107 protein-coding genes, 1 tRNA gene and 1 other RNA gene (2 of these 109 cut by a window edge) are annotated in these 114,395 nt (G+C 52.0%); 55 read left to right on the top strand and 54 right to left on the bottom strand.

Annotated features, from left to right (window positions below):
- A protein-coding gene (locus ACT53C_RS06170; RefSeq protein ID WP_476145286.1) for a putative phage abortive infection protein crosses the window boundary here: on the bottom strand, window positions 1-172 show its beginning. The gene continues 893 nt to the left of window position 1, outside the view; the window shows 172 of its 1,065 coding nt (coding positions 1-172); the start codon lies at window positions 170-172; its stop codon lies beyond the left edge, outside the window.
- Entirely contained in the window at window positions 169-519 is a 351-nt protein-coding gene (gene folB / locus ACT53C_RS06165; protein WP_476145285.1) for a dihydroneopterin aldolase, read from the bottom strand. The genes ACT53C_RS06170 and folB overlap by 4 nt, the downstream gene beginning before the upstream one ends.
- Before the next feature lie 109 nt (window positions 520-628).
- Between folB and plsY the strand changes: the two genes are divergently transcribed.
- Window positions 629-1,240 carry a glycerol-3-phosphate 1-O-acyltransferase PlsY gene (gene plsY / locus ACT53C_RS06160; RefSeq protein ID WP_194749140.1) on the top strand — a complete coding sequence of 204 codons (612 nt, stop codon included), beginning with the start codon at window positions 629-631 and terminating at the stop codon, window positions 1,238-1,240.
- 109 nt (window positions 1,241-1,349) lie between these two features.
- On the opposite strand, the gene tsaD is transcribed toward plsY, so the two are convergent.
- Complete coding sequence (gene tsaD / locus ACT53C_RS06155; RefSeq protein ID WP_313986360.1) at window positions 1,350-2,372, bottom strand: tRNA (adenosine(37)-N6)-threonylcarbamoyltransferase complex transferase subunit TsaD; 1,023 nt, start codon at window positions 2,370-2,372, stop codon at window positions 1,350-1,352.
- A 139-nt stretch (window positions 2,373-2,511) separates the two neighbouring features.
- On the opposite strand from tsaD, the gene rpsU reads away from it, so the two are divergent.
- The 5 genes from rpsU (at window position 2,512) to ACT53C_RS06130 (ending at window position 7,335) form a co-directional block, all read left to right on the top strand.
- Window positions 2,512-2,724, top strand: a complete 213-nt coding sequence (gene rpsU / locus ACT53C_RS06150; protein ID WP_018987466.1) for a 30S ribosomal protein S21 — start codon at window positions 2,512-2,514, stop codon at window positions 2,722-2,724.
- A 151-nt stretch (window positions 2,725-2,875) separates the two neighbouring features.
- Window positions 2,876-3,319, top strand: a complete 444-nt coding sequence (locus ACT53C_RS06145; protein ID WP_194749142.1) for a GatB/YqeY domain-containing protein — start codon at window positions 2,876-2,878, stop codon at window positions 3,317-3,319.
- A gap of 78 nt (window positions 3,320-3,397) precedes the next feature.
- Complete coding sequence (gene dnaG / locus ACT53C_RS06140; protein WP_476145284.1) at window positions 3,398-5,137, top strand: DNA primase; 1,740 nt, start codon at window positions 3,398-3,400, stop codon at window positions 5,135-5,137.
- Window positions 5,138-5,286: 149 nt separating this feature from the next.
- Window positions 5,287-7,236, top strand: coding sequence for an RNA polymerase sigma factor RpoD (rpoD, locus tag ACT53C_RS06135; RefSeq protein WP_194749144.1), 1,950 nt, complete (start codon window positions 5,287-5,289; stop codon window positions 7,234-7,236).
- A gap of 20 nt (window positions 7,237-7,256) precedes the next feature.
- Window positions 7,257-7,335: transfer RNA gene (locus tag ACT53C_RS06130), tRNA-Ile, on the top strand.
- A gap of 87 nt (window positions 7,336-7,422) precedes the next feature.
- On the opposite strand, the gene ACT53C_RS06125 is transcribed toward ACT53C_RS06130, so the two are convergent.
- Together ACT53C_RS06125 and ACT53C_RS06120 are read right to left on the bottom strand one after the other, a co-directional pair.
- Window positions 7,423-8,361, bottom strand: coding sequence for an OmpA family protein (locus ACT53C_RS06125; protein ID WP_476145283.1), 939 nt, complete (start codon window positions 8,359-8,361; stop codon window positions 7,423-7,425).
- Window positions 8,361-8,774 (bottom strand): DUF4398 domain-containing protein, encoded by a 414-nt coding sequence (locus tag ACT53C_RS06120; RefSeq protein ID WP_476145282.1) that lies wholly within the window; start codon window positions 8,772-8,774, stop codon window positions 8,361-8,363. Before ACT53C_RS06120 ends, ACT53C_RS06125 begins: the two co-directional genes overlap by 1 nt.
- Window positions 8,775-9,019: 245 nt before the next feature.
- On the opposite strand from ACT53C_RS06120, the gene ACT53C_RS06115 reads away from it, so the two are divergent.
- From ACT53C_RS06115 to ACT53C_RS06105, 3 genes are all read left to right on the top strand, one after another.
- A complete protein-coding gene (locus ACT53C_RS06115) occupies window positions 9,020-9,343 on the top strand; it encodes a hypothetical protein (protein WP_476145281.1) in 324 nt (107 codons plus the stop codon).
- 444 nt (window positions 9,344-9,787) lie between these two features.
- On the top strand, window positions 9,788-10,222 hold the full coding sequence (locus ACT53C_RS06110) for a hypothetical protein (protein WP_476145280.1): 435 nt from the start codon (window positions 9,788-9,790) through the stop codon (window positions 10,220-10,222).
- Between the two features lie 206 nt (window positions 10,223-10,428).
- The gene (locus ACT53C_RS06105) at window positions 10,429-11,163 is read left to right on the top strand and encodes a hypothetical protein (RefSeq protein ID WP_476145279.1); all 735 of its coding nucleotides are present in this window, start codon (window positions 10,429-10,431) and stop codon (window positions 11,161-11,163) included.
- 25 nt (window positions 11,164-11,188) lie between these two features.
- Here the strand turns inward: ACT53C_RS06105 and ACT53C_RS06100 are convergent, their stop codons facing one another.
- On the bottom strand, window positions 11,189-13,435 hold the full coding sequence (locus ACT53C_RS06100) for an EAL domain-containing protein (protein ID WP_476145278.1): 2,247 nt from the start codon (window positions 13,433-13,435) through the stop codon (window positions 11,189-11,191).
- A gap of 300 nt (window positions 13,436-13,735) precedes the next feature.
- Here ACT53C_RS06100 and ACT53C_RS06095 point away from each other — a divergent pair, with 300 nt between their 5' ends.
- The 3 genes from ACT53C_RS06095 to ACT53C_RS06085 all read left to right on the top strand — a co-directional run bounded on the left by ACT53C_RS06095 (window position 13,736) and on the right by ACT53C_RS06085 (window position 18,011).
- Window positions 13,736-14,191 (top strand): hypothetical protein, encoded by a 456-nt coding sequence (locus tag ACT53C_RS06095; RefSeq protein ID WP_476145277.1) that lies wholly within the window; start codon window positions 13,736-13,738, stop codon window positions 14,189-14,191.
- A 287-nt stretch (window positions 14,192-14,478) separates the two neighbouring features.
- Window positions 14,479-15,138 (top strand): pyridoxamine 5'-phosphate oxidase family protein, encoded by a 660-nt coding sequence (locus ACT53C_RS06090; protein ID WP_476145276.1) that lies wholly within the window; start codon window positions 14,479-14,481, stop codon window positions 15,136-15,138.
- Between the two features lie 275 nt (window positions 15,139-15,413).
- Complete coding sequence (locus ACT53C_RS06085; protein ID WP_476145275.1) at window positions 15,414-18,011, top strand: EAL domain-containing protein; 2,598 nt, start codon at window positions 15,414-15,416, stop codon at window positions 18,009-18,011.
- Window positions 18,012-18,072: 61 nt separating this feature from the next.
- Here the strand turns inward: ACT53C_RS06085 and ACT53C_RS06080 are convergent, their stop codons facing one another.
- From ACT53C_RS06080 to pip, 7 genes are all read right to left on the bottom strand, one after another.
- Window positions 18,073-19,545 carry a porin gene (locus ACT53C_RS06080; RefSeq protein ID WP_476145274.1) on the bottom strand — a complete coding sequence of 491 codons (1,473 nt, stop codon included), beginning with the start codon at window positions 19,543-19,545 and terminating at the stop codon, window positions 18,073-18,075.
- Between the two features lie 164 nt (window positions 19,546-19,709).
- Window positions 19,710-20,987 (bottom strand): OmpP1/FadL family transporter, encoded by a 1,278-nt coding sequence (locus ACT53C_RS06075; RefSeq protein ID WP_476145273.1) that lies wholly within the window; start codon window positions 20,985-20,987, stop codon window positions 19,710-19,712.
- Between the two features lie 70 nt (window positions 20,988-21,057).
- On the bottom strand, window positions 21,058-23,133 hold the full coding sequence (locus ACT53C_RS06070; RefSeq protein WP_476145272.1) for a bifunctional diguanylate cyclase/phosphodiesterase: 2,076 nt from the start codon (window positions 23,131-23,133) through the stop codon (window positions 21,058-21,060).
- A 6-nt stretch (window positions 23,134-23,139) separates the two neighbouring features.
- Entirely contained in the window at window positions 23,140-23,679 is a 540-nt protein-coding gene (locus tag ACT53C_RS06065; protein WP_476145271.1) for a YfiR family protein, read from the bottom strand.
- A 224-nt stretch (window positions 23,680-23,903) separates the two neighbouring features.
- On the bottom strand, window positions 23,904-25,409 hold the full coding sequence (locus ACT53C_RS06060; protein ID WP_476145365.1) for a tetratricopeptide repeat protein: 1,506 nt from the start codon (window positions 25,407-25,409) through the stop codon (window positions 23,904-23,906).
- 127 nt (window positions 25,410-25,536) lie between these two features.
- On the bottom strand, window positions 25,537-26,811 hold the full coding sequence (locus ACT53C_RS06055) for a YhjD/YihY/BrkB family envelope integrity protein (RefSeq protein WP_476145270.1): 1,275 nt from the start codon (window positions 26,809-26,811) through the stop codon (window positions 25,537-25,539).
- A 15-nt stretch (window positions 26,812-26,826) separates the two neighbouring features.
- Complete coding sequence (pip, locus tag ACT53C_RS06050; RefSeq protein WP_476145269.1) at window positions 26,827-27,783, bottom strand: prolyl aminopeptidase; 957 nt, start codon at window positions 27,781-27,783, stop codon at window positions 26,827-26,829.
- A gap of 302 nt (window positions 27,784-28,085) precedes the next feature.
- Between pip and ACT53C_RS06045 the strand changes: the two genes are divergently transcribed.
- The 5 genes from ACT53C_RS06045 to ACT53C_RS06025 all read left to right on the top strand — a co-directional run bounded on the left by ACT53C_RS06045 (window position 28,086) and on the right by ACT53C_RS06025 (window position 33,827).
- The gene (locus tag ACT53C_RS06045; RefSeq protein WP_476145268.1) at window positions 28,086-29,951 is read left to right on the top strand and encodes an outer membrane protein assembly factor BamB family protein; all 1,866 of its coding nucleotides are present in this window, start codon (window positions 28,086-28,088) and stop codon (window positions 29,949-29,951) included.
- 281 nt (window positions 29,952-30,232) lie between these two features.
- Complete coding sequence (locus tag ACT53C_RS06040; RefSeq protein ID WP_476145364.1) at window positions 30,233-31,072, top strand: quinoprotein dehydrogenase-associated putative ABC transporter substrate-binding protein; 840 nt, start codon at window positions 30,233-30,235, stop codon at window positions 31,070-31,072.
- 222 nt (window positions 31,073-31,294) lie between these two features.
- Complete coding sequence (locus ACT53C_RS06035; RefSeq protein WP_476145363.1) at window positions 31,295-31,777, top strand: c-type cytochrome; 483 nt, start codon at window positions 31,295-31,297, stop codon at window positions 31,775-31,777.
- Between the two features lie 140 nt (window positions 31,778-31,917).
- Window positions 31,918-32,427 carry a c-type cytochrome gene (locus ACT53C_RS06030; RefSeq protein WP_476145267.1) on the top strand — a complete coding sequence of 170 codons (510 nt, stop codon included), beginning with the start codon at window positions 31,918-31,920 and terminating at the stop codon, window positions 32,425-32,427.
- Between the two features lie 74 nt (window positions 32,428-32,501).
- Window positions 32,502-33,827, top strand: a complete 1,326-nt coding sequence (locus tag ACT53C_RS06025; protein WP_194749161.1) for an NAD(P)/FAD-dependent oxidoreductase — start codon at window positions 32,502-32,504, stop codon at window positions 33,825-33,827.
- A 65-nt stretch (window positions 33,828-33,892) separates the two neighbouring features.
- Here ACT53C_RS06025 and lplT read toward each other — a convergent pair whose 3' ends face one another.
- The 8 genes from lplT to moaA form a co-directional block, all read right to left on the bottom strand.
- A complete protein-coding gene (gene lplT / locus ACT53C_RS06020) occupies window positions 33,893-35,059 on the bottom strand; it encodes a lysophospholipid transporter LplT (RefSeq protein ID WP_194749162.1) in 1,167 nt (388 codons plus the stop codon).
- Between the two features lie 21 nt (window positions 35,060-35,080).
- Window positions 35,081-36,475, bottom strand: a complete 1,395-nt coding sequence (locus ACT53C_RS06015; RefSeq protein ID WP_194749163.1) for a PhoH family protein — start codon at window positions 36,473-36,475, stop codon at window positions 35,081-35,083.
- A gap of 12 nt (window positions 36,476-36,487) precedes the next feature.
- On the bottom strand, window positions 36,488-36,949 hold the full coding sequence (locus tag ACT53C_RS06010; protein ID WP_194749399.1) for a peroxiredoxin: 462 nt from the start codon (window positions 36,947-36,949) through the stop codon (window positions 36,488-36,490).
- A 109-nt stretch (window positions 36,950-37,058) separates the two neighbouring features.
- On the bottom strand, window positions 37,059-38,540 hold the full coding sequence (locus ACT53C_RS06005) for a sensor histidine kinase (RefSeq protein WP_476145266.1): 1,482 nt from the start codon (window positions 38,538-38,540) through the stop codon (window positions 37,059-37,061).
- A 6-nt stretch (window positions 38,541-38,546) separates the two neighbouring features.
- Window positions 38,547-39,329 carry an energy transducer TonB gene (locus tag ACT53C_RS06000; RefSeq protein WP_476145265.1) on the bottom strand — a complete coding sequence of 261 codons (783 nt, stop codon included), beginning with the start codon at window positions 39,327-39,329 and terminating at the stop codon, window positions 38,547-38,549.
- An 89-nt stretch (window positions 39,330-39,418) separates the two neighbouring features.
- Window positions 39,419-40,687 carry a molybdopterin molybdotransferase MoeA gene (gene moeA / locus ACT53C_RS05995; protein WP_476145264.1) on the bottom strand — a complete coding sequence of 423 codons (1,269 nt, stop codon included), beginning with the start codon at window positions 40,685-40,687 and terminating at the stop codon, window positions 39,419-39,421.
- Complete coding sequence (gene mobA, locus ACT53C_RS05990) at window positions 40,684-41,262, bottom strand: molybdenum cofactor guanylyltransferase MobA (RefSeq protein ID WP_476145263.1); 579 nt, start codon at window positions 41,260-41,262, stop codon at window positions 40,684-40,686. Before mobA ends, moeA begins: the two co-directional genes overlap by 4 nt.
- Window positions 41,262-42,272: a GTP 3',8-cyclase MoaA gene (gene moaA, locus ACT53C_RS05985; RefSeq protein ID WP_476145262.1), complete on the bottom strand. Its 1,011-nt coding sequence runs from the start codon at window positions 42,270-42,272 to the stop codon at window positions 41,262-41,264. The genes mobA and moaA overlap by 1 nt, the downstream gene beginning before the upstream one ends.
- A 131-nt stretch (window positions 42,273-42,403) precedes the next feature.
- On the opposite strand from moaA, the gene ACT53C_RS05980 reads away from it, so the two are divergent.
- The 5 genes from ACT53C_RS05980 to ACT53C_RS05960 are packed head-to-tail and all read left to right on the top strand — an operon-like array spanning window position 42,404 to window position 48,506.
- Window positions 42,404-42,883 (top strand): formate dehydrogenase subunit gamma, encoded by a 480-nt coding sequence (locus ACT53C_RS05980; protein WP_476145261.1) that lies wholly within the window; start codon window positions 42,404-42,406, stop codon window positions 42,881-42,883.
- Complete coding sequence (locus tag ACT53C_RS05975; protein WP_476145260.1) at window positions 42,876-44,441, top strand: formate dehydrogenase beta subunit; 1,566 nt, start codon at window positions 42,876-42,878, stop codon at window positions 44,439-44,441. The genes ACT53C_RS05980 and ACT53C_RS05975 overlap by 8 nt, the downstream gene beginning before the upstream one ends.
- Window positions 44,442-44,459: 18 nt before the next feature.
- Complete coding sequence (fdhF, locus tag ACT53C_RS05970; RefSeq protein ID WP_476145259.1) at window positions 44,460-47,351, top strand: formate dehydrogenase subunit alpha; 2,892 nt, start codon at window positions 44,460-44,462, stop codon at window positions 47,349-47,351.
- Entirely contained in the window at window positions 47,351-48,253 is a 903-nt protein-coding gene (gene fdhD, locus ACT53C_RS05965; RefSeq protein WP_476145258.1) for a formate dehydrogenase accessory sulfurtransferase FdhD, read from the top strand. The genes fdhF and fdhD overlap by 1 nt, the downstream gene beginning before the upstream one ends.
- Window positions 48,254-48,308: 55 nt before the next feature.
- A complete protein-coding gene (locus ACT53C_RS05960; RefSeq protein ID WP_275356542.1) occupies window positions 48,309-48,506 on the top strand; it encodes a formate dehydrogenase subunit delta in 198 nt (65 codons plus the stop codon).
- Window positions 48,507-48,548: 42 nt separating this feature from the next.
- Here ACT53C_RS05960 and ACT53C_RS05955 read toward each other — a convergent pair whose 3' ends face one another.
- From ACT53C_RS05955 to trxA, 4 genes are all read right to left on the bottom strand, one after another.
- Complete coding sequence (locus ACT53C_RS05955) at window positions 48,549-50,234, bottom strand: ArnT family glycosyltransferase (RefSeq protein ID WP_194749172.1); 1,686 nt, start codon at window positions 50,232-50,234, stop codon at window positions 48,549-48,551.
- Window positions 50,235-50,358: 124 nt separating this feature from the next.
- Window positions 50,359-50,559: a 50S ribosomal protein L31 gene (rpmE, locus tag ACT53C_RS05950; protein WP_018987393.1), complete on the bottom strand. Its 201-nt coding sequence runs from the start codon at window positions 50,557-50,559 to the stop codon at window positions 50,359-50,361.
- Window positions 50,560-50,662: 103 nt separating this feature from the next.
- Complete coding sequence (rho, locus tag ACT53C_RS05945) at window positions 50,663-51,922, bottom strand: transcription termination factor Rho (RefSeq protein WP_194749173.1); 1,260 nt, start codon at window positions 51,920-51,922, stop codon at window positions 50,663-50,665.
- 81 nt (window positions 51,923-52,003) lie between these two features.
- Window positions 52,004-52,330 (bottom strand): thioredoxin TrxA, encoded by a 327-nt coding sequence (gene trxA, locus ACT53C_RS05940; protein ID WP_194749174.1) that lies wholly within the window; start codon window positions 52,328-52,330, stop codon window positions 52,004-52,006.
- Between the two features lie 269 nt (window positions 52,331-52,599).
- Here trxA and ACT53C_RS05935 point away from each other — a divergent pair, with 269 nt between their 5' ends.
- Window positions 52,600-53,100: a TlpA family protein disulfide reductase gene (locus tag ACT53C_RS05935; protein ID WP_476145257.1), complete on the top strand. Its 501-nt coding sequence runs from the start codon at window positions 52,600-52,602 to the stop codon at window positions 53,098-53,100.
- A 1-nt stretch (window position 53,101) separates the two neighbouring features.
- Here the strand turns inward: ACT53C_RS05935 and ACT53C_RS05930 are convergent, their stop codons facing one another.
- From ACT53C_RS05930 to ACT53C_RS05920, 3 genes are all read right to left on the bottom strand, one after another.
- Window positions 53,102-53,389, bottom strand: coding sequence for a DUF3579 domain-containing protein (locus ACT53C_RS05930; protein ID WP_194749175.1), 288 nt, complete (start codon window positions 53,387-53,389; stop codon window positions 53,102-53,104).
- A gap of 125 nt (window positions 53,390-53,514) precedes the next feature.
- Complete coding sequence (locus tag ACT53C_RS05925; protein WP_476145256.1) at window positions 53,515-54,084, bottom strand: BON domain-containing protein; 570 nt, start codon at window positions 54,082-54,084, stop codon at window positions 53,515-53,517.
- An 80-nt stretch (window positions 54,085-54,164) separates the two neighbouring features.
- Window positions 54,165-54,521 carry a YraN family protein gene (locus ACT53C_RS05920; RefSeq protein WP_476145255.1) on the bottom strand — a complete coding sequence of 119 codons (357 nt, stop codon included), beginning with the start codon at window positions 54,519-54,521 and terminating at the stop codon, window positions 54,165-54,167.
- A 92-nt stretch (window positions 54,522-54,613) separates the two neighbouring features.
- Here ACT53C_RS05920 and rsmI point away from each other — a divergent pair, with 92 nt between their 5' ends.
- Both rsmI and pyrC read left to right on the top strand, forming a co-directional pair.
- Window positions 54,614-55,471: a 16S rRNA (cytidine(1402)-2'-O)-methyltransferase gene (gene rsmI, locus ACT53C_RS05915; protein WP_476145254.1), complete on the top strand. Its 858-nt coding sequence runs from the start codon at window positions 54,614-54,616 to the stop codon at window positions 55,469-55,471.
- Between the two features lie 12 nt (window positions 55,472-55,483).
- The gene (gene pyrC, locus ACT53C_RS05910; protein ID WP_338656356.1) at window positions 55,484-56,518 is read left to right on the top strand and encodes a dihydroorotase; all 1,035 of its coding nucleotides are present in this window, start codon (window positions 55,484-55,486) and stop codon (window positions 56,516-56,518) included.
- Here the strand turns inward: pyrC and ung are convergent.
- Window positions 56,515-57,207, bottom strand: coding sequence for a uracil-DNA glycosylase (gene ung, locus ACT53C_RS05905; RefSeq protein ID WP_476145253.1), 693 nt, complete (start codon window positions 57,205-57,207; stop codon window positions 56,515-56,517). The two genes, pyrC and ung, sit on opposite strands and share 4 nt — an antisense overlap.
- 61 nt (window positions 57,208-57,268) lie before the next feature.
- Here ung and rnpB point away from each other — a divergent pair.
- From rnpB to ACT53C_RS05890, 3 genes are all read left to right on the top strand, one after another.
- Window positions 57,269-57,611, top strand: an RNA gene (gene rnpB / locus ACT53C_RS05900) — RNase P RNA component class A.
- A 377-nt stretch (window positions 57,612-57,988) separates the two neighbouring features.
- Entirely contained in the window at window positions 57,989-59,599 is a 1,611-nt protein-coding gene (locus ACT53C_RS05895; RefSeq protein WP_476145252.1) for a GGDEF domain-containing protein, read from the top strand.
- 105 nt (window positions 59,600-59,704) lie between these two features.
- The gene (locus ACT53C_RS05890) at window positions 59,705-60,871 is read left to right on the top strand and encodes a mechanosensitive ion channel protein MscS (protein WP_476145251.1); all 1,167 of its coding nucleotides are present in this window, start codon (window positions 59,705-59,707) and stop codon (window positions 60,869-60,871) included.
- A gap of 69 nt (window positions 60,872-60,940) precedes the next feature.
- Here the strand turns inward: ACT53C_RS05890 and ACT53C_RS05885 are convergent, their stop codons facing one another.
- Together ACT53C_RS05885 and ACT53C_RS05880 are read right to left on the bottom strand one after the other, a co-directional pair.
- On the bottom strand, window positions 60,941-62,137 hold the full coding sequence (locus tag ACT53C_RS05885; protein ID WP_476145250.1) for an OmpP1/FadL family transporter: 1,197 nt from the start codon (window positions 62,135-62,137) through the stop codon (window positions 60,941-60,943).
- A gap of 332 nt (window positions 62,138-62,469) precedes the next feature.
- Window positions 62,470-62,844 carry a glutaredoxin family protein gene (locus ACT53C_RS05880; protein WP_476145249.1) on the bottom strand — a complete coding sequence of 125 codons (375 nt, stop codon included), beginning with the start codon at window positions 62,842-62,844 and terminating at the stop codon, window positions 62,470-62,472.
- Between the two features lie 331 nt (window positions 62,845-63,175).
- Between ACT53C_RS05880 and mraZ the strand changes: the two genes are divergently transcribed.
- From mraZ to ACT53C_RS05775, 21 genes are all read left to right on the top strand, one after another.
- A complete protein-coding gene (gene mraZ / locus ACT53C_RS05875) occupies window positions 63,176-63,622 on the top strand; it encodes a division/cell wall cluster transcriptional repressor MraZ (protein WP_275356553.1) in 447 nt (148 codons plus the stop codon).
- Window positions 63,619-64,608, top strand: a complete 990-nt coding sequence (rsmH, locus tag ACT53C_RS05870) for a 16S rRNA (cytosine(1402)-N(4))-methyltransferase RsmH (protein ID WP_379073434.1) — start codon at window positions 63,619-63,621, stop codon at window positions 64,606-64,608. The genes mraZ and rsmH overlap by 4 nt, the downstream gene beginning before the upstream one ends.
- A 36-nt stretch (window positions 64,609-64,644) precedes the next feature.
- Window positions 64,645-64,923, top strand: a complete 279-nt coding sequence (ftsL, locus tag ACT53C_RS05865) for a cell division protein FtsL (RefSeq protein WP_194749185.1) — start codon at window positions 64,645-64,647, stop codon at window positions 64,921-64,923.
- A 25-nt stretch (window positions 64,924-64,948) separates the two neighbouring features.
- Window positions 64,949-66,676, top strand: a complete 1,728-nt coding sequence (locus ACT53C_RS05860; RefSeq protein ID WP_476145248.1) for a peptidoglycan D,D-transpeptidase FtsI family protein — start codon at window positions 64,949-64,951, stop codon at window positions 66,674-66,676.
- The gene (locus ACT53C_RS05855; RefSeq protein ID WP_379073435.1) at window positions 66,673-68,103 is read left to right on the top strand and encodes a UDP-N-acetylmuramoyl-L-alanyl-D-glutamate--2,6-diaminopimelate ligase; all 1,431 of its coding nucleotides are present in this window, start codon (window positions 66,673-66,675) and stop codon (window positions 68,101-68,103) included. Before ACT53C_RS05860 ends, ACT53C_RS05855 begins: the two co-directional genes overlap by 4 nt.
- Window positions 68,100-69,464 carry a UDP-N-acetylmuramoyl-tripeptide--D-alanyl-D-alanine ligase gene (locus tag ACT53C_RS05850; protein ID WP_476145247.1) on the top strand — a complete coding sequence of 455 codons (1,365 nt, stop codon included), beginning with the start codon at window positions 68,100-68,102 and terminating at the stop codon, window positions 69,462-69,464. Before ACT53C_RS05855 ends, ACT53C_RS05850 begins: the two co-directional genes overlap by 4 nt.
- Before the next feature lie 7 nt (window positions 69,465-69,471).
- Complete coding sequence (gene mraY, locus ACT53C_RS05845) at window positions 69,472-70,575, top strand: phospho-N-acetylmuramoyl-pentapeptide-transferase (RefSeq protein WP_476145246.1); 1,104 nt, start codon at window positions 69,472-69,474, stop codon at window positions 70,573-70,575.
- A gap of 28 nt (window positions 70,576-70,603) precedes the next feature.
- Window positions 70,604-71,974 (top strand): UDP-N-acetylmuramoyl-L-alanine--D-glutamate ligase, encoded by a 1,371-nt coding sequence (gene murD / locus ACT53C_RS05840; RefSeq protein WP_476145245.1) that lies wholly within the window; start codon window positions 70,604-70,606, stop codon window positions 71,972-71,974.
- Window positions 71,959-73,125 (top strand): putative lipid II flippase FtsW, encoded by a 1,167-nt coding sequence (ftsW, locus tag ACT53C_RS05835; protein ID WP_476145244.1) that lies wholly within the window; start codon window positions 71,959-71,961, stop codon window positions 73,123-73,125. Before murD ends, ftsW begins: the two co-directional genes overlap by 16 nt.
- Complete coding sequence (gene murG / locus ACT53C_RS05830; protein ID WP_476145243.1) at window positions 73,122-74,216, top strand: undecaprenyldiphospho-muramoylpentapeptide beta-N-acetylglucosaminyltransferase; 1,095 nt, start codon at window positions 73,122-73,124, stop codon at window positions 74,214-74,216. The genes ftsW and murG overlap by 4 nt, the downstream gene beginning before the upstream one ends.
- A complete protein-coding gene (gene murC, locus ACT53C_RS05825; protein WP_476145242.1) occupies window positions 74,213-75,622 on the top strand; it encodes a UDP-N-acetylmuramate--L-alanine ligase in 1,410 nt (469 codons plus the stop codon). Before murG ends, murC begins: the two co-directional genes overlap by 4 nt.
- Entirely contained in the window at window positions 75,619-76,524 is a 906-nt protein-coding gene (murB, locus tag ACT53C_RS05820; RefSeq protein WP_476145241.1) for a UDP-N-acetylmuramate dehydrogenase, read from the top strand. The genes murC and murB overlap by 4 nt, the downstream gene beginning before the upstream one ends.
- Window positions 76,521-77,441, top strand: a complete 921-nt coding sequence (locus ACT53C_RS05815; RefSeq protein ID WP_476145240.1) for a D-alanine--D-alanine ligase — start codon at window positions 76,521-76,523, stop codon at window positions 77,439-77,441. Before murB ends, ACT53C_RS05815 begins: the two co-directional genes overlap by 4 nt.
- 17 nt (window positions 77,442-77,458) lie before the next feature.
- Window positions 77,459-78,163, top strand: coding sequence for a cell division protein FtsQ/DivIB (locus ACT53C_RS05810; RefSeq protein WP_194749195.1), 705 nt, complete (start codon window positions 77,459-77,461; stop codon window positions 78,161-78,163).
- A gap of 36 nt (window positions 78,164-78,199) precedes the next feature.
- Window positions 78,200-79,438 (top strand): cell division protein FtsA, encoded by a 1,239-nt coding sequence (ftsA, locus tag ACT53C_RS05805; RefSeq protein ID WP_476145239.1) that lies wholly within the window; start codon window positions 78,200-78,202, stop codon window positions 79,436-79,438.
- A gap of 83 nt (window positions 79,439-79,521) precedes the next feature.
- A complete protein-coding gene (gene ftsZ / locus ACT53C_RS05800; RefSeq protein ID WP_194749197.1) occupies window positions 79,522-80,682 on the top strand; it encodes a cell division protein FtsZ in 1,161 nt (386 codons plus the stop codon).
- A gap of 107 nt (window positions 80,683-80,789) precedes the next feature.
- Window positions 80,790-81,725, top strand: a complete 936-nt coding sequence (gene lpxC, locus ACT53C_RS05795) for a UDP-3-O-acyl-N-acetylglucosamine deacetylase (RefSeq protein WP_194749198.1) — start codon at window positions 80,790-80,792, stop codon at window positions 81,723-81,725.
- A gap of 21 nt (window positions 81,726-81,746) precedes the next feature.
- On the top strand, window positions 81,747-81,929 hold the full coding sequence (locus ACT53C_RS05790) for a hypothetical protein (RefSeq protein WP_194749199.1): 183 nt from the start codon (window positions 81,747-81,749) through the stop codon (window positions 81,927-81,929).
- Between the two features lie 32 nt (window positions 81,930-81,961).
- Window positions 81,962-83,941, top strand: a complete 1,980-nt coding sequence (locus tag ACT53C_RS05785) for a transglycosylase SLT domain-containing protein (RefSeq protein WP_476145238.1) — start codon at window positions 81,962-81,964, stop codon at window positions 83,939-83,941.
- Between the two features lie 68 nt (window positions 83,942-84,009).
- Entirely contained in the window at window positions 84,010-84,969 is a 960-nt protein-coding gene (locus tag ACT53C_RS05780; RefSeq protein WP_338656382.1) for a complex I NDUFA9 subunit family protein, read from the top strand.
- Between the two features lie 21 nt (window positions 84,970-84,990).
- Complete coding sequence (locus ACT53C_RS05775; RefSeq protein WP_476145237.1) at window positions 84,991-86,208, top strand: multifunctional CCA addition/repair protein; 1,218 nt, start codon at window positions 84,991-84,993, stop codon at window positions 86,206-86,208.
- Between the two features lie 22 nt (window positions 86,209-86,230).
- Here ACT53C_RS05775 and ACT53C_RS05770 read toward each other — a convergent pair whose 3' ends face one another.
- From ACT53C_RS05770 to ACT53C_RS05710, 13 genes are all read right to left on the bottom strand, one after another.
- Window positions 86,231-87,172 (bottom strand): sensor domain-containing diguanylate cyclase, encoded by a 942-nt coding sequence (locus ACT53C_RS05770; protein ID WP_476145236.1) that lies wholly within the window; start codon window positions 87,170-87,172, stop codon window positions 86,231-86,233.
- A gap of 67 nt (window positions 87,173-87,239) precedes the next feature.
- Window positions 87,240-87,887 (bottom strand): SGNH/GDSL hydrolase family protein, encoded by a 648-nt coding sequence (locus ACT53C_RS05765; RefSeq protein ID WP_476145235.1) that lies wholly within the window; start codon window positions 87,885-87,887, stop codon window positions 87,240-87,242.
- A gap of 76 nt (window positions 87,888-87,963) precedes the next feature.
- Window positions 87,964-88,188, bottom strand: a complete 225-nt coding sequence (locus tag ACT53C_RS05760) for a DUF2788 domain-containing protein (protein ID WP_194749205.1) — start codon at window positions 88,186-88,188, stop codon at window positions 87,964-87,966.
- Between the two features lie 22 nt (window positions 88,189-88,210).
- Window positions 88,211-88,804, bottom strand: coding sequence for a nucleoid occlusion factor SlmA (gene slmA, locus ACT53C_RS05755; RefSeq protein ID WP_275356568.1), 594 nt, complete (start codon window positions 88,802-88,804; stop codon window positions 88,211-88,213).
- A 58-nt stretch (window positions 88,805-88,862) separates the two neighbouring features.
- Window positions 88,863-89,528, bottom strand: coding sequence for a pyrimidine 5'-nucleotidase (locus ACT53C_RS05750; RefSeq protein WP_476145234.1), 666 nt, complete (start codon window positions 89,526-89,528; stop codon window positions 88,863-88,865).
- A 15-nt stretch (window positions 89,529-89,543) separates the two neighbouring features.
- Window positions 89,544-90,161 carry a glutathione S-transferase family protein gene (locus ACT53C_RS05745; RefSeq protein ID WP_476145233.1) on the bottom strand — a complete coding sequence of 206 codons (618 nt, stop codon included), beginning with the start codon at window positions 90,159-90,161 and terminating at the stop codon, window positions 89,544-89,546.
- Window positions 90,162-90,194: 33 nt separating this feature from the next.
- The gene (argB, locus tag ACT53C_RS05740) at window positions 90,195-91,076 is read right to left on the bottom strand and encodes an acetylglutamate kinase (RefSeq protein ID WP_379073761.1); all 882 of its coding nucleotides are present in this window, start codon (window positions 91,074-91,076) and stop codon (window positions 90,195-90,197) included.
- A 135-nt stretch (window positions 91,077-91,211) separates the two neighbouring features.
- Window positions 91,212-92,054 carry a Tim44 domain-containing protein gene (locus ACT53C_RS05735; protein WP_476145232.1) on the bottom strand — a complete coding sequence of 281 codons (843 nt, stop codon included), beginning with the start codon at window positions 92,052-92,054 and terminating at the stop codon, window positions 91,212-91,214.
- A 160-nt stretch (window positions 92,055-92,214) separates the two neighbouring features.
- The gene (argA, locus tag ACT53C_RS05730) at window positions 92,215-93,783 is read right to left on the bottom strand and encodes an amino-acid N-acetyltransferase (RefSeq protein ID WP_194749211.1); all 1,569 of its coding nucleotides are present in this window, start codon (window positions 93,781-93,783) and stop codon (window positions 92,215-92,217) included.
- Window positions 93,784-94,099: 316 nt separating this feature from the next.
- A complete protein-coding gene (cfa, locus tag ACT53C_RS05725; RefSeq protein ID WP_313988651.1) occupies window positions 94,100-95,272 on the bottom strand; it encodes a cyclopropane fatty acyl phospholipid synthase in 1,173 nt (390 codons plus the stop codon).
- Window positions 95,273-95,434: 162 nt separating this feature from the next.
- Window positions 95,435-96,364, bottom strand: coding sequence for an AEC family transporter (locus ACT53C_RS05720; protein WP_476145231.1), 930 nt, complete (start codon window positions 96,362-96,364; stop codon window positions 95,435-95,437).
- Window positions 96,365-96,372: 8 nt separating this feature from the next.
- Window positions 96,373-96,840 (bottom strand): nuclear transport factor 2 family protein, encoded by a 468-nt coding sequence (locus ACT53C_RS05715; protein WP_338656395.1) that lies wholly within the window; start codon window positions 96,838-96,840, stop codon window positions 96,373-96,375.
- A gap of 41 nt (window positions 96,841-96,881) precedes the next feature.
- On the bottom strand, window positions 96,882-97,616 hold the full coding sequence (locus tag ACT53C_RS05710; RefSeq protein WP_476145230.1) for a 16S rRNA (uracil(1498)-N(3))-methyltransferase: 735 nt from the start codon (window positions 97,614-97,616) through the stop codon (window positions 96,882-96,884).
- A 111-nt stretch (window positions 97,617-97,727) separates the two neighbouring features.
- Here ACT53C_RS05710 and ACT53C_RS05705 point away from each other — a divergent pair, with 111 nt between their 5' ends.
- The gene (locus ACT53C_RS05705; RefSeq protein ID WP_275356576.1) at window positions 97,728-98,279 is read left to right on the top strand and encodes a thioredoxin family protein; all 552 of its coding nucleotides are present in this window, start codon (window positions 97,728-97,730) and stop codon (window positions 98,277-98,279) included.
- 3 nt (window positions 98,280-98,282) lie between these two features.
- On the opposite strand, the gene ACT53C_RS05700 is transcribed toward ACT53C_RS05705, so the two are convergent.
- The 6 genes from ACT53C_RS05700 to ACT53C_RS05675 form a co-directional block, all read right to left on the bottom strand.
- Window positions 98,283-99,494: an NnrS family protein gene (locus ACT53C_RS05700; RefSeq protein ID WP_476145229.1), complete on the bottom strand. Its 1,212-nt coding sequence runs from the start codon at window positions 99,492-99,494 to the stop codon at window positions 98,283-98,285.
- A gap of 156 nt (window positions 99,495-99,650) precedes the next feature.
- Entirely contained in the window at window positions 99,651-100,334 is a 684-nt protein-coding gene (locus tag ACT53C_RS05695) for a PEP-CTERM sorting domain-containing protein (protein WP_476145228.1), read from the bottom strand.
- 83 nt (window positions 100,335-100,417) lie between these two features.
- Entirely contained in the window at window positions 100,418-101,986 is a 1,569-nt protein-coding gene (locus ACT53C_RS05690; protein WP_476145227.1) for a hypothetical protein, read from the bottom strand.
- Window positions 101,987-102,151: 165 nt separating this feature from the next.
- Entirely contained in the window at window positions 102,152-102,817 is a 666-nt protein-coding gene (locus ACT53C_RS05685; RefSeq protein WP_476145226.1) for a PEP-CTERM sorting domain-containing protein, read from the bottom strand.
- Between the two features lie 97 nt (window positions 102,818-102,914).
- Window positions 102,915-104,786: a sensor histidine kinase gene (locus tag ACT53C_RS05680; protein WP_476145225.1), complete on the bottom strand. Its 1,872-nt coding sequence runs from the start codon at window positions 104,784-104,786 to the stop codon at window positions 102,915-102,917.
- An 8-nt stretch (window positions 104,787-104,794) separates the two neighbouring features.
- Entirely contained in the window at window positions 104,795-106,051 is a 1,257-nt protein-coding gene (locus ACT53C_RS05675) for a hypothetical protein (protein WP_476145224.1), read from the bottom strand.
- 157 nt (window positions 106,052-106,208) lie between these two features.
- On the opposite strand from ACT53C_RS05675, the gene ACT53C_RS05670 reads away from it, so the two are divergent.
- Window positions 106,209-106,847, top strand: coding sequence for a response regulator (locus ACT53C_RS05670; protein ID WP_228518904.1), 639 nt, complete (start codon window positions 106,209-106,211; stop codon window positions 106,845-106,847).
- A gap of 112 nt (window positions 106,848-106,959) precedes the next feature.
- On the top strand, window positions 106,960-107,973 hold the full coding sequence (locus tag ACT53C_RS05665; RefSeq protein ID WP_338656410.1) for a Gfo/Idh/MocA family protein: 1,014 nt from the start codon (window positions 106,960-106,962) through the stop codon (window positions 107,971-107,973).
- Between the two features lie 77 nt (window positions 107,974-108,050).
- On the opposite strand, the gene fae is transcribed toward ACT53C_RS05665, so the two are convergent.
- The gene (gene fae / locus ACT53C_RS05660) at window positions 108,051-108,602 is read right to left on the bottom strand and encodes a formaldehyde-activating enzyme (protein WP_313988680.1); all 552 of its coding nucleotides are present in this window, start codon (window positions 108,600-108,602) and stop codon (window positions 108,051-108,053) included.
- Window positions 108,603-108,875: 273 nt separating this feature from the next.
- Here fae and tkt point away from each other — a divergent pair, with 273 nt between their 5' ends.
- Complete coding sequence (tkt, locus tag ACT53C_RS05655) at window positions 108,876-110,861, top strand: transketolase (protein ID WP_313988683.1); 1,986 nt, start codon at window positions 108,876-108,878, stop codon at window positions 110,859-110,861.
- Between the two features lie 100 nt (window positions 110,862-110,961).
- On the opposite strand, the gene ACT53C_RS05650 is transcribed toward tkt, so the two are convergent.
- On the bottom strand, window positions 110,962-111,822 hold the full coding sequence (locus ACT53C_RS05650) for a transglutaminase family protein (RefSeq protein ID WP_476145223.1): 861 nt from the start codon (window positions 111,820-111,822) through the stop codon (window positions 110,962-110,964).
- Window positions 111,823-111,841: 19 nt separating this feature from the next.
- Window positions 111,842-112,639 (bottom strand): transglutaminase family protein, encoded by a 798-nt coding sequence (locus ACT53C_RS05645; protein WP_275356588.1) that lies wholly within the window; start codon window positions 112,637-112,639, stop codon window positions 111,842-111,844.
- A 140-nt stretch (window positions 112,640-112,779) separates the two neighbouring features.
- Here ACT53C_RS05645 and ACT53C_RS05640 point away from each other — a divergent pair, with 140 nt between their 5' ends.
- Both ACT53C_RS05640 and ACT53C_RS05635 read left to right on the top strand, forming a co-directional pair.
- Window positions 112,780-113,115, top strand: a complete 336-nt coding sequence (locus tag ACT53C_RS05640; RefSeq protein WP_194749227.1) for a zinc ribbon domain-containing protein YjdM — start codon at window positions 112,780-112,782, stop codon at window positions 113,113-113,115.
- Between the two features lie 170 nt (window positions 113,116-113,285).
- Window positions 113,286-114,161: a PA4780 family RIO1-like protein kinase gene (locus ACT53C_RS05635; RefSeq protein WP_476145222.1), complete on the top strand. Its 876-nt coding sequence runs from the start codon at window positions 113,286-113,288 to the stop codon at window positions 114,159-114,161.
- A 74-nt stretch (window positions 114,162-114,235) separates the two neighbouring features.
- Here ACT53C_RS05635 and ACT53C_RS05630 read toward each other — a convergent pair whose 3' ends face one another.
- On the bottom strand, window positions 114,236-114,395 hold the 3' end of the coding sequence (locus tag ACT53C_RS05630; protein WP_476145221.1) for a PEP-CTERM sorting domain-containing protein. Its footprint extends 524 nt past the window's final position; 160 of the gene's 684 nt are visible here — the last part of the coding sequence; its start codon lies off the right edge, out of view; it ends in the stop codon at window positions 114,236-114,238.

The following is a 114,395-nucleotide window of genomic DNA, read 5'->3' as shown; positions in this document are numbered from 1 at the left end:
AATAATCTCCAAGTTGACCCAGTTCTTCTCTATTTTTAGGAAGTAAGTTGTCTGAAAAATATGAAAAATAATAAGCAATAAAAATAAATACGAGGCAAATTAGTGCAAACAACAATACACCCAAAATGGAGTTTCTTATTCGCACTCTATATTTCTTGAGAAATTTCTTCACTTTGATCGCTCTATCAAAATCCCCAATGCCTTCAACCCCGGCAATATCCCCGGCTTACTCACCTTCAACTTCACATTCTGCGCTTTAAATTCCTGCAAAATCAGCTGGCACACATGTTCACTCAAGGCCTCAACCAGTTTAAAGCTATGCTCGGCTAATGTTTCGCGAATGCGGGCGACTACCTGACCATAATCAATCGTGTCTTCAATCGCGTCACTGAGGCAGGCTTTACTAAAGTCGTAGCCGATTTCAATATCCAGAATCACAGTTTGCGGCACGGTACGCTCCCATTCTGGCACGCCCAGTTTGGTTTGCACTTTGACTTGTTCTAGAAAAATTGTGTCCATGAATCTGTGTCCTTTTATTTCCGCGCAGGCTGGAATCCAGTATGATTCGGCATCATACAACATCGTGCAGTGGCTGGCTAAGCGGCTGCATTTCAGTGGAATTAAGCGCATGAACGAAATTGGTTTTGATATTGAAGCATTGGTGTGGATCGCTGCGGCTTACCTGATAGGCTCGATTGCTTTTGGCATTATTATCAGCAAGCTGTACCGCCTGCCAGATCCACGCACCGTAGGCAGTGGCAATATCGGCGCGACCAATGTGGCGCGTAGCGGTAAAAAATCCGCTGCCATTTTGACCTTGCTGGGCGATGCATTTAAAGGCTGGTTGCCCACTTGGTTGGCACTGCAGGCGGGTATGTTGATGGACGTGGTGGCACTGGTGGGGTTGGCCGTGTTTATTGGTCACTTGTACCCGATTTATCATAAATTCAAAGGCGGCAAAGGCGTGGCGACGGCATTGGGCGTGATGATTGCCTTTTCAGGCTGGCTGGCGTTAAGTGTGGTGGCTGTCTGGCTGGCGGTGTTTTTAATCAGCCGCATTTCTTCGTTGTCTGCGCTTGTCGCTGCCGTATTGGCACCGTTGATTGCTTGGCAGTTCCTGTCACCTTACCCGGTGTATGTGGCGGTGGTCGTGGTGATGTCCGCGTTTTTGATTATTCGCCATCAATCGAATATTGAAAAACTGTTGGCCGGGACTGAAAGCCGTTTTGGAAAGAAATAACTAACCGCCGATAAACCCAGATATGAAAACTGGGGAGATCGTTTTGAGAATCTTTTTTAGATTTTATCGGCGGTAGAAATACAGCCCAGCAACGCCCTTTAGCAGGCAATCACTGAGGGGCTTTGAGCTCAGCCAAATCCCAGCGCGGCCGGATGCTAAAGCTGTAATCCTGCTTGCCTGGCTGCATGGCGTGCAGGCGCATCGCACCGGCAAAGGCAATCATGGCGCCGTTATCGGTGCAGAACTCCAGGCGCGGATAATTGACGCTGATACCACGTTTGGCAGCGGCTTCATTGAGCCGGGTACGCAGGCGTTTGTTGGCGCCTACGCCGCCAGAGACTACCAGTCGTTTGAGTTTGGTCTGTTTGAGTGCCTTCAGGCATTTGTGCACCAGAATCTCGGTGACGGATTCTTGAAATTCCCAGGCAATATCTTTAATTGTTTCTTCATTCAATTCAGGCTGGTTGTTCACCAGCGTTAACACGGCCGTTTTCAGGCCGCTAAAGCTGAAGTTTAAATCCGGGCTGTTGAGCATGGGGCGCGGCAGTTGAAACTGTGGCTTGCCCTGATCGGCCAGTTTAGACACCGCTGGGCCGCCAGGATAGCCCAGGCCCAAGAGTTTCGCCGTTTTATCAAAGGCTTCGCCAGCCGCATCGTCCAGTGTGTCACCTAATAGTTCATATTGGCCAATGCCATCCACGCGCATGAGTTGGCTATGTCCGCCCGAGACCAGCAAGGCAACAAACGGGAAGGCGGGTGGGTTTTCTTCGAGCATGGGTGCCAGTAAATGGCCTTCCAGGTGATGCACTCCCACAGACGGGACATTCAGGGCCATGGCCAGCGATTGTGCAATGCTGGTGCCCACCAGCAAGGCACCCGCCAGGCCTGGACCCTGCGTGTAAGCGATGCCTTCGAGGTCTTGCAGGGTTTTATCTGCTTGCGCCAGGACTTGCTGCGTGAGTGGGAGTGCACGGCGGATATGGTCACGGGAGGCCAGTTCCGGCACGACGCCGCCATAGGCTGCATGCATGTCGATTTGCGAGTGCAAGGCGTGCGCCAGCAACCCACGGCGCGTGTCATATAATGCCACTCCGGTTTCGTCACAAGAAGACTCGATACCCAATACCAACATCTAAGATAAGTCTCGCATACGTTTTTTTGCAGAAAGGATTGATAAATCCAAATAAGCGCGATAGAATACGCGGTTTTCAGTGCTGCATCAATCCGCAAGCACCATTGTCTAACCAAATATTTGAAGGATAGGGAATTACATGACCGCTATTCGTGTGAAAGAGAACGAACCGTTTGACGTTGCAATGCGCCGTTTCAAGCGTTTGATTGAGAAAACCGGTTTGTTGAACGACTTGCGTGCTCGCGAGTTCTACGAGAAGCCAACTTGGGAGCGTAAGCGTAAAGCAGCTGCCGCGGTGAAGCGTCAGTACCGTCGTCTGCGCAACCAGCAGTTGCCTACCAAACTCTACTAATTTTTTAAGTAGATGTGCAGATCGGGTAAGCTATCACTTGGCTACCCGGTTTGAAAAAACAAATATGCGAAGGTTGTGGATTTCCGCAACCTTTAGCTGTTTTTAAAGCATACGCTTTAACGTCCTTCTTTAATTGAGAATAATCCCCGCTATGAGCCTGAAAGCACAAATCTCTGAAGATATGAAAACCGCGATGCGGGCGAAAGACATGCCCAAGCTGGGCGTGATTCGTTTGTTGCAAGCCGCCATCAAGCAACGCGAGGTGGATGAGCGTATTGAGTTGGACGACGATGCCGTGATTGCCGCCATTGAGAAAATGCTCAAGCAGCGCCGTGATTCGATTGCTGCATTTGAAGGCGCTAACCGCATGGATTTGGCTGATCAGGAAAAATTTGAAGTCACCGTGTTGCAGGCTTATTTGCCTGCCCAGTTGAGCGAAGAAGAAATCAATGCGGTGATCGCCAAAGTGATTGCTGAAACGGGTGCAGCGGGTGCCAAGGATATGGGTAAAGTGGTGGGTGCAGTGAAACCATTGGTCGCCGGTAAGGCAGATATGGCGAAAGTGTCTGGCTTGATCAAGGTTGCCTTGGGGTAGTGTGTTTTTGCAGGCATTGAGTCAGGGGCGCATTTGCGCCCTTTGTTTTTTTGACCCGCATCAGCGATACTTGCATTTATGATCCCGGAAAGTTTTATTCAAGAACTGCTTAATCGCGTAGATATTGTCGATGTCATCGACAAGTCTGTTCCGCTGAAAAAAGCCGGGGCCAATTATTCAGCCTGTTGTCCGTTTCATAACGAAAAATCCCCCAGTTTTACCGTGAGTCCGACCAAGCAGTTTTACCATTGCTTTGGCTGTGGCGCGCATGGTTCGGCCTTGAGTTTTTTAATGGAATATAACGGCTTGAGTTTTGTCGAGGCCGTACATGACCTCGCCAAGCAAGTCGGTATGATCGTGCCGCAGGAGCAGCGTGATCCCAACCAACCTGCACCAACATCTAAAGCCGTGCTACTCAGTTTGCAAGAGACTTTGCAGCAGGCCGCCAATTATTACAAAGCTGAGTTAAAAAAATCACCGCGGGCGATTGATTATCTGAAAGCACGCGGCTTAAGCGGGCAGGTCGCGGCAAAATTCCAGATTGGCTATGCGCCAGCCGGGTGGCAAAATTTGCAAACCGTTTTTCCGCAATATGATGCCGAGCCGCTGGAAACTGCCGGGCTGGTGGTACAAAACGAGCAGGGGCGTCGCTACGATCGTTTCCGCGACCGCATCATGTTCCCTATCCATAACCAAAAAGGGGAAGTTATCGGCTTTGGGGGGCGTGTAATTAACCCTGAAGACAGTCCCAAATATTACAACTCGCCGGAAACGCCCGTGTTTCAAAAAGGGCATGAATTGTATGGCTTGTTTATGGCGCGTCGTGCCATCCGTGATGCTGGGCGGGTGTTGGTGGTGGAAGGATATATGGATGTGGTGGCGCTGGCGCAGTATGGCATTGAATATGCCGTCGCGGCGTTGGGCACGGCGACTACGCCTTTTCATATTGCCAAGCTGATGCGGCAAACCGATGAAATCGTTTTCAGTTTTGATGGCGATAAAGCCGGGCGGACTGCGGCCTGGCGCGCGGTGATGAATGCCTTGCCTGCCATCAAAGATGGCCTCAAGTTGCGCTTTTTATTCTTGCCTGCCGAGCATGACCCCGATAGCTTTGTGCGCGAGTTTGGCAAAGAAGCCTTTGAGGCCGAGATGAATCAGGCCATGCCCTTGTCGCAATATATCATTCAGCACTTAAGTGAGCATAACCCGCTGGCCTCGCAAGAGGATAAAGTGCAATTCTTGAATGACGCCGAGCCCATCCTCAAACAAATTCAGGCGCCGCGTTATGCCATGCTGTTGCGTAAAAAGGTCGCCGAGATGACCGGCCTGGCGCAAGGCGAAATGCAACGCATGCTGAAATTGCCAAATACTGCCAAGGCCAAGGAAAAAACCGTGCGTCAACGCTCGCGTACGCCGTTATCTTTGCATCTGCGTTTGGCGTTGATGTTGCTTATGCGGCCACAATGGGCGCAGGCCGCGCTACTCGAGCAGGTGGCGGGTGAGAGCGATGAGGCGCAGATGTTGCGCGTGGTGTTGAAGGCGGCGATTGCCAAGCCGGAGTCTCGTCCTGTGGTGCTGTTGCAGATGATTTCGCCCTATATTTCTGAGTCACTACGACACCAATTGCAGCGCGAGTTGTCTTTGTTGGATGAAAGCTTGGACTTTACGCTTGAATTTGAGGGGGCATGTACCCAATTATCAGACATGGCGGTCACTGCACGTGAAAATTCCCTGTTGGGGCAGTTAACTGAAAAGCCATTTTCAATGTTGTCTGAAGCAGAGCGTGAAGCCTTGCGGCAATTAACCAGCAAGCGCTAGTCGGTAATTCCCTAAAAACCGTGAGGGCATGCTTAAAAAACGTGCAGAAATCTGGTAAAATAGAGGGTTTCCCGTAATGTTAAATCGAGTGATGTGCCTGCAGCGTTTGCCAGCACTCGGCATCAATCATTTTAGAGGTGGAATCGGCCATGGCCAGACCCAAAGCAGATAAAAGTTTAGACAAAGAACTCGGAATCAACGAAGTCGAAACACACAAAGACCCCGCCACCCAGGCAATGGATGCCGAGGCACGTCGTACACGCCTCAAAACCCTGATTGTATTAGGTAAAGAGCGCGGTTACCTGACCTACGCCGAAATTAATGACCACCTGCCGGATGATGTACAAGACTCCGAGCAGATCGAGAGCATTATCGGCATGATCAACGACATGGGTATCCAGGTGTATGAAGAAGCCCCGGACGCCGAAGTGTTGCTGATGTCTGATGCACCCCCTGCCGTGACAGATGAAGATGCTGCTGAAGAAGCTGAGCAAGCCTTGGCTACGGTTGATTCAGAGTTTGGTCGTACCACTGACCCGGTGCGTATGTATATGCGCGAAATGGGCACAGTTGATCTGTTGACCCGTGAAGGCGAGATTGAGATCGCCAAGCGTATTGAGGACGGCCTCAAGCATATGGTGCAGGCGATTGCCGCCTGTCCAACCACCATCGCCCAATTGCTGGAGATGGTGGACAAAGTCGAAAAAGACGAAATGAGCGTGGATGAGCTGGTCGATGGTTTGATCGACAGCGATCTCGGTCTGGATGACGCTTTGGCCGTGGCGGATGCTGAAGAAGAGGAAGCCGCCGACGAGGAAGACGAAGACGAGGACGAAGACAGCGATGCCAAAGCATCTGCGCTTTCGGCAGAGGCCTTGGCAAAACTCAAAGAAGAGGTCCTGTCACGCTTTGCCGTGATTCGTGCCGCCAATACCAAAATGAACAATATCCGCGAGGCTAAAGGTACCAACGATGCCGAGTACAAGACTTTGCATCAGCAAGTGCTCGACGAGCTGACCGCTTTCCGCTTCTCTGCCAAACAGGTTGAAGCTTTGTGCGACCAAGTGCGTAACATGGTCGAAGAAGTGCGTACGCACGAACGCAAAATCATGGATTTCTGCGTAGAAAAAGCCAATATGCCACGCCAGCAATTCATCAAAAGCTTTGTTGGCAACGAAATCAACCTCAACTGGCTGGATGATGAGCTGGCAGGTAAACCTGCCTACGGTGAGCGTTTAGAGCGTTTTAGACACTCTATTCTGGACCAGCAAGAGCGGTTGCAAAACCTGCAAATCCGCGTCGGCTTGCCAATTAAAGAGTTGCGTGAAATCAACAAGCAAATGACCACCGGCGAAGCCCGTGCCCGTCGCGCCAAACGCGAAATGATCGAGGCCAACCTGCGTCTGGTGATCTCTATTGCTAAAAAATACACCAACCGTGGCTTGCAATTCCTCGACTTGATTCAAGAAGGCAACATCGGCCTGATGAAAGCCGTGGACAAGTTTGAATACCGCCGTGGTTACAAATTCTCTACCTATGCCACTTGGTGGATCCGTCAGGCCATCACACGTTCCATCGCTGACCAGGCACGTACCATCCGTATCCCGGTGCACATGATCGAAACCATCAACAAGATGAACCGTATCAGCCGCCAGATCTTGCAAGAAACTGGTCTTGAGCCTGATCCGGCCACTCTGGCTGAAAAAATGGATATGCCGGAAGAAAAAATCCGCAAAATCCTCAAAATCAGCAAAGAGCCGATCTCCATGGAAACGCCGATTGGTGACGACGAAGACAGCCACTTGGGCGACTTTATTGAAGACAACACCACACTGGCCCCAATGGACGCAGCGGTTTACGCCAGCCTGCGTGACGCTACCAGTGAAGTGCTGGAATCACTCACCCCACGCGAAGCCAAAGTATTGCGTATGCGCTTTGGTATTGAAATGAACACCGACCACACCCTGGAAGAAGTCGGCAAACAGTTTGATGTCACCCGCGAACGTATCCGCCAGATTGAAGCTAAGGCCCTGCGTAAACTGCGTCACCCGACCCGCTCGGAACGTCTGCGCAGCTTCTTAGAAAACGGTCAGGATTAGTTTATAATCCCACGCTTTCCGGCCCCTTAGCTCATGCTTGGTTAGAGCAGCGGACTCATAATCCGTTGGTGCTGTGTTCGACTCACAGAGGGGCCACCAATAGAATCAAGGGCTTAGGTTAAATCCTAAGCCCTTTTCTTATTGTACTATGCGTAGAAGATACGCATTCGGTACAGCTGAGAGTCATTATGTTTTTTCATCTACATTAGCGCCTGTATTTTCAATGATGACTTCAACACGACGGTTTAACTGGCGCCCAGATGCGCTATCGTTGCCCGAGACAGGTGAGGTTTCACCCTTGCCAGCAGTCACGAGGCGATCTGAATGGATGCCCTGTTTCATTAGCCAGTCCTTAACCGAGTCTGCGCGGCGCTGTGACAACGCTTGATTGTAGTCCGCATTGCCAACAGTGTCTGTGTGACCTTCGATCATCACAGAGCGATTTTGATGCTGATTGAGGAAGGTCGCAAGTTTGGCTAAATTTGTCGTCGCACCACTTTTTAGCTCAGCCTGGCCGGTGTCAAACAACACGTCGCCTAGCGTTACAACAAGACCACGTTCGGTTGGCTTGGCGTTCAGTTCTGCAATCTGGCGTTGCAAATCAGCGGCTTTCTGTTGCGCATTCGCCGACTCTTGTTGTGCAGCCAATGTTTTTAGCCGTGAGGATTCTGCATTGCTGCGCGCGTTTTCAACTTCCTTTTGCGCCGCTAATGTTTCTATCCGTGCGGAATCAGCGTTGCTGCGTGCAATATCAACTTCTTTTGTCCGGGAGTCGAGGCGTGCAGTTTCCCGTTGCTGGCTCAAGGCCGTGCGTTGCTCAACGAGCAGGCGACTTTCGGCCAGTGCTTGTGCGGTATCGACCTTGCGTTCTGCGATGTACATCAGGTGCGCAACTTGTTCTTTGTCGCCTTGAGATACCTCGGCAGCACGGACTGCCACTTCGGCCTCCTTGATCGCGACGGGGGCCTGGCTTGCCAGAGGCTGATTAGATTGCAACATGGTCAATTTACTGCGGGCATTGTTGACTGCTTCTGGTTGTATTTGTCTGGCTGTACATGCCACCAACAAGACGGATGCCACAGCGGTAGATATGAGTGTTCTAGCGTTAAAAATTTGTGTGTTCATTATTGATCTCCTGTCTTACGCTTCATTTCCATTTTTAATGTGTCAGTCCCTTTTTGCATCTGCTCGTTAACCACACGGGCTTTTGCCACTTCGGCTAGGGCGGAGGCCAACTCAGCGTCAGCTCTCGCCTGTTGGGCAAGGCGTTGCGCCAGAATCATTTTTTGTTCTTGAACTGCGCTGTGCGCTGCAGAGAGTTTGTCGCGTGCGGTGCTCAGTTCGACAGAAGCATAATCCGCGACACTTGCTCTTTCTGCACTCGCGATGGCTTGCTCAGCGGCTTGCAAAGCAGAAGTTGGCGGTTTGGGGGTTGAGGCGCAACCACTGAGCAGTAACAATGCAGTGAATGCGGGGGCCAAGCCCCAGGACAACAGGCGATGACTCTTTGCCTGTGGTAAATGTAATGTGTGTGCCATGTGTTTCTCCTTGTATGAATCGAGGCACTTAGTACCTAGTGCATACAAGTATTCCAGACGACAGTTGAATGCTCCGTGCACTGGCGTACATAAGCCATCTGGCTTGTTTGCTTTACTTGCATCCATCGGGTAATCCTCTTATTGAGTCGTCATTACCGCTGCAAACACGGATTAATCCATGAAGTATTTGATTAAAAATCAAGCGCTCACTAGAATGAAGGTCCTATTTTTGGGAAAGGTAAACGATGGGTAATACTAAACAAGTGATTGCAGCTTTGGTGCTGGGTGTTTTCTATTTGACTGCTGCAACGAATGTGATTGCGGCGGATAAATGGAGCGATGGGCACGTGGATGAGCATGAGCATCATCATGGTAAAGACGGGCACGCGGATGAGCATGAGCATCACCATGGTAAGGACGGCCATGCGGATGAGCACGAGCACCACCACGGCAAAGATGGTCATGCGGATGAGCATGAGCACCATCATGGGAGTGACGGCCATGCAAATGAACATGAGCATCATCACGAAGATGGCAGCAAAGAAAACAAGCATGAGCATCATCACTAACTGGCGCTGCCTGGCAACGAATACGTGCGAGAGCACGGTTTGAGCCATCGCCAAATCATTAGGGTTGGTTGTTGATGAATCGATTCGGGAAAAACTCCTATAGGCAACTGGGTGCTATCCCGGCATGATGCAACTGAGGGCTTGATTTACCACTAGGACCACTGAACGTAACTAGGTTATGTTTAGCGGGGTAAACCAAACCCTGCATTCGATTAAACGCATATTGATCTCAATGCAAAAAAAGCATCTCTTCGGAGGTGCTTTTTTACTTTGTATGGCTGAAATCTTCTCATTTTAACTCAAGGGCACCAATGATCCTGGTTTGTCCTGTCTTGTACGAAAATTCCTACAAGAGGTTCAGCCTGATGTGTATTCGTTCAGGTGGTTGATTATTGGATGATAGAGGCTGTGTGAAAACAGTCATCAGTGATTGGGGAGGTTAATATGCCAAAAACAACATCACCGCGTACATTTACAAGTGCACTCTCTCTACTCGCCATTACAATGGGCGCAGTTTCTGCGGCCTTAATTGTGATGTGCATAGGAATGTACTTCACGATTCTGTCAGTAGATGATTCAACGTCAGTCAAAGTGCATGCAAAGGCGGTGGAAGCGACAGCGATCGTGCCTGCTGATACTCAAGTACTCCTTGGATTCAATGGCAAGTTGACTTACACGAATGCGCCCATGATCAATGAGGCTGGTGCGGATACGCATTTGAGAGATGCCTTGTTCCGTGAGGAAGCCGAGGAAGAGATGGCGTCGTCTGCAGAGCCGCGCTTGCAGCAAGAGGTACCCCTTGCCCGCACTTATCTTGCAACGGCTCATTTGCCTGTGCAGCCGGTTCATTTTCGTGCAGTCAAACGTGTGATGGCTTAAATGCGCTGCCTTGATTGGCTACGCATTTGTGAGAATGTATGAAAAAGGGTGTAAACATAATGGCAATGATTGAAATTTATTTCTTTTTAAGGCATTGTTAGAGATTGCATATCCTATTGGCGTAAAACTATACCTGACCGAATTTGTGGAAATATGCATTGTCTTCAACATCAAACACAACCCTTGGGGATAAGGGTTTGCCTACCATGATCTACTGCTCATATCATTTTGCGCCTACTCAGCGTGGCGAAATCCAGATTGGTAAAATCAATGTGCTATTGATAGGTGTGCTGATCGTCATCTTGCTCGGCCTGATTATCAAGGGGGAGGAGCGCGAAGAGGGCAGCGCAGCAACCCTGCGTATTCAAAATCAGGTCTCTGCCGTGGCTGCCCCCGAGATAAGCGCACAAGTAACCAGCGAGCTGGCACAGGCTGTGTCTGAGACGACGCCAGCCCCTGAATCAGAGGAGATGCCGGTGAAAAAATCGGGCAAAAAAACGGATACCATTGCTCACAAAAAAAATGCATCGCCTGAGCCAGCCACCGAGCAGCCAGCCTCAACGACAGTTGTAGCACCCCATGCACATGTGGCAGCGAATCCGGTGCCTGCAGCAACAAGTGAAGAGAATTTACAAAAAGACAGCTCCAAAAAAATGATTGTTTTTAATATCTGGAGTGTATCCGAACTCAGGCTCAGAAGTGCCTATGCGGCCTATATGAACGATAGTGCGGTGCCAGCCGTTCAGCTTGAGGGCAGAAAAAAAGAGTATTTGAGTTTTGCCAGCCACCGTACAAAAAAATGTGGCGAACTGGATGGCAAGTTTGCCAGCAATATCAATACGGTAGAGAAGCTGACGCTGGTGAAGGGTGATGCTGAAGTGTTGCAATGTCATACCATAGAAAACAACCTCGAGATTGATCGGCTCAGTGCCATTCAGTAAGGGTGGTCTAACGATCTGATGCGATTCAATCCTGCTGAATGAGCGATTCTTTTACAGCACTCAGTGGATGCGGTTTTGCCCTTAAGTAACCTTGTGAGTAGTGACAGCCCATCTGCTTGAGCAGGGTTTCTTGATCCTGTGTTTCTACGCCCTCGGCAATCAGTTTGATATTGAGCTGATTGCCCATATAAATCATCGTTTTGCATAAGGCCTGATTTTTTTCATTTTCTGTCAGGCTGCTGATGAAGGATTTGTCGATTTTGACATAATCAATCATGAATTTATGCAGATAGGCGAGCGAGGAATAGCCCGTCCCAAAGTCGTCAATCGCCAGTTTAATCCCTGCATGATGCAGATTGCTGAGCATCGCCATTGTATTGACTGAGGAGTCCAGCAATAGCCGTTCGGTGATTTCAAAACAGAACTGTTCTCCGGGAATATGTTGTGCGTTGAGGGTGACGAGAAATTGCTCCAGGCTGGCAGGGTGTGCAAATTGCAGGGACGAAATATTAATGCAGATTTCTACCTTGCCAAACTGTTGCTGGATCTTTTGCAGGTCTTGAATGATTTGTGCAAACACCCATTCGCCAAGCGCAATAATAAAATTATGTTCTTCTGCAATGGGGATAAACACGTCTGGCGGGATCATGCCAAGTTGCGGATGTTGCCAGCGTAACAAGGCCTCCAGTTTTTCACACTGCAGATTACTCAAGCGAAAGATGGGCTGATAATGCAGTGACAGTTGCTGTTGGGGAATGGCCTCTTTAAGCGCCTCGATCAGTTGCATTTTGCGGGCAAACTCTTCGTAAATGGCCTGATTGAACAGCACACATTGATGCTTGCCGGACTTTTTGGCCTGATACAGCGCCTGGTCGGCAAACATAATCAGCTCGTCGGCATCTTGACCATGGTCTGGAAAAAGCGCCGCCCCTATACTCATAGACACGCTCACTGTTTTGGATTGCACCTCGAAGAGTGGCAACATTGCCTGCAATAGTTTTTCACACAGGGCCTGAAGGCCTGCTTGATCGATGCCTGGCATCATCATCAAGAACTCATCCCCGCCAAAGCGGGCGGTCAGACTGGGTGGTTGAATCATGCATCGTATGCGTGTGGCGACTTGGATCAGCACTTCGTCGCCAAAAGCATGCCCAGCCGTATCGTTAATCTGCTTAAAGTTATCGAGATCAATAATGATGACCCCAAGGGACTGCTTGGATTCGCGGGCCTGTTGCATGGCCTGCTCAATTTCATTTTTTAACTGAAAGCGGTTAGGGAGCTTGGTGAGAAAGTCGTGATTAGCCTGGAACCAAATCTCCTGCTGTGCGGCCACCGCCTGTTTTTTGCTGCTGCGGTAGACTTTTAGCAGCTGCAGAAACAAAAGCAAGGCAAGCACTCCCGGGACCGCAATCAGGTATTGTGTCCGCTCTGGCGCAGGCGAGGCTTTCCAGGTATTCATAATCTCGGGCGGATTGGTGCCAATCTGTTGTGTGGCTTTATTGAGTATGCTGACCAACGTTGGCAGATTTGCGTCTACCCCCATCCAGACGTCACTGGTGATAGCGGTGATGCCTACTTTCTTGATGTTCTGGATTTTATGCAAGTCGATGTGGTAGTCCAGAACCAGCTCATTGCCAACGTAGGCATCGACATAGCCATACTCCAAATCATCAAACGCCTCATCCGCGATATCAATCAGTTTGATTTTGATCGTGGGGACTTCATTTTTAAGTTTTTGTGCGACGGGGCCGCCCTTGAATACGGCAACCGTTTTGTCTGTGAGATCACTGAGGCTGATTTCATGATGTGCCAGGGGGTGATTAGCGGCCATGTAAATGGCATTGGCTGTGACCAGATAGGGTTGTTTGAGCAATTGAAAGCCGGCTGGCGGATTTTGACCACGTATCCCTGTCATGAGCGGCGCGTCAGCCGGGGTGAGGTTGTCATGATCGTTGACAATAACAAATGTTAAACCGGTGAGTTGGCTGATCTGCTCCAGATACTGGATGGAGACACCGGCATGGTTGTGATTTTCCAGCTGAAACTCTACGGGCATCCAGCCACTTTTCACTGCGACCTTGAGGCGTGGGTGCTGCTGTAGCCAATCACGCTCTTGTGGTGTGATTGCCAATGCATTGGATGGTGGGAACTCGCCTGGCAAAATTTCTTCTGCCTGTAGCATTGCTCCGCTAAAACCTATGCCTAGCATCAGACACAGGCGACCAAGAATATGGACGACCGAACATAGCCCTTTCACTCTGCGGCAAGCCATGATTCAACCCCCAATGGTTTTTGGATAATTATCTGTAAATTGTATGTGAGTATTACGGTCTGAAATGCAAAATATAAAGGCTTTTATACAGTTTTTTATTTAAAACTGTGAGTATGCGTTAAGTTAGACTATGATGACGTGCCGCTCGTTCGCGGAGGCGTAAAACTTGTCGCAGCAAGTGAAATCATCTGTCATCAAAAATAAGTGAAGGACTGTTAGACTAACCATGACAGTAGTATCAGGTAAGGCTGCGCATAAGGGTGTGCATTGAATAAATAACTGGCTAAGGGAGTCCGGTGAATGAAAAATATGGGTGTATTGCTGACAGCGATATTGCTGTTGGCGGGCTGTTCTGTGAACATGGTAAAACTGGGCGTCTATAAAAATAAAGCGCAATTGATCGGTACGGATGGGACTGTCTATGCGGGGAGTATCATGATTAATGATATTAGCAACGATGGTGATATTGAGATCGATGAGTCTCCTTATGGCAAGCTTGCCGGCAAGTGGACGGCCACCAGTGCAGTGGCCCCGGTGATCCGTACGGTGGATGCACAAAGCGCCTCTGATGCGGTGATCCGTCGTGCCTATTCAGGCAAAAGCTTTTTAATTGCTAACCAAAAAGCCGTGCTTAATTGTGACTTTAAAATCAATATTGAGGGCGATGGCTTGCTCGGTAGCGTCTACGTGATTGGTGATGGAATTTGTGTGGATGATCAGAAGCGCAGTTTTCCTATCCAGTTTTTCAAGTCCTAACATCATTAAAAACGCATCAAAAAGCCCCTCATTCACTGGGGCTTTTTGATGTTTGTGGCTCTGCTGTGAAACAGCATTCGGCATCACCGGCTTGAGCGCGCCTGTCTTTTCCCATCTGCGATGCTTGCAGGTTTGGTGCCTGTAGACATCGTTCCCCTTTCGTTGAAACCACTGTTCAGACCATACATAGTGCCGTTTAAATCAAGTATGATGCGCCAAACAAGCTAAGATAGCTGCAGTCAATGGATTGATTGCAGCAAACCTACGTTTAACCAATTGGGGGAGTTATGAGTCGCTTATTCGGAGAGATACATCGTCAGGTGCAAGATGCGCAGGGCACCAGAAAACTGGCTGACCGTATTGAGGAAATTGCCTGTAAAACGGAAATTGATGAAGATGCCAAGGGCTTTATTGAGTCGCTGGATATGTTTTTCCTGTCTACGGTGGACCACAATGGCAGACCTACGGTGTCTTACAAAGGTGGTTTTCCTGGATTTGTCCGCGTGCTGGACAGCCAGACGCTGATGTTCCCGATCTACAATGGCAATGGTATGCAGCTGTCGGTAGGCAATATGGTGGGTAATGGTGAGGTAGGGCTGCTGTTTATTTCATTTGAGCGCCCGCATCGTATCCGCTTGCAGGGCGTCAGTGAGGTCTCAACCGATCCGGCTTTGTTGGCGCATTACAAAGAGGCTGAGTTTGTTGTCAAGGTAACTTTGTCTGAGCTCTGGCAAAACTGTCCACGCTATATTCACCGCTATCAGCGGGAGAGTGCCTCGCGCTACGTCCCTTCTGCACAATGCGAAACCCCGTTGGCTGAATGGAAGCGGTTGGAGTTTGTGCAAGACGTGATCTCTGAAGCCGATGCACAAAAAGCACAACAAGCAGGCTTCATTCAGGTGGAAGACTGGATCGCCAAGATCAAGGCTGGCGCACCAGATGCTTAGTTCACACCAGATCTCATAAGGCGCTCATAGACTCTGCAAAAGCAGTATTCACTGGCCTCTCTCAGCAGAACGCAAATAGATTTGCGTTTTCTGATAGAGGCCTTTGCTATTTTCATGTATCTTTTCGGTGTACGATATGCATCATATTTCTCAAGATAAATAATTGTTCGACATAGAATTGTTATCAATCTATAAGGTGACCATCTCTATGGTGCCGCGGGGGTGGCGTCAACGTGATTCATCAGGGTGCAAAGAGATCTCTACGGTATTTCGCCATGCGAAAGGTATCGATACTTGCTGGTTGCATGCTGTGCTTCATGGGCTTGATGCAGCCCGGTATCGGATGTGCAGAACAGACCATTACTGTGACCAGTGATGATAATTACCCGCCCTATTTGTTTAAGGACGCAAATGGCAATACGGTGGGCATTGTGGTGGATACCTGGAAGTTGTGGGAGCAAAAAACCGGGGTCAAGGTGACCTTGCTTGCCATGGTCTGGGAGCAGGCGCTACAGCAATTGTTGAGCGGGCATGCTGATGTGATCGAAATGATTTATCAGGATCCCGAGCGTGAACAGCGCTTCAGTTTCAGTACCCCTTATGCCACGCTCCCGGTGGGCATTTATGCGCATAAAAGCATAGGTGGCCTGGCATCCTCCAGCCATCTGAGTGGCTTTACCGTCGGTGTGCAAAAAGGCGATGGCTGTATTTTTCACCTGAAGCAAGCCGGGGTTCAATCGTTTCGGCTATATAACAATTATGAAGAGATGATCACCGCCACGCTCAAGGGCGAAATCAAGATCCTGTGTATGGATGATTATCCGGCTAGCTATTATCTGTATCGCGCAAAGGCGGATCAAAAAGTACTGCGTGCTTTTACCCTTTATCACGGCGAATTTCACCGGGCGGTAAAAAAGGGCAATGAGCCCATTCTGGCCTTGATTGAAAAAGGCATGGCGGCCATCACCCCGGCTGAAATGGCTGCGATTGAGGCACGATGGAAGGGCCGTCCCTTGCAGCAAGACCTCTATGAAGGGCAAGCGTTATGGATGTTGGCTGTGGCATTCATCGTTGCCGTGAGTTTGGTATTGCTGGTGTTTATGCTAAGACTCGCGGTGAAAAGAAAGACCGCTGAAATTGAAAGCAAGCGTGCCGAGCTGGAGCTGGAGCGATTGCGTCTGACTGAAATCATTGATGCGACGCGTGCAGGCACCTGGGAGTGGAATGTACAAACCGGAGCGTGCCAGTTTAATCATCGCTGGGCAGAAATTCTGGGATATCAACTCGAAGAGATCCAGCCTTTAGGCGTAGAGGCGCCAAAACGTCTGACGCATCCGGATGACTGGAAAATGGCCATGGCCTTGGTTGAACAGCACCTCAAAGGCGAGATTGCCTTTTATGAGTGCGATATCCGCATGCAACATAAAGACGGGCGCTGGTTGTGGATCGCAGATCGGGGGCGGCTGATTTCGCGTACAGCCGACGGGCAGCCGTGGATGATGCGCGGTACGCATATTGATATCACGGATAAAAAGCAGGCCGATGCTGCGATTTGGCAACAGGCCAATTATGATAGCCTGACCCAATTACCTAACCGCCATTATTTCAATCGCCACCTCAAAGAGGCGATTGCCGAGGCGGCGACCCAACAGCAAAAACTCAGCCTGTTGTTGCTCGACTTAGACCGCTTTAAAGAGGTCAATGATACGCTCGGTCACCGGCATGGGGATGAGTTGTTGATTGAGATCGGCCAACGGATACGCCAATGCTTGTATGATCATATGGAGGTGGCCAGGCTGGGCGGGGATGAGTTTGCCATTATTGCACCAGAGTCTGCCTGTGCCGATTTGCAAGCATTCGGCCAGCAGTTGATGCAGGAGATCTCTAAAGCCACCATTCTTGGCGGGGAGCGCGTCTATGTCACGGTCAGTATTGGCATCAGCCAGTATCCCGAGGATGCCGTCAATGCTGAAGAAATGATACAGCATGCGGATCAGGCCATGTATGAGGCAAAAAGTCGGGGCCGTAATAACCTGCGCTTTTTCTCGCTAGCGATTAAAGAGGCCATGTCGCAACGCGTGATGTTGGCACGCGACCTGAAGGCGGCCCTTGAAAAGGATGAGTTGCGCGATTACTACCAGCCGATTGTCAGTTTGAACACGAGCAAGATCGTCAAAGCCGAAGCGCTGATGCGCTGGCAGCATCCTGAACGTGGACTGATCAGTCCGGCGCTCTTTATTCCCGTGGCCGAAGAAACGGGGGACATTGTTGCGATGGGTAATTGGATTTTTTCTCGGGCGGTCGCGCATGCGTCTAAATGGCAGCCGCTGGTGGGGGAGGCATTTGCCATTAGCGTCAACAAGTCTCCGGTGCAATTCGTTGACCCGCAACGCTTTCATCATGACTGGGGAAAAATCTTGCAGGATAACGCACTGGCAGGCAAGCATCTGGTGGTTGAAATTACGGAAGGCTTGTTACTGAATCCCGACCCGGTCGTCGAGCAGCGCTTATTGTACTATCGCGACTTGGGGATTCAAGTTGCGATCGATGATTTTGGAACTGGATATTCTTCGCTTTCTTATCTCAGTAAATTTGATATTGATTATTTGAAAATTGATCAGTCCTTTACCCGTAACCTGAATGCGGGCAATGAAAGTTATGTCTTGTGTGAGGCCATCATTGTCATGGCGCATAAGCTAGGCCTGAAAGTGATCGCTGAAGGGGTGGAGACCGCACTGCAGCGTGATTTGCTGATGGATATCCATTGTGATTTTGCCCAAGGATTTTTCTATTCCCCGCCTGTGCCTGCTGAGGCCTTTGAGCAAATGCTGGTGCAACAATCGCGGCAAGAAGCTGCGCTGCTGCAGGGTTAGTTCGCACATATGAAAAAAGGCCCAAGCACGACTTGGGCCTTTTTATGAACAGGCAGCGAACTTAGAACCGGAAACGTACCCCGGCACCTACCGCCTTCACATCCTGATACCAGGTCGAACGCGGGAACTTGTCCCCTGAAAAGTGGTTATTGGTGTAAGCAACATAGGTATCAACCCGCTTGTTGATCTTATAGTCAATCACTGAAGTCCACGTGTCAATTTTACCTTGTGAGTTGGTAGAGACTGTTGGGCCATCAATCGCATCAAACCGGGTTGCATAGTAGCCGACAGAAGCTGTCAGACCTGCCAGGGCTGGGATGCGCTGCGAAAAGTCGTAGCTGGCACCAATGTAGTAGACATTGTTATCTTGTTTATAGCCCGGTTGTAATGCAGAGGTGGCGACGCCGCCAAATACAGTCTGGTCAAACAGTTTGCTGTATTTGATGGTCCGGTCTGATGAAGGCTTTAAGCGGTACCATTCCCAGCCGCCTGTGAATTTGATTTCCTTGTTCGGCGTCCATTTCAACGTGATCAAAGTGGCTTCAGTGTTATACAGGGACGCAGAAATGGTGTCGTTGGCGGCAGGATTGCCAGCGGCAGCTGCCCCTGCCTTGACGGCATTGTTAAAGCTGTTAAAGGCAAACTGAACGCCAAATACGCTATTTTCAAAACCCAGTTGACCGGTGTAGCCATAACCCTCGGAAGTGCCTGCGGTATTGCCAAACTGATACATGCCGGCATAGTTGACCTTACCTAATCCTTCAACATCGCAAGTGTTGCCATATTTCACCGTGTTTTTCATCCGGGCGTTTTCTGAGATGCCGCCACCGCCACCAATCGTGCCACTTTCACCTAAGGGTGAGAAGGTATCTGCCTTGCTGTTTGGATCATAGGGGCTCGTGATCTCAAAAAATGGGTTGTATTGGGTACCGTATGACACACGCCCCAGCTTGCCGCCATCCATTCCTACCCAGGCCTGACGCGCAAATAACTCGCCGTTCATGGAAGAGTCCGCGCTGACGCTAGAGTTGGCGTTGGTCCCGGAGTTGTCCGCCAGCGTCTGTGCCGCATCATGCAACTTCATATTAAGTGGGTTGAAACCAGCCTCAAACTGGTACATGAATTTAAAATCACGATCCCACATTTGTAGGTTGCCAACTTCGCCCTTGATGCCCAGGCGAGAGGCTTGCAGGCCACTATTTATCCAATCAGTTCTTGAGGTAGTTCTTGGGCTGATTTTAGCGCCATTATAGGGGTAATAATTGTTGGGAAACTCGTAATTTGCCGGTAATGAGTGGTTAACACTGGTGCGCGCAATATCGATGATGCCATACAGCTGTACGTTGGAGGGATGATCACCCACGTTGAAGTCCACACGTAGCGGATTGTCATCATTCATAAAACGTGTCATGAACGAGCTTGGTGTCTGATCGGTTGGTTTGGTGGACGTTGAAGGCGTTTCTGCCTGGGCGGTCAGGGCCTGACCGATTGCAACTGGAAGTAATGCCAGTTTAAAAAAATGTCTGATGGTCATCTTAATCTCAATGTTTTATACGAGATGCAGGCTGTCACAAGACAATGTTTTCTTGATCTGGCAAATGAAGATTAGATGACAGTTTGCTTACGTTAGACTTACAGCTGTCATAATCGAATGGAAATCAACGCTAAAATTGGTGCGCCTTAGCAGGCTCAGCCGCATTAAAACTGATGGTTTAACTGTACACTCAGGATGTCTGCGTCACCATCATATTTGCCAGCAATCAGTCCCTTGCTGCTGGGCGTGGCTGCGCGCTGGTCATCATAAATTCTGGCCTCTTTGATAAACAGATGGGCATAGCCCACATCCAACTTGGTGGCTGGCCGGTATTGCCAGCTAGCGCCTAAGGATAGCCAAATTCGGTCATTGCCGGGAATACGCGCTGTTCTGAATGGCGTGTCGATGGCCTCTTCATCGTAAGCAATGCCGGTTCTGAGTTTGACTGTGCTGGAGTAGTGATAATTGAGCCCGGCTGAGTAGCGTAAGGTATTGTTCCAGTGTTCTTGCGTGGTCGCTATGGCGGTATTCGAGCCATTATCCCGCACGATGCTCAAGGCTTTGAAGCGGCTCCAACGCGTCCAGGTGATGTCTGTCAGTAGCTCCCAGCGGTCGTCCAGTCGGTTGAAACTACTCAGCGAAAGCGTCTCAGGCAAGGATAAATCTGCTGTAATGTCGGTATTGAGTGTGCGGGAGGGAAGCGTATTGGTTAATACAAAAGGGGAGCTGGCTTCGCCTTTTAAATGCTGGTCGATTTTTGAGCGAAAAGCCAAGCCTAGCCGGGTATCCGGCGTGACTTGGTAAATGGCGCCCAGGTTATAGCCAAATCCCCAGTCGTCCCCCTTGGTTTTAATCGATGACTCTGCGGTCCCTAAATTCACCGCACTAGTCAGATCTGCCTGTGCCCACATGGCAGACACGCCCAATCCCAGTGACCACTGGTCATTGAGTTTCCATGCCAGTGATGGGTTGATGTTAACGGTTTTAAGCTCGGATTTAATGGCTTGAAAGCGGCCAATCCAGTTTTTGTCGTATTCGGTTTTGAGTCCAAATGGGCTGCCGATGCCTAGCCCGATTTTGACCTGTTCATTGAGGTCCTGTTTGTAATAAAGATTGGGAATCGCCGCAAAACTGCCCAGATTGCCCCCTTCGCCCCCCAGCGGGCGGCCAGTGGCCGCGACACTGCCAGCATTATCAAAGTCGCCTCTGACATTAATCAGGTTGACTGCGCCAACGACCTGACGCCCCTCCAGGTAGGTCATCCCTGCCGGGTTGAAGAAAATCGTACTGGCATCCTCTGCCACTGCCGCCGCCCCGGCAAAGGCATTCCCCAGGCCGCTGCCACTTTGTTCGGATAAGGCAAAGCCTGCTGCCTCAGTGAGTTGATGGGTGCTGACCAAGGCCAGCCCCAGCCAGAGACTGGTTGATTTCAAACGTAACATGGATCCCCCTAAACGACTTTTTTGCTTTTTTAAGCTTGATCACTGCCCTCATGCATTGCGATGATAGGCGTTAATTTTCTGCACTCGCAATTTTTCTGAACACGGCCGGAATGCTTTCCGGGAAGTCTGCCATAAACGTGGTGGTTTGGCTCGCAGATAAGGCCGCACTGAACAAGTAACCTTGCACATGATGGCAGAGTTTGTATTGCAGGTATTCAAACTGGATTGCGCTTTCCACGCCCTCTGCCACCACTTTTAAATTGAGACTGACCGCTAACGCAACCAACGCGTCGACAATCGCGATATCGACTTTGTCATGCGGAATCCCTGCCGTAAACTGCTTGTCAATTTTTAAAATATCTACCGGCAATTGTTTCAGGTAGTTCATTGACGAGTGGCCTATGCCAAAATCATCAATCGCAATGCCTATGCCTAACTGCTTTAGTGAGTAAAGGATTTGTTTGGCAGAATCAATATTACGCATGACCATGGATTCGGTAATTTCCAAGTTCAGGGTGCGCGGCGATATGTGGTAAAAATCCAGCGCATGGCGGATGGTATCTGACAGGCTATCGTCATCAATCTGGCGCGAAGAAATATTCACATTCATGAACAGATCCTTGTCAAACATCTCTTGCCACATGGCCAGTTGCTTGAGTGACTGGTGAATCACCCAGGCACCGATGCTGATAATCAGGCCCGAGCCTTCCGCCAGATGGATAAACTGGTCAGGGCTAAGTAAACCTCTGGTTGGATGACGCCATCTGAGCAAGGCCTCAAAGCCGATGGTTTTCAACAGCTGTGTATGGATGATGGGCTGATAATACAGCTCCAGCTCCTGATTTTGCAACGCGAAGTGCAGCGCCTCACGCAGATTGCGTAGCTCGGAGGTATTGGCTTCATCCATTTCACTGTAAAAGCGATAGGTGTTGCGACCCGCGTCCTTGGCTTGATACAGCGCCACATCCGCGTTTTTCATCACTTCGGTTTTAGAGTCAAATCCGGCTCTCAATTGCGCAATGCCGATGCTGACCCCAATATTAATTTCATGGTCATCGACGATAAATTGGGCAGAAATCGTCTGGATAATCCGTTTGCAGACTTGCTCTATCGTTTGCCGGCCTGCGGCATCCAGCAGAATGGCAAACTCATCGCCACCCAGGCGGAAAATCGCATCCTTTTGTGCCAGGTTGCCGCGCAGGCGGTGCGCCACTTGCAGCAACAACTTGTCCCCGGTGTTATGGCCAAACGAATCATTGACGATTTTAAAGCGGTCCAAGTCTAGCAACAGCAGATATACATTGGCTGGGCCATTGGACGAAGCGGTGATTCTACGCGTAATCGCTTCTTCAAACGCGTGACGGTTCAGTAATTGGGTATTTTTGTCGTAGTGCGCCAGGAACTGCAATTTTTCTTCAATGACTTTGCGATGTTCCAGTTCGGTTTGTAACTGAGCATCACGCTGACGGATGCTTTCCAGCATATTGTTGATGTCATGGCCTAGCATGCCGATTTCATCCTGACTGCGGATGCTGATGCGTTGGTCATAGTGATGGTTGCGAGTGATATTGCTGACAAAGCTTTGTAAGGCATGAATCGGGTTGACGATATTACGGTTAAGTCGCCAGATAATCAGACAGCCGACCAGTGCGGCTGCCAGGACCGCAATGGCGTTAGACCAGGCAAATCCAATCAGGACATCGACAATTTGCGCCTGCTTGATGGTTGCTTGCAAGGTGCCCACCGTTTTTTCATTCACCACGATAGGCGTCTCAACTTCCAGATCTTTGAAAAAAGGATAGAGCCATTGCCAGACGGCGGTGGATTGTGGATGTTGCGGATAGAGTTGCTGGATCGCTTGTTGCTGCTGGTTAAAAATCGTGATGCTGCGGATATTCTGATTATCCGTCAGCGGTTCCAGTGTTTTGGTCAGTGAGTTGACCTCCCCAAACATGACCGCGGGTCCAATCGACGTGGCTACGACCTGGGTTTGCACCAGAATGTCACGGATCATGTGTGTGCGCAGATTGTGATAGTGGCTGCCAAATGCAAACACGATAAACACCAGAAACATACTCAAGGTCATCACCAGTTCGGTGAGCAGCAGTTTGTGGGCAATCTTGAGGTGAGGCAGCAGTTTTAGCATACAAAATCACTGAATAAGGTTAGTCGCCAGTTTCATCAAGCGGGAGTCGAACACGATGCCCGCCTGTTTGGCCGCGCCCAAACGCAGCATGAACTGATAGCGTTTGTCTAGCTCGCTGATTTCTACATGGCCAAACTCGGCAAACTTGTTGCCCTGATGGACAACCGTGAGCACGGACTCTTTTTGAATAATCTGCTGCAATTCTAACGGCTTTTGTGAGACGACATCTTGAATATATAGCAAATTACAGCGTTTCACATCGGCTTGTGTTTTCAGCGTCACTAAAAAAATCGGAGATTGTTGTAATTTTTGCGACTCCAGCGAGGTGGCCTTGAGATGGCCAATGTCTTCCTCAAACGCACATACCGTGTAAATCTCCTGGCGTGGGCGATAAGGCGTCTGACTCAACAGGGCCAGATTGTAGAGTAACTCACTTTTTGAGGTACGTGCCTCGTCCACGCTGGCATGTGCTTGCGGGATGAAGTAGGGGTAAAGCAGGAGAAGCAGCAAGCGTGGAAAAAAACAAGACTGGCGCGCTGAAATCATCTTGATCTGACTCCAAAAGGGTGAGGGATCTGATCGAACGGTTTGGATGACAATGGGTTGCGGGCCAGTTTTAAGGCATTGCCACGGCCAGCTTACCGTCTGATGCAATGCCTATCATACCTTGCGGCCAGCTATCTATAATCAGCAAAATTGATAAATTCTGTATCGGTTTGATAAATTCATCAAACTAAAGGATTTTTTCTGGCTTGTGAACCTGCAGGAGATTAATAGTCACTACGTGTGAAGCCGGTTGGCGTCGCGGGTTTTAAATCAAAGGCAATGCAAATGCGCTCTGCGTCTGCCTGAAACGGGATCGTTCTATGAAAGAGCGAAGAGGGAAACAGCACAATATCTCCAATCGCCGGCTTGATATAACGTGTCGGAAACCGGTCATGCAATAGCGGGTATTGGTCGCCATGCGTGCCATATTCAAAGGCGCCTTCCTTTTCATCCTCAGTCTCCGGCATGGCCAGGTAAACCGCGCCGCTGATCCAGCCGATTTCATGAATATGCGCATCCAGATGCCCGCCTGTTTGCATCTTGACGTACCATGAGCTGGTGAATTCAAGTGCTGAGGGGAAATGGGTAATCAAGGCACAGTCCGCATGTTTAAATTGTTCGCGGTATGCGAGAAATTCACGTTTGACGATTTCGCCCAGTGTCCTGAACGAAGCTTCTGCACGTTTAAACAAATTGCCAGCAGACTGTTTGCCGTGAGTGAGCCGCGCTTGTTTGCGTTCAGCAATATCTGCTTGCGCGATATCGTTCAATAACTGTGTGAGCAAGGGGCTGCCAGGGGCCAGCTCAGGCAGGCTGCGGTGATAGACAAACGAAAAGCCATCCGGGCAAAACTGGTAAGGGTCGGGCTCGCCATGATTGATGCTGTAGTGCGTAGAGAGGGTGGCGATAAACGGTGCCGTGTGCGGGCCTTGCGCAAGCATTGCATCGCGACGTTGTTTAAAAACCTCAAATTGTTCTGCGCGATATAAACAATACAAGACTCTGGCTTGCCAGTCTTCCAGTTGCGATGTCTCAAAGTAAGGGATCGCTTCTTCGAAGCGCTTGGCCAAATATAGAAACTCGCCCATGTTGTAATTGGCTGCAGCATGTTGGGGATTGCGCTGCAAGGCTTGCTGATAGCAGTTGACCGCCCGTGTCATGTCGCCCTGATCGCGCCAGGTTTCCCCTAGATTGTTATAGGCATCGGTGTAATTTGGGAACAAATCGATGGCACGCTCATAGCTTTGTACGGCGGCTTGCAAGTCGCCTTGATCGCGTAGCACGGTGCCCAGATTAAAATGACCGCGTGCATCTTGCGGCTGGATGCGCAAGCCGCGCTGATAACTGGCGACCGCTTCGTCCAGCCGGCCTTGCTTTTGCAATATCGTGCCCAGATTGCCGTGGGCTTCAAAAAATTGCGGATTCAAGGCAATCGCTTGGGCATAAGCTTGCTCCGCGGCAACCAGGTCATTCAGATGTGTTTTAACAATCGCATAGTTGAACCAAAGCTCAGGGACTTTCGGGTTTAGGTTTAAAGCATGTTGGTAAGCCTCAGCCGCTTGCGGGTAGGCTTGCTGTTGATCGAATGCTAGCGCCAGCAAATGATGCAAGATAAATTCGCGAGGATGTTGCGCCACTAAAGGGCGAGCACGTTGAATCACTGCCTCGAATTGGCCGCGATTCAGTTGCTGTATTAATGCATTGATCTCTTGTGCGAGTGGAATAGCCATCATGAAAAATTCCCAATATAGTTACAATTCTGTAACAGATATTACAATTCCGCAATGATTGCGTGTGTTGATCTTCCGCAAATGGTGATTGTCTAAAAGGGGATTGGGTGCCAAAAAGGCAGGTGGGTTAGTGGGGGCGGGGGTGGTCTGAGCGCTGTTTGAGCAGTCTAACGGCAATTTCAGGGGCTTGTTCCAGCAAGCTGTGCATGTAGTCGCTTTCTATGCGGATGACGGATGCCCTCTCGGAGACTACCACCACACTGGCGGTTGCCGCTTGTTGAGAAAACAAGGCCATGTCACCAAAGAAATCGCCAGACTGCAAAATGCGCACGGTGCTTTCCTGCCCATTAGCGTGCTGTGTCATATGCAAGGTGCCCTCGACCACCATGTAATAGTAGTTACTCAATGCGCCTTGCCGGATGATGTGGTCGCCTTTGCTATAGGACTGTCCAAAGATCTGTGTCAGCGCTTGCAGGTAATGCTGCTGATTGGGCACATCATCAAACAGACCTTTCAGTAGCAATACTTCTTTTTGTTTCAGCGTGACCATCAATTCTATGCCCGCCAAAAAGACGGCAAAGTTGAGATATAACCAGCTGATCGAGACAAACATGGCTTTCATGCTGCCAAACACGGCACCAAAATTTTTATTCACCGTTAAAAATAACCCGAAGGCAGGGCGCATCAGCATCCACACCGTCGCCGTCAGCAAGGCTGAGATGAGCAAATGACGCCACTGGATGGGGAGAGGGCAAAAGCTATGATAAAAGCCAGCGATCAGCAAGGTGGTCAACAAGAGTGAAGCCAGCCAGCCGACCACGCTGATCATCGCTGTTGGCAGGTGCTGCGCCAAAAAGACAATCACTGATTCCAGCACAAAGCCCGCTGCGGTAAACAGGAAGAACACCAGCAACACGCCCAGTACCGCCATGATGTCCCGCAGCTTCTTATGCCAGAATGAGGGGACATCCTGGCGGCTGGCAATCAGGTAAAAGCTGGAGCGCATATGCGCAGCCAGAGGGGTGATGGTCCATAACAGAATAAAGAAGCCGACGGCACCCCAGGCGGCTTCGGTTTGAGTGTTGTGATACACCTCTACCATGATGCGCTGGCTAAATTCCGGGAGCAGATTGCTGGTCAGGATGGCCAGCTTCACGATCGCATAATCCGATGAGTACACCAAGTGGCTGAGTAAAAAGAAAATCAGCACAATCAGCGGGATCAGCGCAAACAGGGCATAAAACGACAACGCTGCCGCCAGCGCCATCAGGCGGTGGCGAATCACACCATGCCAGGTGGTCTGCACCACAAATAGTGGCGTGCAATAGGTATAAGCCGACAGCTGCTGTTTCAAGCCTTGCCATTGCTGCTGCAAGGTTGACCATAATACGGATGGCATCATATTGCGTTTAGTGGCTCAGTCTGCGTCTGATAAATGCTTATATTGTTCTGTGGCGTTCAGCAGGGCAAGGCAGGTACCTGCCTCCATCGCGGAGTGACCAGCATCCGGCACAATCACAAACTTGGCGTGAGGCAGAACTTGGCTCAGTGCCCAAGCCGTTTGCGGTGGGCACACCATGTCATAACGGCCCTGAACAATTGTCGTTGGAATGTGTGTCAGTTGTTTGCCCGCATCGGAGAGCATCTGCTCACCATCCACAAAACAGAGATGCCGGATGTAATGAATTTGTACCCGTGCGCGGGCGAGCTCCACCTGGCCATCCGGGGCGCTGCTGTCAGCCTTGGGCAGCAGGCTCATGATGCTGGATTCAAATGCATTCCAATGAATTGCCGCCGGAATACTGACGACGGGGTCAGGGTCGAACACCTGGGTTGCATAGTACTCCAGTACCTGGCTGCGCTGCGCTTCTGGGACTGGGGCTAGCAATGTCTGCCATGCTTCAGGAAAAAACAATGCAACCTGTCCCAGAAACCAGTTAATTTCATGTGGCCTGCTTAGAAAAATGCCACGCAAGGTCAGGCTGATCACATGATCCGCATGTTGATTGGCATAGGCCAGCGCCAGGGTGCTGCCCCATGAGCCGCCGAAAACATGCCAGCGTGAAATATTCAGCTTGGTTCTAATCTGTTCGATATCGGCAATTAGATGTTGAGTCGTGTTGTTTTCAACTTCACCCGCCGGCGTGCTGCGGCCACAGCCGCGCTGATCAAACAGAATGATGTGGTAATACGCAGGATCAAAAAAGCGCCGTTGCGCCGGATTGCAGCCGCTGCCCGGACCGCCGTGCAAAAAAATCACGGGAACCCCTTCTGGGTTACCGCATTGCTCAACATAAACAGAATGTAACGAAGTGACAGCAAGATGCCACTGTTTGAACGGTTGGCATTCGGGAAAGAGCGCGAGGTTTTTCATAGAGTGTTTTATTTAACTATTTGATTTTATTGGTTAAAAGTTATGGTTCATCGGGAAGAGAAAAAAATCAAAAAATAATTTGAAAAAATTGTAACCAATTTGTAACCAAAGTGTTGCAATTGAAAACAAATTGTTCTATATTGCAATCCTCACATGTGGCAAGTGACAATTTCCAAGTTAGTTCAGGATAATTTCCCTTGTCTCTGGTGTGTAAAGTGTGTGCCTTTTATGCTCATTCCTAGTGTCAGCAAATCAGGTGCACACCTAATATTAAACCCTTAGTACTAACTTTGGAGATCAATATGCAAGTTAACAAAATCAAACTGGCCCTGGGTCTGGTAGCTGCTTTGCCAATGGTTGCATTCGCTGCTGCTGACCAAGAAGCTGCTATGAAAGATGCCAACAACTGGGCACACCCACGCGCTAACCATTTCAACCAAGGCTACAGCAACCTGGCTCAAATCAACAAAGGTAACGTTAAAAACCTGAAAGCTGCTTGGACATTCGCAACCGGTGTAAACCGTGGTCACGAAGGTTCTCCAGTGGTTGTGGGTAACATGATGTATGTACATACAGCATTCCCAAACAACGTATACGCTCTGGATTTGAACGACAACCAAAAAATCGTTTGGTCCTATTTCCCAAAACAAGACCCAAGCGTACAAGCAGTTCTGTGCTGTGACAACGTTTCTCGCGGTCTGGGCTACGGCGACGGCAAAATCTTCTTGCAACAAAACGACGGCATGCTGGTTGCTTTGGATGCAAAAACTGGTGCTAAAGTTTGGGACGTTAAAAACACTGATCCAAAAGTCGGTGCAACTAACACCAACGCACCACACGTGATCAAAGACAAAGTACTGACCGGTTGCTCAGGTGCTGAGTTCGGCGTACGTTGCTTTATTGTTGCTTACAACATTAAAGATGGTTCTCTGGCATGGAAAGCCTACTCTACAGGCCCAGATAGCGAAACATTGCATGACGCTAACACTAACAAAGAAAACCCACAGTACAACGCGCTGTCTGTTTATGAAGACGTGAACGGTGGTAACAAACAAGGTGGTTCTTTCAAAAAGATCCCTAACGACCAACTGAAAATCGGCGAAAAAGAACTGGGTACACGTACTTGGTTGAAACCACAAGCTGTGAAAGACGGCTGGCAACATGGTGGTGGTTCCGTATGGGGCTGGTGGCCATATGATGCCAAGACAAACTTGGTATACTACGGTTCAGGTAACCCATCAGTTTGGAACCCAGACGTACGTCCAGGTGACAACAAATGGTCCATGACAATCACTGCACGTGATCTGGACACTGGTGTTGCTAAATGGGCAATGCAAATGACACCACACGATGAGTGGGACTACGACGGTATTAACGAAGTGATCCTGTTCGACAAAGGTGGCAAAACATACGCATGGCACCATGACCGTAACGGTTTCATCTACACATGGCAAGCTAACAACGGTACATTGGTTGCTGCTGAAAAAGTGCATCCATTCGTTAACTGGGCAACTGATGTTGATCTGAAAACAGGTGTGCCAAACAAACTGGCTACTGCTTCTACTCACCAAGACTACAACGCTAAAGGCGTATGTCCAGCGGCTTTGGGTACTAAAGACCAACAGCCAGCGGCTTACTCACCAAAAACTGGTTTGATGTACACACCATTGAACCACGTATGTATGACATACGAGCCAGTTGAGTCCAAATACGTTGCTGGTCAACCATGGGTTGGTGCGACACTGACCATGTTTGCTGGTCCAGACGGCGTGATGGGTGGTTTCGGTGCTTACGATCCAATGACCAACAAAAAAGTTTGGTACAACAAAGAGAAGTTCTCTGCTTGGGGCGGTGCTCTGACTACAGCTTCTAACATCGTGTTCTACGGTACTTTGGATCGTTGGTTCAAAGCTGTTGATGCACAAAACGGTAAAGAACTGTGGAAATTCCAAGTGGGTTCAGGCGTGATTGGTAACGCATTCACCTACGGCCATGCTGGTAAACAATACGTTGGCGTATTGTCCGGTATCGGTGGTTGGGCTGGTGTTGCGATGAACTTGGGTATGACTAACGACACAGACGCACTGGGTGCTGCTGGTGGTTACAAAGAGTTGACCAAGTACAACGCTGCTCCTGGCGGCGGTGCATTGAACGTGTTCTCACTGTAATTTGAGCTTGTCTTAAATTATCTAATAGAAGTACGTTGACTCCTTAACACCCTGCTTAGGCAGGGTGTTTTTTTTCATGAATTTCATGATTAAAAACCATGAACAGGAATTTAAGTAGGACTTCCCTACAAATCAATACGTATTCGCGATAAGATGATTGAGTTTGTCGTGAATTCATCGAACTTTTGCATATGAACAAGTTCAAAAAGCGACAGGAAACAATCACAAAAAGGAACGAAATCAAAATGAAAATATGGAATATGCTGGGTGCGGTGGGATTGATGTTGGCAACGCAATCATGGGTGTCTGCTGAGGAGATCGAAATCCCTTCAATCAACCCGGATGAAGGCCGGATCGGCGAGGTGCGTCGCGTGGCTGATGAATCAGAATTTAAGGTTTGTTCTGATCCCGATAATATGCCTTACTCCAACTTGAAATTGGAAGGATTTGAAGACAAGATTGCAAAGGTGCTGGCTGATGATCTGGGTAAGAAGCTGAGCTTCCAATATGCTTATAACCGTCAAGGTTTCCTGCGTAATACCATCAATGCGATGCGCTGTGATGTGATCATTGGCATGACTTCAGACTTCGATGGGTTGAGAACGTCCAAACCCTACTATCGTTCAGGGCATGTATTCGTCTGGCGCAAAGACAGCAATTACGACATTACCAACTGGGATTCGCCAGACTTGAAAAAGGGCATTATCGGGATTGTTGACAAGAGCCCAGCCACCATTCCGCTCAATGATTACAACTTGATGACCAATGCACGTCCTTATCGTCTGCAGCGCGACCTGAATTTGCCAACCAGCTTTATCATTGATGATCTGGTCAAGGGTGATATTGATGTTGCTGTGATGTGGGGGCCGATTGCTGGTTACTTCGTTAAAAATTCCAAAGTCCCTTTGGAAATGCGCCTGATCCCTGAGTACAACAAAGTCAATCTTAAGGGTAAGGAGTATTGGAATATTTCAGTGGCTGTCCGTATGAAGGATAAAGACCGCATCAAAATGATTAATGAAGCCCTGGAGCGCAACAAAGACAAGATTGATGCGATCCTAAAGGATTACGGCATACCTACCGTGCCTGTTGTTGAAGGCGACAGTGTGTATAAAAAATAACAGTGCTGTTGAAAAAGTTTTGTAAACAGACAGTTGATAATGACAAGGAAAAAAAAACACAGTAAAATCGTTGGCTTGTTTTGAGATGGCTGCGTGATAAATTCTGTCATTATTAATGAATTATTCGTCAACCGTTTCTGGAACGATTCGTTAAATGAGCATGCGGTAATTGTTTGGTTTTCCACTTGGCGCCGCTCATTTTGTTTAGGATTAGGAGAAAACATGTTAGGCAACACACTTAAATCAGCATTGTTGATTTCCTTGATGGCATTTGCCACAGGCGCAATGGCTGATATCACTTTTTCAGCAACTCAAGACGGTTCCACCATAAATATTGATAAGGCTTTGTTTAATACAGATGCGGCTAAACAATTCTTAGCAACGGGTAAAAATCCATATGTTGGCAATGATGAGGCCATCAAAAGAGGCAAGAAAATTTTCAACCTGTATTCATGTGTTGCATGTCACGGTGGTAAAGGTGAAGGTGCAGTTGGTCCAGGCTTGATCGGTGCTAACTTCCGTTACGCTAAAAACGCAACCAATAAGGGCATGTTTGAAACGATCTGGCACGGTACCAATGGTGGTATGGGTGCTAAGGGTTTCGGCCTGATGGCTCCAGATGATGGTTTGAGTCCAGATGACGTATTGAAAGTGATTGCTTATGTGCGTAGTAATAGCAACGTAGGTATGACAGGTAACGAATAATTCGTTACGAATAAAAACGGTCACTTAGGTGACCGTTTTTTGTTTTTATGGCACAATTAAAGCATGCTGTGTGAAGCTAAAAAAATAATAGATATGGCAGCATTTTAAGGAATAATACTATATAAAATCTGGGGGTAACGATGAGAAATCTATTATTGATGGTATTGCTGGCAGCAATGTTGGCGGCATGTAACAACGGTGGACAATCTGCTGGCGCTTCAGCAGAAGGTGGTGATGTCAAGGCGATACAGTTTGTCACCACCCAAGATGGTCAACCTATGGAAATTGACCACAAAATGTTTGATACACCTGCTGCGAAAGAGTTTTTGGCGACGGGTAAAAACCCTTATATTGGGAACGAAGAAGCAATTAAAGAAGGCAAGAAAAAGTTTAATCTGTTTTCCTGCGTTGCTTGTCACGGTGGTCATGGTGAAGGTGCTGTGGGGCCTGGCTTGATTGGCGAGAATTTCCGTTATGCGAAGAATGCAACCAATAAAGGCATGTTTGAAACGATCTGGCATGGCACCAATGGTGGCATGGGTGCAAAAGGTTTTGGCTTGATGGCGCCAGATGATGGTTTGAAGCCTGACGATGTGTTGAAAATCATCGCTTTTATTCGTAGTCATGCCAAAATTACTGGTAACGAATAGTCGTGTTATTTGAGGTGTTGTGCGCGCTTGGCAGTACGGCAGGCGCGCTTTTTTATTGAAGGATAAATGTGAGCGTGACTGACGAAAATGATTTACACCATGTCATTATTGTAGGTGGTGGTGCAGGTGGCCTTGAATTGGCGACCAAGTTGGGTGACTCCTTGGGCAAAAAGAAAAAAGCAAGGATCACGTTGATTGACGCAACACGAACCCATGTCTGGAAGCCGCTGTTGCACGAAATTGCAGCGGGTAGTATGGATCCGGATCGCCATGAGCTGGAGTATCTGGCACAGGCACATTGGCATCACTTCAAGTTCAGGCTGGGCCGGATGGATGGTCTGAATCGTGCAACACGTGAAGTGTTTTTGTCGCCGGTACATGACGAAGATGGGAATGAAATTATTGCGCGCCGTTCATTCAAATACGATACCCTGATTATCGCGGTGGGTAGTACTACCAATGATTTTGGCATTAAAGGGGCACGTGAGTATTCACTTGCCTTGGATACCCAGGCGCAGGCGCAAAAATTCCATCGCTATCTGCACAACGCATTATTGCGTGCACAAACACAGCCTGAACCATTAAAACCCGGTCAGCTTGAAGTGGCGATTGTGGGCGCTGGGGCGACGGGTGTCGAGTTGGCGGCTGAACTGCACAATACTACGCGTGAGCTCGCCGCCTATGGCCTGGATAAAATTGATGCCGATCGTGACGTCAAGATTTCTCTGATTGAAGCAAGTGACCGTATTTTGCCAGCATTACCACCCAAGCTTTCTTATGCGGTTGATGTCGAGCTGCGTAAACTGCGGGTGAATGTGTTTACTGGCGAGCGTGTGACTGAGGTGTCTCCCAAAGGCATCACGACGCACAGCGGCCGTACGATTCCTGCGGAGTTGGTGGTGTGGGCAGCTGGCATCAAAGCCCCGGATTTTCTCAAGGATATCGATGGGCTGGAAACCAACCGTATTAACCAGCTGGTGGTGAATCAGCATTTGCAGACCACTCGTGATACGAATATTTTTGCGTTTGGTGATTGTGCAGCCTGTCCATGGCTGGGGCATGACGCGACGGTGCCTCCACGTGCGCAAGCGGCACACCAGCAGGCTTCGCTGCTGATCAAGACGGTGAAGGCGCGTGTGGCTGGTAAAGAATCGCTGCCAGAGTTCCACTATACCGATTACGGCTCACTGGTCAATTTGGGCAAATACTCTACCGTGGGCAGCTTGATGGGTGCTGTGGCGGGGGGCAGCATGTACATTCAGGGCTTGTTCGCACGCGTGATGTACCGTTCCTTGTACAAGATGCACTTGATGGCATTGCACGGTGTGCTGGCGGTGATTGTTCATACCATCGGTCGTATTATCTCAAGACGTACCGAGCCACATGTCAAATTGCATTGATCGCTAGGCAGCAAAAAGGGCGCTCAGGCGCCCTTTTTATTGATTGTATCAAAGCTGCGTTGCGCTTATCGCCGGATATGTTTGCGATAAACCAGTGTGATCAATGACATGCTGAAGATAATAAATACCCCGAAGATGGCCACAATGGTATTAATGTCTAGCTTGGCGCCTACCATCCAGGTGTAAGCGCCTAATAGCAGCAAGATGCCTATATTCTCGTTAAAATTCTGTACGGCAATCGAGTGCCCGGCGCCGAGTAAATGATGGCCCCTGTGCTGTAATAAGGAGTTGAGCGGCACCAGAAAATAGCCTGAAAGCACACCAATGACAAATAGCAGGATCCCTGCCAGAATGGGGCTGTGGATCACCATCATGCTCATCACCAGAATCCCCATGTAAATGCCTGCCGGTAACACTTTCACGGCATTCTCCAGCTCGACATACTTGGAAGCGATGATTGAGCCGATGGCGATGCCAACGGCAAGGATGGCGATCAAATAAGTCGCTTGTTGCTGAGAGAAGCCCAATCTGACATCTGCCCACTGTAATACCACGAATTGCAAGGTGGCCCCGGCGCCCCAGAACAAAGTGGTGACGGCCAGCGAGACTTGGCCTTGCGGATCTTTCCACAGCGTCATAAAGGCATGCCAAAAATCTTTGAGCAAAAACCAGAGCGTTTTTTGCGCTACTTTGTGGTCAATCGGTACTTTGGGAATGTAGTAGTTGAACGCTGCGGCCAGCAAATATAGACACATGATGCAGGCAATCCCCATGTATGGATTATTGGCAGACAACGTAGAACCCAAGACCGGCCCCAGAATAATGGCGGTGACTGTGGTGCCTTCCATCCATGCGTTGGCCTTGATTAACAAATGCGATGGCAGCATTTCCGTCAAAATGCCATATTTCGCTGGCGAATAAGCGGCAGCACCTATCCCCACCACAGCGTACGCATACAGGGGCGGCACACCCGCCAGTGCCATCAGGCAACCGATAAACTTCAACCCATTGCTTAAAAACATGACCCGGCCTTTGGGCAGCGCATCGGCAAATGGGCCGACAAAAGGCGCGAGCACGATATAGGAAATCACGAAAAATTCGCGTAGAAGTGGTTCGTGCCAGCTGGGTGCGTTAAGCTTTGCCAGCAGGGCAATCGCAGCAAACAGCAGAGCATTATCTGCGATTGCCGACAAAAACTGGGCAATCAGTAAGGTATAGAAGCCTTTGACCATAAGAAGCGAGCAGACGACTGTCTACAAGACCTCTGCCGCAAAGTCTGCCAGACGTGAGCGCTCACCACGCACCAGGGTGATATGCCCGTTATGCGCCCAGTTCTTGAAGCGGTCAACCACATAGGTCAATCCCGAGCTGCCCTCCGTCAGGTAGGGAGTATCAATCTGGGCAATATTGCCCAGACAGACCACTTTGGTGCCCGGTCCGGCCCGCGTAATCAGCGTTTTCATTTGTTTGGGGGTGAGGTTTTGTGCTTCGTCTATGATCAGAAACTTGTTGAGAAAGGTACGCCCACGCATGAAGTTCAGCGATTTGATTTTAATCCGGGTACGAATCAGGTCTTGAGTGGCTGCACGGCCCCACTCACCCACATCTTCATCGGTTTTGTTGAGCACATCGAGGTTGTCCTCAAGGGCACCCATCCATGGCGCCATTTTTTCCTCTTCCGTGCCAGGTAAAAAGCCAATATCTTCGCCGACCGGTACCGTCACACGGGTCATGATAATTTCAGAATAACGTTTTTTATCCAGGGTTTGCGTCAGGGCGGCGGCGAGGGTGAGCAAGGTTTTACCCGTCCCGGCCTGCCCCAGCAGCGTAACAAAATCAATGTTGGGATCCATCAGCAGGTTGAGCGCAAAGTTCTGCTCACGATTGCGCGCAGTGATGCCCCACACATTGTGTTTGGGGTTCATGTGGTCCTGCACCACTTCAAGAATGGCGGTATTGTCTTCAATCTTGCGCACAATAGCATGAAACGGTTTGTTGAATTCATAAAACACGAATTCATTTACTAGCAGTGACTTGACGATAGGCCCGCTGACTTTGTAGTACATGCGGCCAGATTCTTGCCATGAATGCATGTCCTTGCTGTGCAAGTCCCAAAAGTTTTCAGGCAGTTCGCGCAGGCCGGTATACAGCATGTCGCTGTCTTCCAGTACCTTGTCATTAAAGTAATCTTCAGCCGCCACGCCCATGGCACGGGCTTTGATACGGATGTTGATATCCTTGCTGACCAGGATGACATTGCGTTTGGTGTGTTGTTTTTTGAGCGCCAGCACCACGCTGATGATCTGGTTGTCGGCCTTGCTGCCAGCAAGGCCTGGTAAATCCGTCGGCACATGTTCGGTCTGGAAAAATAGCTTGCCCGTTAAATGACGGTTGCCTTGAATGGCAAGCGGACAGCCTTCCTCAAGATTGCTTGTTTCATTGCCCCCCATGATTTCTTCAAGAAAACGGCTGGCCTGGCGTGCGTTACGTGCAACTTCGGTCAAGCCTTTTTTATTGTTGTCCAGCTCTTCCAGGGTGACCATGGGAAGGTAGACGTCGTGCTCTTCAAACCTGAATAGCGACGAAGGGTCGTGCATCAAAACGTTGGTATCGAGGACAAAAAGCTTGGTTTGTGGAGCACGGGCCATAGAAAATCACTTTTATGAGTGGGAAGACTGTATGCTGGCTAATACCTCAGCGGCATGACCATCGACTTTGACACCGCGCCATTCGCGCACAATGATGCCTTGTGGGTTGATCAGAAACGTACTGCGCTCAATGCCGCGAACCTGTTTGCCATACATGTTTTTCATTTTGATCACATTAAACGCCTGGCAAGCGATCTCATCGCTGTCCGAGATCAATTCAAAGGGAAAGCTGTATTTGGCCTTGAAGTTTTCGTGCGATTTGAGCGTATCACGCGAAATGCCAAAAATGATGGCATTGGCTTCGAGAAATGCGGCATGCATGTCACGGAACTGCATCCCTTGCGTGGTACAGCCTGGGGTGGAATCCTTGGGGTAGAAATATAGGACGAGGAACTTGCCCAAATAGTCTTTGCTATTGAATTGCAGGCTGGAGGTCGCTGGTAAGCTGAGTTCTGGAACAGGTGAATTTAACATAGTTGACATCGCTATCACTTAATCACATTGTTGATAAAAATACAAAATTAAGCAAGCACAAATCGCATATTCACCGCCTGCGATCAAGCATCTCACGAGAGGTGGATGATTATTGCGGTAATAAGATAGTAATGCGGGTACCTGTGCCTGCGCCACTTTCAAAAGACATGCTCCCGCCGAGCTCTTCGCAAACTTTAAATGCAAAAGGAATGCCGAGACCCGTGCCGAACCGTTTGGTGGTGGGGCCCGGTGTCAGTGCATGCGGATCAGGCTTGAACGGCATGCCTGGCCCCTGGTCGATAATCACCAGGGTTAGCAAGTGATCATGTAGCACACATTGCAGCTGAATCTCGGCGCCTTTGGGAGAAGCCTCTGTCGCGTTTAGAAGCAGGTTGTATAGCATTTGTTCCAGTAAATGCTCGTCGGTCAAAATCAATTGTTGCACAGTGTCACTGTTTTCTTGCAGCCTGATCTGCTTTTCATTCAGTTTGGGATGCAAGGTAGTGACCGCACCTTGAACGATATTGGATAGCCGCAGCTGATTGAGCATAGGCTTGATCGGATGAAGATAAGACAACAGGCTGCCGGTCCAGCGCTCAAGCCGGTCTACGGTATGGATAATGCCTTGAATCGACTCCATGGTGTCCTTGTCCAGCTGCGGGTCATCGATGACCTGCGCAGTAGCGCGGATACTCGCCAGGGGATTGCGGATGTTATGCGCCAGCATAGGCACCAACAGGCCAAGTGCCGCCTGTTTCTCGCTCTTGACCAGGGCATCGCGGCTGGCGGCCAGGTCTTCGGCCATTTTATTGATTTCGCGTGACAGCATCGCCAGCTCCTCGGCGCCAGCTTCTGGCACCTGATGGGTGAGGCTGCCGCCACTGATGGCATTGGTGGCTTGCATAATGTCATTTATCGGGCGCACGATAGACTCTTTGAGAATGCGTCTGGAATAGACAATCAGCACGCAAGCCAGTAACAGCGGCAAAGACAAAACGGCAATGGAGTTACTTCTGGCTTCATCCAACCTGTGCTTGATCTCACCTTGCTTGATCATGAGCAGGCGTTCTGCGCGCTTGGACACCTCTTCATAATGCTTGAAGATGCCGGTTTCAATATCCTGATAAATCGACTTCTGGGCATTACGGTCGGGATTGTTCTGGTAACGATAGAACAGCGCAGGTGCTTCATTCACCAGGTTGCGGTATTTGTGCTCAATCTCCATCAAGGCATCACGTTCTTCCTGGTCCAGCGCGATCGACTGCAGGCGCTCCATATGGATCAGAATCGACGTGGTGTATTGGTTGTATTCATTGAGCGCATTCGTCTCTTGCAAAAAAAATGCATCAAACAACTCTTTCATTTGCCGGTAAAGGTCGCCACGTACCAGGTAGATTTCCTGGATCACGACATTGATGCGCTGGGATTGTTTGGAGGCTTTGTCCCACAAATAGATGCCATAAGCGCCACTGGCGACGGCGAGGACGATCAGTGCAATAAAATAGATGTCATGAAACAGCAATAATAAGCGCAGCGGCTTGACATGTTGCCAATGGGGAGAGGGGCTTGTCTGCTTGCGCTTGAACAGCATGTGCACCTAACTGGACAGTTTGAAGCTGACCGTGACAATAATGTTATTGATTCTGCCACGTAGTATTTCATGAAAATGGGGTTTCAGCTGCGATTTTTGCGCTGCCGCCAAGGCTGCGTCATCAATGGCTTTGTTGCCGCTGGACTCTAAGACTTCGATATTGGTGATATTGCCATGATCGTCAATGCTGATGCTTAATTTGACATCGCCCTCTATGCCTCTGTCTTGCGCAATCCGCGGGTAGCGCTGGTTTTTCTTCAGCTCACGATGCGCCGCACTTCTAAACGCATTACGCGCGGCGTCAATATCCCCTTCGCTGGGCCCAGAGGCTTTGACTGGTTCTGGTGGCGCAGGGGGGGCGGGGGGCGGCACCACGACTTCAGACTTGGTTTCACTGACGCTGGGCTTGGCGGCAATCACAGCCGGGGCTGGTGATTCCACTACGGGGCGGGGCGTTTCTACCGCTTGCTCTGGCATAGGCGACGGTTTTTGCGGCGTCACCGGTTTTTGCTCAACGGGCTTGGGTTCTAGCTTTGGAGGCTGTGGCTGCGGTTTGGGAGGGGTGGGTTTGACCACTTCAGGTTCTGCTGGTGCAGGTGGCGCGGGCGTGACCGCGGGTGGTTCTGGTTTGACCAGCTCAATCCGAATTTCTTGCTTGTTTGGGGGCGGCAGGTCGTAATCAGGTTTGGGTAGGGTAAACATGATCAAGGCATGTATCAGGAGTGAGGCAATCAGGCACCACTCTAATAAATGACTGAATTGTTTTGTTTCTTTTAAAACGGCTTGCACGCCAATATCCCTTTTGATGACCCCCAACGCAAGCCGACACTATAAGCTATTTTTGAATCTTCTTGCCAGCTTGCAGATACAAGGATGCCTTAGAAAATGCCGGTGAAAGGTTGTACTTCAACCCAACTGCCTGCGGGTAGCGGCCCTGAGGCTTCATCGAGCAAGATAAAGCAATTGGCCTGACTCATGCTACTTAAAATACCGGAGCCCTGCTCGCCTGTGGTTTTTACCTTCCAGTCTGCACCGTCCTTAAACAGGATACCGCGCTGAAACTCGGTACGACCTGCGGCCTTTTTAATCGGGCTCACGCACGCAACCTTGAAGGAAGGTTGTGCGCGCTCATGGCTTCCCATCAAGGTTTTTAACGCCGTTTGCACAAACTGGTAAAACGTTACCATCGTGGCGACCGGATTGCCGGGCAAGCCAAAATAATGCGCTTGTCCCAGCTTGCCATAGGCCAGTGGTCGCCCTGGCTTCATGTTGATTTTCCAGAACAGCACCTGACCATGGGTGGCGAGCAGTTGTTTCATGAAGTCCGCTTCCCCCACGGACACACCGCCACTGGTGATAACCACATCAAAGCGGGCGGCGGCTTGCAATAGGGTGTGCTCCAAGGCTTGGGGATTGTCGGCAATATTGCCCAGGTCCTCGACCTCTGCGCCCAGGGCTTGCAACATGCCCCACAGGCTATAGCGGTTACTGTCGTAAATTTGTCCTGCTTGCAAGGGCTGGCCGACGCTAACCAGTTCATCGCCCGTGGTAAAAAAGGCCACTTTAAGACGCCGGTAAACCTCAATTTCTGCGACACCCAGCGAGGCGAGCAAGCCCATATCTGCCGGTTGCAACGTGTGGCCAGTAGCAAGGACGGTTTGTCCGATAGCGATGTCTTCACCCATTAGGCGAATATTGGCGCCTTTGCCAGGCAATTTTTGGATGTTGACATGCTCGCCGGTCACTGTTGCATGCTCTTGCATCACGACGGTGTCAGCGTCTGCCGGAATCACTGCCCCGGTCATGATTTTGATACAGCCACCCGCAGGAATCGTGCCGTTAAAAGGCTTGCCGGCAAACGCCGTGCCGACGATACGCAATGGCTGCGAGGCTTCAGCGAGCCTGAAAGCAAAGCCATCCATGGCTGAATTGTTGTGACCTGGCACATTGAGTGTAGAGGCGATAGGGCTGGCGAGCACCCGTCCCAAGGCTTGTTTAATCGAAAGGCGTTCGGTCTGTTGCACAGGCGTCAGGAATTGTTGAATGTATTGTCGCGCTTGCGATACCGACATGGCATTGGGGTCATAATCCTCTGCGCCCGCCGGATCGTGGGCCAATTGACGTAATAAATCTGGTGTCTGGTTCATAGCGATGATGATGGCTGTTCATTAATGTTAGTAAACGCTTGCTCATCTTCAAAGCTCACGAATACATGTGGATGTTGCGCTTGCCATGCGCTCACTTTGCGCTGGCCTTGCTCGAGAAAATGATCCAAATCCTCGCGCAGGGCGCGTGGCATCAGGCAGAAAACGGGGTGTGTTCCACTCTGGCTGCGTGCAATGGCCAGCCCATTGGCTTGCTTGTGCAGGTGTTGTGTTTGTTCCAGCGCAGTCTTGAGGCGACTGACCAGATCCAGCGGCAGCAGCGGCGAATCGCAGGGGACACTCACAATCCACTCGGTGCTGGCATGATGCATCCCTGCTTGCATGCCTGCCAAAGGCCCGTCAAATTGGTCATTGGCATCGGCGACCACAGGGATGCCAAAACGCTGGTACTCGTCCAGATGGCGGTTGGCATTGATGATGACATGATTCACTTGCGGCTGGATGCGCTCCAGCACATGCGCGACCAGAGGTTTGCCCTGGTAATCCACCAGGCCTTTGTCCACGCCCCCCATGCGCAAGCCACGCCCCCCGGCAAGAATCACTGCGGTAATCTGCATTAACCACCTGTGTGCGACATAAAACGGATCACAGCGGGTCCTGCACGCTGTAAATCAAAGTCATGGCCTTTGGGTTTGATGTGCATGCCGTGCAAAATTGCTTCTACCAGGGGCTGGTCATCGTCGGGATGCGCACGCAATAGCGGTAATAAATTCACCTGATGGTCCTGGCCCAGGCATAAAAACAATTCTCCCTGGCAGGTAATGCGTACCCGATTGCAATTTTCACAAAAATTGTGGCTATGCGGTGAAATAAAGCCGATTCTGGTCGCTTGGCCATTGACCTGCCAGTAGCGCGCGGGGCCGCCTGTTTGATGGGTACTTGGCGTCAGTGAGAACTTACTTTTAAGTAATGCCAGGGTGTCTTTATTGCTGACGCAGCTCTGTTCACGGTCGTGCGCCACTTCGCCCAAGGGCATCTCTTCAATAAAGCTGATATCTATGCGTTTTTGAATGGCGAAGTTCACCAGGGCTTCGGCTTCATCGTCATTGATGCCGCGCATCAATACCGAATTGAGCTTTATATTTTCAAAGCCGACAGCGATGGCTGCTTCAAGACCGCCCAGCACTTTGGATAACTCACCTACCCGGGTGATCGCCTTGAAGCGGTCAGCCTGCAAGCTGTCGATGGAAATATTGATGCGTTTGACGCCTGCCGCCTTCAATGCCTGCGCGTATTTATCCAGTTGGCTGCCATTGGTGGTAATGACACACTCCTCCAGACCGGGCAAATGTCCAATTTCCTCAAACAGCCACAGTGCATTTTTGCGTACCAGCGGTTCGCCGCCAGTGATGCGAACTTTACGCACGCCCATACGGACAAACAATTTAACCAAGCGTGCACACTCTTCCAGTGACATGACCTCGTGACGGGGCAAAAACGTCATGTCCTCTGCCATGCAGTATTGGCAGCGGAAATCGCAGCGGTCAGTAATCGACAGGCGTATGTAGTCCACCTGTCGGCCAAACTGGTCGATCAATTGGGTGGGCAGAGTGGCTGGCGTATGCATTGCAATCATTAAAATTTAAAGTAATCAGCATTTTATGCCCTTTTTTTGCTTTAACAAGGCATAAATAGAGGATATGATGCCAGGGTGATAGAATGTAACTGAATTGTAACTCGTTAAGATGTGAGGTCGGTTTGGATAACACATTAAGCCATGAACAGCATGCGCAAATTCAAGCGCATATTCAAGCACACCAGCATGTACCGGGCGGCTTAATGCCTCTGCTACATGCGATTCAGGATGATATTGGCTATGTGCCGGAAACCGTCTATCCTGACATTGCCAAAGCCCTGGCGCTCTCGGTGGCCGAGGTGCACGGCGTGGTGAGTTTCTATCATCATTTCCGTACACATCCGGTCGGCAAGCATGTATTGCAAGTCTGCCGCGCGGAATCCTGCCAGGCCATGGGTTCCGAGAAGCTTGAAGCCGAATTAAAAGCCAGGCTAGGCGTGGACTATCATCAAACCACCGCTGACGGCACACTGACCTTGCTCCCGGTCTATTGTCTGGGTAATTGCGGCTGTTCCCCCGCCATCATGCTCGATGAAGAGGTCTATGGCCGCATGAATACGCAAAAAGTGACTGAACTGATTGCCGAGGTATGTCATGGTTAAGATCTATGTCCCAATCGACTCGACAGCACTGTCTTTGGGTGCTGAGCGTACCGCGAAAAAAATCATCCACGAAGCTCAGGCGCGTGGCCTGAACATTACGCTGGTGCGTAATGGCTCTCGTGGCCTGTTCTGGCTGGAACCTCTGGTAGAAGTAGAGAGTGCGCAAGGGCGCGTCGCGTTTGGCCCAGTGTCGCCCGCAGACATCGCAGGCTTGTTTGATGCAGGGTTTACCCAGCCCTTGGCAGACCAGGCGAAAGCTCATCCCTTATATCTCGGCTTGACTGAAGAGCTGGCCTGGCTCAAAAAACAGCAACGACTGACCTTTGCCCGGGTGGGGATCACTGCCCCCTTGTCTCTTGAGGACTACCTCGCGCATGATGGCTATCAAGGACTCAAAAATGCGCTGACCATGTCCGGCGCTGACATAGTCAAAGCAGTGACGGACTCAGGCTTGCGTGGCCGGGGTGGTGCCGCTTTTCCGACCGGCATCAAGTGGAATACCGTGCTCAATGCGCCCGCTGAACAAAAATACGTCGTCTGTAATGCGGATGAGGGCGATTCCGGCACCTATTCTGACCGCATGATCATGGAAGACGATCCGTTTGTGCTGATTGAAGGCATGACCATCGCCGGCATTGCGGTCGGCGCAACGCAGGGCTATATCTATTTGCGCAGTGAATATCCACATGCCTTGAAAACACTGAATGAGGCGATCCGCAAGGCCAATCTTGCCGGGTATCTGGGCGAGAATATTCAGGGCTCAGGCCGTACGTTTCACCTGGAGGTCCGCCGTGCGGCAGGCGCTTATGTGTGTGGCGAAGAGACTTCTTTACTCGAAAGCCTGGAAGGCAAGCGAGGGCTGGTGCGCTTCAAGCCGCCATTGCCCGCCATTGAAGGCTTGTTTGGCAAGCCGACCATTGTCAATAACGTGATCTCGCTGGCTACCGTACCGATTATTCTGGATAAGGGTGCGCAATACTATGCGGATTACGGCATGGGGCGTTCACGTGGCACCTTGCCTATCCAGCTGGCGGGCAATTTAAAACACACCGGCCTAGTCGAGCTGGCATTTGGTGCGACCTTGCGCGAATTGCTCTACGACTATGGTGGTGGTTCAGCGACTGGGCGGCCGATTCGCGCCGTGCAAGTCGGCGGCCCGCTAGGGGCCTATTTACCAGAGAGTCAGTTTGATACGCCACTGGATTATGAAGAGTTTGGCAAAATCTGGGCGGTACTCGGTCACGGCGGCATCGTTGCTTTTGATGACAGTGTCGATATGGCGAAAATGGCACGCTACGCCTTTGAGTTTTGCGCCGAGGAAAGCTGCGGCAAATGTACGCCATGCCGGATCGGCTCTACCCGTGGCGTAGAGGTGATGGACAAGATTATGCTGGGCAACAATCGCGCCAAGCAAGTGCATTTGTTGCGTGATTTGTCTGACACCATGCTTAACGGTTCTCTGTGCGCCTTGGGTGGGATGACGCCTTACCCGGTCTTGAGCGCATTGAACCATTTCCCTGAAGACTTTGGATTAAGTGGTAAAGAGGCTGCAGCCTAGGCAGCAAAGGACATTATTATGGACGATATCAAGTATTCCTCTTCGCAGCCGCAATCCCTCAAGTATGACCCAGACAAGGATTACGGTACCCCAAAATCAGACAGCGCAGTGATGGTGACCCTCAATATCGATGGGGTGGATGTTACTGTGCCCGAGGGCAGTTCTATCATGCATGCGGCGCAGTTGGGCGGCGTCACCGTGCCCAAGCTCTGTGCTACCGATTCCCTGGAGCCGTTTGGTTCCTGCCGTCTTTGTCTGGTCGAGATCGAAGGCCGTCGCGGCTATCCGGCCTCTTGCACGACGCCAGTCGCCCCCGGGCTTAAGGTGAAGACGCAAACCCCTAAATTGGCGGATGTGCGCCGGGGCGTCATGGAGTTATATATTTCTGACCATCCGCTGGATTGCCTGACCTGTGGCGCCAATGGGGATTGCGAGTTGCAGGACATGGCAGGTGCGGTTGGTTTGCGCGAAGTCCGCTATGGCTACGAAGGCGAAAACCATCTGGGCCAAGTCAAAGATGAGTCCAATCCCTACTTCACCTTTGATCCTTCCAAATGTATTGTCTGTTCACGTTGCGTGCGGGCTTGTGAAGAAACACAGGGCACCTTTGCCTTGACCATTCAAGGTCGCGGCTTTGACAGCAAGGTTTCTGCAGGCAACAAAGACTTTCTGGAGTCCGAATGTGTCTCCTGTGGTGCGTGTGTGCAAGCCTGTCCGACCGCCACATTGATGGAAAAAACCGTGATTGAGGCAGGCACGCCTGAGCACAAAGTGACAACAACTTGTGCCTATTGCGGCGTTGGTTGCAGTTTTGATGCAGAAATGAAAGGTGAGCAGGTTGTCCGCATGACGCCGAGCAAAGCAGGCGGCGCCAACCATGGTCACAGCTGCGTCAAAGGCCGCTTTGCCTGGGGCTATGCGACGCATGCGGATCGCATTACCACGCCCATGATACGCAAGAGTATTCATGATCCCTGGCAAAAAGTGAGCTGGGATGAGGCAATTAATTATGCCGCCAGTGAAATTCAGCGTATCCAGCAAACCTATGGCAAAGAAGCTGTGGGCGGAATTACTTCCAGTCGTTGCACCAATGAAGAAGTCTATGTCACACAAAAACTGATCCGCGCCGTGTTTGGCGTGAATAACGTCGATACCTGTGCCCGTGTGTGCCACAGCCCGACTGGCTATGGCCTCAAGCAAACCCTGGGGGAGTCCGCAGGTACACAGACCTTCGATTCCGTGATGAAATCAGATGTGATTTTCGTCATGGGGGCCAACCCTACCGATGGTCACCCGGTGTTTGGCTCAATGATGAAACGCCGTCTGCGTGAAGGGGCCAAGTTGATTATCGTCGATCCACGTGAAATCGACCTGGTTGCTAATTCTCCCCATATTCGTGCCGACTACCATCTCAAGCTGCGGCCTGGGACCAATGTGGCCATGATTTCAGCCATTTCACATGTGATTGTGACTGAAGGGTTGGTGCAAGAGGACTTTGTTAAAGCGCGCTGCGAATGGGATTCTTATGTGGCCTGGCGTGATTTTGCTGCCAAGCCTGAAAACTCTCCAGAAGCATTGGAAAAAGAATTGGGCGTGCCTGCCAACGAGGTGAGAGAAGCTGCACGCTTGTATGCCACCGGCGGCAATGCGGCAATTTACTACGGGTTAGGGGTCACCGAGCACAGTCAAGGTTCGACCACGGTGATGGGCATAGCCAACCTGGCGATGGCAACCGGCAATGTCGGGCGTGAAGGTGTGGGTGTGAATCCCTTGCGTGGTCAAAACAATGTACAAGGCTCTTGTGACATGGGATCCATGCCGCATGAGTTCCCTGGCTACCGTCATGTGTCTGATGATGAAACTCGGGCGCAGTTCGAGCAGGCATGGGGCGTTAAACTGAGCGCTGACCCCGGGCTGCGTATTCCCAATATGCTGGACTTGGCCGCTGAAGGCAGTTTTAAAGCAGTGTATTGTGTGGGTGAGGATATTGCCCAGTCAGACCCTGACACACAACACGTGACCCATGCACTGGAGAATATGGAATGTGTGATTGTGCAGGACTTGTTCCTGAACGAAACTGCCAAATTCGCGCATGTATTCTTCCCGGGCGCGTCCTTCCTTGAGAAAAACGGGACCTTTACCAATGCCGAACGCCGCATTTCCCCGGTGCGTAAAGTCATGACCCCCAAGAATGGGATGGAAGATTGGGAGATTACTGCCAGATTCTCAACCGCCTTGGGTTACCCCATGCATTACGCCCATGCCAGCGAGATCATGGATGAAATCGCCGCCTTGACCCCTACATTTGCTGGGGTCAGCTTCAAGAAACTGGACGAGTTGGGCAGTATCCAGTGGCCCTGCAATGACGAGGCGCCAGAGGGGACGCCTACCATGCATGTGGATGCGTTTGTGCGTGGCAAGGGCAAGTTCTTTGTTACTCAATATGTGCCCACCACCGAGCGCGTCAACCAGAAATACCCATTGATCCTGACCACCGGCCGTATCCTGTCGCAATACAATGTGGGTGCACAAACTCGACGCACACAAAACGTGGTTTGGCATCATGAGGATGTGATCGAAATTCATCCGCACGATGCTGAGGATCGCGGGATTGTTGAAGGCGATTGGGTGGGGATTACCAGCCGCGCCGGGCAGACCGTGTTGCGCGCCAAGATTACCGAGCGGGTACAACCTGGCGTGGTCTATACCACCTTCCACCATCCTGAGTCCGGTGCCAATGTCATTACCACCGACAACTCGGATTGGGCGACCAATTGCCCAGAGTACAAGGTCACGGCAGTACAGGTGTCCAAGGTGAACCAGTTGTCTGATTGGCAGAAACAATATCGTTCATTCAGCGATACCCAGATTGAGTTGTCCGGCATGGATCCGCAGACGGTTGTTTCCTGATGAGCGAGGCCATTAAGGAGGCTGAGGCACAATGTCGCCTGTCAGCCTATCAGGAAATGCCGGTGCAGTCTGCTGAGCAGGCAGTCACGACGCTGGCGGTGACGCGCTGGCGCCAGGGCGAAGTGACAGTGGTCGCCGACGCCTTGGCGCAAGAAGTCCCGATTGCGTTTGTGTACAACGGGATATCGCATGTGGTGATGATGGCCACGCCGGCAGACCTCGAAGATTTTGCCTATGGCTTTTCGTTTACCGAAGGCATTATTACTGCGCGCAAGCAGATTTACGGTGTAGAGGCTAAAGCGATTGAGGATGACGATGGTCAATTACAAGGCATTGAGCTGCACATAGAATTAGCCACAGAACAATTTGTTTTGCTTAAGGCGCAGCGCCGTAATCTGACTGGCCGCACGGGTTGTGGCTTATGCGGTGCAGAAAGTTTGCAACAAGTATTCAAGCATCCTGACAGGACGGCATCAGCGCCCACCAGACTGGATGCGGCCGTGATAGCCACCGCGCTGGCTGGCTTGCAATCACAGCAGCCACTGCAACAGATGACAGGCGCAACGCATGCCACAGCACTTGCCGACAAACAGGGCAATATTGTGTGCGTGCGGGAAGATGTCGGCAGGCATAATGCGCTGGATAAACTGATCGGTTGCTTGTTGCGCCAGCAAGTCGACTGGCCTGCATGCTGGCTGGATCATTGGGTGCTGACGACCAGTCGCGCCAGTTACGAAATGGTACAGAAAGTGGCGATGGCCGGTGGTCAGGTGTTGGTGGCCATGTCTGCGCCCACCGCCCTCGCCGTCAACCTGGCCAAGGAATATGGTTTTTTACTGGTTGGCTTTGCCAGAGCAGGCCAATGTGTTGTGTATAGTGGTGAGCTTGGCCAAACAAGCTAAGCCGGATAGTCACTGGAAAGCGTGTAGAGAGATGGATGTCGAAAAGTTAATTAAAATGGCTAATCAGATTGGCGATTTTTTTGAGGCAAATCCTGATGCTGAGGAAGCGCAGCGTGAAATTGCCAGCCACCTGAAAAAATTCTGGAATTCGGTCATGATCAACAGCCTGGTTAGCCATGTGCAGCAGCATCAGGGGCAAGGCTTGCATCCGCAAGTGATTGCGGCCGTGCAGCAATATGTAAAATTGTCTTGAAGTGAACAGGGTGACCTGAAGGTCTGGTCGCCGTTTTCTGTATTACTTGTGGTGTCGCTGTAATAATCTGAAAGACTCGCGATTCTGGCGGGTCTGCTCCCCCTCCCAAATGACGCGCCATTCATCCCCGGGCAACACGTGGCGTTTTCCAGGCTGGTCTTCAATCAGGTACAAATCACAGTCTGCCGGTTTTGCAGTCGCCTGGGTTTGCAGGCGTATCTTGGCATGATAGTGCAATAACTCTTCTTGCGAGCTGCCTATGTTTTGCGCATAAATACATTGGTAATGCGTGGGCAAATGCTTGCGCAAGTCTTCAAACAGGGGCTGATAGGTGCGCGCCGCTTCTATCATGGGGAGCCAGAGACTCATGAATACGGTCCAGGCACAGGTCATGCCGATGGCCCAGTTCGTGGCGCTGGATCGGTTGGAGTGTTTGGAACGCAAGACAATAGATAACCAGATCAGCGTCACGGCTACCGCAATCGCACCGTAGAGCAGGCTGAATGGAATCATTTGCAGGCCTGACAGGTAGCTCAGACGCTGATACAGTTTGACGGGGGTGCCATTGAGCATGGCCCACCAACCCAGCCAGGCAATGGCAATCAACAGGCCAAACAAGATCAATCCAAACCAGTTTAAGGCACCCGCTGCGCCACGTTTGAGCGTTTCTATGCTGCCAGCTGCCAGCACGGTCAGCGGGACTAGCAAGGGCAAGGCATTCACTTCACTGCGGTCGCTATAAAAGCCGATCAGTACAAAGGCTACGGTAAAAAAGATCAGTCCCAATTGAAAGCGGTAGGTGCTCAGCACGCTCTGGCGAAAGCGCCAAACGCCCCACATGGCAAAAGGGAGTGCTGGCCAGGCATACCAGGCCAGGGTGCGGACAAAGTAAGCATGCTTTGTCGGGAGTTGCACTTGCCATTGCGATTGCCACCAGGTCTGCCAAAGTTCGGGGGCCCATTGCTGGCATAGCGAGCACCACAGCCAGATGCCAGGCACTGCAAGCAGCACGCCTGCCAGTAAGGCCTGGGATTGTGCACGATGTTGACGAATGGCAGGCAATAGCAGCAGGCAAGCCGTCGTTCCGATAATGGTGAGTGCAGGCAATACGCCACCCGCCAGAAATGAGATCAGCAAGCCTGCCCCTAGCAAGCCTGCAGCACGTAATGGCTTGCGGATGACGAGTGCCAGGGCGTAAAACGCCATGGTGATGCCACTCAAGGCCGCCACGGCCGGCATCATGGTGTGTGCGCTCACCACCAACCCCAGGCAACCTATGAAAATGAAATTGGTTTGTCTGCCAACACCAAAGTTCCACAGCTCCCGCCCACTTAAGCCCATCATGATCAGTGTCAGCAACATCCAGACACCAACGCTCAGTCGGGCTGCATCATGTATAGGTAAAAATGGGGAGAGCAGATGCGCAAAACCAGTTGCGACCCAGTAAAACAAGGGCGGGGTTTCCAGGGCAGGGTGGCCTGCCGATACTGGCGCAATCCAGTAGCCTTCGGTCCAGCTTTGCATGGACAGGAACGGATGTTCAAACAGGCTTTGGACGATACTGGCCGTCTGCGACTCGAACGGCTTCCAGGGTGAATGCCCTATCAGACCCACGCACAACCAGATGGCACAGAGCAGGATCAGCAAATGTGTTTTTGCCCGCTCACCGACCTTGGCGCGCGGGGTAGCCATGTTTTCTTGCCAGTCGTGGTCAATGTAAAACTGCATGGTGGAATACAGATCGCGAAGTAAACGCCCTTAACAAGAACAGATCATTCAGCTCAAGCTTAATGCCTATAGATTAAAACAAAAAAGGCAGCCATGCTGCCTTTCTGGACGATCTTCGCCGAAATTACATGCCGTATTTTTGGCGGAATTTCTCAACGCGACCAGCGGTGTCCACGATCTTCTGTTTACCAGTGTAGAACGGGTGGCACTGTGAACAGACTTCAATGTTCAAGTCTTTACCGTTAGTAGAACGGGTTTTAAATTTGTTGCCACAGCTACATGTGACGTTGATTTCCGGGTAATTTGGGTGAATATCAGCTTTCATGCTTTCTCTCTAATCTTAAGCAGTTGCAGTAAACGCGCGATTATCTATGAATTCGTCTGCTTTATCAAGCACAATCTCAAAAATATTTGTATCGTTGGCAGCATTAGCCGCGACGCATACTGTCAAAAAAGTCGTTGTTGCTCTTGGTTGCCTTGATTTTATCAAGCAAGAACTCCATCGCCTCGAGGTCGTCCATGGGGTAGAGCAATTTGCGCAATACCCAGATTTTCTGCAACACATCTTTATCCAGCAACAGTTCTTCGCGGCGGGTGCCGGACTTGTTGACGTTGATCGCCGGATAAGTACGTTTCTCGGCCATGCGTCTATCCAGATGGATTTCCATGTTGCCGGTGCCCTTGAATTCTTCGTAGATCACATCGTCCATGCGTGAGCCGGTATCAACCAGCGCCGTGGCGATGATGGTCAGCGAACCGCCTTCTTCGACGTTACGTGCTGCACCAAAGAAGCGCTTGGGTTTTTGCAGGGCATTGGCGTCCACACCACCAGTCAAGACCTTGCCGGAAGATGGGATCACCGTGTTGTACGCACGCGCCAAACGCGTGATGGAGTCGAGCAGAATGACGACATCTTTTTTGTGCTCAACCAGGCGTTTGGCTTTTTCCAGCACCATTTCAGCCACTTGTACGTGGCGGGTGGCAGGTTCGTCAAAGGTTGAAGCCACCACTTCGCCACGCACTGAGCGGGTCATCTCGGTCACTTCTTCCGGGCGCTCGTCGATCAGCAACACAATCAGAATACAGTCAGGATGGTTAGCCGTAATCGCGTGTGCAATATTTTGCAGCATGACCGTTTTACCGCTTTTCGGACTGGCGACCAGCAAGGCGCGCTGACCTTTACCAATAGGTGCAATCATGTCGATCACACGGCTGGTGATGTTCTCTTCACCGCGGATATCGCGTTCCAGCGTCAGTGGGATGGTCGGGAATAGCGGGGTCAGGTTCTCAAACAGAATCTTGTGTTTGGTATTTTCGGGCGCCTCGGCATTGACGCTGTCTACCTTGACCAGCGCAAAGTAACGTTCGCCTTCTTTAGGCGTGCGGATTTCACCTTGAATGCTATCACCTGTGTGCAGGTTGAAGCGGCGAATCTGTGAAGGGGAGACGTAAATGTCGTCGGGACCTGCCAGGTAGGAGGTATCGGGTGAGCGCAAAAAGCCAAATCCGTCAGGCAACACTTCCAGCGTGCCATCACCAAAAATGCTGTCGCCCTTTTTTGCCTTGTTTTTAAGGATGGCAAAAATGAGATCCTGCTTGCGCATACGGCTCGCATTTTCAATGTCGTTGGCGATCGCCATTTCGACCAGTTCGGTCACAGGAAGGTGTTTAAGGTCGGATAGGTGCATGAATAACTCGCAAGATTGAAAAACATCTGAGAGATTGAAAAGGAAACCCGGTTTCGCAGACGTTGAAACCGGGTAAAGAAGTTAGATGTTGCTGTCGATGAACGCGCTGAGTTGAGATTTGGACAAGGCGCCCACTTTGGTGGCTTCAACATTGCCGTTTTTGAATAACATCAGTGTAGGAATGCCACGGATACCATATTTAGGCGGTGTGTTCTGGTTGTCATCAATGTTGAGCTTGGCAACTTTCAGGCGACCCGCATACTCTTTGCTGATCTCATCCAAAATCGGCGCAATCATCTTGCAAGGTCCGCACCATTCTGCCCAGTAATCAACCAGTACCGGAATCGTGGATTGCAATACTTCTTGTTCAAAGCTGGCGTCGCTTAAATGGGTAATGTTGTCGCTCATTATTGCCTCTTAAGATTGGTGAAGGATGTAAGTCAATAGTAGACAGGGTATCAACAGAAAAATTCTGAATGTGTTTGACTAAATATTGTTTAGGCTAAACGTTATTTGAATCAGTTGAATCAATTGTTTTTGAATGAGTAATTTGCTGAAAACTGAAATTACTAAAAAGATTGCAGCTAGTATAGCAACAGTTTTCAAGCATAATCAAGTTTTTCCCTGCATTATTGTTTGTAAATGCGGCGTATCTTCATTAAAAACAAGAGGGCTTGATGTTATTTAACATGTTGCGCATCGGATGGCTGAGTCTATGGCTATTATCAAGCATGAGCGAGACCCAGGCGCAGGAGGCAACCAAGGACTGGGTGATGCAGGATATGGCTGGTCATAAACATCAGCTTTCCCATTACAAGGGGCGTTGGCTGGTGGTGAATTACTGGGCCCCCTGGTGTCCGCCCTGTCTTGAAGAAATGCCTGAACTGGTGACGTTTTATGATGCCCATGTTAATCAAAACGTGATGGTGCTCGGGGTGGCGGTCCAGTATGAGTCTGTGGCCTCAGTCAAGAAGTATGCCGATGATATGCTGATTTCTTATCCGGTGGTGCTCGGTGAGGCGCAAAAGCCGACGGCTCACAAGCCTGAAGTTTTGCCCACCACCTATATTTATGCGCCAGATGGCCGCTTGTATCAAGTTAAACGCGGCGCGTTGAGTCGCGCCTGGTTAGAGCAGTTACTCAAGGAATCCGCGTTTAATGTCCCCGTAAAGCCCTAGTCTAAATGTTGACTGCTTCGCCGGCTGGGTTGATCACGCTCAACTGGTTCTCTTTTGCAAACTGCATCAGCTGCTCAAAGCCAGCCGGATTCACGTCTTTAAGCTTCATATCCACAGACAGGCTGCGTACATTGTTGACCAGTTTGGGTTTCAAATAGGGCGAGTAGCGCAGCTTCTTGTCAACGCCAAAGCTGGCATAGGTGCTGCACATACGGTCTACCCAGTCGCTCGGGCGGAAAGGTTTCCCCGCCAGTGTGATGCCTTGAATAATAATTTCCTGAGTTTCCATGCGGATTCCTTAAAAAATACAAATTAATAGTCAGGGGTAAGCGTTATCAGTACGAGCACTGGGATGCATAAAAACCTCACAGAAGGACTGCAATGTTTGCGCATCGCGACTGATGCCGCCTATCCTTAGTTGGTATATTCGAAAACTTTGACCACCTTGCTCACGCCTTCGGTGCTTCTGGCGATTTCGACGGCATCATTGGCCTCTTTTTCAGAAACGATGCCCATCAGGTAAACCACACCGGCTTCGGTCACGACTTTAACGACATTGGCCGGAAACAGATTTTCGCTGACAAAACGGGCTTTGACCTTGGTGGTGATGTAAGCATCATTGGTGCGGTCACTGATAGAAGAGGCAAAGCCTATGGTTAAGGCATTGTGTATGCTGCGTACGTTTGAGATTTCGCGGGTCAGCGTTTCAGCCTGGGTTTGTTGTCCGGCGTTAGGCACTTCGCCAGTCAGCAACACGATGCGGTTATAGCTGGTCACATTGATATGTGAAGCTTTATCCATATATTGCGACATGCGCTTCATCGTTTTGAGTTCAATATTCTCGTCTTCAACATAAATGCCTGAGGTGCGACGGTCTGCCGCCATTGAGCCACCGACTGCGGCACCGCCAACGACCGCCGGGAAGCAGCCTGTCAATTGCACGGTTAATAATACCAATGCGATCAGTGAGAGTTTTTTTGTCATGAGAATTCCTTGTGATGACTTAGGTGAAACAAACGGATGAGCTAATGTGACAGGCATTCAAGCATAAAATTCTACGCTTTTTATGTGTCGATTGCATTACGAATCCATTCTGGCGATTGGTAGCGGCTGTTGTCAAACAGAATGGCATCAAACCGGCATGGCGGCTGGCGGTCAAGGCTTTGCAGGTAATACTGCGCGGCGCGTAGCAGTTTTTGCTGCTTGTGATAGTGAATACTGTCGGCCGCACTGGTAAATGCCCGGTTGCTGCGCAAGCGCACTTCTACAAACACCAGCGTGTTCTTTTCGTGCATGATGAGGTCAATTTCGCCATAGCGGCAGCTGTAATTTTGTGTCACCAGAGTGAGGCCCTGCTGTTGCAGAAAACGCGCAGCGGCTTGTTCCGCAGCCAATCCCTGATTGTTTTGATTCAGCTTCATAGGGTTCTCACCAGAATAATGCCTGCATTTGGGTTGTTGAATACGCAATGAAACAACTTAGCGAATTGCCTGCGATGGCATAAAATAGCGCGATGACACAGTCAGGCACATTATATGTAGTTGCGACGCCTATCGGCAATCTGGGCGATATGACGCAGCGCGCAATCAGCACATTGCAGCTGGTGGATGCGATTGCCGCAGAAGATACCCGGCATACGGTGGGGTTGTTAAGGCATTTGGGCATCAGCAAGCCTTTACTGGCGGTGCATGAACACAACGAGCAGCAATCGGCACAAGGCTTGATCAAGCGTCTGCAGGCGGGGGAGTCGATTGCTCTGGTGACCGATGCCGGTACACCTGCTGTCAGTGATCCTGGTGCGCTGGTAGTACATGCGGTGAGGCAGGCAGGATTGGCGGTGGTGCCGATTCCAGGCGTGAGCGCTGTCATTACGGCATTGTCGGCCGCAGGCATCGCACAGCCCGGTTTTTACTTTGAGGGTTTTTTGCCCGCCAGTGGCTCGCAGCGGCGCAAGCGGTTAGAGATATTGAAAACGCTGCCAACCACGCTGGTTTTTTATGAGGCACCGCACCGTATTGTGGAGTGTGTCACTGACCTGGCCGCTGTGCTGGGTGGTCACCGTCAGCTGACGCTGGCGCGCGAGCTGACCAAGACCTTCGAGACCATACACACCTGTGGCTTGGCCGAAGCGGTCGCCTGGTTGCAGGCAGACCCCAACCAGCAACGTGGCGAGTTTGTCTTGCTGCTACATGCTGATGTGCAGGAAAAAGCCGAGGGTCTGGATGAGGAAACATTAAGGATACTGCAACGCCTGTTACAGGAGTTGCCCCTCAAGCAGGCGGTGGCACTGGCAACTGATATCACTGGCCAGAAAAAAAATGAACTCTATGAAGCGGCGCTGGCGTTTAAGGCCGCCAATACTCATGAATAAAGGTATGAATGCATGACAACCAAAATTACCCTCACCCGTCCCGATGACTGGCATTTGCATCTTAGAGATGGCGAAGGCTTGAAAGCAGTTTTGCCGGATACGGCTAAACAGTTTGCACGCGCCATCGTGATGCCTAACTTGCGGCCACCTGTGACCACCGCCGAGGCCGCGCTGGCTTACTATCAGCGCATTAAACAAGCCTTGCCAGCGGGCATGGTGTTCGAGCCCCTGATGACGCTTTACCTCACAGATAATACGCCTGCCAGTGAAATCGCTGCGGCACGTCAATCTGGGGTGGTGCATGCGGTCAAACTGTATCCGGCGGGCGCTACGACCAACAGTGACTCAGGCGTGACCAGCCTGCAAAAATGTGCAGCCGCCTTGGCCGAGATGGAAAAGCAGGGCATGCCCTTGCTGATACACGGTGAAGTCACCGATGGCGATGTCGATGTGTTTGACCGTGAAAAAGTATTTATCGAGCGCCATTTGCAACCGCTGCTCAAGGATTTTCCTGGCCTTAAAGTGGTGTTTGAGCATATCACCACGCAAGACGCCGCCGAGTTTGTGGCGGCCGGACCAGCCAATCTGGCCGCCACCATCACCGCCCATCATTTGCTGATGAACCGCAACGCCATGTTTACTGGTGGTATCCGTCCGCATCATTACTGCCTGCCGGTGCTCAAGCGCGAAACGCATCGCGCCGCACTGGTCAAAGCCGCGACCTCCGGTTCGCCCAAATTCTTTTTGGGGACAGACAGCGCACCACATCCAAAATCTGCCAAAGAAGCTAGCTGTGGCTGCGCAGGCATGTATACCGCGCATGCGGCGATTGAGCTATACGCCGAAGCCTTTGAAGAAGCAGGCGCGCTGGATAAGCTCGAAGGTTTTGCCAGCTTTTATGGCCCGGATTTTTACCATCTGCCACGCAATACTACTCAGGTGACCTTGCACAAACAAAGCTGGCTGGTGCCTGAGAGCATTCCTTTTGCGGATGATGCGCTGGTGCCCTTGCGCGCCGGGCAGACTGTGGCATGGAAGCTGGTTTAAAGTTGCCAGTTGATCGGCGCTTGGCCCTGTGCAGCCAGATAGGCATTGATTTTGGAAAACTGGTGATTGCCAAAAAAACCACGGTGCGCCGAGAGTGGTGAAGGGTGCACCGATTTTAAAACCAGATGTTTATTGGGGTCTATCATGGCCCCTTTCTTTTGTGCGTAGCTGCCCCACAGCACAAACACCAGGCCTGTCCGCTGTGCATTCAATGCAGCAATCGCCGCATCAGTAAACTGCTCCCAGCCACGGTTCTGGTGCGAACCGGCATTGGCCATTTGCACCGTCAGGGTGGCATTCAGTAACAGCACCCCTTGATCGGCCCAAGGTGTCAGGTCGCCACTCCCACTCATGCGCACCCCAAGATCGGCTTCAATCTCTTTAAAAATATTCATGAGTGAAGGTGGGGGTGCCACGCCTGCAGGCACGGAGAAGCTTAGGCCATGGGCTTGCCCCGGCCCATGGTATGGGTCCTGGCCGATAATCACCACGCGTACTTTATCGAAGGGCGTGTGATTAAAGGCATTAAAAATCAGGGGGCCTGGCGGGAAAATGGTTTTACCGGCCGCTTTTTCCTGTTGCAAAAAAGCCTTGAGCGAGTGCATATAAGGCTGTTCGAATTCTGCGCCAAGCACGGCTTGCCAGGTCGGGTCCAGTTGGCCGGGTTTTTCTGTTGAGGTCATGAGCATTCAAGTCCAGGATAATTCCGCACATTATAGGGTGTTCGTTCAGGCATGGTAAAATAGCGTTGAAGCCAACCAGACAGTCGCCGCCTGTGCAAACAGGGGGAGGAAAGTCCGGGCTGCACAGAGCGGGATGACGGCTAACGGCCGTACGCTGAAAGCTGACAACAGTATAAGGCGAGGAATAGGGCCACAGAGACGAGTAAGCCTCTTTAGTGAGGTGGATGTGAAACGCGGTAACCTCCATCTGCAGCAATATCAAATAGGCTGGCATTTTACGCAAGTAATAAGGCGTGGCTCGCGCTGCCAGCGGGTAGATAGCTTGAGCGTGTAAGTAATTGCACGCCTAGAGGAATGACTGTCAGCTACGCAAGTAGTTACAGAACCCGGCTTACCGGTTGGCTTTACTTTTTATTACACGACCACTTTCCAAGTGGTCGCTTCCCTGGCTGGATATCAGGCCACCTCACCCATCCCTCCCTCAATTTGTCATGTGCCGGGGGCTGTTAAAGCATGCGGGGCCATCGACGGGGCTCTTCCTGACGCAGATTAAGGCGCTTAAATCAACAATATAGTAGAGTCTCTGCAACGGGTTGATATTCCTTTCAGTTCTACGGGAGGATGTTCGCGGTCTGTCACTGTTGCGGTGATTGATTTTCGATCAATCTGGCGTTTCGAAAAGAGGTGTTAAGAGCGGCGTAGCCGAACGCCTTTGAAGCTGTGCGATCGCGAGACTTTCTTGTATAGTTTGCGTATTAATAAATAAAAACGGTGATGGATGATGGGGATGTTGAGTAGCTTGGGCAGGGGGATCATAGCGATCATCATCGCTGTGCTGTCCATTGGCTTGGTGCAGGCCTCTCCTCAATCGATAGAGGGTGTCTGGTCGCTAGTCCATGCCTATAAAGGCGGGCAAAGTCCCCAGCAGTTTCTCTCTGATCCACTGCGTCAAAAGTACGCGCCTGTTGCGACGGTGAGTCCGAGAGGCGGGCATTATCTTTATATTGCTTCGTTTGAAATCAAGACAAACAACGCGTATGTGGTTGATTTCAAAAATACCAGTACCATAGAGTATTTCCAGCATCAGGTGTATGACGAGCGAGGGCATGAGGTGGCGAAGCTGGAAGGGGGGATTGGCCGTCGAATTGAGAATCCCTTTTTCTTGAGGCATGGCCGCAGTGTCAATCTGGCACCAGGAAAATATGTCTTGGCCACGCAATTGATTTCTACCAATTATTTGGCGATTCCCGAGCCTTATTTAGATGATGAGGCCAGTTACATGCATGCCATCAAGCGTGGAAATGCGCTGACGCTGTTTGGTTTGGGGGTCTTTTGGGGGTTGGGCATCTACTATACGGTACTGGCGACCAGCCGTAATCGTAAAGTGGAAGCCATGTATGCCATTTTTATTGCGGGTAATTTTCTTTTTAACAGTGCCGCCCTGCTGGTCCTTTCCGACCTGTTTAATCTTCACTCCATCTATTGGGCTTCGATGCCTATCCTGTTTTCCAGTATTGCGTACATCCTGTTTGTGATGCATTTGCTGGAAATCAACCCGTATCAACACAAGCGACTCTATGCGGCGGGGCGGGTGATTTTGGTGGTGATGGTCTTGTTTTTGTTGTTGGCCATTGCTTTCCCCAATTGGGCATTGGAGTTTTGCCGCTATGAAGTTGGGCTGTTTTTATGTTATGGACTGGCTACGGCCATCAGGCAAAGCCAGCGTAAAAATGCCACTGCCAAACGCTATTTAATCGCGATTAGCCTGTTTTTTGTGTCGGGCATTATTACGATCAGCCTCAGCAAAATGCATCAACAGTTTGATTTGTATATCGAACATCTGGGCTTGGTGAGTGTGGCCATTGAGGTGGTATTGCTGGCATTGGTGCTTTCCTTTCAATTTGCCCAATTGCACCAAGAAAAAGAAGAGGCATTAGAGGCGCTAGGTATGACGGAAAAAGTGGCCAATTCGGATGCTTTAACCAGCTTGCCTAATCGCTATGCGTTTGTAAAAGCGCTGGATCGGTTGCCCATGCAGAGTAGCCTGACCTTTATTGATCTGGATGGACTCAAGTTTTATAACGATCATTACGGCCATGCACGTGGGGACGAATTGCTTATCTGTTTTGCAAAAAAATATCAGCATTATTTAGGCAGTACGCTCATTTTGTATCGATTGGGCGGGGACGAGTTTGCCGTATTAAGCCACAAAGGTGAGGTGGTCGTTGTAGAGCGGGCGCTGCAAGAGGCGGTTGAAAATATGCGCCGTGAGGGATTTGAGTTTTCCGGGGCCAGCGCAGGGTCCGCCTATTATTATGAGGTTGATAATATCTCTGAGTTTATGCGTTTGGCAGATATGCGCATGTATGAAAATAAGCGTGTGCGCAAGATACAATAACAAAACAAGAGCCGTAACACGGCAAGATAAGTTGCGCTGAGGATGCCATGTTCATCAGTGCGCAGCATTGGGGCAATTCATCGTTCATTAATCAAGGGGGAGTTTATGTTTGCAACTGCAACAACACGTTCTGCGCTGGTGATGACCATTTTGGCGATGATACTCATCCCATTGATCTCATCCTGGTTTGCTTATCCATCTACGCATCTTCCACCTGGTTTCGGTATTTTTCCGCCGCAGTTTGTTGAAGACCCGCCTGGCTTTAATTTGATCGTGTTTGTTGTCATTGCACTGCTCGAAGCTGCGGTTGCGATTTTTTTAATCTTCCCGCAATGGTTCGGCTTTAAGCCGGTCACCCCTTCTCCGCAGCCTGTTCTGCGCGCCTTGCCTTGGTGGTTTTGGGCCGGGATGGTGGTCACGCTGTTTTTCTGGTGGTTGATGTGGGCGCGTACGACCCCGTTTGGTGATCTGGTGTATTACGCGTTTACCCCCATGTGGTGGGGATTTATCTTTGTGCTCGATGGCCTGACATTCCGCTATGCGGGCGGCTACTCGCTGTTTGCCAGCCGCCCCAAGACATTTCTGATCAGTGCGGCTGTCTCGCTAGGCGGCTGGTATTTCTTTGAGTATTTTGATTATTTTGCCTTGGGTAACTGGTACTACCCCAATACAGATGATATTCCTGCATTAAGCCATGCCAAGATCGTATGGATTTTTCTGTTTGCGTATACCACTGTGTGGCCGGCGATTTTTGAGTGGTATACCTTGCTCAATGCGTTTCCAAAATTTGTCGCACGCTATGCACAAGGTCCAGCGCTCTCACTGCCGGCCAAGCCGATGTTATACCTGAGCTTTGTCTTGTTGGCTGCCGTGCCGTTCTGGCCATATCCATTATTTTGGGCCATGTGGATTGCGCCTTTAATCGGCATTAGCGCCATATTGATAATGCGTGGCATCTGGACGCCATTTACCGATGTCGCAAAAGGCAATTGGAGTCCAGTACTGTTGATGGCGCTGAGTGCCATCATTAACGGCTTGTTCTGGGAAGTGTGGAACTATGGTAGCGCGCATCCCGTATTGCCAGTCACCAACCCTAATTATTGGGTATACGATATCCCTTACGTGAATGTGATACATATTTATGTCGAAATGCCGCTACTGGGCTTTGCCGGGTATTTGCCGTTTGGGGTGCTCGCCTGGGTCATATTTCTCTGGGCGGGCAAGGTATTTGGATTTAACACTGACCTTCTTAAAAGCGGTCAGGGACATTAAGGGCTAGCGCCATTGTCCAGTGAACGTCATCTGGCAGGTTAAGCTGAACTCAGCTTAACCTGTGTCTGTTTACCACTGTTTGCTCAGCATCATGTGCAGGAAAAAACCGCCGTTATTCGCTTCGGTATTTTGTCCGAACACATTGCTATTGTAAGTCACGTCTTTGGGCAGCAACCATTCGATACCACTGGTGATTTTCCAGTTGGAATCAAGCTTGCGAGCCATGCCCAGCGTGATGTGTTGTTCTAGGGTCGCCGCCAGCAGCGCGCTGGAATTTTGCCTGGGTACCGGATTTTTACCATAGTTGTAACCTGCATATAGCGTCGTTTTGTCGTCGTAGCGATAGGCCGCGCCCAGCGCGTAGACCAGTTGATCATGCCAGTTCTGCGGGTTGACCGTTCTCAGTTGACTCGCTGCTGATGGATTGTCAGGATCTTGCCAGGTGGTGGTGACATCCTTAATGGCATCGCTCCATTGTATCCAGTTGATTTTGGCGGAGAGCAGCCAACGGTCATCCGGTTTGAATGCAGCACCAATCGCTACCTCGCGCGGCAGAGCAAACCCCTTAATGCTCAAGTCACGATAACGGACCACCCCGGATGCGCCATTATTCACCAATGATGTCCCGCCAGTCAGTGGCAATTCTGTTTTTTCGGTGTAGCTAAAGCCCAGTGTCCATTGCTCATCCAGTCGATATTGCACGCCTACCTTAAAGCCTGGGCGTATCGTATCTGCACCTTTGTTTTTAAACCCTGAAAATACGTTGTTCGGGACAGAAGTGTTGTAAAAAAAACCTTGCTTGATGCTGGCGTAATTGATGCTCAGTACGGCGCCGACGGATAAACGGTCATTCACCTGGCAAGCCATGCCCGGCGTGATTTTGGCGATACCAAACAAAGAGTACATTTCGTCATTGGTGCCAAACGGCGTGTTGATATGCTTAAACACCGCCCCGGCCCCGCCTTGGGTAAAAAAGCCGATGCCCGCGGTACAGGGTAGATCCTCCAGTGCTTGTGCATATCCGCCACCAGCCAATAAGGTGTAACGATTATCTGCGTGCTGGTCATTGCGCGCGTCAACCTGTTCGAGATGGGTGGTGCGCAGCAGTGAGCCGTAAGCATCGAACTGCTTGCTCTTGATTTGCACCAACCCGGCCGGGTTGGTATTTAGTGCGCTGGTATCCCGTGCCACAGCGGTATCCGCCCCGCCCATCAGGGTGGATTCAGCGCCGTAACCAATGAGCAGAATGCCATTGGTCGCCCTCACTGGCAGGCTCATTGCCATTAAAAGGAGTGTGAGTAAACGAATTGTGCGGAATATCATCGGTGGCATGACTGGGGTCTAATTTTGGCTAGGGTCTAATTGATAAGTTAACTTTTTAACTATGTATTCGGACCCGCCAGTTATACCGCTTTTACAACGTATTTGATTGGGCGATTAAACAGGGATGCATGGGCCAATTTTGCAAAAGCATATCTTTTTTAAGGAAGTTTTCCTATATGTTTATAGCGGTAATCATTGTTGAGTGGTCTGTTTGAGGGGGCCTTAGGCTAAATAAGCGCATGTCAGGCATTGTTAATGGTTTAGCGTCAGTCGTATTATTTGGTTAGAGCCGCTGGTTTGTGTTCCCGTTGCCAGGCATCCAATACGGCTTCCATTCTCTGCTGGTGGTAGCCGCGCACCACCTCTCCTGCCACTAATAAGACGGGGACGCCGTTTGCCGCCAGCCGCTGGTATTGGCTGCGCGCTTCTTCTGAGGTTTCGATATTCATTTCTTTATAGGGAATGCCTTTCGTTGCCAGCAGTGCGCGCGTTTTTTCGCAATAGGGGCACCAGTCGGTGGCGTAGAGCACCACCTGCCCATGGCTAAAATCTAGTGGCGGGTTCAGGTAAAACCACCAGGTATGCCATTGCATGGCCAGCAAAATCGCTGTCCCTAAAATCAGGAAGTTTAAGCGTGGGGAAAGTTTCATCAAAAGAGTGTATGTGGAATGGCGGGCATGCTTGCCTAGACCTGTTTTTTGCCTAAAAAATCACCCGAAAATACTGTTTTTTAATTATTCAATAATTTCAATGGGATAGCTATCCTTATTAAACAACTTTATGTATTAATTGCGCCAATGCGTTGATTTGAATTGCTTTGTTAAAATGCTCTAAGTCATTGTCTTTAAAAGAGATTTTTTCACCCAAAGTGCTTGCCAAGCACTTTTTTTTTATCTATAGTGTGCAAAAGGGTGATTTTGTGTTGAATTGTGGGAAATTATTCCTTTTTTCAACAAGAAATAGGGTTAAGGATCAAAATTGATGTTTCGCGGGGCGGTACAGTTGAGTTTGGATGCGAAGGGGCGGCTAAGTGTGCCGGCCAAGCATCGTGACGCCCTGACGGCCGGTGGGCAGGGGGAGGTTGTGCTGACTGCGCATCCTCACCGTTGCCTGATTTTGTATCCAAAAGCAGCTTGGGAGCCGATTGAGACCAAGCTGACCAGTTTGTCCAGTTTTAATCCTCAAACCAGTGGTATTCAGCGCATGATCGTCGGTCAGGCAGATGTGATGCATCTGGATTCTGCGGGCCGCTTGCTGGTGAATGCTGTACTGCGCAAATTTGCCAAGCTCGACAAGGAGGTGATGATGGTCGGGCAGGGTAGTCATTTTGAATTGTGGGATCTGGCCGCATGGGATCAGCAGCTGGAAAGCCTGATGGCGGCGGATCAATTACAGATTCCACAAGAACTCGAAGGATTCTCGCTATGACGCGGGGCGCGAAGTCAGCGCCCGCGTCCTTGACGGAAACGTCAGTGTCACCAGCCGCCGCCAGTCATATCACCGTGTTGTTGCATGAGGCGGTGGATGCCTTGAATGTGCGGGCGGATGGCGTGTATGTGGACGGGACGTTTGGCCGTGGCGGACATAGTCGCCGCATTCTTTCCCAGCTGGGTAGTGAAGGCCGTTTGATCGCGCTGGACCGTGATCTGGCGGCTGTTGCGCATGGGCAGGCGATTGCCGATGCGCGTTTTAGCATGGTGCATGCACATTTTTCCTCCATGGCGGAGGTGCTTGAGTCATTGGGTGTGCAGGCAGTGGATGGCATTTTGCTCGATCTGGGGATTTCGTCGCCACAGATTGATGAGGGTGAGCGTGGTTTCAGTTTCCGTTTTGACGGGCCGCTGGATATGCGTATGGATCAAAGCCGCGGCAAGACTGCGGCGCAGTGGCTGGCTGAAATGCCAGAAAAACAATTGGTGGAGGTGATTAAAGATTATGGTGAAGAACGGTTTGCTAAGCAGGTTGCAAGGGCGCTTGTTAAAGAGCGCGAAGATGGGCATGCCATCACCACTACAGGACAACTTGCCAAGATCGTGGCAGGCGCCATCCCCAAGAATGAGCCGGGCCAGAACCCTGCAACGCGCACATTTCAGGCTTTACGGATTTTCGTCAATCAAGAGCTTGAGGAACTCTCGCTAGTGTTGCCGGATTGCTTACGTTTGTTGCGCCCGCAAGGCCGTCTGGCGGTGATCAGCTTCCATTCGCTGGAAGATCGCATCGTCAAACGCTTTATTCAGTCGGAAGCCGATCGCGACAACCTGCCCGCAGGCTTGCCTGTACGCGCCAAAGACTTGCCACAGCCGCGCATGATGCCCGTGGGCAAGGCGATCAAGCCAAGCAAGGCTGAAGTGGCAGCAAATGTACGTTCACGCAGCGCGGTTTTGCGCGTGGCTGAACGCACCACGGTGCAGTAGTTAAATGATGCCATCGTTTGAACAAGGCTTAGACCAGTGATCCGGCTCAATTTGATTTTGTTTGCATTGACGATTGCGATGGCGCTGGGTGTGGTCACGGCCCAATACAAGGCGCGCAAACTGTATTTTGAGCTGGACCGGCAAGAAATGCTGACCAAACAGTACATGACCGAGTATGACCAGTTGCAAATTGAGCAGAGCACCTGGGCCATGCATTCGCGCCTGGAAGAGTTTGCGACCACCCGTTTGCATATGCACAGCCCGAGCATGCAGCAAACGCAGGTCATTCTGCTGGATGCGCCAGCGGCGCCCTGAGCAGGCGTGACGAGGATCAAGAGTCATGTTGCTTAAGGAAAGCCAACACAAGCTGGTCAAGCTGCCGGCCTGGCGCAGAAGAACGCTGCTGGTCTTGCTGCTATTGAGTTTTGTCCTGTTGCTGGGGCGCGGGTTTTACCTGCAAACCTTGCACAAGGATTACCTGATTAAAAAGGGTGAGGCGTTTTCGCGGCGCAAAGTGGTGTTGATGCCACATCGCGGCAAGATTTATGACCGTAACTTCAAGCCATTGGCGATCAGCTTGCCAGTGGAGTCGGTATGGGCTAACCCGACCGACGTACAGTTTACGGCGGCGCAGCTTAAGCAAATGGCGAAATTGCTAGAGATGCCGCCCAAAGAGCTGCAACAGAAGTTGCAGAAAAAGAAAAAAGAATTTGTGTATATCAAACGGAGAGTGGCGCCCGATGTGGCAAAACAGGTGATGGCGATGAAAGTGCCCGGCGTATTCAGTCAAAAAGAATACAAACGCTTCTACCCTGCGGCAGAAGTGGCGGCGCATATCGTCGGTTTCACGGGCGTGGATGACACTGGCGTGGAGGGCATGGAGCTCTTCCGCAACAATGTTCTGTCTGGCACACCGGGCAAGCGAGACTTCGTGCGTGACCGCAAGGGCCATGTTGTCGAGGATCTGGTCGCGGTCAAACTGCCGCATGATGGTCAGGATCTGGTACTCAGCATAGACCGCACCGTGCAATATGTGGTGCACCGCGAGTTGTCGCGTGCGGTTGAAAAACACAAAGCCAAAGCGGCGGCAGCGGTGGTGCTGGATGCCAAAACCGGCGAGGTGCTGGCCTTGGTCAATATCCCGACCTATAACCCAAACAATCCGGTCAATGTCGCCAGCAAGCTGCGCAACTCGGCCATCGTCAATATTTTTGAACCGGGCTCGACCATGAAGCCGGTCACTGCGGCGGCAGCCATGGAGTTTGGTCCTTACCAGCCCGATACCAAAATCCAGACTGCCCCCGGCTTTTTGCGTATTGGGACCGCCACCATTCACGATGCACACCCGAATCAGGTATTGACGGTGTCACAGGTGATCCAGAAGTCCTCCAACGTTGGTTCGGCCAAAATGGCGCTCGATTTAAACCGCGAGCAATTGTGGAACACCTATGTGCAACTCGGCTTTGGCTCTCCGACCAAAATCGGGTTCCCGGGCGAGGCCTCTGGCAAGGTGCGTGATTACAAGACCTGGCGTCCGATTGAGCAGGCCACCATGTCTTACGGTCACGGCATCAGCGTGACCTTGTTGCAGTTGGCGCGGGCTTATACCGTGTTTGCCAACGAGGGCGAATTGCTGCCGGTGACACTGAATAAACTCTCCGAGCCACCTGTTGGGCGTCAGGTGTTTTCAGCCAAAGTGGCCAATTCGGTCAAGGACATGCTGGAACTGGTCGTGCAGCCTGGCGGCACCGCGATCAAAGCGCAAGTCACTGGTTACCGCGTGGCGGGTAAAACCGGCACGGCGCACAAACTCGGTGACCATGGCTATGAGCACGACAAATATGTGGGTTCGTTTGTTGGCATGGTGCCCGCCTCTAATCCGCGCCTGATTATGGCGGTGATGATAGACGAACCGAGCAATGGCGAATACTACGGTGGTAGTGTGGCGGCGCCGGTGTTTAGCGCGGTGATGAATGATGTGTTGCGCATGCTGGTGATCCCGCAAGACGGCAATGCGCTGCCTGTGACGCCGCCTGCGGATGCGGCTGAAGTCAAGGAGGCGATGTGAGTAAATACATTATTCCCGCGCCCGTCCATGGCATCACGGCAGATAGCCGCAAGGTGGAAAAGCATGGCTTGTTCCTCGCTTATCCTGGTCAGCACAGCGATGGCCGCGATTACATCGCCGATGCCATTGCCAAAGGTGTGAATACTGTGATCTGGGATAGTGAGGGCTTTGACTGGAACCCTGACTGGCAAGTCCACAATATTGCGATTCCCGAGCTGAAATATCAGGTGGGCCATATCGCCAGCCAGTTTTACAAAAATCCATCCGAGCAGTTGTGGTGTGTAGGTGTCACCGGTACTAACGGCAAAACCACGGTCACGCATTGGCTGGCGCAGGCTTACCGCTTTTTGCAGCGGCAGTCTGCTGTGATTGGCACACTGGGTAATGGCGTGCTCGAAGACTTGCAGCCCACGCAAAATACCACACCGGGCCCGGTAGAGTTGCAAAACATGCTGGCCAACTTTGTGCTGGACCAGGTGCAGATGGTGGCGATGGAAGTGTCTTCGCATGGCCTGGATCAGGGGCGTGTGAATGGGGTGGCCTTTGATGTGGCTGTGTTCACCAACCTGACGCGTGATCATCTGGATTACCACCTGACCATGGAGGCTTATCAGGCTGCAAAACGCAAATTGTTTGACTGGCAGAGCCTGTCAGCCGCGGTCATCAATCTGGATGATGCCTTTGGTGCCAGCTTGATTGCCGAACTGCGCAAGCAGGGCAAAACCGTGATCAGTTATGGTTTGCAACCTGAAGCAGATATTTGTGCCACGGCCGTGACCATGCATGCCACCGGTTTTGAAATCAAGGTGCGTACACCGCATGGCATTGGCGAAGTGCAATTGCACGCGCTGGGCCAATTCAATGTGTATAACGCATTGGCGGTACTGGGCAGCCTGCTGGCCAACCAGGTAGCCTTGCCTGCCGCCTTGCAGGCTGTGTCGGGGCTGGTGCCGGTGGCTGGCCGCATGCAGATGTTTGGTGGTGGCGACCTGCCGCTGGTGGTGGTGGATTATGCCCATACGCCGGACGCGCTGGAGAAAGCGCTGCATACCTTGCGCATGCAAACCCGCGGCAAGCTGACTTGTGTATTTGGCTGTGGTGGTGACCGTGATAGTGGCAAGCGCAGTGAAATGGGGCGCATTGCTGATGAATTGGCCGATCTGGTGTTGATGACCAATGACAATCCGCGCAGTGAGAATCCCTACGCCATTATTGCGGCGATTGCCGAGGGTATGCGCCGTGAAGCTGCGGTCGAGACTGACCGTGCCAAGGCGATTGCATTGGCGGTCAGCCAGGCGGGTAAAGGCGACGTTGTGTTGGTGGCTGGCAAGGGGCATGAAGACTATCAGGAAATCCAGGGCATCCGCTATCCGTTCAGTGATGCGGAGTGGGTGCAAAGCGCATTGAAGAAAAAGGTGAACGCATGATTGCGCTGAAAACCATCGCCGAGGTATTGCAAGGCACTTTGCTGGGCAACGACGTCACAGTGACTTCGGTAGATACTGACAGTCGCCGCGTACTACCCGGGCAATTGTTTGTGGCCTTGCCGGGTGAGAAATTTGACGGCCATGACTTTTTGCCGCAAGTGGCTGCGCAAGGCGCGGTGGCAGCGCTGATCAGCAAGCCCGTAGAGACCGATTTGCCTGCCGTGCTGGTGAAAGACACCCGCCTGGCGTTAGGCCAGCTGGCCAGCTGGTGGCGCCAGCAATTGGCATTGCCACTGATTGCGGTCACTGGCAGTAACGGCAAAACCACCACCAAAGAAATGATTGCCGAGATTATGCAAGGGCATGTCGGCGGCACCGATCTGGTGTTGGCCACCGCCGGTAACTTTAATAACGATATCGGCATGCCGCTGACCCTGTTGCGTTTGCGCGCAACGCACCGGTGCGCCGTGATCGAGATGGGCATGAATCATCTCGGTGAGATTGATTACCTGACGCGTCTGGCGCGGCCAAATGTGGCGGTCATCAATAATGCGGGCACTGCGCACATTGGTGAACTGGGGTCTCGGGAAAACATTGCCAAGGCCAAGGGCGAAATTTTTGCCGGATTGGCTGCGGACGGGGTCGCCGTGATCAATGCCGATAGCGACTTTGCCGATTACTGGCGCGGCTTGAATCCTGCGCGCCGGGTGTTGAGCTTTGGCATGCAGCAGGCCGCCGATGTGCACGGTGAAATGCTGGATGGTGACAGTCAGTTCAAGCTTAGCTTTCAAGATGAGTCTGTCGAGGTCACGCTGGCCGTGCCAGGTGCTCACAACGTGATGAACGCACTTGCCGCTGCTGCGAGCTGTCTGGCCGCGGGTGTCAGTCTGACCGAAGTGGCGCAAGGCTTGGCCCGGTTTGCAGGCGTCAAGGGCCGGTTGCAACAAAAAACCGCGGCCTGTGGTGCGCGCCTGATTGATGACACTTATAACGCGAATCCGGATTCGATGAAGGCGGCGCTCGATGTGCTCAGCAGCCTGGGCGCGAATACCGTGTTTGTGATGGGCGACATGGGCGAACTCGGCGCGGATGCTGAGGCCATGCACGCACAGATTGGCCACTATGCCAAAGACCGGGGTATTCGTCAGTTTTATGCACTGGGTACCCTGACTAAAGCCGCTGCGCAGGCGTTTGGGTCGCAGGCACAACATTTTGAGTCATTGCCCATCCTGGTCGAGGCCTTAAATCAGGCGGTGACTGCGCAAGACATCGTATTGGTCAAAGGGTCACGCTTCATGCAAATGGAGCGCGTGGTACAGGCGTTGGTTGAGGCGCAAGCCACTGAACAGGTGGGGAAATAGGAAGAGTATGTTACTAGAACTAACAAAATGGCTGGCTTCGGATGTGCATGGTTTTCATGTATTCAACTACATCACCTTCAGGGCCGTGCTGGCGACACTGACGGCCTTGGCGATTTCATTCCTGGTCGGCCCGGCCATGATACGCAAGCTGACCGAATACAAAGTCGGTCAGGCGGTGCGTGATGATGGTCCACAAACTCATCTGGTCAAAGCCGGCACCCCGACCATGGGCGGCGCATTGATTCTGGTCGCCATCGCCGTGTCTACCTTGCTCTGGGGCAATTTGCATAACCGCTTTATCTGGGTGGTGTTGATCACTACCTTGGGTTTTGGTGCGGTTGGCTGGGTCGATGACTACCGCAAAGTGGTCTTTAAAAATCCCAAGGGCCTGTCTGCCAAAGAAAAATATTTCTGGCAAAGCCTGATCGGTTTTGGCGTGGCAGGCTTTCTGTACGCGACCTCCAGCACCCCTGTAGAAACCACACTGATTGTGCCTTTCTTCAAGCACCTGGTGTTTCCGCTGAGTGCCGCCGGTTTTATTGTGCTGACCTACCTGGTGATTGTCGGTAGCAGCAATGCCGTCAACCTGACCGATGGTCTCGATGGTCTGGCGACCTTGCCTACTGTGATGGTGGGTAGTGCGCTGGCGATTTTCTCGTATGTCGCCGGGCATGCCGTGTTTTCAAAATACCTGGGGATTCCCTATGTGGCTGGCGCCAGCGAGTTGATGGTGTTCTGCGCGGCAATGGCTGGTGCGGGCTTGGGCTTTTTGTGGTTTAACGCTTATCCGGCTGAAGTGTTCATGGGCGATGTCGGCGCATTGGCGCTGGGCGCGGCCCTGGGCGTGGTCGCCGTGATTGTGCGTCAGGAAATCGTACTGTTCATCATGGGCGGCGTGTTCGTGATTGAGACCTTCTCGGTGGCCGCGCAAGTGCTGTATTTCAAATACACCAAAAAAATGACTGGTACCGGCAAACGCATCTTTTTGATGGCGCCTTTGCATCACCACTACGAACAAAAGGGCTGGAAAGAGACACAGGTCGTCGTGCGTTTCTGGATCATTACCATGATGCTGGTGCTGGTGGGATTATCCACCCTGAAATTGAGATAAGACGAAAACGTCATTGTCAGGCAAACACATGAAAAAACACTTCGAACACCAACGCATTGCTGTCCTGGGACTGGGTGATACCGGCTTCTCGGCGTTGCGCTGGCTGCGTGGTATGGGCGCAGAAGTGGTGATGTTTGACTCACGCCCGCATCCGTCAGGCCTGGATCGCCTGCAAGAAGAATTTCCCGAGGTCGAATACCATCTGGGACCTTTCAATAGCAGCTTGCTGGCAGCGATGGATTTGATTGTGGCCAGCCCGGGTGTGGCACTGAAAGAGCCTGTATTGGCCGATCTGATGGCACAAGGCAAAGCCGTGGTTGGTGATGTCGAGCTGTTTGCGCGCTTCCGTGCGCCTTATGCCAAGGTGATTGCCATCACTGGCTCCAACGGTAAAACCACCGTGACTTCGCTGGTGGGCGAAATCTGCAAACAGGCCGGACTCAATACTATTGTGGCTGGCAATATCGGTTTGCCCGTGCTGGATACGCTGCACATGCCTGCGCCAGATGTTTATGTGCTGGAGCTGTCCAGTTTTCAGCTGGAAACCACGCACAGCCTGGAGATTGATGTTGCCACGGTGCTCAATCTGTCCGAGGACCATATGGATAGATACGACAGCATGGCCGATTATGCGCAGGCCAAGGCCCGCATCTACCAGCATGCCCGCATTGCCGTGGTAAATCGTGATGATCCTGCCAGCATGGCCTTGGCTGGTGCCATGCCGCAGATTTCATTCGGCGTTAACCCGGCCCCTAGCATCAATGATTACGGCCTCAATGACGCAGGCTGGCTGTGCGCGGGTAATCGCCACTATATTGAAGCCGATACCCTGCAGATCCGCGGCAAACATAATATTGCCAATGCCCTGGCTGCCATTGCGCTGGCGCAGGCCATCGGCATAGACAAAGTTTCCATCCTGCATACCGTGCAGTCGTTTGCCGGCTTGCCACACCGCGTGGAGTGGGTGGCCAATATTGAGGATGTCGACTTTTATGATGACTCCAAAGGCACCAATGTCGGCGCGACCTGCGCTGCCATCAGCGGCATGCTCAAACAGGGCAAACCACAAAAAGTGGTGCTGATTGCGGGCGGCGACGGCAAGGGCCAGGACTTTAATCCCTTGCGTGATGCCGTGTTGCACCATGCACGCGCTGTGGTGTTGATTGGCCGTGATGGTCCCAAAATTCAACAGGTTTTGCAGCACTTGCAATTGCCTGTGGTCGATGCCGTTGATCTAACCGCGGCGGTGCATATTGCCAAAACACTGGCTGAGGCGGGCGATGCGGTCTTGCTGTCCCCTGCCTGCGCCAGTTTTGATATGTTCCGCAATTACGAACACCGCGCACAGGTATTTGTCGAGGCTGTGAAAGCCATGGAGGCCGCATGCTTGGGCCGTTGATGATGTCGCGTGAGCGCTATAACTCGCCCAGCTATGATCAGTCGCTGGTGTGGGTGGTGCTGTCACTGCTGGCGTTTGGCATGGTCATGGTGTATTCGGCTTCCATTGCCTACGCCGACTCAAGCAAGATGTTTGGCCATAACAGCACTTACTTCCTGGTGCGTCAGGCGTTGTATATTTCTGTCGGCTTGGGGGCGGCCATCGTGGTGTTTCAAGTGCCCATGGCCTGGTGGCAAAAGATGTCGCCCTACCTGTTTATTGCCGGCATTGTGTTGCTGATTCTGGTGTTGATCCCCGGCATCGGCAAAGTGGTCAATGGTAGTCGCCGCTGGATTTCCCTGTTGATCATGAATCTGCAGCCTTCAGAACTCATGAAGCTGTTTATTGCGATGTATGCCTCCGACTATGCCGTGCGCAAGGCCAGCAGCATGCACAGCTTTAAAAAAGGCTTTTTACCCATGCTGGGTGTGATGGTGTTTGTCGGCGTGCTGCTGTTGAAAGAGCCCGATTTTGGCGCGTTTGCTGTCACGGCCTCGATTGCGTTTTCCATCATGTGGCTGGGGGGCGTCAATCTCAAGGTGTTTCTGGCCATGCTGGGCGCCTTGCCATTGGCAGTGATTGGTCTGGTGGTGATGGAACCCTATCGTCTGGAGCGCATGAAAGGCTTTTTGAATCCGTTTGATGATCCATTTGATACCGGTTATCAGTTATCGCATGCCCTGATCGCGTTTGGTCGCGGTGAGTTTTGGGGCGTGGGTCTGGGCGGCAGTGTGGAAAAACTGCTCTACCTGCCAGAGGCACATACTGACTTTTTACTGGCCGTGGTGGCGGAAGAGCTGGGCTATGTGGGTGTGCTGGTCGTGGTCTTGCTGTTTGCTTGGCTGGTGATCCGCGCCTTTAGCATTGCCAAAGAAACCGTTGCCAATGAGCGTTATTACTCGGCCTTGCTGGCACAAGGCATCGGCGTCTGGATGGGCGTGCAGGGTTTTATCAATATGGGCGTGAACATGGGCCTGTTGCCCACCAAAGGCCTGACTTTGCCACTTTTGTCTTACGGTGGTAGCGGCATTTTGGCAAATTGCATCGCTTTGTCGGTGCTGCTGCGCATTGATTTCGAGAACAGGCGTCTGCAGAAAGGCTTGCAGTCATGACCCGTGCATACACATTACTGGTGATGGCGGGCGGCACTGGCGGCCATGTGTATCCTGCGATGGCCGTGGCCGATGCCTTGCATGCACAAGGTTGGCAAATTGTCTGGCTGGCCACCGAGGGGGGTATGGAAAACCGCCTGATTGCAGATAAACCCTATGAAAAAGCCATGATGACCATGCAAGGCGTGCGCGGTAAAGGCCTCATGGGCTGGGTGACATTGCCAGTCAAACTGGCGCGTGCATTTTCACAGGCACGGGCGGCGATCAAGCAGTATCAACCACATGTGGTCCTGGGCATGGGCGGCTTTGCCGCGTTTCCAGGCGGCGTCATGGCCAAGCTGGCTGGCGTACCGCTGGTGATTCATGAGCAAAACTCGGTGGCGGGGTTGACCAATAAAGTGCTGGCCAAGCTGGCAAATCGGGTATTGACCGGCTTCCCCAATGCGTTGGGACCTAAAGGGGAAATGGTCGGTAATCCGGTACGTGAAGGCATTACCACCTTGCCTACACCCGAACAGCGTTTTGCCGAGCATCACGGCGTGTTGCGGGTCCTGGTGGTTGGCGGCAGTTTGGGCGCGGTGGCATTGAACACCTTGTTGCCACAGGCTTTTGCGCAGTTGCCGACCAATGCGCGGCCACAGATCATTCATCAGTCTGGTGAAAAACAGATTGAGGCTTTGAAAAAAGCCTATGCCGAGGCAGGTGTGGCGGCTGATTGCCGCGCCTTTATTCATGACATGGCAGAAGTGTATGCCTGGGCAGATCTGGTGATTTGCCGGGCTGGAGCCCTGACCGTGGCGGAGTTGGCCAATGTGGGCGCTGCCAGCATTCTGGTGCCCTTCCCGTTTGCGGTGGATGATCACCAGACCACCAATGCCGCGTATTTGGCACAAGCAGGCGCGGCGCAGCTGATTCAACAGCGTGACCTGGACATTGGCTCATTGGCCGCCTTGTTGCAAACACTGGATAGAGCCACTTGCCTGGCGATGGCGCAAAAAGCGCGCGCATTGGCCAGGCCACAGGCCACGCGCCAGGTGGCAGCGATTTGCCAGCAACTGGCCGAGAACAACGGAAAACTTAAAGCACTATGAAACATAAAGTCAAAAAAATTCATTTTATCGGCATCGGCGGCTCGGGCATGAGCGGCATTGCCGAAGTGCTGCTGAACCTGGGCTTTGAAGTCAGCGGGTCAGACCTGGCCAGCAATGCCACCACCAGACGCTTGCAAGGGTTTGGCGCCACCGTGTTTCAGGGCCATGCCACCGAGCATCTTGGCAATGCAGATGTGGTGGTGGTATCCAGTGCGATCAATGAAGAAAACCCGGAAATCATCGCCGCGCGTGCGCGCAAAGTGCCCGTGATTCCGCGTGCGGTCATGCTGGCCGAACTCATGCGCTTCAAGCAAGGCATCGCCGTGGCAGGCACGCATGGCAAAACCACCACTACCAGCCTGATTGCCAGCATTCTGGCAGAGGCCGACATGGACCCGACCTTTGTGATTGGCGGCAAGCTTGAAGCGGCCAGCGCCAATGCGCGCTTGGGTACCGGTGAATTGATCGTGGTAGAGGCGGATGAGTCTGATGCGTCGTTCTTGCACCTGACCCCGATCATGGCAGTGGTGACCAATATCGACCAGGACCACATGGACACTTACGAGCACAGTTTTGACAAACTCAAAACCGCGTTTGTCGAGTTCTTGCAGCAGATTCCTTTCTGGGGCATGGCTGTGTTGTGCATCGATGACGCCAATGTGCGTGAAATCCTGCCGCGCGTCACCCGGCCGGTGACCACCTATGGCACGCACGAAGAGGCCGTGATTCGCGCGGAAAATATTTTTGCCGACAACGGCAAGATGCATTTCACCCTGGTGCGCAAAAACGGCGTGACCGTGCGTAATGAAGTGACTTTGAACCTGCCCGGCCACCACTATGTGCTGAATGCGCTGGCGGCAATTGCGATTGCTACTGAGTTGAATGTACCGGATGCCGCCATCCTCAAGGCGCTGGCTGAGTTCCGCGGGGTGGGCCGTCGCTTTGAGCGTTATGGTGAAATCCCGATCAGTCAAGGCGAGCATGCCGGTGGACACTTCACGCTGGTGGATGACTACGGGCATCACCCGATTGAAATGCAGGCGGTGATTGCAGCCGCGCGCGGCGCCTTCCCGGGTCGCCGTCTGGTGCTGGCCTTCCAGCCGCACCGTTATACCCGCACCCGCGACTGTTTTGAAGATTTTGTAAAAGTACTGTCGACCGTGGATGCCTTGCTGTTGACCGAAGTGTATTCGGCGGGCGAATCACCGATTGTGGCGGCGGATACGCGCAGCCTGATCCGCGCCATCCGCGTCAACGGCAAGGTGGAGCCTCGCTTTGTGGAAACCACCGAAGAGCTGCCTGCAGCCATTCTTGAGAGTGTGTTGCCTGGCGATGTGGTGGTAGTGATGGGCGCTGGCAATATCGGTAGCGTGGCGGCCAAAACACGGGAAATGGCTAGCGTATGAGTGCCACCCGTGTGAAAACCTCAGGCTTGCAAGTGCTCAAGAACGAGCCTTTGGCCCGCTATACCAGCTGGCGTGTCGGCGGCCCGGCGGATCGCCTGGTGCTGGCTGACAGCGTAGAAGCCTTGCAGCAGTTTTTGCAGCAATTATCGGCCAGCGAGCCGCTGACTTTTATTGGCCTGGGTAGCAACCTGCTGGTAAGGGATGGTGGAGTGCGCGGCACAGTGGTGGTCATGCATCAGGCGCTGCAAGCGCTGGAGATGCACGGTGAGCGTATTTATGCGGATGCTGGCGTGACCTGTGCCAAGCTGGCGCGCTTTGCGGCCAGCCAGGACCGTGCAGGCGCCGAGTTTATGGCAGGGATTCCTGGCACCGTAGGCGGCGCGCTGGCAATGAATGCCGGTTGTTATGGGGGTGAAACCTGGCAGTGGGTCAGTGAAGTGAAAACGATTAACCGTGCAGGCTTGGTACAAACGCGCATGAAAGCAGAATACCAGCCCAGTTATCGGCATGTGACCCATCCAGCAGCAGATGAGTGGTTTTTGGGCGGCTGGTTTGCCGTCCCTGCTGGCGATGGCAAGGCGTCTGCCGAACAGATCAAGCAGTTGCTGGCCAAGCGCTTGGCCAGCCAGCCACTGAATATGCCGAGTGCAGGGTCTACCTTTAGAAATCCTGAAGGCGATTTTGCTGCGCGGCTGATTGAAGCTTCAGGGTTGAAGGGGGCCACCATCGGTGGCGCGCAGGTCTCTGAAAAGCATGCCAACTTTATTGTGAATCTGGGGCAGGCCAGCGCGGCGGATATTGAAGCCCTGATTGAGCACGTGAAAACCACCGTGCGCGCCAAACAGGGCGTGGCATTGGTGCAAGAAGTAAAAGTAATTGGGGAAGGTGTTTTACAAGCATGAGTACAAGTCAGTCTCAATTTGGCAAAGTGGCCGTGTTGTTCGGCGGTCGTTCCGGCGAGCGCGAAGTGTCGCTCAAAAGTGGCTCGGCGGTGCTGGCGGCCTTGCAGCGCCAGGGCGTGGATGCGCATGCCTTTGATCCGGCCAGCCAGGACTTGTCGGCGCTCAAGCAGTTTGACCGTGCCTTTATTGCCTTGCATGGCCGCTTTGGTGAAGACGGCACCATACAGGGCGCGCTTGAGTTAATGGGCATCCCTTATACCGGCAGCGGCGTCATGGCGTCGGCGCTGGGCATGGATAAATGGCGCACCAAATTGTTGTGGACGGCTGCGGGCGTGACCACGCCTAACTATGTGCTCATGGATGACGGTACCCATGTTGAAAATGTCGTGACGGCACTGGGCTTGCCACTGTTTGTGAAACCAGCCAATGAAGGTTCCAGCATCGGTGTCAGCAAGGTCAAGCTGGCGGGGGATTTGCAGGCAGCATATGCATTGGCCAAACAGTCAGACCCGCTGGTGATTGCCGAACAGTTTGTCGGTGGCGGTGAATATACCGTCGGTATTCTGGGCGAGACCGCACTGCCTGTCGTGCGCATTGTGCCCAAAAACGAATATTACGATTACGAAGCCAAGTATTTGCGCGACGACACCGAGTATCGCTGCCCTTGTGGCTTGTCTGCCGAGCAGGAACAACAGATCCAGGCTGAAGCCGTGCAGGCGTTCAAGGTGCTGGGCTGCAAAGGCTGGGGACGGGTGGACTTTTTGATGGATGAGGCCGGTAAACACTATTTTCTGGAGGTGAATACCAGCCCAGGCATGACCGATCACAGCCTGGTGCCGATGGCAGCGAAAGCGGCCGGCATGGACTTTGATGCCTTGGTGATCCGTATTTTGCAACAAACCTTGCGTGACGCGTAACGAGGACGACTGAGACGATGTGGGATAGACCAACATTGCTGAACTGGATTGCCAATCTGCTGTTTTCACTGGCAGTGGTGATGCTGTTGTACGCCTTGTTGTTTGTGGTGTTGCATTTGCCCATCTTCCCGGTCAAGCAGGTACAGGTGGAGGGCAACCTCGATCATGTGAACCATGAGCAGATCCAGCTCATCGTGCGCAAATACCTGAAGGGCAATTTTTATACGCTGGATTTGCAACGCACGCGTACCGCTTTTGAAAAACTGCCCTGGGCGCGCAAGGTGGCCGTCCGTCGCCAGTGGCCAGACACTATTGTGGTACAGATTGAAGAGCATCAGGCCCTGGGTCGTTGGGGTGGTGTGGCATTGGTTAACAAGCATGGCGAACTGTTTCAGGCCGCCTCAGATGAGCAATTGCCCACCTTTTATGGGCCGGGCGATGCCGTGAAAGAAGTGGCGCAAGGCTATGCCAGTTTTGCACAGATGCTGTCAGGCACACCGCTACAGATACAGCAACTGAGCCTGTCCTCGCGCCGTGCCTGGGAAATTAAAACAGCGGATGGCCGCCAGATGATGCTGGGGCGTGAAGCCGCGAAACAAAGATTGCAACAGTTTGTGACGGCTTACCGTCAGCAAGCAAGTATTGCAGAGAGCGACTGGCGTTATGCCGATTTACGCTACCCGAATGGCTTTGCCTTGCGCATGCCACGGCCTGGGGCGTAGGCGGCACATTGCCAGAAAGAAGGTCAAGGAAAACACATGAGTAGAGTCAGAGAAGATAAAAATTTGATCGTGGGGCTGGATATCGGCACCTCGAAGATTGTTGCGATTGCGGCAGAGATTTTGCCGGAAGGCACCCTGAAAGTGATCGGGGTCGGGCAGCATGCTTCCCGTGGCTTGAAAAAAGGCGTGGTGGTGAATATTGACTCCACCATGCAGGCGATTCAGCGCGCGATTGAAGAAGTGGAGTTGATGGCGGATTGCAAGATCAATACCGTGTATTCCGGCATTGCGGGCAGCCACGTGAAAAGCCTCAATTCGCACGGCATGGTGAAAATCAAGGAGAGCGAAGTCTCGCAGATGGATATAGACCGCGTGGTGGAAACCGCCCGTGCGATTGCCTTGCCAGCAGACCAGCAGATTCTGCATATCCTGACCCAGGAATTCATTATCGACGGTCAGGAAGATGTGCGCGAACCGCTGGGCATGAGCGGCATCCGCCTCGAAGTGCGGGTACATATTGTGACCGGTGCCATTGCCGCGGCACAAAACATCGTCAAATGCATCAAGCGCTGCGGCCTGGAAGTCAGCGACCTGATTTTGCAGCCACTGGCTTCCAGTGAATCAGTGCTCACTGATGATGAAAAAGAGCTGGGCGTATGTCTGGTGGATATCGGTGGCGGTACCACAGACCTGGCGGTGTTCAAGAGTGGCGCGATCCGCCATACCGCAGTGATCCCGATTGCGGGTGATCAGATTACCAATGATATCGCGGTGGCCTTGCGCACGCCGACGCAGTCGGCAGAAGAGATCAAGGTCAAGCATGGCTGTGCCTTGCGCCAGCTGGCCGACCCACGCGAAGTGGTGGAAGTGCCTGCGGTGGATGGCCGTGAGCCACGCCAGTTGTCCTGCCAGGCGTTGACCGAGGTGATTGAGGACCGCGTCGAAGAGATTTACGAGTTTGTGCAGCAAGAGCTGCGCCGCAGTGGCATGGAATCCATGATTGCTTCCGGCATCGTCATTACCGGCGGCGCGGCACAAATGCGCGGCATGGTCGAGCTGGGCGAAGAGATTTTCCATACGCCGGTGCGTCTGGGTGTGCCGCGCTATGTGGAGGGCTTGTCAGAAGTGGTGGGCAATCCACGCTATGCCACCGGCATCGGCTTGTTGCTGATGGCCAAACAGCAGGTGGAGAAACAAATGGTAGGCGATCTGCAATCCGGGTCATTTGGCAGATTGTTTGAACGAATGAAGCGCTGGTTTACCGGCAACTTTTAGGTTTTTATTGTTTTTTTAATGTGTTTTAGGGCGAGTGTGCGGGGCAAACCAAGCACTCAAATAATAGGCAATGGAGGGTGAGTATGATTGAGATTTTTGACAAAGAGAATGATGGCGCCGTGATCAAGGTGATTGGGGTCGGTGGTTGCGGTGGAAACGCCGTAGAGCACATGATGACCAAGAGCGTGACAGGCGTTGAGTTTATTTGCGCCAACACGGATATGCAGGCCTTGAAAAAGAGCCATGCCAAAGTCGTGCTGCAAATTGGTTCTGACATTACCAAAGGTCTGGGCGCTGGTGCCAAACCGGAAATCGGTCGCGAAGCCGCGCTGGAAGACCGCGACAGTATCGCCGAAACCATTGATGGTGCAGACATGCTGTTTATTACCGCAGGCATGGGTGGCGGGACTGGTACTGGGGCTGCACCGATCATTGCAGAAGTGGCGCGTGAAATGGGCATCCTGACCGTGGCCGTGGTGACCAAGCCGTTTGCCTTTGAAGGCAAACGTGCCAAAGTCGCACAGGAAGGTCTGGAAGAACTTTCCCAATATGTAGACTCTCTTATCGTTATCCCTAACGAAAAGCTGATGGACGTGCTGGGTGAAGACGTGACCGTCGTAGAAGCTTACCGTGCTGCCAATGACGTTTTGCACAATGCCGTGTCTGGCATCGCTGAAATCATCAACTGCCCAGGCCTGGTGAACGTGGACTTTGCTGACGTACGGACCGTGATGTCTGAAATGGGCATGGCGATGATGGGCTCTGCAGAAGCCAGCGGTCCGAACCGTGCACGGATTGCCGCAGAACAAGCGGTTGCCAGCCCATTGCTGGAAGACGTGAATCTGGCCAATGCGCGTGGCGTACTGGTGAACATCAGTGCCAGCGGCAGCTTCAAGATGCGTGAATACTATGACGTGATGAACACGATCAAGGAGTTCACCGCAGAAGATGCGACCGTGATCGTCGGTAACGTGATGGATGAAAGCATGGGCGATAACCTGCGTGTGACCATGGTGGCCACCGGCTTGAACGGTTCCGTGGGCAAACGCCAGGCCAAACCTGAGCTCAAGGTGATGACTACCCTGCGGGATGGTACGACTAACCAGCCGATCTTCAACACGGTTGAAGAAGACGAACCAGCCGTATTCACCAGCAACAGCCGTCGTGCGCAGGTCGAAGCCATGAAGAACTCCGGGATTGAGGAATACGATATTCCGGCATTTTTGCGCAAGCAGGCTGACTAATGATGCCCCTGGCGGAACCGAGTGCAGCACAGGGAAGGCCAGATGAATCATGAGTGAGTACAGCGATTGGCTTATAATGTCGCCAATCATTAACAGTAGAGAAAACCATGTTAAAGCAACGCACGCTTAAACAATCGATCAGCGCCACTGGCGTTGGGCTGCACAGCGGTGAAAAAGTCACGCTGACGCTCAAGCCTGCGCCCGCCGATCACGGAGTGGTGTTCCAGCGCATCGATTTGCCCGATGCGCCTGCCATGCGGGTCGCCCCGACGGCAGTGAATGACACTCGCCTGAGCTCCGCCCTAGAGTTTTCAGGTGCGCGCGTGGCTACCGTGGAGCATTTAATGTCTGCCCTCGCCGGTTTGGGGGTAGACAATGTATTGATAGAACTGACGGCCGCCGAGGTGCCCATCATGGATGGCAGCTCGGGACCGTTTATCTATCTGTTGCAAACGGCCGGACTGGCTGAGTTGGAGGCACCGAAAAAATTCGTGCGTATCCTCAAGCCGGTAGAAGTAAGCGAAGGCGATAAATGGGCAAAGTTTACGCCGCACCATGGCTTTAAAGCCGAATTTACCATTGATTTTGCACACCCCGTGTTCGAGTTTTCTGGCAAAACGGTCACCATTGATTACGACAGCCAGAGCTATGTGGACGAGATCAGCCGTGCACGCACATTCGGCTTTATGCATGAGGTCGAATACCTGCGGGCCAATGGGCTCGCCAAAGGCGGCAGCCTCGACAACGCGATTGTGCTGGATGAATACAAGGTCCTGAACGGCGGTGGCTTGCGTTATGAAGACGAATTCGCCAAGCACAAAGTCCTCGATGCGATTGGCGACTTGTATATTCTGGGCTATCCGATTGTCGGACAGTTTACTGCGTTCAAATCTGGGCATGCCTTGAATAACCAGTTACTGCGCGCCCTGCTGGCTGATGAAAGTGCCTGGGAATACTGTACGTTTGATAACGACGCCCATGCCCCGGTTGGCTTTGTCAAACAACGCGACTATTTTAGTCCGGCGCCGCTGTTACCGGCGTAAACCGCGTCCAGGCAGATCACAATGTGGTGGATACGAATCTTGTTTGCCGTGCTGGTGTTGAGCACCCTGATCCTGGGCTTGCTGAGCTGGCAGACCGGGCAGCCACGCTACTGGCGCTGGCTCAAGGCAGTCTGGCGCGGTGGGTTTGTGGTCATCCTGTTGTTGCTGTTGTTCTTTTTCCTCAGTCGATTGGCCAGAATTTGAAATTGATCACGCCATCACGTGATCGTTAATGCATGAAGACTAGATTCCCCTTTTTCGTGGCACTGGCTGCTGCGCTGTTCATTGTGGCGACCGCTGCATTCGCTGGCGACGCCGAGGTCTATGCACAGGCCAAACAGGCCTATCAAACCAGAAACCTCGCCCAATTATCCGAAGCTACTGATACGCTCAGGCAAAAGCGCTCGCCGTTGCTGCCTTATCTGCAATACTGGCAGATGATCCTCACTCTGGATCAACTCTCTTACAACCAGGTGCAGGCGTTTTTGCAGGAAAACAATGAATCCTTGCTGTCGCAGCGGGTGCGTGAGCTGTGGTTGAAACGACTGGGCCGCTTGCAGTTCTGGGACCAGTTTATTGAAATGCGTGCGCAAATGCCCATGTATTACAGCCTCAACGATGTGGGTAACCAGTGTTATCAGATTCAGGCCGGGATCGCCATGGATGATCCGAATGCCTACGAGGACGGCAAGAAACTGTTGCTGGCGGGCAAAGACCTGCCACCCGATTGTCAGGGCATGCTGGAAGCCTTGCAGCAAGTGGGCGTGCTCGACGAGAAGTTGTTACTGACCCTGTATCGGGACGCGCTGTTTGCCAATAAGCCGGGCCTGGCCAAAGCGATGGCCAAACGTAGCAGCAAAACAGATGCTGCCTTGTTTAAACAACTGGACGAAGTCACGCAAAACCCGGCGTTGGCGCTGAAAAAAGGCACGATTCAGGACCGCAGCGCTTATGGCCGGGCGTTATACATGTATATCATCCATAGACAGGCCAAGGCTGAGATCGAGGTCGCGCGGGCCAGTTATCAAAAATATAACGGCTTGCTGGATGCTGAAGAAAAACAACTGGTTCAGGCTTATATCGCACTGGAAGCGGCACGTAAACACGCGCCGGAAGCCTTGCAAAGTTTTAACAAAGTGACGGCCTCTGTGCTCAATAACGAGCAGTGGGAATGGTATGCACGGGCCGCTTTGCGTCAGCAGGACTGGAACCAATTGCTGAAGGTGATCTCTGACATGCCGCCAGTCTTGGCCGAAGAGCCCGCCTGGCGGTACTGGAAAGCACGTGCGCTGCTGATGAAGGGGACGCCTGCAGAAGCCAATGCCTTGTTGGCTAAACTCTCGCAGGAGCGGCATTTTTATGGCTGGCTGGCTGCTGAAGAATTGGGGCCAATGCTGGGTGAGCCGACGGCCACTTATCAACCCGCTGACGACGAAGTCCGGCAGTTTTCCCGGCAGCCGGCAGTCAAACGCATGGAAGCCTTGTTTGACGTCGAGGCGCGCTACGAGGCTAGGCTGGAGTGGATGTACCTGCTGGAAGCGCTGGATGATCCCGGACGTATCGTCGCCGCACAATATGCCATGCTGAAAGGCTGGTTTGACCTGGCGGTGCTGGCGGCAGACAAAACCAGCCGTACCCATAATTTTGAGTTGCGTTACCCTACGCCCTACCGCGATTATCTGCAAAAAGCCTCTCGCAGCCGGGAGATTGATGAAGCCTGGGTCTATGGCATTATCCGGCAGGAGAGCCGGTTTATGCACTACGCCAAGTCATCGGTGGGCGCAGGTGGTTTAATGCAGGTGATGCCTGCTACTGCCAAATGGATCGCCAAAAAACTCGGCTTGAATAGCTACCATGATGGCATGTTGCATGACATCGAAACCAATGTGAATCTGGGCACCTATTACATGCGTTACACGCTGGATACGTTTAATGGCCAGGAGGTGATGGCCACCGCTGCCTACAATGCCGGCCCCAGCCGTGCACGTCGCTGGGCGGCCAGTACGCCGCTGGAAGGCGCAATTTATGCCGAAACCATCCCGTTTAGCGAGACGCGCAATTACGTGAAAAAAGTACTGGCCAATGCGCATATGTACGCTGCGCGGTTGGGCTTGCCGGTGGTGACCCTCAAGAAACGTCTGGGGACGATCCCCGCACGCAGTGTGGCAGAGGCTGACACGGTCACCACCACGATCACGATTTCAGAGCAAGAGTAAGCGGCGGTTTTTCGGTACAATAAGCAAATACGAACTCAGTTAACGCAAGACGCATCAGGAACAAGCAAATGAAGACAGTCACAGTGTTGGGTGGTAGCGGTTTTGTTGGTAGCAGTGTGGTCGCCAGGCTAGATCAGGCCGGTTACCAAGTCAAAGTGCTGACGCGGCGTCGCGAGCAGGCCAAGCACTTGATTTTGCTGCCTAATGTGCAGGTGGTTGAGTGTGATATTCATGATCACGCCGCCCTCAAGGCGCAATTGCAGGGCAGTGATGTGGTGATTAACCTGATTGGTATCTTGCATCAAACCCGTGATAACGCCTTTGAAAAAATGCATCACCAGTTTCCACGCCAGGTCGCGCAATTGTGCGAAGCGTTGGGGATTCAGCGTTTGCTGCATATGAGCGCCCTGCAGGCTTCTGCCAGCGCCCCCAGTGAATATTTGCGCAGCAAGGCCGCGGGGGACAGTGCCGTCATGGCGTTCAGCAAAAAACTGCATGTGACTATCTTCCGGCCTTCAGTCATTTTTGGCACACGTGACCGCTTTATCAACCTGTTTGCCAAGCTGATCCAATGGATTCCCGTTTTGGCACTGGCCATGCCCAATGCCAAGTTCCAGCCAATCTGGGTGGAAGACGTCGCTGCCGCCATGGTGAATGCTGTCGATGAACCTGCGACCTATGGCAAGACTTATGAGCTGGGTGGCCCCGCCATCATGACCTTGCAGCAAATTATTGAGGCGGTCATGAAAACCATCCATGTGCAGCGCCCCATCCTGGGCTTGAGCCTGCGCATGTCTCTGCTGCAAGGCAGCTTTATGCAGCTGTTGCCCATTAAGCTGATCTCACGCGATAACGTCAAATCCATGCAGGTCGATAATGTGTGCCAGCAACCGATGGCCAACGAACTGTGTGTGGTCCCGACGGATATGTTCGCCGTGATTTCCGGGTATCTGGTCAAAAACAATCCGCGGGGGGCTTATGATCAGTTCCGCGCGGCCGCTGGGCGTGTCATCAACGCCAGACGTTGATTGCGTACAGGGCTGCCTGTCATGCAGATTTACCAGGTAGGGGGCGCCGTGCGGGACAGCCTGCTCGGCCTGCCCGTCAAAGACCGTGACTATGTGGTGGTGGGTGCCAGCCCCGAACAAATGCTGGCCGCAGGCTACCGCGCAGTCGGCAAGGATTTCCCGGTTTTTTTACATCCCCAGACCCAGCAAGAGTACGCGTTGGCGCGTACCGAGCGCAAAACCGCCAAAGGCTACAAGGGCTTTAGTGTTCACGCCGATTCAGACGTGACCTTGGAGGAAGATCTCGCTCGCCGTGACTTCACCATGAATGCCATTGCCGAGACCGCGGAGGGGCAACTGATTGATCCGTTCGGTGGCCAGGCAGATATTGAAAAAAGAATCTTGCGGCATGTGACAGCCGCGTTTAGTGAAGATCCGGTCAGAATCCTGCGTGCTGCCCGTTTTTTAGCCAGATTTACCGATTTTACTGTGGCACCTGAAACCATGCTGCTGATGCGCGAGATGGTCGCTGCAGGCGAGGTGGATGCCCTGGTGCCCGAGCGCGTCTGGCAAGAGATCGCCAAAGGCCTCATGGAGTCCCAACCGAGCCGCATGTTTGAGATGCTGCGTGCTTGCGGCGCCTTGAAAATCATCTTCCCAGAGCTGGACCGCTTGTGGGGTGTACCGCAAACCGCCACTTATCATCCTGAAGTGGACACCGGCATCCATATCATGATGGTGATTGATTACGCTGCGACGCAAGCCTTTAGCCTGCCTGTACGCTTTGCGGCTCTGACCCATGATCTGGGCAAGGGCACCACGCCGGCTGACGTGTTGCCGCGCCATATTGGCCATGAGTTGCGCAGCGTTGATCTGATTAGGGATGTCGTGGCCCGCCTGAAAGTGCCCAATGATTGCAAGGATTTGTCACTGGTGGTGGCGAAATATCACGGCAAATTGCATGCGGCGCGGCAAATGAAGGCAAGTACGCTGCTGCATTTTCTAGAGGAGCTGGACGCATTCAGACAGCGCAGCCGTTTTGAGGATTTTCTCAAGGCCTGTGAATGTGACAGCCGAGGCCGGCTGGGATTAGAGCAATGCCCGCTGGAGGATGCCGAGCACCTGAGCCGCGCATTGCAGGCGGCCTTGACCGTAGACGCGGGCGCGATTGCCAAACAATGCCAGTCAGCTGTGCAGATCAAACAAGCGGTGGCGGAAGCCAGAACACAGGCCATCCAGCAGGCCATGCATCTGCATTAACCAGTCCGCGACCGTTTAGGGTCTAAACCTCTTCCTGCAAGACTATCCGGTTTCTGCCTTGATGCTTGGCGTGATACATCAGTCTGTCTACATCCGCCAAAAAATCATTCATCTGGTCTGTTGCTGAGGGGATGATACTGCCCACCCCCACACTGATGGTGAGCAGCTGACTAACGGCTGAGTGCGCATGCGGAATCTGTGCCTTGAAAATCAGATGGCGACAACGCTCAGCGATCTTGCCTGCGGAAACAAGATCGGTCTCCGGTAAAATCCAGGCAAACTCTTCGCCGCCAAATCTGGCAAAAAAATCGTTTGCACGTACGCCTGCATGAGACAAGAGGCTGGAGACTTGCTTGAGTATCTCATCGCCTTTCAGATGCCCGTAAACATCATTGAATTGCTTGAAATAGTCGATATCGATCATGATCAGTGCCAAGGGCTGCTGATGTCGGCTGGCTTCCAGCCATTCTTTTTCCAGCACGCTGTCAAACATGCGGCGGTTGGCGACGCCAGTCAGGCTATCCTGATAGGACAGCACTTCAAGTTGTTTTTGCAAATCCAGTAATTGTTGTTCTGTTTGTTTGCGTTCGCTGATATCAAACATAAAGCCAATCAGTGCCTCGGGTTCACCGTTCGCAGCACGGATCACATGTACCACATCGCGTATCCAGACAAAGCCACCGTCAGCCGTCAGTGCGCGGTAGTCGGCTTCATGATCCAGGCCTTGCAGTGATTGCGAGATACAAAAATTGAATACCCGATCGCGGTCTTCCTCGTGCATGCGTGCGGCCCAGTCCTCTGCGGATTGCCAGCTGTCCTGTGTCCAGCCGAGTAAGGACTCAATTTGTGGGCCAATATAAGTGAATCGTTTGGAGGCCCAGTCTAATTTCCATGGAATCGCTTTGGTGGATTCCAGCAATGTTTTATAAGTATCGTTATCTTGAGGTGGCAGTACGTGATCCATGGCGAAAACGGTGGTGTGATAAATTGATTAAGGGTAGCGGACGGACAGCAGGGTCGCAATAGCCAATTCAGGCTTGCTGCCCTAGAACCGCGTTCACTTCATGGGCCAGGGCTTGCCCTAATTGCAGATGTTGTGGAGCATCCAGATGCACGCCATCTATTTCACTGGCGGTGACGATGCGCCCTGCATCGACAAACAGGCAATTCATCGCCTGGCTGACTGCGCGGTAAGCCGCGGCCAGTCCCTGGCATTTTTGTGCGGCGCCAGCAAACTTTTCTGCAATCGGTCCTTGTGGTTGAGTGATGAGCGGTGGCGCCACGATCATGACTTGGGGGACAGGCATGCCTGGTTCAATGGGGGCTTGCCGTATGGTGGTGACCAGGCTGGCCATGCCTTGCGCGGCGTGCCAGGCGGTGTGCGGATGCATGGACTGAAAGTCATTGGTGCCCAGCATGAGGATGACCAGCGCCAGCGGCGAATGGATTTCGATACGCTGCGCCAAGCCTTGCTGGCCGTTGCGACCGGGTTTGAATGGGTCTTCGAACACCGTGCGCCTGCCATTCAGGCAATCTTCAATCACGCGCACGCGTTGCTGCATTTGACTCAGGCTGATTTCGAGGACCCCAGTCCAGCGCCGCTCAAACGGCAGGCGCTGACGGGTATTGGGGATGATGCCCCAGCTTAACGAGTCTGAGTAAACCAGGATGTGCTGCATTGCTTCACCTCACCTCACCAAGGGAGCATGCAGTATAAAGCAGACGCTGGTTTTGATAAAACAGGTGAATATTGAGCTAGTGAATATTCAGATAGTGCTGAATGGCAAATTTGGCCAGGAATCCGACCAGCCCCAGCGTCAGGGCCAGAAACAAGGCAAAAGTGCCGGTTTTGCCCGCTTTGGATTTCCAGGCCAGGTTGCCCACAATAAAGACAATAAACAGCATGAGGAACGCGAGGCCCCAGGACATGCCAAACTCGGTGAGTTGGGCTTCATTCATGCCAAAAATAGTGGTTTCCATCCGTGATACTTTCTGTTGAAACTTATTGCAGGCAGCCCGTAATCAGCTGGGCCAAGTGTTGCTCAAGATTGTCGCTCGGTTTGCGTTTGAATCCGCTTTTGGCAAAAGCATGCCAGCGGCCCAGCACAAAACTGATCATGGTATTGGCCGCCGTGCCGGCATCATTGATTTTGTGACCCTGAGCTTCGGCAATGCGCAACGATTGCTTGAGGCTGGCTTCTAACCTGTCCAGCAACTGGTTGATACGTAATTGCAAGGCGTCATCTTCATTGACCAGGGCATCGCCAATCAACACCCGTGACATGCCGGGATTGCGCTCGGCAAACTTGAGCATGGTTTGCAGCATCAGCTGTACTTGCTTGAGGCCATCGGTTTCGTCGGTGGTGATTTTGTTCATGACACCAAACAAGGCGCTTTCAATAAACTCGATCAGGCCCTCAAACATTTTGGCCTTGTTGGCAAAGTGGCGGTAAAGTGCCGCCTCGGAAACATCGAGTTTGGCAGCCAGGGCTGCCGTGGTAACTTTTTCGCCACGTGGTGTTTGCAGCATGCCTGCCAGGGTTTCCAGAATTTGCTGTTTACGGTTTGCGCGTGCTTCTTTATTGATAGTAGCCATAATGATGTGGGAGCCTGAGCCTGATCGTTAGGTGGTTATTTTGACCCGTATTTTAACCTTATTCACCGGCGGCGGGAATGTAAAGCGGCCCTTTTTTCAGGCCACTGTGAGTGAGCGCCAACATATGCGCTAACCTATATTGCACAAAGTTTGGTTTGCGTAACTTGCGGCTGATCCACACCGTGCGCATCCCCAGCCGTTTGGCCGTCATCAGTGCGGGCAGGCTGTCTTCAAACAAGGTGCAATCTGCCGCACGGCATTTAAGCTGGCGTAGCAGCAATTGAAACCCGCGCACGCTGGGTTTGGCGTGAAAGCGACTGGATTCCACACTGAAGACCAGTGAAAAACAATCCTCAATGCCCAGCACTTGCAGCACGCGCAACGCATAGTGACGCGGCGCGTTGGTGAAGACGCATTTACGTCCAGGCAGTTGCTGCAATAATTGCCTGAGCTGTTTGGTGGTATGCACCATCTCGTCCGTCAGAAAGGCATGGGTTTCTGCAAGAAAATGATGCGGGTTGACCCCGTGGTGGCGCATCAGCCCTTTGAGAGTGGCGCCATAGACCTGCCAGTAATGCTGGCGCAAGGCGCAGGCTGCAGGTTCATCCAGTTGCAAGTGATCCTGGATATATTGGGTCATGGCCCGGTTCATCAACGGGAAGATGTGCGCCGAGGCGTTGTGCAGGGTGTCGTCCAGGTCAAAAATCCACACCCTGCGCGTCATCACTGCCGTGCCAGATTAAAGGGCATCTGCCCGCAATTTGGCCGGGCGGTGCAGCAGGCGGTTTAAGTAGTCGTCAAAGACGGCACGCGGCGGATAGGCTTTGGTGTAACGCATGCCAAACGCCAGATGGGTCGCCAGATAGACATCGGCGGCGGTGAACTCGTCGCCACACACATAGGCATGCTGGCGTAAATGCGATTCCAGGGTATCTAGCGTCAGTGTCAGTGAGCCAAAGCCCAGAAAAGCCTGACAAGGCGTACCCAAAGGTGTTTTTTCCGGCGTTTGCCAGCCCAGAAACTCAGCCGTGGTTGCCGCTTCCAGCGGACCGGCGATAAAAAACATCCAGCGGTAAAAAGCGGCCCTTTCCGGGGTGCCTGCGGCTGGAATCAAGCCCTTGTCGGCAAACGTGTCTGCCAGATAGGTCAGGATCGCGGCCGTCTCGGTGACCACGGCCCCGCCATGCTGGAGGGCAGGTACTTTGCCCATGGGGTTGATGGCCAGGTAGTCTGCTTTTTTCATGGCCGGACCAAAGTCCAGCCACACCGCCTGATACGCAATGCCCAACTCTTCGAGCAGCCAGTGCACGGCACGGCCACGCGACAGTTTGTTGCTGTATAAAATAATCTCAGCCATGGTTGGGCACTGCTGATGAGCGTGGCTGAATGCCTATTTCGCCTTGATCAGCGTGCCCACGCCTTCGTCGGTCAACACTTCCAGCAGCAAGGCATGCTCCACGCGGCCATCAATGATGTGCACAGACTTGACGCCACTGCGCGCCGCATCTAGCGCAGAACCGATTTTTGGCAACATGCCGCCACTCAGTGTGCCATCTTCTACCAGGTCATCGATTTGCTTGGGTGTCAGGCCGGTCAGCAGCTGACCATTTTTATCCAGCACGCCTGGCGTATTGGTCAGCAAAATGAGTTTTTCTGCATTAAGGATTTCAGCCAGTTTGCCCGCCACCACATCGGCATTGATGTTATAAGTTTCGCCATCCTTGCCTACTCCAATCGGCGCGACGACCGGGATAAAGTCACCGCTATCCAGAAACGTAATGATGCTGGGGTCTATGCCGGAAATCTCGCCCACCTGGCCGACATCAATCATTTTGCTCGGGTCTTTGAGGTCTTCCATTAGCAGTTTGTGTGCATGGATAAAGTTACCATCCTGGCCGGTCAAGCCGACAGCCTTGCCGCCATGGCGATTGATCAGGTTCACGATTTCCTTGTTCACCTGCCCCCCCAACACCATTTCCACCACGTCCATGGTTTCTTCGTCGGTGACGCGCATGCCCTGAATGAATTCGCCTTTTTTGCCCAGCTTGTCCAGCATTTCATTGATTTGCGGGCCGCCGCCATGCACCACCACCGGGTTCATGCCCACCAGTTTTAACAGCACCACATCCTGCGCAAAACATTCTTTGAGGCGGTCGTCCGTCATGGCGTTGCCGCCATATTTGATCACGATGGTTTTATCAAAAAAGCGTTTGATGTAGGGCAGCGCTTCGGACAGGGTTTTTGCCTTTTGCGAGGCAGTGGCATGTTGCATCATCGGAGGTCCGTATTGAGTTCAAAACAGCGTGAATTTTACCGCAGAAATGTGAAGCACTGATTAAAAAAACAGCGCTTACACATCATGCGAACTTAGGGTAGCCGGTGGCTTAATCTGGATGCATCATCCAGCTTAAGCTTGCTGAATCCCTGCCAATAACCATGGCGCATTGCTTGGCTGTAACGATTTTTGCAAGTGCCAGATTTCATTGATGTGTTCAATCGCACCATTGTTTTCGCGCAACTGACCCGAGTAACGCACACTGGCAATGGTGTAAGCGCCTTCAGTGACCACCTCAATCAGCTCAGCATCAATATTCAATACCTCGGTTGTTTGTGGGGCATCGCCGCGTTCTTGCAGTTGCAGGCTGATTTCAGCATAGACCTCAGGGGTGGTGTATTCACGAATGTCTTGGATGTCTTTGCGGTCGTTGGCGGCTTGCAGACGAATAAATGAAGCTTTGGCACCACGTAAAAAACTATCCACCGGAAAATCGGCAGGAATATCAGCTTTGATTGTGGATGCAGCGCTGGCGTTGTATGCGGATTCAGATTGAAATCCGGCGGGGGCGTATGGTGCGCCTGCGCCGGCACCGGCGTATTGCGGCGGCGAGGCTTGCGTATTTTTAAAGCGACGCACTAAAAACATCAGCAAGGCAAAGCCTGTAACCACCATCAATAATGTGCTGAAATTATTGGCAAAATCGCCTAATCCGCCGTGTGAAAACAGGGTTGCCAAGCCGGCACCAATGGCAAGACCGGCCAATGGTCCCATCCATTTGCTCATCCCGTTACGTGGTGCAGCCGCAGGGGCTGGTTGTGGCGTCGCTTCCGGCGCACGTTGCATTTGTTTGGCAGGCGCAGGCCGATTTTTACCAAAACTGCTGCCACCGCCCAATCGCTTGGCCTCTGCCACACCAGACAACAAACTCATGCAGACCATCAACACCATCAATAGCTTCCAAAACTGTTTCATGTTTTCCTTTTGTTTATGTGTTTTAAATAAATGCTTGATTGCCAGAGCGCTTGCATGGCAATCGGATATCTAATGTAACGTAAGTGGGCATGAAATGGTTGCATTTCAAGAAGCTAAGGCCATTGTTTGTTTTTTAGGGGCCATAAAAGGGTCTGCGGCCTTACAAAGGTTTCACAAATACCTTGGACTTGCGCTGGAAATTATAGAACTTGAGTTTCTCTTGCGGCAGTTGCTCCACGCTTTGTTCGCTAAAGCCGCGCTCCAGAAACCAGTGCTCGGTGCGGGTGGTCAGGCAGAAAAGCTGTTTAAAGCCTTTTTGACTGGCTTGCTGCTGACAAAAGTTAAACAGCTTGTCACCGCGGCCACCGCCACGGTAAGCGGGATCTATCGCCAGGCAGGCGAACTCGACCATTTTTTCCTCGTGAAACGGATATAAAGCCGCGCAACCGATGACGCGGTTATCGTGTTCCATCACATAAAAATAGTTGATCTCCATCTCTATGCGTTCGCGGCCGCGCCGCACCAGAATGCCCTCATTCTCCAGGGGTTCAATCAACCGCAAAATGCCGCCTACATCTTCGATATTGGCCTGGCGCATGGTTTCCAGTGACAGTTCAGTGATCATGGTGCCTATGCCCTGGCGCGTAAACAGCTCCTGAATAATGGCGCCATCAATGTGGCGCGAGATCAGGTGGGTTCTGGCCACGCCATGCTCGCAGGCACGCACGGCGGCGGGCAGGTAATAATTGACGTCCTCGGAATAGAAAATCGGCTCATCACTTTCCTGCACGTTACGTAGCAGGTTGCGCGCCTTGGCCGAGGTCATTTCGCGCAACAATTCGCCGCGCAGATTCTGGATCCCTTCTGAGTCCATCAGGAAAATCAGTTTTTCTGCATCCAGCGCAATCGCGGCACTCACCGCGACATCTTCCAGGGTCAGGTTAAAGGTCTCGCCGGTGGGGGAGTAACCCATGGGCGACAGCAACACCATCTCACCATCGTCCAGCCGTTTCTGGATGCCGACCGCATCAATCTTGCGCACTTCGCCGGTATGTTGCAGATCCACACCGTCGCGTACGCCCAAGGGTTTGGCGGTGACAAAATTACCACTGGCAACACGGATGTCGCTGCCTGCCATCGGCGAGTTGGCAATGCCCATGGATAACAGCGATTCAATCTCTACCCGGATGGCACCATTGGCTTCTTTTACCGCCTCCATGGCGGCATCATCGGTGATCCGCAAGCCGTTATGCAGTTTTGGGGTGAGGTGGTCACGTTTCAGGCGTTGCTCAATTTGTGGCCGGGCACCATGAACTAATACCAGTCTGACTTCTAGGCTGGCCAGCAGGTTGAGGTCGTGCGAAAGCGCCACAAACTGTTGTTCACTGACGACTTCTCCGCCAAATGCAATGACAAAGGTGCTGCCGCCAAAGGCGTGTATATAAGGCGCCGCAGAGCGAAACCAATGCACAAACTCTTTGCTATTCGTGCTAGAAAGGATGGCGGGTGGCGTGTTGGTCAGCGAGACGGGGGTCAGGTTGGCATCATAGAGCCGGCCAGGCGTGGTATGCAGCGCCTGTGCGGCGGCGCGCAGCAGGGCTTCAGAGATGCCAATCTCGCCGCGTTCAATGCGCGATAAATTGCTGGCATCTGTGCCCATGCGGGCAGCCAGTTGCTGCAAGGTTAAATTTTGCGATTTACGCAATTCCCTGATGTTTGAGCCTAGCATTTTGCGTTTAATTTAAGGTTAATTTGCAAAATAATAAATAAAAATGGTTTTTATTGCAAATATTGGGGTGTTGATTTTTCGCCGATGAAAGCAGATAAATGCCGATCAGGCGAGACCCGGTGTGAGTTTTTAGCGTAAGCAAAGCGCGCGCAGTTTCAAAATCAGCAGAATGTTAGCAGGGCAGTCCGCGCTCATCGGCGTGTATCGGCGCTTAAAAATTTTTGTGTTTGTAGATATTCAAGGGGAACGGCACATAAAAAAATGACGGCCAAGGCCGTCATATTAAGGTCAAGAACACAGAGAGACTACGTCAACATCAACTGACTGGCTGCGGGCGGATTGAGCGATACACACGGTTGCTCTGCCGTTTGCTCAATACCAGCTGCCAGAGTTGCCCTTGCCGGGCGCGGAAATAGCCTGCACAACACATCAGGTAGTATTTCCACATCCGGTAAAAACTTTCATCATACTTAAACTGCAATTCAGGCCAGGCACGGTTGAATTTGTCCCACCAGGCCATCAGGGTGCGGTCATAATCTGGTCCGAAGTTATGCCAGTCTTCAATTAAAAACTTTTCTTCAATCGCCCCAGTGATTTCGCTGGCCGAGGGCAATTTGCCATTCGGAAAAATATAGCGGTCTATCCAGGCGTCGGTATGCAAGGCGGTTTTATGATTGCCGATGGTATGCAACAAAAACAGCCCGTTATCCTTAAGCAAGCGCTGTGCGGTGGCAAAATACGTTTCGTAGTTCTTTTGGCCCACATGCTCAAACATGCCAACCGAGACAATTTTGTCGAATTGACCATGCAACTCTCGGTAGTCCTTGAGCTGGATATCCACCGGCAATCCTGCACAACGTTCTCTGGCTAAGGCCTGTTGCTCAACTGACACCGTGATGCCGAGCACCTGCACCCCATAGTGTTGTGCCATATGCTTGGCCAGCCCGCCCCAGCCACAGCCGATTTCCAGCACGCGGTCGCCGGGTTGCAAATCCAGCTTTTGGCAAATCATATCCAGCTTGTGACGCTGGGCTTCTTCCAGCGTTTGCGCATGTTGCCAGTAGCCGCAAGAGTAACTCATGCTCGAATCCAGCATGGCTTCAAACACATCATTGCCAATATCGTAGTGTTGCTGTGCAACCTGATAAGCCCGGTGCGGCGCTTGCAGGTTAAACAGGGTATGACGAATGATCTCAGCCAATAATTTGAGTCTGGCCGTCCCGCCCATTTTTTCATCCAGGTCCGCCCGCATGACGCGATGGAAAAACTCGTCCAGCCGGTTGCAGCCCCAGCGGCCCTCGATAAACGCCTGTCCCAGTCCGAGCGAGCCTTTGGTCAACACATCGCGGTAGACGCTTTCTTCATACACCTGGATATCCCAGGGCGCGTTGCCGTTAATCGTGATCCCGGCGCCCGCCAGCAAACTGGCCAGCGTATCCGGTGGCGCGGGATGCGCACTGAGGTAATGGTTGGTCGTGGTTTTCGGCATGATCGTTTGATAATCCCTAATAACACTTCACGTAGGCATGACTGATGGATTGCATCATAAAAACAGTTGCGCTTGCAGACAACTCGTCATATGACGTATGACAGATTTGACGGCAAAGATTCCGTCGGGCAGGATGGTTTTAACGAGCTAAAGCGGTTGCTGTCAGGGCTGCAATGCTGCAAACCATACTGACAGGCTGGCGATGCTGAGCAGGGTGCTCAAGAACACGGCCGCGGCATACAGTGCGCCATCCAGGTGATAGCGCTCGCAGATGATAATGCCAAATACCATGGTCGGCATGGCAGCCAGCAAAATGCATGCAGTCAGGGTGTCACCCGAGATGCCCAGCCATTGTGCAAAGCACCAGGTCACCAGCGGTGCGACGCACAGGCCAATCGCACACACGGGCAATAACAAGGGCATGAATTTCAGTTTAAAAGTATCCCAGCGGATGCTCATGCCCAGTGCAATCAGCATCAGGGGCACCACGCCGCCCGCCAGGGTATGCAAGGCATGTGCAACCATGACCGGTTGCGGAATGTGGCACAGATTGAGGATGGCCGCCAAGAGCAAGGCCCATAGCGGTGGCACGCGCATGAGTTCCTTGAGCGGGTGCGAGCGTTGTTCTGCATGGCCAAAATGTTGCGCCATGAGCATGCCCAGGCTGAGCAAGATGGGCGTACAGGCAAACAGGTCAAACTTGAGCACGATCTCATGCGTCCAGTCGCCCAATACCTCGCTGGTCACCGGTAGTCCAAGGTAGGTCGCGTTCGGGAAGGTGGCCGCCAGCATCAATGCGCCTTGCTGGGCACGGGTCACGGTCATCAGGCGCTGCAATAATTGCAGTACCAGCCACATGCACGAGGCCGCGACCGTCAAGCGGCACACGGCAGTCAGCGCAATTTTGACTGCACTCAAATCAAACGGTGCTTGCCATAAGATATTGAGCACCAAGGCTGGCAATAGCACATAAAACACCAGATCTGTCAGCGCACGACGGTGCGACAGGGCGGTGATGTGCGAGGGCGCCCACCGTTGCCAGAGCATGCCTGCCAGAATCAGCAAGGCCATTTGCAGCATGACTTGAAACATGTGCCGCCTTATAAACCGAGCGCGGTCAGTCCGGGGTGCTCATCCGGGCGTCTGCCCAGGGGCCAGAAGAATTTGCGGTCTGCTTCTTTAATCGGCAGGTCGTTAATACTGGCGTGGCGCTGCATCATCAGCCCGGCGTCGTTAAACATCCAGTTTTCATTACCGTAGCTGCGATACCAATTGCCAGCGTCGTCGTGCCATTCGTAGGCAAAGCGCACAGCAATCTTGTTATCCAGAAACGCCCAGATTTCCTTGATCAAACGGTAATCCAGTTCGCGCGCCCATTTGCGCGTTAAAAACTGATGCACCTCTGCACGCCCCACCGGAAACTCGGCACGGTTACGCCAAACCGTATCTTCCGTGTAGACCTGGATCACGCGATCCGGGTCGCGGCTGTTCCAGGCATCTTCGGCCATGCGTACTTTTTGCATGGCAGTTTCCAGGGTAAAGGGCGGTAAGGGTGGGCGGGTTTCCATAGAAGCTCCTTGGGTTGCTAAGTGCGCAGTGTCAGACCTGCTTAAAAGTCTCCCCACAGTGACTGCATCACGCTCATGGCAGTCAATGCTGCGGTTTCAGTACGTAAAATCCGTGGGCCAAGCACGATAGACTGGAAGTGATGTTGCGAAGCGAGCGCAATTTCTGCCGCACTCAGGCCGCCTTCCGGGCCAATTAATAAATGAATGGCGTTTTTTGGCGGGTTTAGTGATGCCAGCCTTTGTGCACCGACAGGATTCAATAACAGGTTAAGGCTGTCAGCGGTCGCGTGCTGGCTCAGCCATTGTGCAAGCGTGAGAGGCGCATGTACTAAAGGAATTATGGCGCGGCCACTTTGCTCGCAGGCGGCGATTGCCACGCCTTGCCAATGTTCGACGCGCTTTTCGGCGCGGTCGCCACTGAGTTTGGTCACGCAGCGCTCGGTACTTAACGGGAAAATTTCGCGCACACCCAGTTCCACCGCTTTCTGGATGGTGTAATCCATGCGGTCGCCGCTAGAGATGCCTTGTAGCAGGCGGATATTCAGTGGCGATTCATTGCTGACCTGTGTGCGGCTGAGGACTTCAACGGTAGCGGATTTTTTCTCGACCTGCGTCAGCGCGCAGAGATAGTCAAAACCATCCCCACAAAACAAAATCAACGTGTCGCCTACTTTGAGCCGCATAACCCTGACCGCATGCGCCATGGCGTTATCACTGAGTGGGACGGATTGGCCCACAGTCAATGCAGCCGGGCTATGAAATCGTAAATTACTCATGACTGGCATTGTAACCAAAATGCCTGTGTGCGGGCACGGTGGTGACAAGATTCACCTTGGCGTCTTAATCACGTACCATAATGGTTTGATCTAATTGCAGGAGCAACGCTGATGGCAAGTATTAGCCCCCCCGTATGTGATTTTGGCTGGAAAGCACCGGCATTCAATTTGCCTAATGTAGATGGCAAGCTCGTCAATCTTGAAACCAGCATGGGGCCAAATGGTCTGCTGGTGATGTTTATCTGTAACCATTGCCCTTACGTGAAAGCCATCTTGCCTCGCCTGATCGCTGACGTAAAAGAACTACAGACGCTGGGCGTGAATACGGTGGCGATTATGTCGAATGACCCTTCCGATTATCCGGAAGACAGCCCTGAGAACATGCGCAAAATTGCCACCGAGATGGCGTTTCCGTTCCCTTATCTGTTAGACGAAACTCAGCAAATTGCCAAACTTTATGATGCTGTGTGTACGCCAGACTTTTTTGGCTTTAATAAAGATTTTGCGTTGCAATACCGGGGTCGGTTTGACGAGAGCCGCAAGGAAACCGCTCCTGAGAGTACCCGTGAATTGTTCAAAGCCATGAAGTTAGTGGCTGAAACAGGTCACGGCCCGCAGGAACAGATTGCAAGTATTGGTTGTTCTATCAAGTGGAAAGAGTGAGCGTCAACCGGGCGTGCCGTCAATACGTGGTTGACTGAGGATCGGCCAATAGACAATCGTAAATAATGTGAATGCGGCGATCCAGGTGCTGGCCGCCAGCATCACTGACAAACGGTAAAAGTCTGGTAGCACGATAGGCAATAACACCCGACTCAGGGTAGCAAAAATGACCAGGCCAAATATCCATACCAAGCTACGCGGTGGGTTATGAATATTGCGGCCTGTGTGCCCTAAGGAGACCCTAGCCATCATCGCTAGCGTAATCACGCCGATGCCGCCAATCGCCCAGCAATGGATGGCCATAATCACCGAAATGCTTGGCAGCAAAAAACTCAAGACATAAAGTAAAAAGCCCAGGTTAATAAGCCACAGCCCCAGATAAAAACTCCACAGTAGCGGCAGCTGCCAAATACCTGGTGTATGCCAGCGCCATAACCTAAAGCTTGCGCTGATGCTGATAGTAAGTCCTAACACTGTATTCAGCATTTCAGCATTGGCGGTTAATATATTGATCAACAGTGCGGTCAGGCAGACCATCAACAGGCGGTCTATCCAAACTGAATTTTTGAGCGTCACCTGTTCTTTCACACCACGCTCAATAAACATGGGCAAAATGCGGCAGCTCATCACCATGATCAGGCTGACATTGAGCAGTAAACCCATCCATAGCGCGGCATGTGCACCTTGGTTTGTCCAGCCCAGCGCTTGCGAATAAAAAGCCAGGTTGCCAACCGACAGCAACAGTACTTTTGACAGTACGCCCAGTTGGCGCCATTGCTTCACCTGAATAATTGGTCTGGCAATCGCGATGAGCAGCCACAGGTTGAATAGGCCGTCAAATGCAGCTGCCAATGCGACCAGAGAGGGTGCCATCAGCATGACGGCGCGGGCCAATGCCCAGCAGGTGACCAAGCCCATGAGCGGGCGACCATACAAGGTCTGAAGACCGGTCCAGTTTTTGACCGCGGTCAGTAAAAATCCAGCAATCACGGCAAAGGCAAAACCATATAGCATTTCGTGTGCATGCCACTGTGATGCGGTCACGGTGCTCAACACTGGCGCAGAAAGCGTTGCATATTTCCACACCCAGAGGCCAATCGAGAGCACCGCAAAGCAGGCAGCTAACAAGAAAAAAGGCCTGAAGCCCAGGTTGAACAGGGCAAACTGCTTAGCCGGTACTTTGCGGCTGGGAGGTGAAATGGTGAGTGGTTGCATGCAGGCCTCCTCAATAGCGTATAGCGAATAATACGGCGCTGAGGTGCCCGCATATTGCGCTGACGCAAACATGATGCATGCAAAAATGCCAATTAAAAACCCCGCGCTGAACGGGGTTAAATCAACATCAGGCCTGATGGCCAAGGTGTCGGTGAGTTATACACGCAGCGGTTGTTTTCTAAGCAGGCACAAGCCTGCGACCCCCAGGCCAAGCAGGCTGGCCGATAACGGCTCGGGCACTGGCGTCGCCAGCGTCGTCGCATAGGTGACATCGTCTACGGCAAACGTACTGGAGCAGCAACCGGTGCCAGCAAAGACGATGCGATTAAACGCCACATCGGAGGTGAACCCAATAAAGCCATTTAGAGTTTGATTGCTGACGTAAGGGTCTGGCGCGGCATAGGTGGCAATATGATGGTATTCACCATAGGCCGGGCCGATACGGGCCAAGCTGATGGAGAGCAATTGTAGTCTACTATTGTTCATGGTGAGCCCAAAGGCAGTGATTGGCTGACTAAAAATCAGATCCGCCCAGCCGCCGTATGAGGTGTTGAAATAGAGGTTGGTTGTGCCATTGATATCTATCGTTGAAGAAGGTGCATCGACACTGACACTGCCGCTCAGTGTGAAGTCATGAATGGTGATGCCGGAGCCGCTGGGGGCTATATCTGTTGTCATCGCATCAAAAGTTTCGGTAGTGACTGTACCCGCTGCCGCCAAAAAACTGGCTTGATCGGTGTATACCGTGAAGGCTGCCATCGCGGGCATGCTAGTCAGGCCAATAGTAAAAAGCGTAACGAGTTTGATAAACCAAGCTGGATTAATCACTGGGGATGACATCACATGCTCCTTTTAAATAAATGATGGGATGAGAATGCTTGTATGTGTGTTAAAGCGACCTGGCAAAATATGCCTGTATTTTCTCAAGCGCTTTGACGACGCCATAACAACAGCGGCAAACCCATCATGAGTAGCCAGGCCTGGCTTGGCTCTGGCACTGGGGTCACTGCCCAGCTGGCGACGACCAAAAACTGGTTGCTGTATATATTGTTGAGTTGCAAGCGCGAGGCCGTGCTCTGTCCGCTGAGTTCTAGCAAACCACTTGAGATTTCGCCGATATAGACTTCACCTTCACCTTGCAACACTGCCGAACCGGCATAATCGCTGTTACCAATCACCGTCAGGCCATTTCCCTCCAGCAAACTGATGCGGTCATATAATCCATTCCGTAACAGAGCATAGCGAGCAGCATCTGGCAGGTTGAGCTCTACCAAGCCGCTGCTGCTATTGCCCAGGTAATAGATAGACAGCATGGCATTATTCAAGCCAAGTAATGCACCATCCAGCGTCAATTGAGGGGCGGCACTTGTCGTGAGTGGCACGCCCAGCGCGTGGTCCAGTTGCGCAGCGAAATCATGCTCATTGCTGCCGCTGGCAATCAGCGATAATGCCGCCAGCGACACGGCTGCATTGTCACTGGTCAGGTCTTCGCTGCTGAAGCCAGCCGTTGAGCGTCCCAGAGAGGGGTCCACGGTTGCGGTGACGTTCCATAGCTGACGCATGAGATCGAAGGGTGAGTTGAACATGGTAGGGTCCGTCGCGCCTGCATTGAGCAAAATGGTGCTGTCTCTGGCGGCTGCGAGCAGTGTTTGTGCATCTTTTAGCTCGGGCGTGCGGGCGATTTTCAGGGTATTTGCGACTGCGACATCCGTCAGTACACTATTGCGCAGGGATTGAATATCGGTTGCGGCAGCATCCCAGCGTGCGGCTGCGACTCCGCCACCTGCCCCTGGGGTGGCGGCGAGGGCATCTGCCACATATTGGCTACGTGTTTTGGCGGTAAAGGTGGCATTCACATTGACTGTGCCGGATAAAGAGAGCCCGGCATAATTGATGCTCACACCATCCGCGGTAAACGTGGGTGCGCCACTTGCTTGCAAGCGTATGGGTTGCACCAGTGCCGCTGCACTGGTGGTTGAGTTTGAGAGCGGAGAGAGAAATTTTAACGTGCTATAGACTTCGTCGCGGGTACAGGAAAGCGCGGTTGCACGGCAAAACCAGGTGGCATCGAGGTTGAGTGACTCGGTGGTGGTCAGCAGGCCGCCGCTCAATGTGGCGCCGGCTTCTATCCGCGTTAGGGTGCGTTGGCTATCAGGCAATACTGAGACCCCTGGGTCATTCAGTGAAATAAATTGATTACCTCTTAGTTCAATCGTCATGCTGCCGCTACTGAACGTTCCAAGTCGGGTGCTCAAAAACCGCGCATTGGCAATACTTGGGTCCAAGGTCAACAGCTTGTCAATCTGGTTGCTGTAAGTGGTGATATCCACGCCATCGACAGACACCGAGGTGGTTCTGTTCATGATGGCAATCTCGTTAAAGGATAGCCGCATGTTAGTTGCGATTTCTGTGGCGAGGGCCTGGAAAGGCAGGCAAGCAGCCAACAGAATGATGGCGGCAGATGGTTTAGCGTAGCGCTGCAAGGTCAACATGACAAACCCTTTGCCCTGGTTGGGCACGATATTAAGAATGTCCCTAGACTAGTGCAATCATCCGAAAAAAGGCACCCCCAGTTCAGGGGGGGCCATCACAGCTACTCAAAGGGTGAAACAGTCGTTTTTATTTTTTTACTAGGATTTTGGCGCGTGACAGCGCCTTTATTCTGTAGTGGATTTGCGCGTGCGCCTGTATCCAGCCACGCCCAGCAAGCCCAGACTGAGCATGAGCGCCGAGGTGGGCTCTGGCACACTGCTCACCATTTGCCCATACTGGATATGATCCACTTCAATGCCGCCCCCGGTGCCTATGGTGATTGATTTTATGCCGCCGGCAAACTGCACACCAAAGAAGCGGTCATCGCCCGTGGTGCCGCCAAACGTGCCATCAGGAATGCCCGTATACGACTGTGAACCCAGTGACTGCCCCAGTGCATCTGTTGCGCTGAACGTAATGGTGCCAGAGCCATCCGTCCAGACCACACCAAAGGCTGTTGGCAGAGGGCCGCTACCCGTGTAAGTGAAGGTCACATTGCCTGAAAACCAGCTACGTCCTGCGGTGCCAAAACCATCAATGTTGCCATCATCGGCATCCACCGAGTCGGCAATGCCGGTGGGTCCATACACTGAACCGTTACTGGCACTGATAGACGCATCCAGCGATCCATCTTCCAGATTATCTAGTAGGACAGGATTGCCTCCCAGGTAAAAGCCAGTTGGGATATCACTTGAGGATAGGTAGGGCGTCGGTCCCCAGAAGATCGCGGTACTACTCGTGGCATGTGCCATATTGGCACTGGCAAGTAAACAAACAGTGAGTGCGGTCATTATTGTTAATCTGTGCATGTCTCTCTCCTCCTGATGATTGGAATGCTCATCTTAGAGACTTTGCCATCCGGCTTGCACCCCCTGGATAGGGGGGGTATCAATGGGGAGCTTGCGCAAATGCTTGCAACGGCAGCTGCAGGCAGAGCTTGAGCCCGCCTGTGGATAAGGCCTCAAAGTGCACTTCACCGCCCAGCAGCGTCGCGCGTTTCTGAATATTGTTCAAACCGCGGCCTTTGTTTCTGGCCGACTCGGCGGGCAGCCCGATGCCATTGTCACTCACTGACAGTAACAGCTGCCTGTCGCTACGACTCAGGTTGACTGTGACCTGGCTTGCCTGGGCATGGCGGATCACATTTGAAACCGCCTCGCGGATAATGCGGCCCAGGTTGAGGACTTGCGGTTGCGTCAGGAGCAAGTGGTCTTCCTTCATCTCAATTTGCCAAACCAGCTGAATATGGACATCACTCAAGCGTTTTTCGCACTCGATGCGGTAGTCGGCCATGGCATCCGTCAATGGGATATGTTCTGTGCCGGCCCGTGAAACTACATCGCGCAGGTCTTGCAGGGCCGACCTGGCAAGTTCGGCATTGTTGCTGTCTTGGGCGCGGTATACCAGGGTCAGCAGTTTTGCACCCAAGTCGTCATGCAGGTCCTGGTAAATCCGCTCTCGCTCCTCCAGTGAGGCCTGCTCTTTGAGAATGGACTGCAGCTGCTGAAAGTTTTGATTCAGCTCTTCATGCTTGGAAACCACGCGTTGTTCGAGTTGCTGATTCAGTTGCTCGTAATCATTGAGGGCCCCCACATACCGTGAAGTCATCATGAGCCCGACAATCAAAAACAGCACGGGGGCCGAGAATTGCATCAGATATTCCTCATTGCTCACCCAGTGGTTGAGTGCAGCAATATTGGTGTGTATCAACCAGTCATGAAATGCAAATAGCAGGATCAAACTCAAGGTTAGCAACAGTAAGTTGGCGTCCTTATTGCGGTGCAAAATGCCTTCTTTTGCCAGCAAGCAGAGGCCGAACACCACCACACCCATGGTCACCAGGTGCCATACATCGGTGACGTCAGTAAAGTAGGCGTCGGGAGTGCACAGCAAAGTCAGCGGCGACATGATGAGGATCGCCCACAGCAATTGATTGAAACGCTTGAGTCGGATGCCGACAAAATCAAGCAGTGAGATGAGCCACAAGGTGGCAATCGCCTGAAAACTCGCATTCACAAACAACTCCCATTGCGGGGTCGGCAACGGCGCTGTGATGATGTAAAAATTGAGGGATTGCAGTGCCCAGACAAAGGCTGCCAGTCCAAACAGGCCGTAGGCGGTATCCTGCTTTCTGCGCCACCACAGGCTCAGCATCAGTAGCCCAATCCCCACGATCAGCAAGCTTGACGTCTGGTTCAGTGTGATACGGATAAATCTGGCTTCTTCAAAGCGCGGTTGCAGATGCTCTAATGTATCTATTTGCGGCGGAGCGAGCATGCCTTGAGAGTGTGCGGGGGCAATGACTCTTACGAGTAACAGATTGTCGCGGGGCTTGAGCAGGTGGGGCGGGATGGCAAATAACAAGGGGCGGTTCCAGTGCCTGGCGACGGGCTCTTCAAACGCACCGCCAGAGCCTATCTTCTCACCATTGAGAAACGCTTCCGCATTCAGGCTGAGCCTGGAAAGGTAGAGTCCATACAAAGCCTTCTGGCTGAGTGTCGGGTAATCAAACTGAAAGCGATACCAGCCTATGCCCTCTGCCGTCGGATGAGTGATCTTCCAGATGTCCGGCAGGCTGGCAGTTTGCCAGTCTGCATGGTCACTTGGGGGCTGGGGAGCGGCACTCTGGACAAACTCTCCTTGTTTCATGCTGACTAGAGCGTTGCTGGTCACCTCAGGGGTTGCAAATGTGCTTAGGGAGGCGAGCAACAGCCACAAAAAAATGCAGCTATCGCGCAATGGTCTTAACAGGGCATGCACGCAAAAACTCATCTAAACAAGGCCGTCACTTGCAGGTAAATGTCTCGGACATCGACAAAGTTGCGCCCGGAAAAAGTATCCTGCATTTCGAGCCTGACGATCAGCGGCAGCGGTAACTTGCCTTGTTGCCAGGCCTGGATACCACTCCAGGTCGCACTCAGCCGGTACTGGTCGGCGCGGGTGTAGGTGTTCGTTTCCAGGCTGCTGGTATCGGTGCCAAGGTCAGAGCGGTAAGTGTCAGACTGCTTTTCATAACGGTGCCAGGTGGCCGCCCAGCGCCAGTTGGACCAGCGATACCCCAACTCAATATCGGTTTCATAAAAGTCCCCCAGGTTGCGTTGTAATCTTTGTTTGCTACTGGCGAGGGCCAGTAACTGGCCTGATGAGGGGATGCGCATGCTGGCTTTGTCGCGGGTTTGCCAGTTGTAATCGGCCAGCAAGCGCAAGTCGAGGTGGCTGCCTATATTCTTGAAATATTCTATGCGGGTGCGCAGGTCGTCGCTACCGTCGCCGGGCGGCGTATCCAGCAAGTTATCCGGGTCGTCTTTTCTGGCCAGACCCACTCGCCAGCCGATGCCCACAATCAGGCTCTGGTCTGCCGCCTTATAAGCCCGCCAGAGCACGCCTATGGTCGGGTCGCTAAATCCCTCTGACTGTTGAGAAGCAATCCGCTTGTATTGATAACCATACGCCGGGTTCGTCAGGATGCCTTGTACGCCAGCCGTATCCATGGGAGCCACCGCGCCACCCGCAGGCGCAAACGGAAAGTTGCCCGCGCTAATCGGTTGGCTCGCGTCAAACGCCGGGTTTGCACCGACATTACCACCGTCGACGCCAAAACTGACGTGCGTGTGTGATTTCACATAAGGGATAATCGCGCCTACCGTGATATCCGGCGTGACGCCATAGCCGATGGTCAATGTGCTGATCTGGTTACGCACCTCACTCTTGAAGCGCGTCGTTCCCAGCGAGGCACCAGGACCTAATAGTGCGAGCGAAGGGAAAATGCTGCTATTTAATTGAATGCCGTCAAAGCTGGCGCCTAGTCCCTGCAAGTTGCCATGTTGATCATAGGTCTGGTGGTAGTCGTTGTTGCGTTGCTCAAAGCGGATGCCCCAGCTACTTTCAGGCGCCATGGTGTTGAGGCCAAATGCCGTGGGTATGGGTAATTCATCCATGGCGAATGCCTGTTGGGTTAGAAAGTTACCCAGCAATAGCCCGCCCATCAATAAATTGATCAAGTTCGGGCGTAATAGGGGGCGCATTCGATTCGGCAACAAAACAGGCAAACACAAAAGAGTCTTGGTCATGAGTGTATTCGAATTATTTTTTGATCGGAGCCCCCTGTTTGCGGGGGTGTTATACGTTGAATTTGGTATATAGTTTTTATCCCAACGCTATTGCTGTCCTAGCCACTGCCCTATGATGAAAACTGCTTTTATTCTTGAGGATACTCCCGAGTCACAATTGTGGCTGTCTGAGGTCCTGCAACAGAGTTTTCCAGATATCCAGATACACGCAGCCAATCACATCGCGCAGGCACTCACTGCGTTGAACCATCTATCAGCAATCGATATCGCGCTCATTGATTTGAGTCTACCAGATGGTAGCGGGGTTGCGGTGATTGAATGGTTAAATCGTCATTCACCGCAAACAATTTGTGTGGTAGCCAGCATATTTGATGATGATAGTCACATTTTCCCGGCATTGCGCGCAGGGGCGCATGGTTATTTGCTCAAAGATCAGCCGCAAACCGCCATCGTACAGGCGCTGAATGGGATTGTGACGGGTCAGCCGCCACTGTCACCCGCGATTGCGCGCAAGTTATTGCGGCATTTTCACGAGCCCTATGTCGAGGCGACTGCACAAGGCGTTCTCACCGAGCGTGAAAAAGAGGTGCTGTCGATTATTGCCAAAGGCATGACCATGGCAGAAACTGCCAATATTCTCGGTCTCAAGCGCAATACGGTGGCTGGGTACGTCAAGGAAATCTACCGCAAATTAAATGTTTCTTCGCGGGCTGAAGCCGCCATCACGGCACAACGCATGGGGCTGATTTAATCTTTTAGGGCACTTACAAAGCTCTTGCCCTGTCTTTCTTAATGCAAAGGCGCATGACCCCGCCATTTTCTGCAAGGTATAATCAGCCAAATTAAAACATGGGAAGAGCATCATGACGACAAAACTAAAATGGGGCATTCTCGGTGCTGCGCGTGTGAATGAGCGCCTGCTACCTGCGATTGTAGAGGCCAGCAACTCACAACTGGTCGCCATCGCCAGCCGCCGCCCGGGCGCCGCCAAGGCCACGCTGGATAAATACGCACCCAATGCGGGTGGCGTTAGTTGTTATGACGATATGGACAGCCTGCTCACAGACAGCAATGTTGAAGCTGTCTATTGCCCCATGGCTAACGAAGAGCATGCCGAATGGGCGCTCAAGGCGATTGCGGCAGGCAAGCATGTGCTGATAGAAAAGCCGATGACCACCAAGTTGGCAGATATTGATGCGATTGAATCTGCCGCCAAAGCCAAAGGGGTGACCGTGATGGAAGGCTTTATGTACCGCTTTCATCCGCAGCATGCCAAGGTTAAAGAATTAATCGACAGCGGGCTCATCGGCGATGTGCTTTCATGCCGTGCCAGTTTTTCTTTCCTGATGGCGCCTGCACGTATGTACCGCATTACCCGTGATATGGCCAACGGTGGTGGTGCCATGTGGGATATTGGGCCTTACGCCATCCATGCCTTGCGCTGGTGTTTTGCGCAAAACGGCGTCCCTGCCGAACCTAAAGATGTATTGGCCTATGGCAAACTCAACGAGCATGGCGCCGATGTGGTTGCCAGTGGTGTGCTCGATTTTGGCCCTGATGCACAGGGACGTGCGCGTTTCGGCCACTTTGATGTGAGTTTTGAGCGTGGCCGCAAAGCCGAGTATGAGCTGATTGGCGATAAGGGCTGGATCAAGTGCCACAATATGTGGTCTTACCCGGGCGATGATCCGGTCATTAGCTGGGAAGCGGGCGGCAAGTCAGAAACCATCGTTTTGCCCAAGGCTAACCACTTTAACCTTGAGATCGAGCACTTTGGTGATTGTGTGCTCAATGGCAAAGCGCCTTTGCTCACTTTTGATGATGCGCGTGGTAATTGCAAAGCAATTGAAGCGGTGATTGCGGCGTTGAAACGTTAAGGCTTTGCACAATAAAAAAAGGATGCCAAGGCATCCTTTTTTTATTGCTGAGTTGGTGTTTTAAAACTTGCCATGCTCTAAATCTTATTATCCAGGCCCATCTGGTAATACTTATGCACAATCTTCTCCTGGTTTTCTAACAACCAGTCTATGCTAGGCTCATTGCGCAAGGCTTTTTGAATCGCCTTGAAGGTCGCCTCACGGTGAATATCAAACAGCGCCTTATGGTCGATTTTCTCTTGTTCCAGAATCGCCGGGCTCAACCACACTGAAACAATAATGCCCAAGTCATTGGCTTTTTCTTTCGGGATATCGCCGCTACGTACGGCATCCAGTACGCCGTTGGCAATGGCGCCCTGCACGGTGCCCATCAAAATATTGGTGTAACGCGGATCTTTCACAGTCACCTTGCTCACCATCAGCGTCGCTGGGCGCACCATAATGTCGGTGTTCATAATCGCCAGTACGCGGGTATGGCCTTTGACCTGGTCGCCCAGCAGGTTGGCAAATGCTGTGCCCATCGGGCCGTTCATTTCACCAATCGCCACTTCGGGTTCAGCCGCCGTGCCGGGTGGGCCGCCTGCCACCAGTGCTTCACCCACACGCATAATAATTCGATCATTAGACATCTTTGGAGCTCCTTTGCTATCAATGTATTGCAACATGGTAGGGGAATTCTCCCACCATGGCTAGTTGCATGCGCTCGGTATCGCGGTTTTACCGCTTGAGGCACCAAGCGCGTGCATGAATTTAATAACCATTAACGCTTGAAGAAAAGCAGGTTCTAGGGAATAATCTAGCCTTTCCGTAAAAGGCTGGTTTTCTGGCTTTTTTAAAGAATTCAATCAAGGTTTTGCAGCTTTTTGTGTAAGACCGTTCACTTTCACTCTAGGGAGAAAACAATGGCAACTCGTGTCGACTTGTGCAACGCCATCCGTGCTCTGAGCATGGACGCTGTACAAAAAGCAAACTCCGGCCACCCAGGCGCACCTATGGGCATGGCTGAAATTGCTGAAGTATTGTGGAACCACAATCTGAGCCACAACCCAAACAACCCACAATGGGCTAACCGTGACCGTTTCGTATTGTCAAACGGCCATGGCTCAATGCTGATTTACTCCTTGCTGCACCTGACTGGTTACGATGTGACCATGGACGACATCAAGTCTTTCCGTCAATTGCACTCCCGTTGCGCTGGTCACCCAGAATACGGCTACGCACCTGGCGTTGAAACAACCACCGGTCCATTGGGCCAGGGTATTGCAAACGGCGTTGGTTTCGCCATGGCAGAAAAACTGCTGGCTAGCCAATTCAACAAGCCAGGCCACGACATCGTTGACCACTACACATACGTGTTCCTGGGCGACGGCTGTATGATGGAAGGCGTTTCTCACGAAGCTTGCGCACTGGCTGGTACATGGGGCCTGGGCAAACTGGTTGCTTTCTGGGATGACAACGGTATTTCTATCGACGGCCACATCGAAGGCTGGTACACAGACGACACCGCAGGCCGCTTCAAAGCATACGGCTGGCACGTTGTTTCAGTAGATGGTCACGACCAGGCTGCGATTCAGAAAGCCATCGACGAAGCGAAATCAGTGACTGACAAACCATCACTGATCTGCTGTAAAACCATCATCGGTAAAGGTTCTCCAAACAAATCCGGTTCACACGACTGCCACGGTTCCGCATTGGGCGAAGCTGAAGTTGCAGCAACCCGTGCTGAAATCGGCTGGCCACACGAGCCATTCGTGATTCCTGCTGACGTGTACGAAGGCTGGAACCAAAAAGACAAAGGCGCAAAACGCGAAGCTGACTGGAACGCCAAGTTCGACGCTTACGCTAAAGCCTACCCAGCAGAAGCTGCAGAATTCAAACGCCGTATGGCCGGTGAATTGCCAGCTAACTGGAAGTCACTGACTGACGCAATCATCGCTGAAACGAACGAAAAAGCTGAGAAATTGGCAACTCGTCAAGCTTCACAAAAAGCCATTACAGCGTTGGCGCCAATCTTGCCAGAATTCCTGGGCGGTTCAGCTGACTTGACAGGTTCTAACCTGACAGCGGCTAAAGAATTCAAACACGTGAGTGGTAAAGAGCCAGGCAACTACATCTCTTACGGTGTACGTGAGTTCGGTATGGCTGCCATCATGAACGGTATGGCATTGCACGGTGGCTTGTTGCCATACGGCGGTACTTTCCACATGTTCTCTGACTACATGAAAAACGGCATGCGTATGTCTGCGTTGATGCATCAACGTGTGATCTACGTGCTGACCCACGACTCTATCGGTCAAGGTGAAGACGGTCCTACCCACCAACCAGTAGAAAACACTTCTGGTCTGCGTATGATTCCTCGTATGGATGTATGGCGTCCAGCTGACTCTACAGAAACAACCGTTGCATGGGTTGCTGCAGTAGAGCGCACTGAAGGCCCAACCAGCTTGGTATTGAGCCGTCAAGCAGTGCCAGGCATCAAGCACGATGCTAAAGACTTTGAACTGATCCGCAAGGGTGGCTATGTATTCTCTGACGCTGCAGGTAAAGCGGATGTGATCATCATTGCTAACGGTTCCGAGTTGGATCTGGCAATTCAAGCGGCTGCTGAATTGAACGCTGCGGGTACTAAAGTGCGTGTGGTTTCCATGCCATCCACCAACGTATTCGACCGTCAAGACCAGGCTTACAAAGACAGCGTATTGACTCCAGGCGTTAAACGCGTGGCTGTTGAAGCTGCTCACCCAGACTTCTGGCGTAAGTATGTAGGTATTGAAGGTGCCGTTGTTGGTATCGATACCTTCGGCGAATCCGCACCAGGCGGCGCACTGTTCAAACACTTCGGTTTCACCGTAGAGAATGTTGTGAACACAGTGAAATCTGTTTTGTAATTTAGACCAGATTGTTGCATAAAAAACCGCTTCCTCGTGAAGCGGTTTTTTTTCGCCTATATGCCGTGAAACAACCCATCCACGGCAAGGTTACTCTTGCTTAGCTTGTGAGCAAATTCACTTGTACATTCACAATCAACTTAGGCTGAATATTGGGGCCGATAAAGCTGCCAGCCACTGGCGGGATCGTTTCCGGATTACGTGATACCGCCACGGCAATATGTTGTGTGCCGGTCACCTTCCCTGCGGTGGGGTCAAAGCCTTTCCAGCCGGTGCCTGGCAAATATACCTCAGCCCAGGCATGGGTGGTGGCGTTACCGGCCTCAGTCGCCGGGGCATGCAAATAGCCACTGACAAACCGGCTGGCTAGTCCCAAGAGGCGGCAAGCTTCAATAAACAAGGTGGCATAGTCACGGCAAGAGCCACTCAGCTTATTCAAAGTGGTGGCCGGGGTCTGCACGCCAGGTTCTTCGCGAATCTGGTAGCGAAACTGGGTATAAATCGCCTGATTCAGGCGGGTCAGCAGTTCAAATGTATTGATACTGCCGTTTCTCAGCCCCAGTTGTAGCAGCCACTGGCTCACCGCATCTTGATCATCCACAAATGTGGGGCGCTGAAAAGCCGCCAGGTCTTCCCAGTCAGCCTGCGCATAGGCAAACGGATAATTCACTGCATAGGGTTCAATCCAAAAATCCAGTGGGGCCTCTTCATAGTGTTGAATCACCACTTCACTTGCAATGGTGAGTCTGTCGCTCGCTTGCAAAAACGTGACAGCCGCCAGCGAGTTATCAAACACATCGCGATACCATTTGATCTGATACGCCGGCGTAATGTTAAGGATGGAAGACTCGATACGCAAATCGTGCCCCTCACGTGGCCGCAGCAATAAATAATGCTGCTGCAGTGTGACTGTGCTCGAGAACAGGTATTCAGTCAGATGTTTGATTCTTAATCGTTTCATGGTGTGTTTCTCGCACCGCTTAAATCGGTGCGGCGGCCAATTGCGTGACACGCACCTGCATCAGCGCCGGGTACAAGGCCGGGCCAAACTGGTTAAAAATGGCAACATCGGCCGCATCGCGCCCATAGGCCACAGTAATGCGTCCGCCCATTGATTCTGACTGGCTCGGGTCAAACGTGTACCATCCCCCATTCACATACGCTTCAAACCAGGCATGAAAGTCCATCGGTTGTAGCCCGTGCAAATACCCCACCACCATGCGTGCCGGGATGCACAACCCTCGGCACAAGGCGATGCCCAAATGTGCCAGCTCACGGCAAACGCCTTCGCGCTGCTGATTCACCTCAACCGCAGATAGTTGAAAATGTGGAGAATCCGGATTAAAACGAATATTCTGGCGTATCCATTGCTCGATGGCCTTTACCTGATCGTATCCAGGCAGCACATTGGCGACAATTTGCTGGCCCAGATCAATGAATTTATCTGACTCGCAATAGCGTGACGGCAGTAAATAAGTCAGCACATGGTTAGGCAAATGCTGAACCTCTTCGAACCGCCCGCCGGGGGCAGTCTCAAGCTTGTCAGCGGTCAAAATATCCGCCGATGTGCTGATATAAAACTCACCCACAGGCGCAATCAGGCGCTGACAAAGATTGCCATAAGTGTCGGTATATTCTTCCACCGGCACACTGGGCTTAAGCGTATAAGACTGTCGAGCTACCCATTGATGCACCCCACTGCGCGGCCTCAGCATCAAAATAAACGGTGTGGGAATACTGACAACAAAGCTGATATCACATTCAGTACGTAACCACATGTGCAATCCTTAAGTGATGCAAGCCAACCCATTCTAGCCTGCTTTCAAGACATATGTGCAAAAGTGAATGAATAACTAAGACATATCAATAATAACCCTGTAAAATTTACGGTTTTACAGTTTTAGCCAGAAAGTTTTTTATGTCATTGCCAGCCTGCCCAAAATGCCAATCCGAATACACCTACGAAGACGGTGACAACTACGTCTGCCCAGAGTGCGCGCATGAGTGGAGCAAAGTGGCCACTGCCGAATCAGAAGAACTCAAAGTCGTGCGCGATGCCAACGGCAACGTGCTGCAAGACGGCGATACGATTACTGTGATCAAAGACCTGAAAGTCAAAGGTTCTTCATCTGTCGTTAAGGTCGGCACCAAAGTGAAAAACATCCGCCTGGTCGACGGCGACCACGATATCGACTGCAAAATTGATGGCTTTGGCGCGATGAAGTTAAAGTCGGAGTTTGTGAAAAAGGCTTAGCCGGATGACTCTTGTTCTGTCATTTAAAACAGCTTGACCGATAAACACCGCCTCCCACAGGGCGGTGTTTTTTATGGTAATTGGCAGATAAACACGTCACGCACACTGCAATCACGCCTCTATCCTCCGGTTTAATGGTAGTCTGACCAAAATTATTACTAGCCCGTACGATGAAAACCCCAAAAAGATTAGAACCGCTGCTTGAAGATGGCGTGATAGATGAAGTGATGCGCCAGTTGATGAGCGGTAAAGAAGCCACGGTGTACGTGGTGCGCTGCGGTGAAGAAACACGCTGTGCCAAGGTGTATAAAGAAGCCAACAAACGCAGTTTCCGCCAAAGTGTCGATTACACCGAAGGCCGCAAAGTTAAAAGCAGCCGTCAGGCGCGGGCCATGGCAAAAGGCTCAAAATACGGCAAACAGGCACAAGAAGAAGCCTGGCAAAGTGCAGAGGTCGATGCGCTGTATCGGTTAGCTGCGGCAGGTGTGAGCGTGCCCACCCCCTATCAGTTTTACGAAGGGGTGTTGATCATGGATTTAGTCACCGACGCCGAAGGCAATGCCGCGCCACGCCTCAATGACGTGGTATTCACCGCAGAAGAAGCCCGCCAGCATCATCAGTCGCTGCTCAAAGAAGTCGTGCGCATGTTATGCGCTGGCATCGTCCACGGCGACCTCTCCGAATTCAATATCCTGCTCAGTGCCCATGGCCCCATCATCATCGACTTACCCCAAGCCGTCGATGCCGCAGGCAACAACCACGCCATGAGCATGCTAGAACGTGATGTCGGCAATTTGGCTGATTTTTTCGGCCAATTTGCGCCAGAGCTCATCAACACACACTATGGCAAAGAAATTTGGGCGCTCTACGCAAAAGGCGCACTCACGCCCGAAACGGTGCTGACTGGAAAATTCAAACAAGATGACAAACCGGTAGATTTAAAAAGCGTGGTACGCGTGATAGACGCCGTGCGTGATGATGAAGCCAAAAAGCAAATGCGACTGGCAGAAGCCAAAGCCGCGCTGCCTAAGCCTAAACGATTTTAAAACGGTAAATAGCAAGCGGTAGAGTGGCCTGCCATCTGCGGGCGCATGCAATGACAGTTCTTTTTAGGCTAACCCTAAATATCCTGTTTCTTACGTTTGGCCATCAATCCCAGCAAGCCTAAACCTACTACAAGCATCGAGACTGTATTTGCCTCAGGAACGGGCGTAATCGAGAAGAATAAATTATCTGCATAGCCATCATTAGCAGAACCCTGCTCGCGTTGCATTTCAAGT

It is taken from the genome of Methylophilus sp. DMC14 (assembly GCF_056314085.1).
This window is presented reverse-complemented; position numbering and strand designations above follow the sequence as displayed.

What these genes read in the sequence shown, in the direction of transcription:
- rpoD (WP_194749144.1), top strand. Translation starts at nt 5,287, where the DNA reads ATGGCCAGACCCAAAGCAGATAAAAGTTTAGACAAAGAACTCGGAATC.
- ACT53C_RS06010 (WP_194749399.1), bottom strand. Translation starts at nt 36,949, where the DNA reads ATGTTAAATTCACCTGTTCCAGAACTCAGCTTACCAGCGACCTCCAGC.
- tsaD (WP_313986360.1), bottom strand. Translation starts at nt 2,372, where the DNA reads ATGTTGGTATTGGGTATCGAGTCTTCTTGTGACGAAACCGGAGTGGCA.
- mraZ (WP_275356553.1), top strand. Translation starts at nt 63,176, where the DNA reads ATGTTTCGCGGGGCGGTACAGTTGAGTTTGGATGCGAAGGGGCGGCTA.
- moeA (WP_476145264.1), bottom strand. Translation starts at nt 40,687, where the DNA reads ATGAACCAGACACCAGATTTATTACGTCAATTGGCCCACGATCCGGCG.
- ACT53C_RS05850 (WP_476145247.1), top strand. Translation starts at nt 68,100, where the DNA reads ATGATTGCGCTGAAAACCATCGCCGAGGTATTGCAAGGCACTTTGCTG.
- ACT53C_RS05745 (WP_476145233.1), bottom strand. Translation starts at nt 90,161, where the DNA reads ATGGCTGAGATTATTTTATACAGCAACAAACTGTCGCGTGGCCGTGCC.
- ACT53C_RS05665 (WP_338656410.1), top strand. Translation starts at nt 106,960, where the DNA reads ATGACGACAAAACTAAAATGGGGCATTCTCGGTGCTGCGCGTGTGAAT.
- mobA (WP_476145263.1), bottom strand. Translation starts at nt 41,262, where the DNA reads ATGCAGATTACCGCAGTGATTCTTGCCGGGGGGCGTGGCTTGCGCATG.
- murD (WP_476145245.1), top strand. Translation starts at nt 70,604, where the DNA reads ATGAAAAAACACTTCGAACACCAACGCATTGCTGTCCTGGGACTGGGT.
- tkt (WP_313988683.1), top strand. Translation starts at nt 108,876, where the DNA reads ATGGCAACTCGTGTCGACTTGTGCAACGCCATCCGTGCTCTGAGCATG.
- ACT53C_RS05815 (WP_476145240.1), top strand. Translation starts at nt 76,521, where the DNA reads ATGAGTACAAGTCAGTCTCAATTTGGCAAAGTGGCCGTGTTGTTCGGC.
- ACT53C_RS05960 (WP_275356542.1), top strand. Translation starts at nt 48,309, where the DNA reads ATGGCTAATCAGATTGGCGATTTTTTTGAGGCAAATCCTGATGCTGAG.
- lplT (WP_194749162.1), bottom strand. Translation starts at nt 35,059, where the DNA reads ATGGTCAAAGGCTTCTATACCTTACTGATTGCCCAGTTTTTGTCGGCA.
- dnaG (WP_476145284.1), top strand. Translation starts at nt 3,398, where the DNA reads ATGATCCCGGAAAGTTTTATTCAAGAACTGCTTAATCGCGTAGATATT.
- ACT53C_RS06070 (WP_476145272.1), bottom strand. Translation starts at nt 23,133, where the DNA reads ATGCTAAAACTGCTGCCTCACCTCAAGATTGCCCACAAACTGCTGCTC.
- ACT53C_RS06120 (WP_476145282.1), bottom strand. Translation starts at nt 8,774, where the DNA reads ATGGCACACACATTACATTTACCACAGGCAAAGAGTCATCGCCTGTTG.
- ACT53C_RS06030 (WP_476145267.1), top strand. Translation starts at nt 31,918, where the DNA reads ATGAGAAATCTATTATTGATGGTATTGCTGGCAGCAATGTTGGCGGCA.
- plsY (WP_194749140.1), top strand. Translation starts at nt 629, where the DNA reads ATGAACGAAATTGGTTTTGATATTGAAGCATTGGTGTGGATCGCTGCG.
- ACT53C_RS05650 (WP_476145223.1), bottom strand. Translation starts at nt 111,822, where the DNA reads ATGAAACGATTAAGAATCAAACATCTGACTGAATACCTGTTCTCGAGC.
- ACT53C_RS05930 (WP_194749175.1), bottom strand. Translation starts at nt 53,389, where the DNA reads ATGGAAACTCAGGAAATTATTATTCAAGGCATCACACTGGCGGGGAAA.
- ACT53C_RS05935 (WP_476145257.1), top strand. Translation starts at nt 52,600, where the DNA reads ATGTTATTTAACATGTTGCGCATCGGATGGCTGAGTCTATGGCTATTA.
- argB (WP_379073761.1), bottom strand. Translation starts at nt 91,076, where the DNA reads ATGCAACATGCCACTGCCTCGCAAAAGGCAAAAACCCTGTCCGAAGCG.
- ACT53C_RS05785 (WP_476145238.1), top strand. Translation starts at nt 81,962, where the DNA reads ATGAAGACTAGATTCCCCTTTTTCGTGGCACTGGCTGCTGCGCTGTTC.
- rpsU (WP_018987466.1), top strand. Translation starts at nt 2,512, where the DNA reads ATGACCGCTATTCGTGTGAAAGAGAACGAACCGTTTGACGTTGCAATG.
- ACT53C_RS05715 (WP_338656395.1), bottom strand. Translation starts at nt 96,840, where the DNA reads ATGGAAACCCGCCCACCCTTACCGCCCTTTACCCTGGAAACTGCCATG.
- ACT53C_RS05670 (WP_228518904.1), top strand. Translation starts at nt 106,209, where the DNA reads ATGATGAAAACTGCTTTTATTCTTGAGGATACTCCCGAGTCACAATTG.
- ACT53C_RS05760 (WP_194749205.1), bottom strand. Translation starts at nt 88,188, where the DNA reads ATGGAAACCACTATTTTTGGCATGAATGAAGCCCAACTCACCGAGTTT.
- fdhF (WP_476145259.1), top strand. Translation starts at nt 44,460, where the DNA reads ATGGACGATATCAAGTATTCCTCTTCGCAGCCGCAATCCCTCAAGTAT.
- ACT53C_RS05735 (WP_476145232.1), bottom strand. Translation starts at nt 92,054, where the DNA reads ATGAAACAGTTTTGGAAGCTATTGATGGTGTTGATGGTCTGCATGAGT.
- ACT53C_RS05975 (WP_476145260.1), top strand. Translation starts at nt 42,876, where the DNA reads ATGGTTAAGATCTATGTCCCAATCGACTCGACAGCACTGTCTTTGGGT.
- ACT53C_RS06040 (WP_476145364.1), top strand. Translation starts at nt 30,233, where the DNA reads ATGTTGGCAACGCAATCATGGGTGTCTGCTGAGGAGATCGAAATCCCT.
- ACT53C_RS06085 (WP_476145275.1), top strand. Translation starts at nt 15,414, where the DNA reads ATGCGAAAGGTATCGATACTTGCTGGTTGCATGCTGTGCTTCATGGGC.
- ACT53C_RS05775 (WP_476145237.1), top strand. Translation starts at nt 84,991, where the DNA reads ATGCAGATTTACCAGGTAGGGGGCGCCGTGCGGGACAGCCTGCTCGGC.
- ACT53C_RS06060 (WP_476145365.1), bottom strand. Translation starts at nt 25,409, where the DNA reads ATGGCTATTCCACTCGCACAAGAGATCAATGCATTAATACAGCAACTG.
- ACT53C_RS05895 (WP_476145252.1), top strand. Translation starts at nt 57,989, where the DNA reads ATGTTGAGTAGCTTGGGCAGGGGGATCATAGCGATCATCATCGCTGTG.
- ACT53C_RS05645 (WP_275356588.1), bottom strand. Translation starts at nt 112,639, where the DNA reads ATGTGGTTACGTACTGAATGTGATATCAGCTTTGTTGTCAGTATTCCC.
- ACT53C_RS06105 (WP_476145279.1), top strand. Translation starts at nt 10,429, where the DNA reads ATGATCTACTGCTCATATCATTTTGCGCCTACTCAGCGTGGCGAAATC.
- ACT53C_RS06145 (WP_194749142.1), top strand. Translation starts at nt 2,876, where the DNA reads ATGAGCCTGAAAGCACAAATCTCTGAAGATATGAAAACCGCGATGCGG.
- ACT53C_RS06080 (WP_476145274.1), bottom strand. Translation starts at nt 19,545, where the DNA reads ATGACCATCAGACATTTTTTTAAACTGGCATTACTTCCAGTTGCAATC.
- ACT53C_RS05675 (WP_476145224.1), bottom strand. Translation starts at nt 106,051, where the DNA reads ATGCGCCCCCTATTACGCCCGAACTTGATCAATTTATTGATGGGCGGG.
- ACT53C_RS06015 (WP_194749163.1), bottom strand. Translation starts at nt 36,475, where the DNA reads ATGGCCCGTGCTCCACAAACCAAGCTTTTTGTCCTCGATACCAACGTT.
- ACT53C_RS05695 (WP_476145228.1), bottom strand. Translation starts at nt 100,334, where the DNA reads ATGTCATCCCCAGTGATTAATCCAGCTTGGTTTATCAAACTCGTTACG.
- mraY (WP_476145246.1), top strand. Translation starts at nt 69,472, where the DNA reads ATGTTACTAGAACTAACAAAATGGCTGGCTTCGGATGTGCATGGTTTT.
- pyrC (WP_338656356.1), top strand. Translation starts at nt 55,484, where the DNA reads ATGACAACCAAAATTACCCTCACCCGTCCCGATGACTGGCATTTGCAT.
- argA (WP_194749211.1), bottom strand. Translation starts at nt 93,783, where the DNA reads ATGCTAGGCTCAAACATCAGGGAATTGCGTAAATCGCAAAATTTAACC.
- moaA (WP_476145262.1), bottom strand. Translation starts at nt 42,272, where the DNA reads ATGCATACGCCAGCCACTCTGCCCACCCAATTGATCGACCAGTTTGGC.
- ACT53C_RS06065 (WP_476145271.1), bottom strand. Translation starts at nt 23,679, where the DNA reads ATGATTTCAGCGCGCCAGTCTTGTTTTTTTCCACGCTTGCTGCTTCTC.
- cfa (WP_313988651.1), bottom strand. Translation starts at nt 95,272, where the DNA reads ATGCCGAAAACCACGACCAACCATTACCTCAGTGCGCATCCCGCGCCA.
- ACT53C_RS06125 (WP_476145283.1), bottom strand. Translation starts at nt 8,361, where the DNA reads ATGAACACACAAATTTTTAACGCTAGAACACTCATATCTACCGCTGTG.
- trxA (WP_194749174.1), bottom strand. Translation starts at nt 52,330, where the DNA reads ATGAGCGACAACATTACCCATTTAAGCGACGCCAGCTTTGAACAAGAA.
- ACT53C_RS05770 (WP_476145236.1), bottom strand. Translation starts at nt 87,172, where the DNA reads ATGGATCACGTACTGCCACCTCAAGATAACGATACTTATAAAACATTG.
- ACT53C_RS06005 (WP_476145266.1), bottom strand. Translation starts at nt 38,540, where the DNA reads ATGCTGTTCAAGCGCAAGCAGACAAGCCCCTCTCCCCATTGGCAACAT.
- ACT53C_RS05860 (WP_476145248.1), top strand. Translation starts at nt 64,949, where the DNA reads ATGTTGCTTAAGGAAAGCCAACACAAGCTGGTCAAGCTGCCGGCCTGG.
- rpmE (WP_018987393.1), bottom strand. Translation starts at nt 50,559, where the DNA reads ATGAAAGCTGATATTCACCCAAATTACCCGGAAATCAACGTCACATGT.
- ACT53C_RS05790 (WP_194749199.1), top strand. Translation starts at nt 81,747, where the DNA reads ATGTGGTGGATACGAATCTTGTTTGCCGTGCTGGTGTTGAGCACCCTG.
- ACT53C_RS06095 (WP_476145277.1), top strand. Translation starts at nt 13,736, where the DNA reads ATGAAAAATATGGGTGTATTGCTGACAGCGATATTGCTGTTGGCGGGC.
- ACT53C_RS06075 (WP_476145273.1), bottom strand. Translation starts at nt 20,987, where the DNA reads ATGTTACGTTTGAAATCAACCAGTCTCTGGCTGGGGCTGGCCTTGGTC.
- murB (WP_476145241.1), top strand. Translation starts at nt 75,619, where the DNA reads ATGAGTGCCACCCGTGTGAAAACCTCAGGCTTGCAAGTGCTCAAGAAC.
- ftsZ (WP_194749197.1), top strand. Translation starts at nt 79,522, where the DNA reads ATGATTGAGATTTTTGACAAAGAGAATGATGGCGCCGTGATCAAGGTG.
- ACT53C_RS06110 (WP_476145280.1), top strand. Translation starts at nt 9,788, where the DNA reads ATGCCAAAAACAACATCACCGCGTACATTTACAAGTGCACTCTCTCTA.
- ACT53C_RS05880 (WP_476145249.1), bottom strand. Translation starts at nt 62,844, where the DNA reads ATGAAACTTTCCCCACGCTTAAACTTCCTGATTTTAGGGACAGCGATT.
- ACT53C_RS05810 (WP_194749195.1), top strand. Translation starts at nt 77,459, where the DNA reads ATGTGGGATAGACCAACATTGCTGAACTGGATTGCCAATCTGCTGTTT.
- ACT53C_RS05920 (WP_476145255.1), bottom strand. Translation starts at nt 54,521, where the DNA reads ATGAAGCTGAATCAAAACAATCAGGGATTGGCTGCGGAACAAGCCGCT.
- ACT53C_RS05685 (WP_476145226.1), bottom strand. Translation starts at nt 102,817, where the DNA reads ATGACCGCACTCACTGTTTGTTTACTTGCCAGTGCCAATATGGCACAT.
- ACT53C_RS06100 (WP_476145278.1), bottom strand. Translation starts at nt 13,435, where the DNA reads ATGGCTTGCCGCAGAGTGAAAGGGCTATGTTCGGTCGTCCATATTCTT.
- ACT53C_RS05890 (WP_476145251.1), top strand. Translation starts at nt 59,705, where the DNA reads ATGTTTGCAACTGCAACAACACGTTCTGCGCTGGTGATGACCATTTTG.
- fdhD (WP_476145258.1), top strand. Translation starts at nt 47,351, where the DNA reads ATGAGCGAGGCCATTAAGGAGGCTGAGGCACAATGTCGCCTGTCAGCC.
- folB (WP_476145285.1), bottom strand. Translation starts at nt 519, where the DNA reads ATGGACACAATTTTTCTAGAACAAGTCAAAGTGCAAACCAAACTGGGC.
- ACT53C_RS05700 (WP_476145229.1), bottom strand. Translation starts at nt 99,494, where the DNA reads ATGCAACCACTCACCATTTCACCTCCCAGCCGCAAAGTACCGGCTAAG.
- ACT53C_RS06115 (WP_476145281.1), top strand. Translation starts at nt 9,020, where the DNA reads ATGGGTAATACTAAACAAGTGATTGCAGCTTTGGTGCTGGGTGTTTTC.
- ACT53C_RS05780 (WP_338656382.1), top strand. Translation starts at nt 84,010, where the DNA reads ATGAAGACAGTCACAGTGTTGGGTGGTAGCGGTTTTGTTGGTAGCAGT.
- slmA (WP_275356568.1), bottom strand. Translation starts at nt 88,804, where the DNA reads ATGGCTACTATCAATAAAGAAGCACGCGCAAACCGTAAACAGCAAATT.
- ACT53C_RS05710 (WP_476145230.1), bottom strand. Translation starts at nt 97,616, where the DNA reads ATGAGTAATTTACGATTTCATAGCCCGGCTGCATTGACTGTGGGCCAA.
- pip (WP_476145269.1), bottom strand. Translation starts at nt 27,783, where the DNA reads ATGAAAAACCTCGCGCTCTTTCCCGAATGCCAACCGTTCAAACAGTGG.
- ACT53C_RS05640 (WP_194749227.1), top strand. Translation starts at nt 112,780, where the DNA reads ATGTCATTGCCAGCCTGCCCAAAATGCCAATCCGAATACACCTACGAA.
- ACT53C_RS06090 (WP_476145276.1), top strand. Translation starts at nt 14,479, where the DNA reads ATGAGTCGCTTATTCGGAGAGATACATCGTCAGGTGCAAGATGCGCAG.
- ftsW (WP_476145244.1), top strand. Translation starts at nt 71,959, where the DNA reads ATGCTTGGGCCGTTGATGATGTCGCGTGAGCGCTATAACTCGCCCAGC.
- lpxC (WP_194749198.1), top strand. Translation starts at nt 80,790, where the DNA reads ATGTTAAAGCAACGCACGCTTAAACAATCGATCAGCGCCACTGGCGTT.
- fae (WP_313988680.1), bottom strand. Translation starts at nt 108,602, where the DNA reads ATGTCTAATGATCGAATTATTATGCGTGTGGGTGAAGCACTGGTGGCA.
- rsmH (WP_379073434.1), top strand. Translation starts at nt 63,619, where the DNA reads ATGACGCGGGGCGCGAAGTCAGCGCCCGCGTCCTTGACGGAAACGTCA.
- ACT53C_RS05925 (WP_476145256.1), bottom strand. Translation starts at nt 54,084, where the DNA reads ATGACAAAAAAACTCTCACTGATCGCATTGGTATTATTAACCGTGCAA.
- ftsA (WP_476145239.1), top strand. Translation starts at nt 78,200, where the DNA reads ATGAGTAGAGTCAGAGAAGATAAAAATTTGATCGTGGGGCTGGATATC.
- ACT53C_RS06055 (WP_476145270.1), bottom strand. Translation starts at nt 26,811, where the DNA reads ATGATGCCATCCGTATTATGGTCAACCTTGCAGCAGCAATGGCAAGGC.
- ung (WP_476145253.1), bottom strand. Translation starts at nt 57,207, where the DNA reads ATGCTCATGACCTCAACAGAAAAACCCGGCCAACTGGACCCGACCTGG.
- ACT53C_RS05955 (WP_194749172.1), bottom strand. Translation starts at nt 50,234, where the DNA reads ATGCAGTTTTACATTGACCACGACTGGCAAGAAAACATGGCTACCCCG.
- rho (WP_194749173.1), bottom strand. Translation starts at nt 51,922, where the DNA reads ATGCACCTATCCGACCTTAAACACCTTCCTGTGACCGAACTGGTCGAA.
- rsmI (WP_476145254.1), top strand. Translation starts at nt 54,614, where the DNA reads ATGACACAGTCAGGCACATTATATGTAGTTGCGACGCCTATCGGCAAT.
- ACT53C_RS05635 (WP_476145222.1), top strand. Translation starts at nt 113,286, where the DNA reads ATGAAAACCCCAAAAAGATTAGAACCGCTGCTTGAAGATGGCGTGATA.
- murC (WP_476145242.1), top strand. Translation starts at nt 74,213, where the DNA reads ATGAAACATAAAGTCAAAAAAATTCATTTTATCGGCATCGGCGGCTCG.
- ACT53C_RS05705 (WP_275356576.1), top strand. Translation starts at nt 97,728, where the DNA reads ATGGCAAGTATTAGCCCCCCCGTATGTGATTTTGGCTGGAAAGCACCG.
- ACT53C_RS05765 (WP_476145235.1), bottom strand. Translation starts at nt 87,887, where the DNA reads ATGCAGCACATCCTGGTTTACTCAGACTCGTTAAGCTGGGGCATCATC.
- ACT53C_RS05720 (WP_476145231.1), bottom strand. Translation starts at nt 96,364, where the DNA reads ATGTTTCAAGTCATGCTGCAAATGGCCTTGCTGATTCTGGCAGGCATG.
- ACT53C_RS06045 (WP_476145268.1), top strand. Translation starts at nt 28,086, where the DNA reads ATGCAAGTTAACAAAATCAAACTGGCCCTGGGTCTGGTAGCTGCTTTG.
- ACT53C_RS05750 (WP_476145234.1), bottom strand. Translation starts at nt 89,528, where the DNA reads ATGACGCGCAGGGTGTGGATTTTTGACCTGGACGACACCCTGCACAAC.
- ACT53C_RS06035 (WP_476145363.1), top strand. Translation starts at nt 31,295, where the DNA reads ATGTTAGGCAACACACTTAAATCAGCATTGTTGATTTCCTTGATGGCA.
- ACT53C_RS05690 (WP_476145227.1), bottom strand. Translation starts at nt 101,986, where the DNA reads ATGTTGACCTTGCAGCGCTACGCTAAACCATCTGCCGCCATCATTCTG.
- murG (WP_476145243.1), top strand. Translation starts at nt 73,122, where the DNA reads ATGACCCGTGCATACACATTACTGGTGATGGCGGGCGGCACTGGCGGC.